This is a genomic window from Streptomyces sp. VRA16 Mangrove soil (assembly GCF_017377775.1).
Classification (GTDB): domain Bacteria; phylum Actinomycetota; class Actinomycetes; order Streptomycetales; family Streptomycetaceae; genus Streptomyces.
On record NZ_JAFVLN010000005.1, the window covers coordinates 395,348 to 510,690 of the forward strand.

Sequence of the window (115,343 nt, forward strand, 5' to 3'; positions counted from 1 at the left end):
CGTGGCGCCCAGCGCGACGCCCTGATGCCCGGTGATGCACTGCCACGCCTTGGTGTAGCCGTCGGCCTTGGCCTGGTCGGTGGGCTCCTCGGGCACGCCGTTGGCGTCGTCGGGCACTTCCCACTCCCCCGCAGGACCGGTCTCCGTCACGATGTACGGCTTGGTGTAACCACCTTGCTCCCAGGCCGACTTGATGTCGCACATGGCGTTGTAGGAGTTCACCGCGTACAGGTCGAGGTCGGGCGCGTTCTTCTTGTAGTAGGGCCAGGCGCCGACCCAGGCGTCGGTGGAGGTGACGGGGTGGTTCGGGTCGACGGCGTGGATCTTCTTGGCGACGTCGTTGACGAACGTCGTGTACGCGTCGCGCTGCCGCTCCAACTCGTCGCCGCTGTAGCAGTTCTGCAGGCCGAGGACCGACTCGTTGCCGACGTTCCACATCAGGACGCCGGGGTTGTCCTTGTAGGTGTCCACCCATGCGGGGAACTCGGCGAGCATCTGGTCCTTGTACGCGGTGTCGGTCAGGTAGTTCACACAGCCGCCGCTGCCGGGGCCGCCGCCGGGCTGCAGCCAGAACCCGGCGATCACCTTGATGCCGTGGGCGGCGGCCGAGTCGAACAGGGGCTTGCTGGAGGCGTCGGTGCCCCAGGTGCGGATCGTGTTGACGCCCATCGACTGCAGGTCGGGCATGTATTTGTCGGCGTCGGCGACGGCGGGACCCCAGGTGAGGCCCTTGACCTGGTACGGGGATCCGTCGACCGTCAGCTGCCAGTCGCCCTGGGAACCGGTCACCTTCACCACGCTGCCCGCGGCGTGGGCCTGCTGGCCCGGCAGGGCGAGCACGCAGGCGGCGAGGACACCGGCGGTGACGGGGGCGGCGAGCCGGCGCCCGAGGGGGCGGCCTGCGGTGCGGGGTCTGCTCATGTCGGTTCTCCGTGGGGGGTGAGGGAGCGGCGGGACGGGGGCCCTTGCGTCATGAACGGCGCGCCGGGTCACGGCAGTTCGTAGTTCTCGTCGAGCACGGCGCCCGCCTCCGGGTGGCTCTGGTCGTAGCCGCGCGGGTCGCACTGCAGACCCCCGACGACGCAGTGGTCGACCATCGCCTTCAGCGTCCGGTCGTCCCAGGCGTTGAAGAAGTCGTAGTGGAAGGAGTAGCTGGGCCCGCTGGCCAGCCGGAGCCCGGAGAGGTCCCCGTTGACGGGGAAGGCCATCTTGAACTCGATCATCGGCAGGGCGACCGGGTGGTCCGTCGGGCACACGTTGTTGTTGGTGCCGGGCTTCACCACGGGGTACGCCATGTGGCTCTTGTGGTCGGGCGTGTCCAGGTACCTGCCGTCCCAGCAACTCGGCGCCTGGAAGCGGATGTTGACCTGGGTGTCGGGCGTCGTCGGGCAGTCCTTGGGGAAGTCCACGTTGAAGTAGCTGGTGCCGCACTCCCACCCCTCGACGAACCCGGGATGGTCGCGGAACTGCTCCGCCGTCTGCATGGGGCTGCCGACCACGAACCGCAGCCCCTTGGGGAAGGGCCGCACGCTGGTGTAGTCGGTGACCCCGGCCTTGTAGTAGATGGTCTGCTCGCCCACCGGGAGCACCGGCTGGTCCCCGTTGAACATGGTGGGCATCCAGTAACCGGACTTGTCGCCCGGCGCGAGACAGGATGTCGATCCGCTGTCGAGCGACGCTGTGGTGCTGTCGGCGTCGGTCGTGGTGTTGCCCATGAACGTGTGGTCGTGCGACTTGCCGGGCTGGCCGGGGTAGACGATCGGGTCGTCCGGCTTGGTGTGGGTGACCGAGCAGTGGGCCTGGAACTCGTGGAAGTAGCGGTGCGGCGGCTCCTTGTCGGACGGTTCGACGCCGGTGACGGGCGGATCGGCCGGGATGTACCCGTCGCCGTCCGGGTCGTCGCCGGACGCCTGGGTCGAGGCGGCCATGACGTGGCCCGCGTGGGAGACGGTGCCGGAATCGGTGGCGGCGTCGGCGGTCATGGCGGCCACGCCGCCGACCCCGAGCGAGGTCGTGAGCAACGCGCCGGATATCAGGGCTGCCGAGAGGGGTCGCGCTCTTCGGGCCATGGATGCCTCCTGCGGTGCAGGGTGGTTGGGGGGTGGGGGCGAGCCGAAGACGGGCCGGCCCTCGGGGTGGGAGGTACGTTGGAGAGCGCTCTCCCACGCCCCGCAGTGTTACGGCCATGACGCGAGCCCGTCAAGACTCGGTGAACCTCTCGTTGCACGGCGGACCAACCAGCATCTCAGGCAGCGGAGTTGACGCTGCAGGTCAGCGCGGAAGGGCGGGCCACGCGGCCACGAGACGGATGTTGGAGAGCGCTCTCCCCCTTACGTCGCCCGCTCGCCGAACCTGCGCGGAGAACGGGCGACGCGCGTGATCTCATGAACCGGTGAACGACTACGACTCGGGGCCGCTCCCCCAGGTGAGAACGCGCGTCGACCGCGACCTGCCCGCCTGCGTCACCGCGCTGCGCGCCGTGCATCTGGCGGACGGATATCCCACCAACTGGCCGCAGGATCCGCAGAAGTGGCTCACCGGTTCCGCGGACGCCGCGGCCTGGGTCGCCGAGTGGGAGGGCCGGATCGTCGGCCACGTGGCCCTGGTCCGTCCGGGGCCGGAGGACATCGCTCCCTCCCTGGTCGGCACGGGCAGCACGTCCGTGGCCGTCGTCAGCCGGCTCTTCGTGGACCCCGCCGCCCGAGGCCGGCGCGTCGGCGCCCTGCTGCTGGAGCGGGCAATCGAGCGGGCCCGGGCGCTCGGCGCCCGCGCCGTCCTGGACGTGGTCACCACCGACACCGCCGCCGTCGCCCTGTACGAGCGTCTCGGCTGGGAGTTCCTCGCCACGGGCCAACAGGAGTGGGGGCCCGACGAGTTGGTCACCGTACGCTGCTACGCGGCGCCCGCATCCGGCGCTCGATCCCAGAAGGAGACCCCATGACCGAGGCCGCGCCCGCCCGTTCGGCGAAGCAGCGCAAGCAGGACACCCTCGCCCGCCTGGAACAGGACGTCGACGTGTGGGTCGCCACGGCGGACCCGGAGAGCGGAGCGCCGTACATGATGCCGCTGTCGTTCCTGTGGCACGACGGCGCGCTGATCGTCTCCACCCGGGAGTCGAACCCCGTGGCCCGCAACCTCGTGGCGACGGGGAAGGCGCATCTGGCGATCGGGCAGACCCGCGACGTCGTGCACATCGAGGGCGCCGCGGAGCTGATCGCGGACGGCGACCTCACGCCCGAACTGGGCGACGCGTTCGCCGAGAGGACGGGCTTCGATCCCCGTGGGATCAAGGGCCCGTACGTGTACTTCCGCATCCGTCCGCTGCGCGTCCAGGCGTGGCGCGAGGCGAACGAGCTCGCCGGACGGGATCTGATGCGCGACGGGACCTGGCTGCTCGCCGACTGACACGCGTGTGCCCCTCGCCGCACGGGGCGGCGAGGGGCACGACGGCGCGCGGGAGGGGCCTCAGCCGACCGGCTCGGGCTCCTTGTCGGCCACGGGGTCCGGGCCTGCGTTCTGCGCGTGCCAGTCCGCGTTGTCGGCCAGCGGCTTCTCCTTCAGGACGAAGGCGAGGACGAGGCCGACCGCGAAGACGGGCAGCAGGTACAGGAAGATCGGGACGAGCGCTTCCTGGTACGCGTTGACGACGGTCTCCCGCAGGTCCGCCGGGAGCGCGCGGACCAGCGCCGGGGTCAGCGAGTCGCTGTTGCCGACCTTGGCGGCGGCCTCCGCCGGGATGGTGGCCGTCAGCTTGTCGGTGAGACGGCTGGCGAACACGGCGCCGACCACGGCGGTGCCGAGCGTCGCGCCGATCTCCCGGAAGAAGTTGTTCGCGGAGGTGGCGGTGCCGACCTCCGCGCCCGGGAAGTCGTTCTGCACGGCGAGGACCAGGGTCTGCATCATCAGACCGACACCGGCGCCCGCGAGACCGACGTACAGGCACACGAGCCAGACCGGGTCGGAGACGTCGAGCGTCGACATCAGGTAGGCGACGAGCATGATGATGACGGTGCCGACGATGGGGTAGATCTTGTACTTGCCGGTCTTGGACATGATGGCGCCGGACGGCAGGGCGGTGCCCATGATGCCGACGACCATCGGGATCAGCAGCAGGCCCGACTCGGTGGCCGACTTGCCGTAGACCATCTGCAGGTACGTGGGCATGTAGCCGACGATCGCGAACATGCCGAGGCCGATCACGATCATGCCGATGAGGGTCGCGACGTTGAAGATCGGCGAGCGGAACAGGTGGAGCGGGATGACCGGCTCCTTCGCGCGCTTCTCCGCGACGAAGAACAGCACCCAGGCGACGACCGCGCCGATGCCGAGCCCGATGACCAGCGGGTCGGACCACTCGTACTGCGTGCCGCCCCAGCTCGCGAAGAGCACGGTGCAGGTGACGGCCGCGGCCATCAGCGCGGTGCCGAGGTAGTCGAGCGTGACCTCGACGGCCTTGCGCGGCAGCTTGATCGCGACGACGGCGACGAAGAAGGCGAGGACTCCGAGGGGCAGGTTGACCCAGAACGCCCAGCGCCAGGAGTGCTCGTCGGTGAACCAGCCGCCGAGCAGCGGCCCGACGACGGAGGAGAGACCGAAGACGGCGCCCATGGGGGCCATGTACTTGGCGCGTTCGCGCGGCGGCACGAGGTCCGCGATGATCGCCTGCGAGGTGATCATGAGGCCACCGCCGCCGAGGCCCTGGAGGGCGCGTCCTGCGATCAACGTGCCCATGTTCTGGGCGAGTCCGCAGACCACCGAGCCCACCAGGAACAGGGCTATGCCGGTGAGGAAGATGTTCTTGCGGCCCATGAGGTCGCCGAGCTTGCCGTAGACCGGCATGCCGATGGTGGCGGCGAGGATGTACGCGGTGGTGATCCACGCCATGTGCTCGATGCCGTTGAGCTCACCGACGATGGTGGGCAGGGCGGTCGAGACGATGGTCTGGTCGAGCGCGCCGAGCAGCATGGTCAGCATCAGCGCGGCGAAGATCAGCCCGAAGTTGGCGGGCTTGGCCGTGCTCTCGGCGTTCGCTGCATTGTCTGCGGCCGCTTCGAGCGCGGGGCCGGGTCCGGTGTCCATGCCCTCGGATGCGGGGGCGTGCGTCATTGCGTGCTTCTCCGTTGCTGGTGTGCGGGTGTTCAGGTCGGACTGCGCCCGCGCGGCGGCGGGGAGAGCGGTTGCCGCGTTCGGGTCGTGGGGGTGCTGCGGGGTTCGGGGGGGGAGAGAGGGGGCGTGGGTGACCGTGGTGGGGGGCGGTCACGCGAGGGAGCGCCTACTGCACTGCGCCCTGCCCGGGGTGCGCCGCGTCCACCGAGAGGAGGGTGCGCAGCGTGGTGAAGGAGTCGCGGACGCAGGCGGCGGGGCCGTGCCGGTGGTCGGCGTGCTGCGACCACCGCTTGAGTCCGCTGCGTACGGTCGCCATGGCGATCCCGGCGAGGAGTTCGGCCTCCTCGCCGTCGGCGGGAGTGCCGGTGCGGCGCGCGATGGTCCCGGCGAGATCGCGCTCCACCGCTTCGCACTGGGCGAGGAAGGTGGCGAGCACCGACGGCACGCCCTCCGCGATGCGCAGGGTGTCCTCCAGGTCCTTGGGGCCCGGGGCCGCCTCCTGGAGGTGGTCGGCGAGGACGTCGCCGAGGTCGCGCAGCACGGCGTCCGTGTGCTGCCCGTCCCCCGCGGCGAAGCGCTCGGCGAGCGCCGGCGGCAGGGATCCGGGCAGCGCGAAGAGCGCGGCTTCCTTGCTCGGGAAGTAGTTGAAGAAGGTACGGGGCGAGACCCCGGCCTCCTTGCTGATCATCTCCACCGTGACCCGCGCGAAGCCGTGCTCGCGGGCGAGGCGCAGCGTCGTGGCGTGCAGTTCGGCGCGTGTCTCACGGCGCCTGCGCGCACGGAGGCCCTCGGCGGGGGCGCTCTGCTGCGGGTGGGAGATGGTCACGCTCCGGATTCTTGCACACCGTGCAAACTTGCGGTCACTGCACCCCGGCCTCTTCGCCGAACGCCCGGAGCAACGCCTGGAGTCCGGCGCTCAGCCCGGCCTTCCCGCCGCGCTCGGCCATCAGCGCGGCGCACTCCCTCAGCCGGGGCAGTTCGCGGGCCGGAAGCCGGTGCAGACCGAGCCGGAAGGCGGGGTCGGGTTCGTCGGGGTCGTCGACCACGGCACGCAGTTCGACCATGAGCCAGCCGAGCAGCCAGGCGGTGAACGCCCGATGCAGCCGCACCGCACGGTCCGCGGCCATGCCGGAGTCGAGCAGTAGCGCGAGGATCCGCTCGTCGGTGCGGAGCACCGCGGCGGGGCGGCGGGCGAGCGGCGTCGACAGCAGCCGCGTCGCCAGCAGCGGGACGACGTGCGGATGTTCCAGGGCCACCGCGTAGGTCGCGCCGGCGATGCGGTCCAGTTCCGCCACCCCGTCCCCGTCCGCCTCTGCCTCCGTCGCCCCGTCACCGTCCGCCTCCGCCGCGTCGAGGCGGGACTCCAGTTCGGCGAAGAAGGTCTCGACAAGCCCGTCCAGCAGGGCGTCCTTGCCGTCGGCGTAGCGGTACAACGCCATGGCCTCGACGCCGAGTTCGGCGCCGAGGCCGCGCATGCTCAGCGCGGACAGGCCGTCACGGTCGACGATCTCCAGGGCGGTGGCCAGCACGCGCTCCCGACTGAGCCGCCCGTAGCGGCCGCGGTCGGCGGCGCGGCGCGCGGGAGCGGCTGCCGCGGCCCGATCGGCGCTCCCCGCGCCCGACGGCTTCTTCGGCATGGCGCACTCCCTTCGTCACGGGCGTCTCCCGGTCCCCGGAAATCGCCTCTTGACTCAGCACCACCATAGGCGCAAAGTCGTACATATACGTCGTAAACATACGGCGTCAGCGTACAGCGCAGGAGCGTGCCGTCATGGACGTCTCGGACCTCGGCCAGGTGACCGCGCATCTCGCCCGCATCTCCGGCGGGAACGTGGTGCGGGTGGCCCCCGAGGGTCCGGTCTTCGGGCGGCCGTGCCGGGTGCGCCGGGTGCGGCCGGCGACGTTCGTGCCGATGCTCGCCCGCCCCGACCGGGCCGCGCTGCTGGCCGTCGCGGCCGGCTGGGCGGTGAGCCTGGTGTGGTTCTGGGCGTGGTGGCTGCGGCCCGAGCACCGGGCGAGCTGGGCGGGACTGCTCGTGAACAGCGCTCTGCTGCTGTACCTGACCTGCCTTCCGGCGTACTTCTTCGTCACGGCGCTGCGGCTGCGCCGGGTCGATCCGGCGCTGCCGGTCCCGTCCCTGCGGGTCGCCTTCGTGGTGACCCGCGCCCCTTCGGAGCCGTGGCCCGCCGTGTGCCGCACGCTGCAGGCGATGCTCACACAGGACTTCCCGCACCGTTACGACGTGTGGCTGTGCGACGAGGCGCCGACGCGGTACGTCGTCGACTGGTGCCGCGCGCACCGGGTGCGGCTGTCGTCACGCCAGGGCCTGGGTGCGTACCACCGTCCCGTCTGGCCGCGCCGCACCCGCTGCAAGGAAGGCAATCTCGCCTACTTCTACGACCACTGGGGCTACGCCGAGTACGCCGTGGTCGCCCAGCTCGACTGCGACCACGTCCCCGGGCCCGGCTATCTCGCCGAGATGGTCCGGCCGTTCGCGGACCCGGCCGTCGGCTACGTGGCGGCGCCCAGCGTCTGCGACGCGAACGGTACGTGGTCGTGGTCGGCGCGGGGCCGGCTGTACCGCGAGGCAGTGTGGCACGGCGCGGTACAGCTCGGGCACAGCGACGGGCTCGCCCCGATGTGCATCGGTTCCCACTACGCCGTGCGCACCCGCGCGCTGCGCGACATCGGCGGGCTCGGCCCCGAACTCGCCGAGGACTTCTCCACGACGTACCTGCTCAACTCGGCCGGCTGGCAGGGGGCGTTCGCGATCGACGCGGAGGCGCACGGCGACGGGCCGCTGACCTTCGCGGACATGGTGACGCAGGAGTACCAGTGGTCGCGGAGCCTGACGACGATGCTGCTCGGTCTCCTCCCCCGCCATCTGGGACGGCTGCCGATGGTGCTGCGGCTGCGGTTCGCCTACGCGCTCGCGTACTACCCGCTGCTCGCCCTGATGATCGTGGCGGGCCTGGTGCTGCCGCCGGTGGCCGTCGTCACCGGGCTCCCCTGGATGAACGTCGACTACGGTGCGTTCCTGCTGCACTTCTGGAGCCTGCCGGTGTGGCTGCTGATCACGTTGTGGCTGTTGCGCCACCGCGGGCTGCTGCGGCCGCGCAACGCGCCGCTGCTGAGCTGGGAGGTCTGGCTCTTCGCGCTGGCACGCTGGCCGTTCGTGCTCGCGGGTCTCGTCGGGGCGCTGCGCCAGCGGGTGCGCCCGCGCCAGGTCACGTTCAAGATCACCCCGAAGGACGCGGCGGGGCCGCGGCCGCTGCCCGCCCGGCTCACCGTGCCGTTCGCCCTGCTCGGCGGTGCGCTCGCGGCGGTCGCCGTGGCCGGCGAGCTCACCAGCCCCTCGGTGGGCTATGTCTTCCTGTGTCTGGTCTCGGGCGCGACGTACACGGTGGTGGCGTTCGCATTGCCGCTGCTGCATGTGCACGAGGCGGCCCGTTCGGCGGGGGTGCCGTTCGCGGCGGCGCTGCGCACGGCACGGGTGCCCCTGGTGGCGACCGTCCCCGCGGCCCTGGCCGTCGCCACGGGCGTCGTGCTGTATCCGGCCTACGCGGCCGCCGTTCTGGGCTGGTGAGTGCCGTGAGAGAACGCAGCGGCTCCCCCTCGACCGTTCTCGTCACGGGCGGTGCCGGTTTCATCGGCAGCCACGCCTGCGTCGAACTCCTCGACCATGGCTACGAGGTGATCGTGGTCGACGACTACTCCAACAGCTGCCCGCGGGTGCTTCCGCGGGTGGAGCGGATCGCCGGACGGTTCGTCGGCGCCGTGTACGAGCTGGACATCCGTGATCGACGCGCCCTCTCGGCCGTCTTCGACCGTCACCCAGTGGACGCCGTCGTGCACTTCGCCGCGCACAAGGCCGTGGGCGAGTCGACCCGGATGCCCGCCGCGTACTACGACACGAACGTCGGCGGGACGACCGCACTGCTCCAGGTGATGCACGAACACGGTGTGCGCAGGCTGGTGTTCTCCTCCTCCTGCTCGGTGTACGGCGACGCGGGTGCGGGCCCGCTCGACGAGGCGCGGCCGCACCGGCCGACCAATCCGTACGCCGCGTCGAAATCGCTGTGCGAGGCGGTCCTCGCCGACGTGTGCCGCACCGACCCGCGCTGGACCGTGCTGTGCCTGCGCTACTTCAACCCGGCGGGCGCGCACCCCAGCGGCCTGCTCGGCGAGGACCCGCACGGCACCCCCGACAACCTCTTCCCGTACGTGGCCCAGGTCGCCGTCGGACGGCGGCCCCGGCTGCGGGTGTTCGGCGCCGACTACCCGACGCCGGACGGCACCGCGATCCGCGACTACCTCCATGTGATGGACACGGTGGAGGCGCACCGGATCGCCCTCGACCGGCTCGCCGAAGGGCCCGGCATGAAGGTGTTCAACCTCGGCCGCGGACAGGGGAGTTCGGTGCTCGACGTGGTCGCCGCCTTCGAACGGGCGAGCGGCCTGAGCGTGCCGTACGAGCTCACCGGCCGTCGTGCGGGCGACGTGGCCGAACTCGTGGCGGACGCGGGCGCGGTGGCGCGCGCCTGGGGCTGGCGTCCCGTCCGGGACCTGGCCGACATGTGCCGGGACGCCTGGCGTTTCCAGCAGCTCAACCCGAACGGCTACCCGGGATCGCCCCGGCGGCCGGGCGCGAAGGACGAAGGAGCGGGACCATGCGGATGACAGTCATCGGCACGGGATACGTCGGCACGGTGCACGCGGCGTGCATGGCCGACATCGGGCACGAGGTGCTCGGCGTCGACATCGACGCGGAGCGGATCGCGACCCTGGCGGCGGGCCGGGCCCCGCTGCACGAGAAGGACCTCGACGCTCTTGTGGTGAGCGGCGTCTCGTCGGGGCGGCTGCGCTTCTCGACGTCGCTCGCCGAGGCGGCCGCCTTCGCGGACCTGCACTTCGTCTGCGTGGGGACACCGCAACGGCCAAACGGACCGGCCGCCGACCTGCGGTACGTGGACTCCGTCGTCGAGGGGCTCGGACCGCACCTGCGACCGGGCGCCCTGGTGGTCGGCAAGTCGACGGTGCCGGTGGGCACGGCCGAGCGGATCGCCGGGCGGCTCGCGCACCTGGCGCCGGATGCGGAGGTCGCCTGGAACCCGGAGTTCCTGCGGGAGGGTTCGGCGGTGCACGACACCATGCATCCGGAACGGCTGGTGCTCGGCGTGGCATCCGCCCGGGCGGACACGCTGCTGCGGACCGTGTACGAACCGATGCGGCGGGCCGGAGTTCCCCTCTTCACGACGGACCCGGCGACGGCCGAGCTGGTGAAGGTCGCCTCGAACGCGTTCCTCGCCACGAAGATCTCCTTCGTCAACGCGATGGCCGAGGTCTGTGAGGCGGCGGGCGCCGACGTGACGCTGCTGGCGCGGGCGGTGGGCGCGGACTCCCGGATCGGGCCGCACTTCCTCGATCCCGGGCTCGGCTTCGGCGGAAGCTGCTTCCCCAAGGACATCCGGGCGTTCGCGGCCCGCGCCGAGGAGCTGGGCGCGGGCGAAGCGGTCGCCTTCCTGCACGAGGTCGACCGGATCAACACCCGGCAGCGTCGGCGCACCGTCGAGCGGGCCCGCCGGCTGCTGGGCGGCACGTTCGCCGGCCGGCGCGTGGGCGTGCTCGGCGCCGCCTTCAAGCCCGGCAGCGACGACGTACGGGACTCGCCCGCGCTGGCCGTGGCGACCGCCGTGCGGGCCCAGGGCGCGGCCGTCCGCGTCCACGATCCGCAGGCCCTGGACAACGCCCGTGCCGTGTGCCCGGACCTCACGTACACCCTGGACATTCCGAAGGCGTGCGAGGACGCGGATCTGGTGCTGCATCTGACGCAGTGGCCCGAGTACCGCGCGATCGATCCCGCCGCCCTGGCCGGTGTCGTCCGCACCCCGCTGATCCTCGACGCCCGCAACGTGCTCGACGCGCGGGCGTGGGGTGCGGCCGGCTGGGCCTTCCGGGCGCTGGGCCGCCCGGTGAGCACGCTGGGAGGCGCGTCGTGAGAGTGGTGGTCACGGGAGGCGGCGGGTTCCTCGGCTCCCATCTGTGCGAGGCGCTGCTGTACCGCGGTGACACGGTCTGGTGCCTGGACAACTTCTGCACGGGCACCCCGGCGAACGTGACGCATCTGCTGTGCGAGCCGCGGTTCCGGCTCGTGTCGTGCGACGTGACCGAGCCGTTCAGGGTGCCGGGCCCGGTGCACGCGGTGGCCCATCTGGCGAGCCCCGCGTCACCGCCCGACTACGAACGGCTGCCGTTGGAGACCCTGGCGGCCGGCAGTCAGGGCACGCGGAACGCACTGCGCCTCGCGCTCGCCCACGACGCACGGTTCCTGCTGGCGTCCACGAGCGAGGCGTACGGCGACCCGGAGGTCCATCCGCAGCCGGAGAGCTACTGGGGCCATGTGAACCCGGTCGGCCCGCGCAGCGTGTACGACGAGGCGAAGCGGTACGCGGAGGCTCTGACCATGGCCCACCGCCGGTCACTCGGCGCGAACACCGGCATCGTGCGGATCTTCAACACGTACGGTCCCCGGATGCGCCCGTACGACGGGCGGGTCGTGTCGACGTTCCTGCGCCAGGCGCTGGCCGGTCTGCCGCTGACGATCTTCGGGGACGGACTGCAGACCCGCAGCTTCTGTTACGTCGACGATCTCGTCCGCGGACTGGTCGCCATGCTCGACGCCGAGGCCGAGGGGCCGGTGAATCTGGGCAATCCCGGCGAGTTCACCGTGCGTGAGCTGGCCGATCTCGTACTCAGGGTGACCGGTTCGGCGTCGGTGGTGGAGTACCGGCCGCTGCCGGTGGACGATCCCACGCGCCGCCGCCCCGCCGTCGACCTGGCCCGCTCGCTGCTCGGCTGGGACGCGTCGGTCCCGCTGGAGGAGGGGCTGCGGCGCACCGCCGTCTGGAGCCGCGCGCACGCCGGGACCCGGCAGGTGCGGACCCGTGAGCCCGTTCCGGTCAGGGTGTGAGGGCCGTGCGCGGCGCGGGTGTCGCGGTGGCCGTGGTGCTGGCGGCCGCGGCGGCCGGATGCGCCACGACACCGCACTATGTCCCGACCGGGCGCACCTACTACGTGGCACAGAACGGTGACGACCACGCCGACGGCACGTCCCCGGACACCGCCTGGCGGACCCTCGGCCGCGCGGACCGCGCGGGGCTCGCCCCCGGCGAGCGGCTGCTGCTGGAGGGCGGGACACGCTTCAGCGGCTCGTTGAGCCTGGGCCCCAAGGACGCCGGGGACCGCGGACGGCCGGTCCTGGTCGGTTCCTTCGGGACCGGCCGGGCCACGATCGCCCCGGCCCACGGACCCGCCGTCTCGGTGTACGACACAGCGGGCCTCCAGATCCAGGACCTGGTGCTGCGTGGCTCCGGCGGCAGCCGGACGGACGCCGCCGGGATCAACCTGTACAGCGACCGCGCCGCGGGCGACCGGCTGTCCGGCGTCACCGTCTCCGGGGTCGACGCCGCCGGTTTCCGGGTCGGCCTCGCCGTCGGCGCCGACGACCACGGCATCGGGTTCCGGGAGGTGACCGTGCGCGGGTCGGCGCTGCACGACAACAAGGACGTCGGCCTCCTCACCTACGGACCCGCCATCAGCCCCGCGCGGCCGGTCTACGCCCACGAGAACCTCACCGTCGAATCCGTCACGGCGTACGACAACCCGGGGGACCCGGACGCCCACGACCGGCACACCGGCGACGGCATCGTGATCGGCTCCGTGCGCGGGGCGCGGCTGTCCCACGTGGACGCCCATGACAACGGGGGCCGTTCGGCGACGGACGCGGTCGCGGGACCGGTCGGGGTGTGGGCCTACGACTCCACGCGGGTCGTCATCGAGCAGAGCGTCGCCTACCGCAACCACACCCGTTCGTCCGTGGACGGCGCGGGGTTCGGGTTCGACTCGAACGTGTCGTTCTCGGCGCTGCGCCGCAATCTGGCCTTCGACAACGACGGTCCGGGCTTCTACGCCTTCCAGCGCCGGGTCAACGGCCTGCACACCGGCAACACGATCAGCCACAACATCAGCGTGGACGACGGGCGCGGGCTGCCCAGGCACGGGGCGATCTCGCTGTACGGCAAGGATCTGCGGAACTTCGCCGTCGTACAGAACACGGTGTTCCTGACGCGCTCGCCCGCGGGCGAAGGGCCGGCGCTGCGCCTGGAGGCGGGTGAGCGCGGTGTGGTCGTGCGCGACAACGTCCTCGTGACCGACGGCGTACCGCTGGTGCACGCCGACGCGGGCCTGACCCGGTCCGACGTCGTGCTCCAGGGCAACGACTACCACGTGGTGCACGGCAGTTGGCAGGTGCGCTGGGGCGACACCCGCCACACGTCGCTCGCCGCGTGGCGGGACGCCACGGGCCAGGAGACGAGCGGCGGCCGGGCGACGGGCTTCGATCTGGCCCCCTGTCCCGCCGGGGGCCCGCTGCCCCGGATCCGTTCGGTCGACGACGTGCACCTGGCGGCCCCCGTCTGCGACGCGCTCACCGGCAAAGGCGTCGGCCTGCCGCTGCCGGACGGTGCTCCCGGGGCCGGCCCGACCGACTACTTCGGGCAGCCGGTGAGCGATCCGCCGCAGGTCGGAGCCGCTGTCCGGCGCTGAGATGCAGGCATCCGCGCGCGTGCCTACGATCAACGAAGGAGCGAGGCCGAGGCTCGACGCCCACCACGCCGCCCGGTGTCCCCGACGCAGGGAGGCGTGTGCCATTGCCGCGAGCACATCGGCTGATGGGTCTGTACGCCGTCCTCGTGGCGGCCGCCACCGCCGTCTATCTCACCGTCCCCGCGATGCACGCGCCCCTGTGGGCGGCGATCGGTGTCGCGGCCGTCGTCGCGGTGCTCTTCGGGGTGCACCGCTACCGGCCCGCGCAGCGATGGCCCTGGTACGTGCTCGCCGGCGCCCTGCTCGCCTTCTCGGCCGGTGACACGTACTACAACGTGCAGGAACAGTACTTCTCGGCGTCGAACCCGTTCCCCTCCCCCTCCGACGCGTTCTATCTCCTGACGTATCCGCTGTTCGCCATCGGGCTGTTCGGGTTCGTGCGCTACCGGTGGGCCGGACGCGACCTGCCCGCGGTGCTGGACGCGCTGATCCTCACCGCGGGCCTCGCCCTGCCGGTGTGGGTCTTCCTCGTCCAGCCGCTGAGTCTGGCCGCCGACATGACGTGGCAGCAGCGGGCCATCAGCATCGCCTATCCCCTGGGGGACGTCCTGGTCCTGGCGCTGCTCGTCCGGCTCCTCGCCTCGGGTCCCGGGCCGCGGGGCAACCGGTCCGTCCAACTGCTGATGGCGGGCACACTGACGCTGCTCGGCTTCGACATCGCGTACGGCATCCTCCAGTTGCACGGGACGTGGCAGGCGGGCACGGCCCTGGACACGGGCTGGGTCGTCTTCTACACCGCGTGGGGCCTGGCCGCCCTGCACCCGTCGATGGTCGAGCTGACGGCACAGCTGCCGCGTGAGCCGACGCAGCTGCCGCCGCGCCTGCGGGTGGTGCTGCTCGGCGCCGCCACGCTCATCGCCCCGGCGATCCTGCTGTACGAGGCACTGGCCGGCCGGGCGCACGACGGTGCGGCGATCGCCGCGTTCAGCGCGGTGCTCTTCCTGCTCGTGCTGCTGCGGTTCGGCGGAATGGTGGTCGCCTACCGCAAGGCGGTGGCGCGGGAGCAGGCGCTGCGCACCGCCACCGCGTCGCTGGTCTCGGCGATCCGGCCGCAGGACATCGCGCAGGCCTGCGACACGGCGGTCAGCGCCCTGTTCGGCCCGGACGACCCGCATGCCTCCGCCCTGCTCCCCGCAGTCGCGGACGCCGACCCGCAGGAGCCACGCGAGGCCACCCGGCTGGTGCCGGTGGCGGATCTCGGGCCCGAGGCGGCGGCCCGGCTGAAGGGCCTGGCCACCGCGCTCGCCTGCCCGATGGTGCCGTCCGACCGGCCGCCGGGCGGCGATCTGCCCGGGGTGCTCGTGGTGGCCGGGTCCTCGAAGGTGCTGAGCGAGATCCAGGGGCCGCTGGAGAGCCTCGCCGCCCACGCGGGACTCGCGATGGAACGCATCGCACTGCGCCAGGAGATCATCCGGCGCGAGAGCGAGGCGTACTTCCGCACGCTGGTGCGCAACACGTCGGACGTGATCCTCATCGTCGACGACGACAACACCGTCCGGTACGCGAGCCCGTCCGCGCAGGCCGTGTTCACGGGCGCGCAGCCGGTGGGGGCCGTGCTGCCGGATCTGGTGGGTCCGCGGGACCGGGAGCGGGCGACGCGGGCGCTGGCGGCGCTGCGCGCGGACGGGACCATGGAGACCCACGACCACTGGTGGGTGCCCCAGGACGGCGGGCGCACCGAGGTCGAGGTGCGCTGCAGCGATCTGCGCGACGACCCGACCGTCGCGGGGATCGTGGTGACGCTGCGGGACGTCACCGAACAGCGGCAGCTGGAGCAGGAGTTGACCCAGCGGGCGTTCCACGACGCGCTGACCGGGCTGCCCAACCGGACCCTGCTCCTGGAGCGGGTGGAGCGGGCGCTGCTGCGCAGCCGCCGCGAGGGCGCCCTGACCTGTCTCCTCTTCATCGACCTGGACGACTTCAAGCTGGTCAACGACACCCTGGGGCACCCGGCGGGCGACATGCTCCTGATGGCCGTCGGGGAGCGGCTGTCCGCATCGCTGCGCCGGTCGGACACGGCTGCGCGGCTCGGCGGCGACGAGTTCGCCGTGCTGATGGAGGGCGCCAGGGATCCGGCCGACGCGGAGCTGCTCGCGGCGCAGGTGCTGCAGACCCTCAGCCGGCCCATCCGGCTGCTGGAGGACTCGGTGAGCGTCTCCGCCAGCGTCGGCGTGGCCACGGCCCACGACAGCGCGAACGCCGACGAACTGCTGCAGCACGCGGACCTGGCGCTGTATGCGGCGAAGGCCGCGGGCAAACGCCAGTGGCGCCGCTTCAAACCGCCGCTGCACGAACGGGTCCTGCGCCGCCACGAGTTGCAGGCCCGTCTCGACGCGGTGGTCAGCAGCGGCGGGTTCGCCCTCCGGTACCAGCCGGTGGTGGATCTCGCGACGCACGACGTCGTCGGCTTCGAGGCACTCGTGCGCTGGCCGGACGACCCGCACGGCACGGTGCCGCCCGAGCAGTTCGTGGCGCTCGCCGAAGAGACCGGGCACATCGCCTCGCTCGGCGCGTGGGTGCTGCGCAACGCGGCGACGGGGGCGGCTCGGCTGCAGTGCGTCGCCCCGGGCACGCCGCCGTACGTGAGCGTGAACGTCTCGGCGCGCCAGTTCCGCGAGGCGGACTTCGTCGATCAGGTGCGCGCGGCGCTGGGCACGCCCGGCCTGATTCCGGGGTCGCTGCAACTGGAGCTCACGGAGACCGTGCTGATGCGGCGCGACAAGCAGATCGACACGGTCGTGCAGAGCGTGAAGGACCTCGGCGTGCGCATCGCCGTCGACGACTTCGGCACGGGCTTCTCGAGTCTGCGGTATCTGCGCGAGTTCCCCATCGACGTACTGAAGATCGACAAGTCGTTCATCGACGACATCGTGACCGACGCCCGTCAGGTGGCGCTGGTCGAGGGCATCGTCGGGATCGCCCGGACGCTCGGTCTCACGGTCATCGCCGAGGGGATCGAGGACCCGGCGCAGCACAGACTCCTGGCCGGCATGGGCTGCCGGTTCGGGCAGGGCTTTCTCTACGCCCGGCCCCTCACCCCCGAGCAGGCCGCGGCTCTGCTCGACGGTGCGGCACCGAAGGAGACGACAGCATGAACCTTCCGGCACCCGAACCCCCGGGAGTGCGGCGCGATCCGCGCTGGGGCGACCTGGAGCGGCTGCGCCGCACCAACCCGATGAGCGACGCGGTCCTGGACGAGGTGCGGGGCCGGCACATCCGCAGCGGCGACCACTGGCTGATCGACTTCGCGTCCTGCAACTACCTGGGCTTCGACTGGGACCCGGAGATCATGGACGCGATCGGTCCCGCGGTGAAGCAGTGGGGCACGCACCCGAGCTGGTCCCGCCTCCTCGGCAGTCCGCGCCTGTACCCGGACATCGAGGAGCGGCTCGCTCGGCTGCTCGGCGCGCCGGACACCCTGGTGCTGCCGACGGCGACCCTGATCCATGCCTCGGTGATCCCCGTCCTCGCGGGCCGGGGCCAGGTGTTCGTCGAGGCGACCGCGCACCGCACGGTGTACGACGGCTGTGTCGCCGCGCGTGGTCAGGGCGCGACGCTGCACCGCTTCCACGGGGAGCGCCCCGGCGAACTGGAGGCGCTGCTGCGGTCGGTGCCGCCGGGTGTCTCGCGCCTGGTCTGCCTGGACGGTGTCAACAGCATGAGCGGCAATCTGCCGGACCTCCCGCTGCTGGCGCGGCTGTGCCGTTCGTTCGACGCCACCCTCTACATCGACGACACGCACGGCTTCGGTGTGATCGGGGAGCGCGGGGCGACGGAGCCGTGCCCGTACGGTTCGCGGGGCAACGGGGTCGTGCGGCATCTCGGTGAGTCGTACGACGGGATCGTGCTGGTCGGCGGGTTCTCGAAGGCGTACTCGTCGCTGCTGGCGTTCCTCGCGCTGCCGACGTGGTTGAAGGACCACCTCAAGACCTCCGCGGCGCCCTATCTGTACTCGGGCCCCTCACCGACGGCGTCGCTGGCGACGGTGAGGGCGGGCCTGGACGTGAACGAGCGGCGTGGGGACTCCATCCGCGCGGATCTGCACGCCAAGACGAAGCGGGTCCTGGACCACGTACGGCACCTCGGTCTGGAGACACTCAACCGGGACGAACTCCCCATTGTGGAGATCCCGTTGGGACGGGCTCAGGACGTGGACGCCGTGGCCCGCTTCCTGTGGGACAGCGGCATCTATGTGACGGTGGCCGCGTATCCCCTGGTGCCGCGCGACCGGGTGGGCTTCCGGGTGCAGCTCACGGCGCTCAACTCCGACGAGGACATCGACCGGCTCAATGCGACGCTGACCCGCCTGAAGGAGCGCTTCCCGATGCGGACGAGGGACTGAACGGGCCGTGGCCGGGCGGACGTTCAACGACGACGTCGACTGGGACGGCTGGCCCGTCGAGTCCTATCTCGCCGAAAACTACCGGGAGCTGCATCCGTCGGACGCCGCCGTGATCGCCCATCACAGCTCCTGCTACCGGGAGTTGGCGGCGGGCGGGGTGGCGCGGGCGGTGGAGTTCGGCGCGGGGCCCAATCTCTATCCCCTGATGCTGGGCGCGGCGGTGTGCCGGAGCGTCGACGCCGTGGAGGCCGGCGCCGCGAACGTGGCTTATCTGCGGCGGCAGTTGGCGCACGGCCCGGATGCGAGCTGGGCTCCGTTCCACGCGCTCGCCCGGCGTCTCGATCCGCGTCTTCCCGCGTCCTGCGCCGCGGCGCTCGCCCATGTCCGGGTGGTCCACGGCGACGTACGGGCCGTACCGGAGGGCGGGTACGGGCTCGCGTCGATGAACTTCGTCGCCGAGGGCATCACGGAGGACTTCGCGGAGTTCTCGGAGCTGTGCGCGCGGTTCGCGCGGTGCGTCGAGCCCGGTGGGCGGCTGATCGCCGCGTTCATGGAGAACATGCCGACGTACCGCATCGGCGCGGCGACGGTCTGGCCGGGCTGCCCCGTGGACGTCACCGCCGTCACGTCGGTCTTCGCCCCCCTGACAAGGCAGTTGGCGGTCACGCGGATCGACGCCGACCCGACGCTGCCGGACTACGGGGACTCCGGCATGGTGCTCCTGTCGGCCGTCGCGCGCTGAGTCCTGCGGCGCCCAGCGCGTGCGCGGTCCCGGCGAGTGTCAGGTGTGCGCCCGCGCCCGGCGCGTTCCCGAGCCGCCGTCCGGTGGCCGGGTCCCAGCGTTCGGCGAGCAGGCCCACGTCGTTGCGGGCCGTGAGCACCCGCTCGAACACGGCCATGGCCTCGTCGTGACGGCCCGAGCGCGCCAGAACCTGCACACGTCGCAGTTCGTCGGCCGTCCTGGGCGCGGCGGGCCGTGGCGCGTCCAGGGCGGCGCGGACGTGTGGATGCCAGATGCCGTGGAAGCCCGCGCACACCGCCACCGTGCCTTCCTGAACGGCGACTCGGGCCACCGCCTCCACCTGGCGCCGGATCCCCGCGCGCAGCGCGCGCCGCTCGGAGGCGGCGCCGTCCCGGCCCAGCAGCCGGGCGATCCGCAGACCGCGGTCGACGGCGACCCAGGCCATCAGTGCCTCGTGCACGGACGCGCGCGGCGCCGCCCGCGGCCAGGCCCGTTCGACCGTGCGGGTCAGGTCCTCGGCGAACCGTGCGACGTCCGGGCCCGGGAGGGGCAGCCGGGCGCGGAGGGCGGTGTCGAGGGCGGCGAGGGCGTCCCCGTACGCCTCGAAACGGAATCGTCCCGCGTCCGCGTCGCCGAAGCGCACGGGACGGCTGTCGGGGCGGTCCGCGAACCAGGTGGCGTCGACCTGTCGCAGCCGCCGCTCCCCCGCGATCCCGTAGACGGCCTGCAGCCCCTCGGCCTCGCCCGCCGTGGTGCGCAGCAGCCAGGCGATCCGGTCCGCCGCCTCGGTGCGCAGTCCGCAGTGCAGCAGGGTGGCGAGATCGGCACCGAAGCCGTCCAGGCGGCACAAGCGGCCGTCTCCGTCGTGTGCGCCGTCCGGTCCGTACGGGATCGAGGTCGTGGGTGCGTTGATCACCGCCCCCGTCGGGGCGTGGGTGAGCGCTTTCCAGGTGATCAGTGACCGCAGGACGGTCTCCCGCCCCGGCCCTTCGAGCAGGCAGTGTCCGCTCCAGCTCCGCCAGAACGCGACGGTCTCCTTGAGCAGGGTCTGCGCCGGGACGGCCAGCTCGGCCGGGGGGTCGACCAGGTGCGAGGGCGCCCAGACCAGGGTGACGGCGCAGCGTTGCCCGGGGGCGAGGACGGTGTCGAGCGTCGCGGTGCCAGTGGCCGGGTCGAGGGTCTCGTGCGCGGCCCCGTCGACGCGCACCCAGAGGGCGTCGGGCCCGGCGACGGCGACGGTGCACGGGCCCGCGCCGTGCAGCCACGGCAGGATCCGCCCGTGGTGGAAGCGCGGTCGCAGCACTCCGTGGACCGGTACGGCGCCGCGGATCCCCTCCACCCGGCGCACCAGGCACGGCCGGGTGGCGCGGGGCGGCATGAAGTCGGTGATCCGCACGGCTCCGTCCGCCGTCTCCCAGACGGTGTCGAGGACCAGGGTGCCTGGCCGGTAGGCACGATGCGGACGGGCCCGCGCCACGCTCGGGGCCAGGCGCCAGAAGCCGTAGGCCGGGGTGCCGAGGAGAGCGGCGAAGGCGGCGGGTGAGTCGAAGCGGGGCAGGCACAGCCAGTCGACGGACCCGTCCCTGCCGATCAGCGCAGCAGTCTCGAGGTCCCCGAGAAGGGCGTGGTCCTCAAGGTGAAGATCCATGATCGAACCGACGCCGCCTGCACAAAGCCGCACATTCAGGATAGTCTCATTTGGCCGTATTGCGACATAGGTTCCTTTCGTCGCACCATGGGCCGCCGAAGGAAAAGACGCAGCCCACGGACCACTCGGACCATGACTGGGGACATCGGATGCGCGCTCGTCACCTCTCGGCCGTCGCCGCGGCCGCCCTGACCCTGACCGCCCTCACCGCACCGGCGGCCGTGTCGGCCGGCAGGCCCGCGGTCTGCTCGGAGAACGACCTGACGGTGCGCGCCGAGCCGTCCGACGACACCGAGGGCGTCGTGATGCTGAGCGTGCGCAACGACTCCGCGAAGGCGTGCGCCATCGCCGGGGCGCCCACCGTCACGTACGGGGATCTGGACGGTGCGGCGCAGCCGCGGCCCGTGCCGCACGGCGACCACCGGCTGGCCGCGCACGCCACCGCGTACGCGGCCGTCCGTTCCCTCGCCGCCACGGAGGACGCCGAGAACCAGGGGGCGGTCGTCACCTCCATCAAGGTGGCCGCGTCGCCCGACCAGGGCGGGCGCGGATTCCAGGCGATGACGCTGGGCGCCCCGGCCGGGCTGCGCGTATGGGAACCGGTGACGACGCCGTGGCTGTCGTCGACGGCCCACGCCGAGCAGGTGGTCAGGGACGAGACCGAGGGCTGGTTCGCCGCCTAGCCGCCGCTAACCCTTCTGTTCCACCCGCACCCAGTCCACCCGCGCCTGCACGCCGCCGCCCCTGATCGCGTCGACGGTGGACCGGGGCAGCCCCCAGTAGGGCGTGGTGACCTTGTTCCAGCCGGCCGGGTAGGCGCCGCCGAGGGCGAGGTCGAGGATCAGGTACTGGTTGTGCCCGAACACCCACTGGCCCCGCGTCGACTCCAGTTTCGTGCGGGACGTGTACTGCACCAGCCGGTCGTCGACCGTGAACCGCATGCCCGTGGGCGTCCACTCGACGGCGTAGGTGTGCCACTGGTCGGCGCGGCCGCCGTCGGGGTAGTGCTGGAGCGCGCCGATGTTGCCGTCGGCGGAGTAGCCGGGTCCGTGCAGGGACGAGCTGGTCCAGTCGCCGTAGCCGATGTTCTCCATGATGTCGGTCTCGCCCGAGGCGGGCCAGGACACCGAGGGGTCGTCGACATCGCTGCCGAGCAGCCAGAACGCGGGCCACAGCCCGTCGCCGACCGGCAGCTTCATCCGGGCGCTCACCTTGCCGTACGTGAAGTCGAGCTTGGTGTGGGTGTCGATGCGGCCGGAGGTGAAGTCGTACGTGCTGCCGCCGGCCCGGGTGCAGCCCTGGCAGTACGTGGCGGCGAGCACCAGATCGCCGTTCTCGGTGCGCACGGCGTCGGTGGAGTCGACGTACGCCTGGGACTCGCCGTTGACCGGGCCCATCTCCGTGCCGGTTCTGACCACGCGCCACTTGGAACGGTCGAGCGCGGCGTCGGTGAAGTCGTCGAAGAACGTGGTGCGGTACGTGCCCGACTGCTCGCCGGGCAGCGGCGGATACGCGGCGTCGGCGCTGCCGCCGGTGCCCCAGACCTGGAACTCGTAGAGGGAGTAGCCGAACTGGGCGGTCGCGGGGGCCGGGTTGTAGAACGAGCGACGTTCTTTGCCGAGCATCCGGACGTAGCGGCCGGTGGCCGGGGCCGGCAGTTGGACGGTGTCGTGGCGGCCGGTCGCGTCGCCCGGGGCCTTGACGTCGGCGCGGCGGGCCGCGATCTCGTCGGCGCTCGGCCGGTAGACGGTGCGCCAGGTCCTGTTGTCGTCGGAGACCTGGAGTTCGTAGTCGACGGCGTAGGCCGCCTCCCAGTACAGATCGACGCTGTCGATGACGGAGGGGGCACCCAGGTCGACGGAGACCCATCGGTCGGCGTTCCAGTCGCTGGACCAGCGGGTCTGATCGGCCTTGAGGTCGGCGGGCCAGCCGCCGTCGGTGACGAACGCCGGTGAGTTTCCCGCGTGTTGGTAGTAGTTGCTGTAGGCGGGATGGTGCAGGGCGAGGTTGGTGCGGGTGGTCGACGCGGGGGCCGGGGCGCCGCCGTAGACCTTGAACGAGTAGAGCGAGTAGCCGTAGGGGGTGGCGCGTTCGATGCCCCGCAGGCGGACGTAGCGGCCGGTCACCTCCTGCGGATAGGTGTGGGCGGTGACGCTGCCGCCGGCGCCGGCGTCCTCGGTGTAGAAGGGCTGCCAGTCGGTGCCGTTCCGGGAGACTTCGAGGACGTAGCGCTTGCCGTAGGCGGCTTCCCAGTCGAGGGTCACGCGGTCGATGCGCAGGGTCGACCCGAGGTCGACGCGGAACCACGCGGTGTCGGAGAAGTCGCTGGACCAGCGGGAGTTGGCGTCACCGTCGACCGCCGCGGCCGGGCCCGTGGCGGCGTTCTCGCTGCCGGACGCGGTGACGGACGCGGGATCGGTCGCGTAGGCGGCGGCCGCCAGATCGGTGTTCCAGTCGGCGGCCGCCGCGGCCGCGGTGGGGGGTGCGGCGATGGCTTGCGGTGCCAGGGTCAGGGCGGTCAGGGCCGCGGTGGCGCAGAGCAGCAGCAGGGGGCGGCGCATGGCTCTCCTTCACGGGTGCACGGGTTCGCACGGGTTCACGGAGCGAGCACACAGGGCCGGAAGGAGAGCGCTCCGGGCCGGAACGTAGGGGGTGGTTCCGCGGGTGTCAACGGGGGCCGCAGGGACGAGAGGGAAGAAAGCCCTTTCTGACACTTCCTGAAGTCCGGCACGACCCCAACTGCCGCTTCTGCGCGCTTTGTTGCCACTGCGCCTCGCCAATTCCGCGAAGTTCGGTCACAAGTCTTGACGTCCGATTCACACGCCTGAAGCATGCGTCGCCTGGAGAGCGCTCCCACACCCCCACTCGTTCACTTCCTGAACAAGGAGAGCCGCTGTGCGCCACCCCCTCACTTCCCCCACGCCGCCCTCTGCCCTGTCCGGCCCCTCCCGCCGCACCGTGCTCGGCGCCGTCGCCGCGTCCGCCGCGCTGCCCGCGCTCGGCACCGCCACGGCCTCCGCCGCCACGGACAAGAAGGCCAAGAAGATCAAGAAGCTGGCGGCCGGCGGCGACCTCGGGCCGAACGTGATCGTGTTCGACCCGTCCACGCCCGGCATCCAGGCCAAGCTGGACGAGATCTTCCGGCAGCAGGAGTCGGCCCAGTTCGGCACCGGGCGCTACGCGTTGCTGTTCAAGCCGGGCACGTACAACGGGCTCAATGCCCAAATAGGCTTCTACACCTCGATAGCGGGGCTCGGCCTCTCCCCCGACGACACCACGATCAACGGGGACGTGACGGTCGACGCGGGCTGGTTCAACGGCAACGCGACGCAGAACTTCTGGCGCAGCGCCGAGAATCTCGCGCTCGTCCCGGTCAACGGGACGAACCGGTGGGCGGTCGCGCAGGCAGCGCCGTTCCGCCGGATGCATGTGCGCGGCGGTCTGAACCTGGCGCCCGACGGCTACGGCTGGGCGAGCGGCGGCTACATCGCGGACAGCCGGATCGACGGCAGCGTCGGCCCGTACTCGCAGCAGCAGTGGTACACGCGTGACTCGTCGGTGGGCGGCTGGGTCAACGCCGTGTGGAACATGGTCTTCTCGGGCGTCGAGGGCGCGCCCGCGCAGAGCTTCCCGAACCCGCCGTACACGACGCTGGACACGACGCCGGTCTCCCGCGAGAAGCCGTTCCTGTACCTGGACGGCGCCGACTACAAGGTGTTCCTGCCGGAGATGCGGACGAGCGCCCGCGGCACGACCTGGGGCAACGGCACCCCGCGCGGCACCTCGCTGCCGCTCTCGCAGTTCTACGTCGCCCAGGCCGGTGACACTGCCGCGACGCTCAACGCCGCGCTCGCCCAGGGCCTCAACCTCCTGCTCACGCCCGGGATCTACCACCTGGACGCACCGGTCGACGTGACGCGGGCGGGCACCGTGGTGCTCGGCCTCGGGTACGCGACGCTCGTCCCGGACGGCGGCGCGACGGCCGTGAAGGTGGCCGACGTCGACGGGGTGAGGCTCGCCGGTTTCCTCGTGGACGCGGGGACCGTCAACTCGGCCACGCTGATCGAGATCGGCCCGGACGGCGCGTCCGCCGACCACTCCGCCGACCCGATCACCGTTCAGGACGTCTTCGTGCGGATCGGCGGCGCGGGCGCGGGCAAGGCGACCACCAGCATGGTGATCAACGCCCACCACACGATCGTCGACCACACCTGGGTGTGGCGCGCCGACCACGGCGACGGAGTGGGCTGGGACACCAACCGGGCCGACTACGGCGTCGTGGTCAACGGCGACGACGTGCTCGCGACCGGCCTGTTCGTGGAGCACTTCAACAAGTACGACGTGCAGTGGTTCGGCGAGCGCGGCCGGACGGTCTTCTTCCAGAACGAGAAGGCGTACGACGCCCCGAACCAGGCCGCCGTCCAGGACGGGGACGTCAAGGGCTTCGCCGCGTACAAGGTCGACAACTCCGTGACCACGCACGAGGGTTGGGGGCTCGGCTCGTACTGCTACTACAACGTGGATCCGTCCATCCGCCAGGACCACGGCTTCGCCGCGCCGAACACACCGGGCGTGAAGTTCCACGACCTGCTCGTCGTCTCGCTCGGCGGCAACGGCCAGTTCGAGCACGTCGTCAACGACATCGGGGCCGCCACCTCGGGCACCGACACCGTGCCGTCCACGGTGGTGTCCTACCCCTGAGGCTCAGGGCCGGGCGGCGCCGATCAGTGAATCGTCGTGGACCCGCGCTCCGGGCAGCCGGTGCCGGGCCGCGACGAGGGCGGCGTCGATGTCGCTGGTGCCGGTGGCGACGCAGAGCGAGTAGGCGACGTCGTCCACGCGGCGCCGGGCGTCGGTGCCGCCGTCCTCGGCGTCGAGAACGCGCAGGGTCTCGTACTCGGCGACCAGGTCGGACAGGAGGGCGGGGTGGGCCAGCAGCATCGGGGAGGGGTCCTTTCCGACGGGTCTCACAACGGGACACCGCCCCGCCTGCCCCTCGTGTCCCGGGGCAAACAGAGCGATGATCAGTAGCCGGCGGTGAAGCGCTCGCGGTGGTGTCGGGGCCGCTCGGCCTCGTCGAGCAGGACGACGGCGAGATCCTCCATGGACAGGGCACAGGTGCCGTCGGCGGCCACGATCAGTTCGTCGGCGCCGAGCCGGTACCGTCCGGTGCGCTCGCCCGCTTCCAGGACGGCCGGCGGGCTCGCGTAAGCCCAGTCGACGTCGTACGGCGTGGTGCGGCAGACGTCGAGCTGTGCGTTGCAGGCGCGGGCGATGGGCAGCAGCGCCGACGGGAAGTCGGGGGTGTCCACGAGCGGGGTGCCGTCGGGAACGGTCAGGCTCGCGGCGCCCCCGACGAGCAGGAGCCGGACGCCGGTGCCGTGCAGGCCGGTGAGCGACGCGTGGGCGAACAGGGCCAGTTCGGGTTCGTTGCCGGGTGCGGGGCGGGTCGCCGAGACGACGACGTCCTGCCCCTGTGCGAGTTCGGCGATCCGGCGCGGGTCCCCCGCGTCGCCGGTGCGGATCCGCGCCGCGGCGGGCAGGGCCGCCGCGCGGGCCGGGTCCCGGACGACGGCGGTGACCTGGTGCCCGCGGGTCACGGCTTCGGTGACGACGCGGCTGCCGACGCTGCCCGTGGCGCCGAGGACGGTGATGTTCATCGGGATGCTCCTCGACTGCGTAGAAGAATCGGGGGAGATACGAGCCTCGGCGGACTCGGGGGTGTCATCGGGAGGCGCGGGCGCGTTCCCACAGCCACACCGCGAGCACTCCGGCCGACAGCGTCACGCCGAGGGTGCTCACGCCCGTCCAGCCGGCGGCCGCCCAGACCACCGAGGCGAGCGCGGAGCCGGTGGCGCCGCCGAGGAAGAAGCTGGTCATGAACGCGGAGTTGATGCGGCTGCGGGCCTCGGGGCGCAGCGCGTAGATGACGGTCTGGCTGCTGTTGAGAACGGCCTGCTGGCCGATGTTGAGGGTGACGACGCCGATCGCGAGCCAGGCGAGCGACGACTGTCCCGCGAAGAGGATCAGCCAGCTGACGACCTGGAGGACGGCCGCGCCGCCCGTGACCTTCTGGATGTGACCGCCGTCGCTCAGGCGCGCCGCGAACGTCATCGCGAGCACACCGACCGCGCCGACGAGCCCGAACAGGCCGATGGCGGGTGCCGACCAGCGGTAGGGGGCGCCGGACAGAAGGAAGGTGAGCGAGGTGAGTTGGACGCTGTACGAGGCCAGGGACAGGGCGCCGAGCAGGGAGCGGCGGCGCAGTGCCGGTTCCTCGCGCAGCAGGGCGAGGGTGGAGCGGATCAGGGCCGGGTAGCGCAGTTCCGCGGTGACGGCGAGGGTCGGAAGCCGGCGGTGCAGGGTGACGGCGGCGGCCGCCATGAGGACGGCGAGGACCCAGTACGCGGTGCGCCAGCCGCCGAGTTCGGACAGGCCGCCCGCCGCGGTGCGGGCGAGCAGGCCGCCGAGCAGGATGCCCGACATGACGGTGGCGACGGCGCGGCCGCGGGTCGCCTCCGTGGCGAGGGCCGCGGTGTGCGCGACGACGACCTGGGCGCCGACCGAGGTGAGGGCGGTGAGGATCGTGCCGGCGAGCAGGACCGGGCCGCTCGGGGCGAGCGCGGAGACGGTCAGGAACAGGGCTGTCGCGGAGAACAGGGTGACGGCGAGCCGGCGGCGGTCGACGACGTCGCCGAGCGGGATGAGCAGCATCAGGCCGAGCGCGTATCCGGCCTGCGACGCGGTGACGATCAGGCCGGCGAGGACGCTGCCGAGGTGCAGGTCCTGGGCGATGAGGTCGAGGAGCGGCTGGGCGACGTAGTTGCCCGCGCAGGACAGGCCGGTGGCGACGGCCATGAGAAGGAGGAGTGCGCGGCGCGGGCCCGCGGGCAGGGCCGCGGTCTCCGCTGCGGTGTACCGGAGTTCCGTCTGGGTCATGGCACTGAGCTTGCGCCCCGCCGTATCGATGAGTCCAACACATCCTTGTCATCTCATCGATCGCGGATCACGATGGATCTCATGGAGCTTCAGCAGTTGCGCTACGTCGTCGCCGTCGCCGAGACGGGCGGGTTCACGCGGGCCGCCGAGCGGTGCCACGTGGTGCAGTCGGCGCTCAGTCATCAGATCGGGAAGCTGGAGAAGGAGCTGGGGGCGCGGCTGTTCGAGCGGACCAGCCGGCGGGTGGCGCTGACACCGGCGGGCGAGGCGTTCCTGCCGGCGGCGCGCCAGGCGCTGGAGGCGGCGGAGCGGGCGCGCGCCGAAGTCGCGGCGGCCACCGGGGAGATCAGGGGGAGCCTGTCGGTCGGGGCGATCGGGACGGTGACGGCGGTCGGGATCCCGGCGCTGATGCGCGCCTACCACGACCGTCATCCGCAGGTCACGATGCGGCTGATCCACCGCATGAGCGAGGAGTTGGTGCGCGAGGTGCGGGAGGGTGTGCTGGACCTGGCGTTCCTCGGTGTGCCGCCGTCGTTCGCGGCGGACGGCGCGCCGGGGCTCGCGGGACGCACGCTCGTGGTGGACCGGCATGTGGCGGTCACGGAGCCCGGCCACCCGCTGGCGAAGCGCTCGTCCGGTGACCCGGTACCGCTGGCCGAGCTCGTGGACGAGTCGTTCGTGGACTTTCCCTCGGGGCTCGCGGCGCGGGCCCAGGGCGACGAGGCGTTCGCCGCGGCCGGGCTGCGGCGCGAGGTCGCCTTCGAGGTCAACGACCTGACGTTCCTGGTGGACCTGGTGCGCTGCGGCCTCGGCATCACGATGCTGCCGTCGCGGCTCGTCTCCCGCCTTCCCGGGGTGGCCGTGGTACCACTGCGGGACGGGCCGGTGCGCGAGGAGCGGCTGGTGTGGAGCACGGCACGGCACTCCCCGGCCGCGGCCGCGTTCCTGGCGGCGGTGGCGGAGGTCAACGCGCCATGAACTCCCGCAGATCGGCGTTGAGCCGCTCGGCGTGGGTGAAGACGAGGCCGTGCGCCCCGTACTCGTAGATCCGCAGGTCGGCGCCGGGCAGCAGCGCGGCGGTCCGCCTGCCGGTCAGGTCGAGCGGGGCGGACTCGTCATGGGTGCCGTGCACCACGAGCGCCGGTACGTCGATGTCCTTCAGCTCGGCGGCGACGTCGAGTTCGCGCAGGAGGTCGACGACGCCGGTGGCGCCGCGGGCGGTGGCCACGGCGCAGCGGTCGGCGAGGTGGCGGGCCATCGGCCGGGAGATGTCGTTGCCCGGCAGTCCGATGCCGAAGAAGCCGTCGGTGCCGTCGGCGAAGAAGGTGTGGCGGTCCCGGTGGATCACGGCGGAGGCGGCGGCGACGGTCTCGGGGGCGAGCCCGTCGGGGTTGTCCGGGGTGCGCACCAGGCCCGGGGTGATGCCGGCGACGAGCGCGATCCGTGCGACGCGTCCGCTGCCGTGCCGGGTCAGACACCGGACGGCCTCCGCGCAGCCGAAGGAGTGGGCGACCAGGGTGACGTCGCGCAGGTCGAGGTGGTGCAGGAACGCGGCCAGGTCGTCGGCGAGGGTGTCGAGGTCGAAGCCGCCCCACACGTCGTCGCTGCGGCCGTGACCGCGCCGGTCGAAGCTGACGCAGCGGTAGCCCGCGACGGCCAGCGGGAGCATCTGCCGCTCCCACATCTCGGTGCCGAAGTAGGTGCTGTTGACGAAGACGAGGACGGGTCCGTCGGCGGGGCCGTAGTCGATGTGGTGCAGGCGGGTGCCGTCGGTGGTGGTGTCGAACCAGGGCATCGTGGTCCCCCTCAAAGGCGTGGGCCTGGTGGCCGGTGCGGTGTGCCTTCAGCTTGCCGGGGGGACTGCGGGGACGCGATTACGTCACAGGTCATGGAGGCGCGTGCTCGACGGCGAGCAGGGTGGCGTCGTCCTGGAGGCAGCCGCGTGCGTGGTGCACCAGGTCGGCGGCGAGCGCGGCGGTGAACGTGGTGAGGGGCCGCACGGCGAGTTCGGCGGCGCGCTCGCACAGCGGGTAGAAGTCGCCGTCGCCGTCGCGCGCCTCCGAGACGCCGTCGGTGTGCAGCAGCATCCGGTCCCAGGAACTCGCGGGCACCGGCTGCGTGGCGCACCAGCCCTGGCCGAGGTCGAGCAGGCCGAGCGGTGGCGCGGGTGCGGGCACCACGGCGGAGACCGCTCCCCCGGCGCGGATCAGCACGGGCGGCGGGTGGCCGCAGCACACCATCTCGGCGGAGCCGTCCGGGGCGAAGGTCAGGAGCGCGGCGGTGACGAAGCGATCGGGGTCGGCGGAGTGCGTCACGAGGGAGTGCAGCCGGACCGCGAGCACCTCCAACGAGCGCTCGTGCACCGCCAGTTGACGCCAGGCGTGCAGCACCGCGGCGGCGCTGCGGGCCCCCTCGGGGCCCTTGCCCATCGCGTCGCCGATCAGCAGGCGGGTGCCGAAGGCGGTGTCGAGGACGTCGTGCAGATCGCCGCCGGTGCCGCCCCGCTCGGCCCCCGCGATCAGCCGACGGGCGCTGACCCGCAGTGTGCCGACCTGGTCCGGGAGGGTGGTGCGCGACGTGGAGCGGGCGGTCATGGGGGCCTTCCAAGGGAGCGCCTGGTGCGAGGTGGGGGGCGCACGGCGGTGCTGGACCCCGGGTAGTGTAGTCATCCCTGCGCGCTGCGTGACGCATTCCGACTACCCTGCACACTCCTGAGCAGACCCTCTCGACCCCCGGCCTGCGCAAGCACTCGGCGGCGCTCACGACAGGCTCGCGCGCCCCTCCCGCCGCAGCAATGCGGACCCTGGAGCGGCTGCCGGGGACGGGCGGCCGGGTTTTCCCGCGAGGTGCGTCGAAGCAGGTCGTCGCGGCGCGTATAGCCGCTACGGTGAAAGTCAGCACCAGGGATCTGCGTCGGAGGTGGCATGGGCGTGGAGGAAGCACAGGGGCCCGGACCACTGCCCCGACTGCGACTCGATGAACTGCTCGAGGAACTCCAGGTCAGGATCGACGCCGTCCGGGGAACGCGGAATCGGCTGCAGGGGCTTCTCGAAGCCGTCCTCTCGGTGGGACAGGAGCTCAATCTCTCCCAGGTGCTGCGCCGCATCGTGGAGGCCGCCGTCGTGCTGGTCGACGCGGAGTACGGGGCGCTCGGGGTGATCGGCGAGGACCGGCGCAAGCTGTCCCAGTTCCTGCCGGTCGGCATCGACGACGAACTGCGCGCGCGGATCGGAGACTTACCCTCCGGGCACGGTCTGCTCGGCGAACTCATCCGGCACCCGGAGCCGCTGCGCCTGCACGAACTCGCCGAGCACCCGGCGTCGTCGGGGTTCCCGCCGCACCATCCGCCGATGCACACCTTCGTCGGGGTGCCGATCCGGGTGCGCGAGACCGTGTTCGGGAATCTGTACCTGACGCAGAAGCGCGGCGGCGGCGACTTCGACGACGAGGACGTGGCCGTGCTGCAGACCCTCGGTGCGGCGGCGGGCGTGGCCGTGGAGAACGCCCGGCTGTACGAGGAGGTCCGACTGCGGGAGCGCTGGCTGCAGTTGAGCGCCGAGTTCTCCGGGAGTCTGCTGTCCGGCACCACGGAGACCGAAGTGCTGCGCCTCATGGTCGAGCGGGCGCGGGAGATCACCGGCGCCGACCTCGGGGTGATCACGCTGGTCGTCCCCGGCAGCACCGAACTGCACGAGGTCCTGGCTCTTGGCCGGCGCTCCAAGGCGCACCACGACATCGTCCTGCCGCGCAAGGGCACGTTCGCCGGCGCCGCGCTGGCCGCGGGCGAACTGGTCACCTCGGACGACATCCGCAAGGATCCGCGAATCACGTACCAGCCCGCACGCTGGGACGGCCTGGGGCCCGCGGTGGCGATGCCGCTGGGCACGTCCGACCGGGAGCGCGGAGTACTGATGCTGGCCCGGAAGGCGGAGGAACAGCCCTTCTCCGCCGCCGAGTTGACGCCACTGGTGGGCTTCGCCGGGCAGGCCACGCTCGCCCTCGAACTCTCCGACCGCAGGCGCGACGCGGAGCAGATGAGTCTCCTGGAGGACCGCGACCGGATCGCCCGCGACCTGCACGACCTGGCCATCCAGCGGTTGTTCGCCACCGGCATGACGCTGCAGAGCGCGCAGCGGTTCGTGCAGCACCCGGAGGCGGCGGAGCGGCTGATGCGGGCCGTGGACGACCTGGACACCACCATCAAAATCATCCGGTCGACCATCTTCGGACTGCGGGAGCGGGACGCCCCACCGACGGGCGCGGGGCTGCGCATCCGTGTGGTGCGCGCGGTGGAGGAGGCGGCCCGGGTCCTGGGCTTCACTCCGGCGCTGCGCATGGAGGGTCTGGTCGACGTGGACGTGCCGGGACCGGTCGCCGACGACGTACTGGCCGTGCTCGGCGAGGCGTTGACGAACGTGGCCCGCCACGCGCAGGCGTCGGCGGCGGAGGTGGCCCTGGTCGTGCGGGGCGGCGCGGTCACGCTGAGCGTCCTCGACGACGGCGTCGGCATCTCCACGGAGCCGGACGCCCATCGCAGCGGGCTCGCCAATCTCGCGGTGCGCGCCGATCAGCGCGACGGCACGGTGACGACCGAGCCCCGCGAGGGCGGTGGCACGCGGCTGGTGTGGACCGTTCCCCTGGACACCAAGGGCTGACAAGGCGCCACCGTCCTTCAAGGTCAACGCAGGTGACGTGGTGTCAGGGGGTGACCGGGGGCGGCAGCCGGGTCGCGAGCACCGCGGCCTGGATGCGGCGCTCGACACCCAGCTTGGCGAGCAGCCGCGAGATGTTGTTCTTCACCGTCTTCTCGGACAGGAAGAGCCGCTGCCCGATCTGCCGGTTGGTCAGGCCCTCGCCGACCAGCGCGAGGATGTCCCGTTCCCGTTCGGTGAGGTCGGCGAGTTGCGCGTCGGCGTGGTCGCCGTTCGACGACGAATCCAGTTCGGGTCCGCGCAGACTGCGCATCAGCCGGGCCGTCGTCGCCGGGTCGAGCATGGACTCGCCGGAGGCGACGGTGCGGACGGCGGAGATCAGGTCCGAGCCCTTGATCTGCTTCAGGACGTAGCCCGCCGCGCCCGCCATGATGGCGTCCAGGAGCGCGTCGTCGTCGTCGAACGAGGTGAGCATCAGACAGCTCACCTCCGGCAGCAGGCTGCGCAGTTCGCGGCAGACGGTGATGCCGTCCCCGTCGGGCAGCCGGACGTCGAGCACGGCGACGTCGGGCCGCAGCGCGGGCCCCCGGGCGAGGGCCTGCGCCGCGCTGGCCGCCTCCCCGACGACCTCCATGTCCGGCTCCGCACCGAGGAGATCGCGCAGCCCGCGGCGGACCACTTCGTGGTCGTCGAGGAGCAGGATGCGGACAGGGCGGTCCGGGGTGTGGGTACGCGGCGGGTTCATGGCGGGCCCCCCTTGGATGGTCGTCCCCTAGATCCTGGGGCCACAGGGGGTGGATCGCCAGGGCCGAACGGCCCAGATCGACTGCCCTACCGGACCGCCGTCGGTGGCCGCCGTGCTCTCGTCAGCGCGGCATCGCGCCGGTGCCCCGGGATCCGTACGGGTCGAGCAGCCGCGTGCGGGTGCGCTGGAGCCGGTGGGCGAGGACCTGGCCGACCCACTGGGCGACGAACGAACCGAGTCCGGGGTCGGAGGAGCACATCAGGCGGACGGTGAAGGCGTCGAACTCGTCGGCGCGCACCGGGGTCTCGGTCCGGGCGCCCAACTGCCAGACGTGGGGCGGCAACAGCCAGGACCAGCCGAGGAGTTCACCCGGTCCCAGCGACTCGGCCACGGGTGCGCTGCGGCCCGGCACACGCATGTCGAGGACGACGCTTCCGCTGCGGACGATCCAGAAGCGGTCGGCGCGCGCTCCTTCCTCGAAGAGCCGGGTGCATTGCGGAAAGGCCACGTCTCGGGCGATGCGCATCAGTCGGCCTCGGTGGAGCTCGGGCAGGGTCTGGCTCATGCGCGGGGCCGTGGTGGTCGTCATGGGGCGGCCTCCTTCCGGGACATCGCACGACCGGCCGGGAACGCTTCCCTCTCCGGTGGCGCGTCGCAGGACCGGGCGATCGGCGGCGCCCGGTCCTGCCGGCGGCTGTCGCACATCGCGGAACGCCGTCGTGCGATGGGTCCACCCTGCGGGGCCGGATCCCGCCCGGCCAGGGGCCGAACGGCTCTGGCCAGGGGCCTGTCGGATCCGGGGTGCGCATGCGGGAACCCGTGGCGGCGCCACGGCGCACGCCGTCGGACCCGGCACCCGGCGGGGCGGCGGTCTTGCCCGGGGAGCCGACGGGGCCGGGCGGCTCCCTCCGGAGCGTCCGGTGGCCCCCCGGCGGGGGCCGAACGACCCGCCCGGCAGGGCCCGTTCGCCTCTCCTCACCGAGAAGGCCCCGGTGGGAGCGTCCATAAGGATCCGGTCCGCCTTCGCATCCGCGCCGGACATGGTTCGCCGTCCGCGCCCGTGCGCACGACTGACGGCACCCATCCGTGGAACCCGCGCCGGAGCACCCCGTCCGCGACACCCGCCATGAAGGGGCCCCACCATGACCAGCATCCGTGTTCTGAGCGTCGGGACGGACGGTTCGCGCGAGAGCATGGACGCCGCCGACTGGGCCGCCCGCGAGGCGCTGCGCCGTGGCCTGCCGCTGCGTCTGGTGCACGCGGACAGCGCGCGCCGCATCCCGCCCGCGCCGCTGGACGTCGACCTGCCGCGCCGCGCCGTCCTGGACCGGACCGCACTCCAACTCTCCTACAACCACCCGGCGTTGGAGATCCTCGCGCGCCGTCGCCCGCAGTCCCCGGTGTCCGCGCTGCTCGACGCCGCGACGGACTCCGAGACCCTGGTGCTCGGCTCACGGGGCTTCACGGGGTACAGCGGCTTCCTCGTCGGCTCGGTCGCGCTCGCCGTGACGGCGCGGGCCCTGCGGCCCGTCGTCCTCGTGCGGGCCGGCGCCCTCCCGCAGGACGAGCACACGGCGGACGGCCCGTTCCGGCCGGTGGTCGTCGGCCTCGACGTGACCGCACCCGTCGACGAGATCCTCAGCTACGCCTTCGAGGCGGCGGCCCTGCGCGACGCCCCGCTGCACGCGATGCACACCTGGGCGCTGCCCCCACTGCGCGGCGACATCGCCGGTGACGCGCTGCCGGGCGACGCGGCCCGCCGGGAGACCCTGCGCCGCCGGGCCCTCGCGGGCTCGTTGCAGGCGTGGCGGGCCAAGTACCCGGACGTTCCGGTCAAGGAACGCCTCCTGTACGGCCAGCCCGGCCACCATCTGCTCAAGGCGTCGACGGGCGCGAGCCTCACCGTGATCGGGCGCCGGGCCGAGTCGACCCGTCTGGGCTGCACCGCCCACTCCGTGGTGCACCACTCGACGAGCCCGGTGGCCGTGGTGCCGCACACGTGACGGGGTGACCCGCACGGCGCCGGGCGGGCCCGGCCACAGCGGGCGGCGCACGCCCGCCCCCGCCCGACGCCCCCCTGCGACCGCAAGGCCCCCTACCCGGGCCGGCCGCCGGTCTCGTAGGGTCGACTCCCCCGCACGGCAAGGGAGTTGGCGACCTCATGCCCGAAGCAGCACCGTTCCGTCCCGTTCCGGCCTGGCTCGACGAGGCCGTCTTCTACCAGATCTACCCGCAGTCGTTCGCGGACTCCGACGGGGACGGGATCGGTGACCTCGCGGGGATCGCCGACCGCCTCGACCATCTGGCGTGGCTCGGCGTGAACACCGTATGGATCAACCCGTGCTTCGCGTCGCCGTTCCGGGACGCGGGCTACGACGTCGCCGACTACTTCTCGATCGCGCCGCGCTACGGCTCCGCGGACGATCTGGCCAAGCTGGTCGATCTCGCGGGCCGGCGCGGGATCCGGGTGCTGCTCGATCTGGTCGCGGGGCACACATCGGACGCGCATCCCTGGTTCCGCGCCGCCATGGACGACCCCGACGACCACCGCTACATCTGGACGACCGCCGATCACCTCCCGGCGGGCTTCGTCGCCTCGCCCGGCACCCGCCCCGGCGGCTATCTGCCGAACTTCTTCGACTCGCAGCCCGCTCTCAACTTCGGTTACGCGCGGTCGAGTCCGGGCGAGCCGTGGCGCCGGTCCGTCGACGCGGAGGGGCCGCGCGCCAACCGGGCGGCGCTGCGCGAGATCATGGACCACTGGCTGCGGACGGGGGTGTCCGGGTTCCGGGTCGACATGGCTGCGTCGCTCGTGAAGGACGACCCCGGCAAGCGGGCCACGGCCGCGATCTGGACGGAGCTGCGGCACTGGCTGGACCGGGCCCATCCGGAGGCGGTCCTGCTCGCCGAGTGGGGCGACCCGGAGGTCTCGGTGCCCGCCGGGTTCCACACGGACTTCTTCCTCCAGTTCGGCGGCCCGGCGAACGGTCTGCCGATGCGCTCCTTGTGGAGCAACAACACGGGTACGGCGGACGAGAGTTGGGACCCCCTGGACTGCTTCTTCGACGCCTCGGGGCAGGGTTCGCCGCGCCCGTTCGTCGACGCCTGGCGGCAGGCGACGGCCGCGCTCGGCGACACCGGCCGCATCGCGCTGCCCACCTCCAACCATGACTTCTCGCGCCTCAACTGCGGCCCGCGCACGGCCGATCAGCTTCCGGCGGCGTTCGCCTTCCAGCTGACCTGGCCGACGCTCCCGGCCATCTACTACGGCGACGAGATCGGCATGCGCTATGTCCCGGGCCTGCCCGAGAAGGAGGGCAGCGTCCTCGGCCCGCGCTACAACCGGGCCGGTTCCCGCACCCCGATGCAGTGGCAGGACGGCCCCGGCGCCGGTTTCTCGACCGCGGCGGAGGACCGCTTCTACCTGCCCCTCGACCCGGCGCCCGACCGCCCGTCGGTGGCCGCCCAGCGCGCCGACGAGCACTCGCTGCTGCATCTCGTACGCCGCCTGGTCGCCCTGCGCGCCGGCCTTCCGGCACTCGCCCACCACTCCCCCGTCGAGGTCCTCGGCGCGGACTATCCGTTCGTGTACGTACGCGGTGACGCGCTGCTCGTCGTCGTCAACCCGGGCCGTGCACAGCGGAGTTGGCCGTCCCACGCGTGGGCGGAGCGGGCCGCGCGCGCCCGGCCGGTGGAGGTCGACGGGGTCCGGATCACGCTCGACGGCGCGACGGTGGAAGCGGACGGAATCGGTTACGGGATCTTCGAGTTGACGTAGCAGGACCATTGCGACGCACGTCCGCTCCGTTCACCGCTCCGCGCCGTCGCGGTGGAACTCTGAAACCCGCTGCGAGCGCCGGCGTCCGACGCCGATGAGTATGTCGGCCACCCGGAGTCGTATGAAGCGAGGACGAACCCGACCGGGACCGTGCACCCGCGAGGGAGGAACGCCCGCGACGATCCGGAACATCCCGCTCCAGGAGGCACCCCATGTGTTCCCACCGGCCCCCGTGCCCGACCGCCGACCGTCCCGACCGCGACGCGGCCCGCGTCGTCGCCGCCCATCCCGAGCAGGGCTGGAGTCTGCTGTGCAACGGCACGATCGTCTTCGACGACACCGGTGAACTGCTGCCGGGCGGCGTCGTGCGCGCTCCCGTACGACAGGCCGTGCTCGTCGGCTGACGTGGCCGGAATCGATCGTCCGGCCTCGACGACCACCCCCAAGATCAACTTGACTGCCGGTCATGCGATACGGCGTCAACCTCCTCAACTTCGGTTCCGGCACCACCCCCGAGAGCCTTGTCCGCCAGGCCACGGACGCCCGTGACCTCGGCTTCTCCTTCGCGATGATCTCCGACCACATCGCGGTCACCCCCGATGTGCACGCGGTCTATCCGGCCCCGTTCTACGACCAGTTCGTGCTCGCCGCCCATCTCGCGGGACGCGTCCCGGGGCTCACGCTCGGCACGACGATCACCGTCATCCCCTATCGGCATCCGCTGCAGACGGCCCGACTCGCCGCGAACATCGACCGGTTGAACGACGCGGGGTTCATTCTCGGCGCCGGGGTCGGCTGGTCGGCGGCCGAGTACCGGACACTGGGCGTGCCGTTCGAGCAGCGCGGGGCGATCACCGACGAGTACCTCGCCGCGATCCGCGCCGCCTGGACGCAGGACCCGTGCAGTTTCAAGGGCCGGTACGTGGAGTTCGAGGGGGTCCGCACCGCTCCCGCGCCCGCGACGGCTCCGCACGTCCCGGTCTGGGTCGGCGGCGACTCCCCGGCCGCGCTGCGCCGGGCGGCGCGGCTCGGCGAGGCCTGGCACCCGTTCATGCCGACGCGTGCGAGCCTGCGCGCACAGCTGCCCCGGCTCGCCGAGGAGGCGGAGCGGGCGGAGCGGCCCGTGCCGCAGTTCGCGCCGCGGATCCAGCTGGTGGTCGGCGAAGTGCCGGACACCGACGACCGTCCGCTGGGGCACGGCACCATGGAGCAGATCCGGGCGGATGTGGAGACGCTCGCCGGACTCGGCGCCACGCACATCCTGTTCGACACCTATCCCGGCGATCCCGCGCTGCGGGGTTCGGCCGAGGACGACCGGCGGGTCCTGGAGAGCGTGGCGCGGATCCTGCCCGCCGGCTGACGCCCGGGCCCGGGCTCACCAGGTGACGGGCAGCGCCTTCGGTCCCCGGATGAACCCCTTGCTCTGCCACTCCACCTCGTCAGGGCCGACCGCGAGCCGCAGCCCGGGGAACCGGGTCAGCAGGGCGCCGAGCATCACTTCGGACTCCATGCGGGCCAGCATCGCGCCGATGCAGTGGTGCGGCCCGTGCCCGAACGAGAGATGGGCCGTGCCGGTGCGATCGAGGTCGAGCGCACCGGGCTCGTCGAAGACGTCGGGGTCGCGGTTGGCCGCGAGATAGGAGGCGTAGACGGCCTCGCCCTCGCGGATCAGGACTCCGCCGACCTCGACGTCCTCGGTGGCGATCCGGGGCAGGCCGACACCGTTGCGGTGCGGGATGTGGCGCAGGAGTTCGTCGACGGCCTGGGGCAGCAGCTCGGGCTCGGCGCGCAGCCGCTCGGCCAGTTCCGGCCGCGTCAGCAGCGTGTAGACCATGTTGGCGCTGTTGTTGCGGACCGCGTGGGCACCGCTGACGAGGACGGCGGTGGCGAGCGAGACCGCTTCGGCGTCGGTGATCTCGCCCGCGGCGCAGGCCCGTCCCAGCACGGTGGCCAGGTCGTCGCCCGGGCTCTCCCGCCGCTCGGTGAGCAGATCGACGATGTACTGCCGCATCCGTTCCTTCGCGGCCTCGCTGGACTTGGGTCCGGGACCGGCCGAGAGGATCACGTCCGGCCAGTCCGCGAGCCGCGCCCGGTCCTCGGGCGGCACGCCCAGCAGATCGCTGACGACGGTGAGCGGGAACGGGCCGTGCAGGTGGGCCACCAGGTCGGCGGGGCGCCCCGCCTCCTCCATCGCGTCGAGGAGCGCGTCGGCGGTGCGCTCGGCCCGTGGCCGCAGGCCCTTCATGGTGCGGCCGGTGAACGCCTTCGTCATCACCTTGCGCAGCCGGGTGTGGTCGGGCGGATCGGCGTAGTTGAGGCCGACGGTGGCGGCGACGCGGTGCGCCATCATGCCGTTCACCTCGCGGCCGACGAGCGCGGAGCGGCTGAAGCGCGGGTCGGAGGTCACCAGGCGCACGTCCTGGTAGCGCGTGACGAGCCAGGCCTCGCGCTCCTGTCCGAAGGGCATCCGCACCCGGGCCACCTGCTCGTTGCTGAGCACGTCGGCGAGGAGCGGGTCGAAGGTGAGCGCGGGCAGGTCGGCCAGGGCCCACTCGCGGACGGGTCGGCTGCCGCCCACCGGTTCCGGGGCGGCCGGGTCGTCGCGTACGGTCGTGTCGTTCACGCGGGCAGTGTTCCCCTGCCCCGGGCCGTGGCACGCGCCTCGGCCGCCGCGCCCCCTGATCGGCGCAGGCGTGCTCGTGCAGCCGGGGCACAGATCAGTTGCCGCGATCACGCAAGCGGACCGCAAATGTTGCGCTAATCTTGCGTTCCATGACGCGCAGACTTGCTCAGGTGGCGAAGAAGGTCGGAGTCAGCGAGGCCACGGTCAGCCGGGTGCTCAACAACAAACCCGGTGTCTCGGAGGCGACACGGCAGTCGGTGCTCACCGCCCTGGACGTGCTCGGCTACGAACGCCCCACGCAACTGCGCGGCGAGCGCGCCCGTCTGGTCGGGCTCGTCCTGCCCGAGCTGCAGAACCCGATCTTCCCCGCGTTCGCCGAGGTCATCGGGGGCGCACTCGCCCAGCAGGGGCTGACCCCCGTGCTGTGCACGCAGACCAAGGGCGGCGTCTCCGAGGCCGACTATGTGGAGCTGCTGCTCCAACAGCAGGTCTCGGGCGTGGTGTTCGCGGGCGGACTGTTCGCACAGGCCGACGCGGAGCACGATCACTACCAGCGCCTCGCCGAGCGCAAGGTTCCGGTGGTGCTGGTGAACGCCGCGATCGAGCGGCTCGGCTTCCCGTGCGTGGCCTGTGACGACGCCGTCGCCGTCGAGCAGGCGTGGCGCCATCTCTCCTCCCTCGGGCACGAGCGGATCGGCCTGGTGCTCGGCCCCGACGACCACATGCCCTCGCAGCGCAAGCTCACCGCGGCCCGCGCCGCCGCCCGGGCCGCGGGCGGAGCGCTGCCCGACGACGCGGTGGAGCGGGCGATGTTCTCCCTGGAGGGCGGGCACGCCGCGGCGGCCCGGCTGATCGGGCGCGGCATCACCGGCATCATCTGCGCGAGCGACCCGCTGGCCCTGGGCGCGGTGCGCGCCGCACGCCGGGCCGGACTCGCGGTGCCCCGCGAGATCTCCGTGGTCGGGTACGACGACTCGGCGTTCATGAACTGCACCGAGCCGCCGCTGACGACCGTGCGCCAACCCATCGAGGCGATGGGCCGGGCCGCGGTCGAACTGCTCGTCGCGCAGATCCAGGGCGGCTCGGTGCCGCCCGGCGAGCTGCTCTTCGAGCCCGAGCTGGTGGTGCGCGGTTCGACGGCGCCGCCGCGCTCGGCGTCCTAGGGCAGGCCCTGCGGGGTGAGCTGCCCGGTCGAACCGCGGACGACGAGTTCCGGTTCGAAGAGCAGCTCGCCGAGGTGGGTGCGCGAGCCCTGGAGCTGTGCCATCAGCAGATCCACGGCCGCGCGTCCCATCGCCTCGATGGGCTGACGGACCGTCGACAGGGGCGGCTCCGTGCACGTCATGAACGCGGAGTCGTCGTAGCCGACCACCGACAGGTCCTCGGGCACGGAAAGGCCCCGCCGGCGGGCCGCCCTGATGGCACCCAGGGCAAGCGGGTCACTGGCGCACACGATGCCGGTGACCCCTCGGTCGAGCAGCCGGGCCGCGGCCGCCTGTCCGCCCTCCAGGGAGAACAGCGACCGCTCCACCAGCGTGTCGTCCACCGTCATGCCCATCGCCCGCGCGACGCCGCGCGCGGCCCGCAGCTTGCGGCGTGACGGCATGTGGTCGAGGGGCCCGAGCAGCAGTCCGATCCGCTCGTGGCCGAGCGAGGCGAGGTGCCGCCACGCCTGCTCGACCGCGACCGAGTCGTCGCACGCCACGCACGGGAAGTCGAGTCCCGTGATGGACGCGTTGATGAAGACGACCGGGATCTTGCGCTCCGCGAGCCGCCGGTAGTGCCCGTGGTCGGCGTCGGCCTGCGCGAAGTGACCGCCCGCGAACACCACGCCCGAGACCTGTTGCTGGAGCAGCAGCTCCATGTAGTCGGCCTCGGATATCCCGTTCTTCGTCTGCGTGCACAGCACGGGGGTCAGCCCCTGCTGGGCGAGCGCGCCCCCGATGACCTCGGCGAACGCGGGGAAGATCGGGTTCTGCAGCTCGGGCAGGACGAGCCCGACCAGACGGGCGCGCTCGCCGCGCAGTTGCGTGGGGCGTTCGTAGCCGAGCACGTCCAGCGCGGTGAGCACCGACTGCCGTGTCACCTCCGAGACGCCCGGCCTTTCGTTGAGGACACGGCTGACCGTCGCCTCGCTGACTCCTGCTTTCCGGGCAACTTGAGCAAGTCGTCGTGTCATATACGCAAGATTAGCTCGTGAAATTGCAAGGAACTTACTCCTCCTGGCTGTCGCGTTCGCGTGCGGCTACTGTTCCGTGGTCCGCAGCCACACCGCGGTGTCGCCTGGCAGCCGTCCCTGGCCGTCGAGCGGACCACTGGCGAGGATCACCCGGTCGTACGGCGGGAGTTCGGCCGGCTCCTCGCCCAGGTTGACCACGCAGACCAGGCCGTGCGTCCTGGCGAAGGCGAGCACCCCGTCCGGCGCGGGCAGCCAGGTCATCGGACCATCGCCGAAGCCCGCGCCCGAGCGGCGGGTGGCCAGGGCCGTGCGGTAGAGGGTGAGCATCGACGCGGGGTCCTCACTCTGCCGGTCCACCGCGTACCGCGCCCAGCCCTCGGGCTGCGGCAGCCAGGGCTCCCCCTGCGAACCGAAACCGCAGTACGGGGCGTCGGCCTCCCAGGGCAGCGGCACCCGGCAGCCGTCGCGGCCCGGGTCGGTGCCGCCGGAGCGGAAGTGCATCGGGTCCTCGATGCGGTCCAGCGGGATGTCCGCCTCGGGCAGACCGAGCTCCTCTCCCTGGTAGACGTAGACCGAACCGGGCAGAGCGAGCGTGAGCAGGGCCGCGGCGCGGGCCCGCCGGGTACCGAGTGCGAGGTCGGTGGGGGTGCCGAACGCCTTCTTCGCGAAGTCGAATCCGGTGTCCGCACGCCCGTAGCGGGTGGCGGTCCGGGTCACGTCGTGGTTGCACAGCACCCAGGTCGCCGGGGCATGGACGGGCGCGTGCTCGGCGAGGGTGTCGTCGATGGTGCGGCGCAGCCGGCCCGCGTCCCAGGGGCAGCTGAGGAAGTTGAAGTTGAAGGCGGTGTGCAGCTCGTCGGGGCGCAGATAGCGGGCGAACCGCTCGGCGTCGGGCAGCCAGACCTCCCCGACGAAGACGCCCCCGTACGCGTCCGCGATCGCGCGCCAGGAACGGTAGATGTCGTGCAGCTCGTCCTGGTCGATGTAGGGGTGCGGGTCGACGTCCTCCACGAAGTCGGGCAGGTCGGGATGCTTGGCGAGCAGCGCGGCGGAGTCGATACGGACACCGGCCACGCCGCGTTCGAACCAGAAACGCAGCACGTCCTCGTGCTCCTGGCGCACGGCCGGGTGGGCCCAGTTGAGGTCGGGCTGCTCGGGGGTGAACAGGTGCAGGTACCACTCGCCGTCGGGGACCCGGGTCCAGGTGGCGCCCGCGAACTGGGACGGCCAGTTGTTGGGCGGGAGCTCACCGTTCTCGCCGCGGCCGGGCCTGAAGTGGAAAAGCTCCCGCTCGGGGCTGCCCGGGCCTGCCTCCAACGCGGCCCGGAACCAGGCGTGTTGGTCGGAGACATGGTTCGGGACGATGTCGACGATCACACGGATGCCGAACTCCCGTGCCTCCGCGATGAGTTTCTCGGCCTCCTCCAGGGTGCCGAACGCGGGGTCGATGGTGCGGTAGTCGGCCACGTCGTAGCCGCCGTCGACCAGCGGGGAGAGATACCAGGGCGTGAACCAGACCGCGTCGACGCCCAGTTGGGCCAGGTACGGCAGACGGGCGCGGACACCCGCGAGGTCCCCGGCTCCGTCGCCGTCTCCGTCCGCGAAGCTCCGGGGGTACACCTGATAGATGACGGCGTCGCGCCACCAGTCGTCGGCGGTGCGGGACGTGGGAACAGCTGCCACGGGAGGTCCTTTCGGGCAGGTGGGACTCCGCCGCCGGCCGGTGCGGGGGCGTGAATGGGTCGGACCGGCGGCGGAGTGCTTGAGGGGTGACTCGATACGCGCGCTGCGGCGGGAGGGCTCAGCCCTTGAGGCTGCCGGCCGTCAAACCCGCCATGATGCTGCGCTGGAAGAAGAAGAACACGATGATCATCGGGACGCTCGCGATCACCAGACCGGCCATGATCTGGTTCTGCGTCACCGCTCCCGCGGTCTGCGACAGGCCCACGCTGATCGTCATCTTCTCGCTGTCGGGCAGCACGAGGAGCGGCCAGACGAAGTCCTTGAAGACGGCGACGACGGTGAAGATGGAGACGACGCCGAGGATGGGCCGCGAGATCGGCAGGATGATCGAGAGCAGCACCCGCCACGGCGGTACGCCGTCGATCTCGGCCGCCTCCAGGATCTCGTTCGGGATCGAGTCGAAGAAGCGCTTCAGCAGGAAGATGTTGAAGCCGTTGGCGGCGACCGGGAACCAGATGGCCCAGGGCGAGTTGAGCAGGTGCCAGCCGAAGATCGGCACGTTCGTCACCGTGATGTACGCCGGGATCATCACGACGATCGGCGGGATCATCAGGGTGGCCAGCATGCCGGCCAGGATCACGTTGCCGAACATCGGGCGGAGCTTGGACAGGGCGTACGCGGCGCACACGTCCACGGCGAGCGCGAACAGCCAGGCCCCGACGGCGTAGAGCAGCGTGTTCTTCAGCAGCGTCCCGATGTCGAAGAGCTGCCAGGCGTCGGCGAAGACCCCGAAGTCGGGGTGTTTCGGGAAGAGGGTGGGCGGCATCTGGGCGATCTCCTCGCCCGACTTCATCGCGCCGGTCACCATCCAGTAGAGCGGGAAGACGAAGACCAGGGTGAAGACGAGCAGGACGGTGACGAGCAGCGTCCAGTAGATCCTGCGGCCCCAGCGGGACTTCAGCTCCAGCGGCGAGACGATGGTCCTGGCATGGCCCTCGGCCCAGGCGCCACGGCGCCTGGCGCCCTTCCGGCCGCCGCGGTGGGCGGACGGTTTGCGTGCGCGGGTCTGCTCCGCCGCGTCCGGGCGGGCGGTGACGTTGACCATGGACCTACTTCTCCTCTCGGGTCAGCCGGAGCTGAACCGCGGCGACCGCCAGCAGCACGACCATGAGCATCAGGCCGAGCGCGCTGCCCGCCCCGTAATTGCCGCCGTAGACGAACGCGTACTGGTACATGAGGTAGACGACGGTGACCGTCGCGTTCTCCGGGCCGCCGCCCGTGAGCATGTACGGCTCGATGAACACCTGCATCGTGGCGACGATCTGCAGCATCAACATCAGCAGCAGGATCAGCCGGGTCTGCGGGATGGTGACGTGCCAGATCCGCTTGAAGATGCCGGCGCCGTCGAGCTCCGCGGCCTCGTACAGGTCACCGGGGATGTTCTGCAGCGCCGCCAGGTAGATGAGCACGCCCGAGCCCAGGTTCATCCACGTGGCCACGATGACCAGGGAGATGAGTGCCGTGCTCGTGGAGTCGAGCCAGGCCAGGGTCGGCAGTCCCACGAAGTCGAGGGCCTGGTTGAACAGGCCGGGTCCCGGATCGTAGAACCAGCGGAACAGCAGCACCGCGACGATCGGCGGCAGCATCACCGGCAGGTAGACCACGAAGCGCAAGTACGCCCGCGCGTGCCGCAGTTCGTTGAGCACGATGGCGACGGCGAACGGCACCACGTAGCCGCACAGCAGGGCCAGCAGCGTGAAGACCAGCGTGTTGCGCCAGGCCTGGCCGAACGCCGGGTCGTCCACCACCGTACGGAAGTTGTCCAGGCCCACCCAGGTCGGTTTGTCGACGAGGTTGGTCTGCTGGAAGCTCAGCAGGACTTCCTTGACGATCGGCCACCACGCGAACATGGCGAAGCAGAAGAGCGCCGCGCACAGGAACCCGTAGGCGCTGAGGTTTCTGCGGACGGACCGTCCTCGCTTCGACGGCGGGCGGCTGTGCGGCGCGGCCCGCCGCTTCGGCTCCATGGTGAGTGTTTCCATCGTGATCTCCCGTTCCCGGCTCCGGCTGATCGGCGGTGCCTGTGCGGGGTGCCGCGGTCGGGCGCGGCACCCCGGGACCTACTGCCGTCAGGGCTTGGCCAGAATCGAGTTGGCCTTGGACTCGGCGTCCGAGAGCAGCTTGTCGATGTCGGCGTTCTCGCGGGTCAGCACCGCGGACATGGCCACGTCGAGCACCGCGTACAGCTCCTGCGCCTTCTCCGGCTCCAGCTTCGGCTGGATGGACGTCGACCCCTGCACGTACGGCTCGTAGTACTCGACCGGCAGGCTCGCGTTGGCCTTGCGCTCCTCGGCGATCTTCTTGCCGGTGGGCGAGTCACCCATGTAGTCGTTGTTCGGCACGCCCACGGCCTCGCCGTTGGCCTTGCCGCGGGCGAAGTCGAAGCGGCCCTTGCCCGGGGTGTTGAACTGGAAGTCGATCCACTCCAGGCCCGCCTTGGTCTGCGCGGCGCTCGCCTTCGGGTTGATCATGTACGCCTCGCCGCCGGTGAGCGACGCCTTGCCGTCCGGTATCGAGGTGATGCCGTAGTCGTCGACCTTGCCCTGGAACTTCTGCACGACGTCGGTGACGACGTCCGGGGCGCCGAGCATCATGCCCGTCTTGCCGGCCGCCATCTGCTGCATCAGCGACTCCCAGCCGATGTTGACCTTGGAGCCGGTGCTGTTGTCCTTCCAGCGCATGTCGTGCAGGGTCTGCAGGACCGCCTTGCCCTCGGGGCTGTTGAAGGCGGCCTTGTGGTTGGTCACCATCTCGCCGCCGCGGCTGTAGATGGCCTGCGCGAAGTGCCAGCCGCCGGTGTTGCCGCCGCCGTACTCGCCGTATCCGACGTAGTCCTTGCCGAGCCCGGCGATCTTCTTGGCGGCGGCGCGGACCTCGTCCCACGTCTTGGGCGGGGTGTCGGGGTCGAGGCCCGCCTTCTTGAACACGGCCCGGTTGTAGACGAGCCCGACGCTGTAGCTGACGTTGGGGATGCCGTAGACCTTGCCGTCCTTGGTGACCATGTCGCGCACGTTCTGCTTGATGTCACCGAAGTTCTTCACGTACTTGGTGTCGCTCGTGATGTCCTTCGCCTGCCGCTTGGAGATCACGTCGGCGTAGTTGGTGACGGGCACCATGAACACCGTCTCCATCTGACCGCCGGCCAGCTTCGCCGCGAACGTCTTCGGGTCGAAGCACGGCTGCTGGTCGGTGCTCTTGACCTGCACGTCCGGGTGCGCCTTCTCGAACGTGGCGACGTCGTCGTTCCACGCCTTGCGCTGCTTCGGCGCGGTCTTCGCCGGCTGGCAGGCCACGGTGATGGTGACCTTTCCTCCCGCGTCGGAGTCCGACGCGTCGCCGCCGCAGGCTGTGGCAGTGAGTGCCAGACCTGTGGTCAGAAGGATCGCGAGATTACGGGGCTTCATGACGGCTCCTCCAGGGGTCACGCCCAAGCACTGCCCTTGATTCGGTGCGAAACGATAGGGCGGCGCACAGATGACCGCAAGATTCGAATCCAAGATTGCAAGATTACGACTGCATCACGACGCCTCATCGGTGACAGGCCGTCAAGGAGCGACCGCCCCAGGCCCGCCGCATTCGGCACGACCTCCTGGGCGGCCACCCCCTCGCACCCGTCGACAGGCACCGGCGGAACTTCCGGGCTCGGACACCCCGGACCCCACGCGACATGACCGGCGATCACCGATTACGTAATCCTGTCAATTATTTGCAACATACGGCCGACATCTTGTGCTCACATGGCCGCAATGCTTGAGTGAGCGCCCCGCACCCCCACAAGGAAGGCCCCCCACCCGATGCATCGCCATGTCATGTCCTCGTCACCCCATAGGACGCGGAGCCCATACGTCCTCGCCGTCGCCGTCGCCCTGGTCGGCAGCGTGGTCGCAGTCGCCGGACCGGCGGCCGCCCGCCCGGCGACGGAGCAGGCCGGAGCCACCGCCGCCGCGGGCGCCTCGCTCCCCTTCACCTCCGTCGAGGCCGAGTCCGCCACCACCACAGGACAGAAGATCGGCCCCGACCACACGCAGGGCACGCTCGCCTCCGAGGCCTCCGGCCGGCAGGCCGTCCGGCTCGACGCGGGCCAGAGCGTCGAGTTCACGCTCAGCGCGGCGGCCAACGCCGTGAACGTCGCCGCCAACGTGCCCGACGGGCAGTCCGGCTCACTCGCCGTGTACGTCAACGGCGCCAAGCTCGACCGCTCCCTCGCGGTCACCTCCAAGTACAGCTATGTCGACACGTCCTGGATCGCGGGCGCCAAGACCCATCACTTCTTCGACAACACCCGGCTGCTGCTCGGCCGCGACCTGAAGGCCGGCGACACGGTGCGGCTGGAGGCCACGAGCAGCCAGGTCACCGTCGACGTGGCCGACTTCGAGCAGGTCGCCGCCGTCGCGAGCGCGCCCTCGGGGGCCATCTCCGTCGTCGACAAGGGCGCCGACCCGACCGGTCAACAGGACTCCACGCAGGCGTTCAGGGACGCGATCGCCTCGGCCAGGAACAGCGGTGGCACCGTGTGGATCCCCGCGGGCGACTTCAAGGTCGGCTCCGCGCTCAGCGGCGTCGAGAACGTGACGATCCAGGGCGCGGGCAACTGGCACTCGGTGGTGCACTCCTCGCACTTCATCGACCAGACCGGCTCCGCGGGCAAGGTCCACCTCAAGGACTTCGCGGTCATCGGCGAGGTCACCGAGCGCGTCGACAGCAGTCCGGACAACTTCGTCAACGGCTCCCTCGGCCCCGACTCCTCGGTCTCCGGCATGTGGATCCAGCATCTGAAGTGCGGCTTCTGGCTGACCGGGAACAACGACAACCTCGTGGTGGAGAACAACCGTGTCCTCGACACCACCGCCGACGGACTCAACCTCAACGGCAACGCGCACGGCGTGCAGGTCCGCGGCAACTTCCTGCGCAACCAGGGCGACGACTCGCTCGCCATGTGGTCGCTGAACGGGGCGGACACCGACTCCGTCTTCTCGGGCAACACCATCTCGCAGCCCAACCTGGCCAACGGCATCGCGATCTACGGCGGCACCGACATCACCGTCAAGGACAACCTGGTCCAGGACACCAACGCCCTGGGCAGCGGCATCGCGATCTCCAACCAGAAGTTCCTCGACCCGTTCTCCCCGCTCGCCGGCACCATCACGGTCTCCGGGAACAAGCTGGTGCGCACCGGCGCGATCAACCCGAACTGGAACCACCCGATGGGGGCGCTGCGCGTCGACGCGTACGACAGCCCCGTCGAGGCGACGGTGAACATCACCGACACCACCATCGAGGACAGCCCGTACAGCGCGTACGAGTTCGTCTCGGGCAGCGGCACCGGCAAAGCCGTCAAGAATGTCACCGTCGACGGATCGACGGTCGACAAGGTCGGCACGGTCGTCGTGCAGGCGGAGACGCCCGGCGCGGTGAAGTTCAGCAACGTCACGGCGACGGGCGTCGGCGCGGCGGGTGTCTACAACTGCCCCTACCCGTCGGGCTCGGGCACCTTCACGCTCACCGACGGCGGCGGCAACTCCGGCTGGGACAGCACCTGGAGCGACTGCTCCGCCTGGCCGCAGCCGGGCGCCGGCAACCCGGACCCGGACCCGGACGGCAACCTCGCGCAGGGCCGTACGGCCACCGCGACCGGCTCCGCGGACGTGTACACGCCCGGCAAGGCGGTCGACGGCGACGCGAACACGTACTGGGAGTCGACCAACAACGCCTTCCCGCAGTCCCTCACGGTCGACCTCGGTTCGGCCCGGGCCGTACGGCGCCTGGTCCTGAAGCTGCCGCCGAGCTCCGCCTGGTCGGCCCGGACCGAGACCCTCACCGTGCAGGGCGGCACGGACGGCTCCGCGTTCAGCACCCTGGCCGCGTCGAAGGACTACCGCTTCGACCCGGCGACCGGGAACACGGTGACCGTCACGCTGCCCGACTCGACGCCCGCCACGCGCTATCTGCGGGTGCAGGTGACCGCCAACACGGGCTGGCCCGCCGCCCAGCTCAGCGAGGTGGAGGCGTACCTGAAGTGAGTCGCCCCGCCCTTCTTCCCCCTCACCACGAGAGGACCACCTCGTGAGACGCAGACCATGGAGCAGCCGGCTCACCGCCGTCTGGCTCGGCGCCGCACTCACCGCCCTCGGGCTGCTGCCCGTCACCGCGCACGCCGCCGCGGACCTCCCCGACCTCGCCCGCGACAAGCCGATCGAGGCGTCGTCGACGATCCAGAACTACGTCGCGAAGAACGCGAACGACGGCAGCGACAGCACCTACTGGGAGGCGAACGGCAGCCCCTCGACGCTGACCGTGCGACTCGGCGCGGACGCCGACCTCGACTCGCTCGTCCTCAAGCTCGACCCGAACCCGGCCTGGGCCACCCGCACGCAGAGCATCGCGGTGCTGGGGCGCGCACGGTCCGCGGACACGTTCAGCACCGTGAAGGCGCGCGCGGACTACACCTTCGATCCCGCCGCCAGCCACAACACGGTGACGATCCCGGTGTCAGGACGCTACGCCGACGTGCAGCTGAAGATCGACGCCAACAGCGCCGGATACGGCGGCCAGATCGCTTCGTTCGAGGTGCACGGCACCCCGGCGCCGGCCCCCGACCTGACCGTGTCGGGGCTGACCTGGGAGCCCGGACAGCCCAGTGAGGACGACGCCGTCACGGTGCGGGCGACGGTGCGCAACGCCGGGACGGCCGCCGCCCCCGCGACGACCGTGGACGTGAGCGTGGCCGGGACGGTCGCGGGCAGCGCGGCGGTACCCGCGCTCGCCGCGGGCGAGTCGGCCACGGTGCCGGTCGCCGTCGGCAAGCGCGCCGAGGGCAGCTACACCGTGTCGGCCATGACCGATCCGTCGGACACCGTGGCCGAGCAGGACGAGAGCAACAACAGCCGGGTCGCGGACGCCAAGTTGACGGTCAGTCAGAGTCCGGGGCCCGATCTGGAGGTCACCGGCATCGGCTCGGACCCGGCCAGTCCCGCCGTCGGCGCGCACGTCACGTTCTCGGCGAAGGTGCACAACCGCGGCACCAGCGCGGTCGCCGCCGGCTCGGTCACCCGTCTGACGGTGGGCGACACGACGCTCGACGGCACCACGCCCGCGATCGCCGCGGGCGAGAGCGCCGACGTCCCCCTCAGCGGCAGCTGGGTCGCGACGAGCGGCGGCGCCACCCTCACCGCGACCGCGGACGCCACCGGCACGGTCGCCGAGACGAACGAGGACAACAACGTCTTCGCGCGCTCCGTCGTGGTGGGCCGGGGCGCGGCCGTGCCCTACACCGAGTACGAGGCGGAGGACGGCAGCTACGACGGCACGCTCCTGGAGGCGGACGCCGTCCGCACGTTCGGGCACACCAACTTCGCGTCCGAGTCCTCGGGCCGCAAGTCGGTGCGGCTCGACTCCACAGGCCAGTACGTGCAGTTCACCGCCAAGAGCGCGACGAACTCGATCGTGGTCCGCAACTCCCTGCCCGACGCGCCGAACGGGGGCGGCCAGGAGAAGACGCTCAGCCTCTACGCGGACGGGACGTTCGTGCAGAAGCTGAACCTGTCCTCCAAGCACAGCTGGCTGTACGGCAGCACGGACGACCCCGAGGGCCTGACCAACACCCCGGGCGGCGCGGCCCGGCGCCTCTTCGACGAGGCGCACGCCCTGCTCTCCCGGACCTACCCGGAGGGCACGACGTTCCGCCTGCAGCGCGACTCCGGCGACGACGCCGCGTACTACGTCGTCGACCTGATCGACCTGGAGCAGGTGGCACCGCCCGCGAGCAAGCCCGCCGAGTGCACCTCGATCACCGCGTACGGCGCGGTGCCCGACGACGGGAACGACGACACCGCCGCGATCCAGAAGGCGGTGACCGCCGACCAGAACGGGGACATCGACTGCGTGTGGATCCCGGCCGGGCAGTGGCGCCAGGAGCAGAAGATCCTCACCGACGACCCGCTGGACCGCGGGCAGTACAACCAGGTCGGCATCCGCGACGTCACCATCAAGGGCGCCGGCATGTGGCACTCCCAGCTGTACACGCTGACGCCGCCGCAGGACGCGGGCGGCATCAACCATCCGCACGAGGGCAACTTCGGTTTCGACATCGACGACAACACGAAGATCTCCGACATCGCGATCTTCGGCTCGGGCACCATCCGCGGCGGCGACGGAAACGCGGAGGGCGGCGTCGGTCTCAACGGCCGCTTCGGCAAGAACACCGCCATCAGCAACGTCTGGATCGAGCACGCCAACGTCGGGGTCTGGGTCGGCCGGGACTACAGCAACATCCCGGAGCTGTGGGGTCCCGGCGACGGCCTCGAATTCAGCGGGATGCGGATCCGCGACACGTACGCCGACGGCATCAACTTCGCCAACGGCACCCGCAATTCGACCGTCTACAACTCCTCGTTCCGGACCACGGGCGACGACGCGCTGGCGGTCTGGGCGAGCAAGTACGTGAAGGATCCGTCGGTCGACATCGGGCACGACAACGTCTTCCGCAACAACACGGTGCAGCTGCCGTGGCGGGCCAACGGCATTGCCGTGTACGGGGGTTACGGCAACAGGATCGAGAACAACCTGGTCTACGACACCGCGAACTACCCGGGCATCATGCTCGCCACGGACCACGACCCGCTGCCCTTCTCCGGCCGGACGCTGATCGCGAACAACGGGCTCTACCGCACGGGCGGGGCGTTCTGGAACGAGGACCAGGAGTTCGGGGCCATCACCCTGTTCGCGCAGGGGCAGGACATCCCCGGGGTCACGATCCGGGACACGGACATCCACGACTCGACGTACGACGGGATCCAGTTCAAGACAGGTGGCGGCGCCATGCCGGACGTGAAGGTGAGCAATGTGCGGATCTCGAAGTCCGACAACGGCTCCGGCATCCTCGCCATGAGCGGTGCGCGCGGCAGCGCCACCCTCACCGACGTGACGATCAGCGACTCGCGCGACGGGGACGTCCTCGTCGAACCGGGCTCGCAGTTCGTTATCGACGCGGGCGCCGCACGCACCTACGCGTCGGCGCCGGGCACCCGGCTCGGCCTGTAGGGACCGGCCTCCCCAGCCCCTCGTGCCGCCCGGCTCCCCTCGACACAGGGGGCCGGGCGGCACGCTGTCGAACGTAGAACGTCTACGTGATTCTGCCCCTGTCAACCAGGACGCGTACGAGCCGGAGCTACGCCACAACCGGGCATCCGTTCGACCAAGTCCCTCGGAAAGTCCGTTCGTGAGGACAATGGCATATGCCAGAAGCACCACCGCATCGTGTATGGCCAAATCCCTTACGAGGCCAGGCGGCCTGTGCCAGAGTCTTTAGCGGTCCTTCCGTCCGACTCGGCCGTTCCCGTGCCTGCATCGGAGTTCTTCATGCCCCCCCATGTCTTCGCGGACCGCCCCGCCGGCCCACCGCCGGAGCGTGGCACCGTCGACGCGCTGATCGACCAGACGCGCCGACTCCTCGGCGACGTCGACGCGGTGCGTCGCGAGTCTGTGGACCCGGTGGGCGACGAGACCGACCCGGAGGCCCGCTGGCAGCGCGCCCTGTACGACCTCGCGGTGCATCAACTCAGCGATCTGGACCGGCACTTGGCGCAGTTACGCGAAGGTCCCGCGGTCCGTGACGGCGTGCCCTCCCCGCGCCCTGCCGCGGACCCGCGGCACGGCTCCCTGCTCAGCCGCGTCGGCAGCGCCGACTGGAACCTGCTGACGGACGAATCCACCTGGTCCGAGGAGCTCTACCAGATCCTCGGCCGGGACCCCGCCTCCCCCGCGCTCACCCTCGACGAGCTGCCGGCCATGGTCCACTGCGACGACCAGCCCAAGCTGACCGCGATGGTCACCGACTGCCTGATCGACGGCAAGCCGATCGACGGGGAGTTCCGCATCGTCCGCCCGGACGACACCGTGCGCACGGTGCACATGATGGGCGAGCCCGTGCTCGACGCGGACGGCTCGACCGCCTCCATGTGGGCGGTCGTGCGCGACGTCAGCGAACTGCGGCGCAGCCAACGCGCGGTGAGCGAGACCCGTGACTCGCTCCAGCGCCAGCGGCACATCACGCAGACCGAGCACCGGCTCGCGGTCGAGCTGCAGGAAGCCGTGCTACCGCCGTGGCGCGGCTCCCTACGGCTCCCGCACGGCGGCCCCCACGGCCTGGACGTGGCCGGCCACTACCTCCCTTCCGCGTCCGGCGCCCCCACGGGCGGTGACTGGTACGACGCGCTCGAACTGCCCGACGGACAGACCCTGCTGACCGTCGGCGATCTCACCGGACACGGTGTGGCCGTCGCCTCCGGTATGGCGATGCTGCTCGGCGCCGTCCGCGGCATGGCCGTGTGCGGCACCCCGCCGGCCGAACTGCTCGGCCGGCTCGGCCGGCTGCTCGACAACGCCGTACGGCCCTCGCTCGGGAGCGCCCTGTGCTGTCGGTACGACCCGACGGCCCGCACGCTGGCGTGGGCGCAGGCGGGACACCCCGCCCCACTGCTCTTCCGCGGCGGGACGGGGCGTGCGCTCACGCCTCCCCGAGGCGTGCTGCTCGGCGCCACCTCGGGTGCCGGGTACGAGCAGGCCGAGGAGCGACTGCGCAGCGGTGACGTACTGCTGCTGCACACCGACGGCCTGGTGCCGCGGCGCGGTGAGAAGGCCGCCGCGGGCCGGCTGCTCGCTCTGGCACCGCTCCTGGCCGAGGCCCGTGACGCGCAGGAGTGCGTACGCGTGGTGTCGGACGAGTTCGGCCCGGGCGAGCGCGAGGGCGACGCCTGTGTGCTCGTCGCCAGGATCGGATCCTGACGCCGTACCGGTGCACTGATTCGGTTGGGTGTTCCGTCGTGTGTTCCGTGCTGACGTGCGGCCGGGATCAGGCCTGCGCCCGCTTCCCCGGGACCCTCGGCAGCGCCAGCTTGATCTCCTGGCGCAGGTCCTCGATCTTCGGGTACCCCGAGTACTGGCCGGTGAGCCGGTACATCTCGCGCAGCCGGTCCCAGGTGCGGTGCGAGGAGTTCGCCCCCATGGAGGAGAGCGCCAGCCGCGCGTACCGGTCCGCCTGCTCGGGGTCGTCGGCGATGAAGCAGGCCGACGCCATCGAGATGTTGTCGAAGATCTTCGACCGGTCCCGGCCGCCCTCACGCAGGGCGAGGGCCTGCTTGGCGTGGTGCTGCGCCATGACGGCGGCGCCCGGCTCGTGCTCGGCGAGGGTGCGGTAGGCGAGGGCCTGCATGCCGTGCAGGTCCGCCTCGTCGAACATCTGCATCCAGCTCGGCGCCGGCACGTCACCCTTGTCCGAGACGAAGAGATCCTCCGCCTCGCCCAGGGTGCGGCGCATCGCCTGCCCCTTGCCCAGCGACGCCTGCGCCCAGGCCTCGATGGTGTAGAGCATCGCCTTGGTGCGGGGCAGCACGTCGTCCCCGGAGCCGGATTTGGCGAGCTTCATCAGATCGAGCGCCTCGTCGGGGGCGCCGAGATGGATCTTCTGGCGGGCGGCCCTGGACAGGGCCTCGCCGGCCCGGGGCCGGTCCCCGCCCTCGCGCGCGGCGTGCGCGGCGATGACGAAGTACTTCTGGGCCGTGGGTTCCAGGCCGACGTCGTGCGACATCCAGCCCGCCAGCACGGCGAGATTGGCGGCGACGCCCCACAGGCGCCGCTGGAGATGGTCGGGATGGCGGTAGGAGAGCATTCCGCCGACTTCGTTGAGCTGGCCCACGACCGCCTTGCGCTGCAACCCGCCGCCGCGGGAGGCGTCCCAGGCGCGGAACACCTCGACCGAACGCTCCAGTTCCTCGATCTCCTGCGACCCGATGGGGGCGGCCTCGTAGCGGTCGAACCCAGCGGGGTCGGCATGCAGGGGAGTGAGAGGGTCGGTGATTCTGGGAGCGTCGGCCGCGAGGGCCGGGTCGGTGTGCAGCCAGTCGTGCATGGCGCTGCTGAGTGCGGATCCTGCGGCGAGCGCGGCACCCGCGCCCACCAAGCCGCGTCGGTTGAGCATGAGGTCCATTCCCGTGAATTCGGTGAGGACCGCAGCTGTCCGCTCAGGCGCCCACGGCACTCCGTCGGGTCCCTGGTGCTCCAGACCCCCGCCGCCCTGCCGTTTCCCTGCGCGCCCGTGCCGGACAAGACCGAGATCCTCGATGGTCACGACACGGCCGAGTCGCTCGGTGAACAGTGCCGCCAGCACCCGCGGTACCGGATCGCGCGGGATCTCTCCCATGTCGATCCAACGCCGTACCCGCGAGGTGTCGGTCGCCAGCTGGGGGTGGCCCATGGCCGCCGCCTGCCGGTTGACGAGTCGCGCGAGTTCACCTTTGGACCAGCCGGCCAGGCCGAACAGGTCGTTCAGGCGGGTGTTGGGTTGTCCGCTCACTTCAAGCCCCCAGGTTCTCGGCTGAAGTTGACAGTAGCCCTCTGTCAGTTGCTGAGCGACTATTCGCCAGGGTTCGCCAGGGTGCGCCAGCTGTTGTGCTCCTGGCCCTCGGGTGTCAGGTAGGAATGCGCCACCCCGACCCGGTCGCCGCAGGGCATTCCCCAGGGTGTACCGAACTCGGCCGGGCCGGGCGGCGCATGCAACTCGTCGGCACACGAAGGGATCTGTATCGCCCATGTACGCAGCATCGTCCTCCGTGTCCGCCCCGCCCCGGCCGCTGCGTCCCGCCCGTCCGGTGGTCGGCGGCGGCCCGTACCTCGACCCCGCTCGGACGGGGTCCACGGCGCTCGGTGGCGTCGGCAGGACCCGGCGCGTCCCGGGGCTCGGCACGCAACCCGTCAGCGGGAGACTCGACTTGTCCGGCCCTCAGGGCGCCCAGCTGCGCACGGCGATCGCCTCGGTGCACCGGATCTGCCCGGAGTTCCATCCGGTGCAGGTGCTGCGCCGCAGCCCGCGGTCCGTGCTGCTCGTCGGTACGACAGGGCGCAGCACCGCCGTCGCGAAGTGTTTACTGGACCACTCCCCCGTGTGGGCGGAGCGGGTCAGGCACGAGATAGCCGCATACCGCTCGTTCGTCCGACACCGGCCGCCGGTGCGGGTGCCGCGTCTCATCGCGGCGGACCCGGACAACGGCACGCTGGTGATCGAGCGGATGCCCGGCCGGGTGGCGGCCCTGCAGCGCCACCCGGTCGAGGCACCGCCTCGGGCGGACATCCGCGCCGCGCTCGGCGCGATCTGCCGGCTCAACCAGTGGCGGCCTCCGGCGGGCACCTTCGACGCGCCGCTGGACTACGCTCAGCGGATCAACCGGTTCCACGATCTGGGCCTGCTGACCGACCGCGACATGGGTGACCTGCAGAAGCTGCTGCACGGCATCGCGCACGCCTCGGGCCGCGGCGCGATGGGGCAGTTCTGCCACGGTGACGCCCTGCTGTCGAACATCCTGCTCTCCCCCGCGGGCCCGGTGCTCGTGGACTGGGAGCACGCCGGCTGGTACCTGCCGGGCTACGACCTCGCGACACTGTGGGCGGTGCTCGGCGACGCCCCGGTGGCCCGCCGTCAGATCAGTCAGCTCGCCCAGTCCGGCGGTCCGGCCTCCCGTGACGCCTTCCTGGTCAATCTGATGCTCGTACTGACCCGGGAGATCCGGACGTACGAGACGGCACTGCAGCGTTCGATGCACGACCAGGCCCCGACGGCACCGGCTCAGGCCCACTCCGGTGCTGTGCCGACCGGCGAGGAGCAGCGGCTGTTGCTGCGCCGTCTGCACGACGACTGCAACATGGCGCGCAAGGCGGTGCGTGCGGCAGTCGGCACTCGCTGACGGGGACGGAGATCCGCGGTGCGCCGGGGTGGAGGATGGCGCACCGCGGATCTTCCCGTTGTCCGGCACCCGGACGGTCCGCAACTCGTCCGCGCCACGCACACATTGGTCCACACCACTGACGCGCCGCAGGCGGCCGCACCGCCGCGCCGGAAACCCTCGCACACGCCTGCTGACATGGGAAATCCCACGAATCTCCGTTGTCCGTCCGATCATTGACGGATCGTCGGGGAGCCGATACCACTGACGCACGATCGGCCCCCGCACGCACCGCGCACCATCCCGAGATTCGTTGGTCCCTGGAGGCACCGTTGCATCGTTCCCCGCGTACCGTCACTGGCAGAAACCCCGGCAGAAGCACGCGTGCCCGGGCGGTGGGCACGCTCGCGACCGGAGCCCTGCTCCTTCCTCTTCTCGGTGCGGCCCCTCCGCAGGATTCGGTGGCACCGTCGTCCCGGCTGCAGAGCGCGTTCGCGTCCGCCGCGGCCGAGTACCAGGTGCCGCAGAGCGTGCTGCTCGGCGTCTCGTATCTCCAGTCGCGCTGGGACACGCACGCCGGCGCGCCGAGCGTCACCGGCGGGTACGGCCCGATGCACCTGACGGACGCCCGCACCGCCATCGCGAACACCGTGGCGTTCGACCACGCGGAGGGCGACGCGCGCGGCGACGACTCCCGTGCCCCGCTCGACGCCACGGAGGCGTCCCAGTCGGTGCCGAAGGAGTCGCAGCTCCCGGCCCGCCTCAAGACCCTGGTGCGCGCCGCCGATCTCACCGGTATCCCCGCCGATCAGCTGCGCACCGACGCGGCGGCGAACGTGCGGGGCGGCGCGGCCCTGCTCGCCGCGGCGCAGAAGCAGCTCGGCAAGCCGCTGAGCGACGACCCGGCCGACTGGTACGGCGCGGTCGCGAAGTTCTCCGGCGCTGACGACACGGCGACCGCGGCCACGTACGCCAATGACGTCTTCGCGGTGATCCGCGACGGCGAGCGGCGCACGACGGACGCGGGGCAGAACGTGACGCTCGCCGCCGACGACGCGGCGCAGCCTGAGGCGGCGCAGCTCAGGGCGATGGGCCTGCGCACGACGAACGCCTCGGAGACGGAGTGCCCGAAGACCGTCTCGTGCGAGTGGATCCCGGCGCCGTACGAGGAGTTCGGCGACGGCGACTACGGCAACCACGACCTGGCGGATCGGCCGAACGACCAGAGCATCGACTACATCGTCATCCACGACACGGAGGCGACGTGGGAGGAGACGCTCAAGCTGGTCCAGGACAAGACCTATCTGGCCTGGCACTACTCGCTGCGCTCCACGGACGGGCACATCGTGCAGTCCGTCAAGGCCAAGGACGTCGGCTGGCACGCGGGCAACTGGTACGTCAACGCGAAGTCGATCGGCCTGGAGCACGAGGGTTTCCTCGCGCAGCCCGACGCCTGGTACACGGAGGAGATGTACCGGTCGTCGGCGCGCCTGGTGTCGTACCTGGCGAAGAAGTACGACATCCCGCTGAACCGGCAGCACATCCTCGGCCATGACACGGTGCCCGGCCCGACGGCGGGGACGATCCCGTCGATGCACACGGACCCGGGCCCGTACTGGGACTGGGCGCACTACTTCGCGCTGATGGGCAAGCCGTTCCACCGCACCGCGGGTCCGGCCGGCGGCCTCGTGACCATCGACCCGCAGTTCGCCGAGAACCAGCCGGAGTTCACGGGCTGCGAGAAGGCGGGGGTGGCGTGCGCGCCGCACGGGTCGAGCGCGGTGCGCCTGTACACGGCGCCGAGCGAGGACGCCCCGCTGGTCAAGGACATCGGTCTGCGGCCGAAGGGCGACGCCTCGACGATCGACGTGAACGACATGGCGTCGCGCGTCTCGACCGGCCAGCAGTACGCGGTCGCGGGACGCGACGGCGACTGGACGGCGATCTGGTACCTGGGCCAGAAGGCCTGGTTCAAGAACCCGAAGAAGCAGCCGACCGCGGTCGGCGCCAAGGGACTCGTGGTGGTGCCGAAGGCGGGCGCGGACTCGGTCCCGGTGTACGGACGCGCCTACCCGGAGGCCGCCGCCTACCCGGCCGGGATGACGCCGCAGGCGATCTCCCCGCTGCCGTACAAGCTGCTGGCGGGTCAGCGCTATGTGATCGGCGGGAAGACGAAGGGCGAGTACTTCTACTCCCCCACCTTCGACACGACGACGCACAAGGTGGTCAAGGGCAGCGACGAGTACTACGAGATCCAGTTCGGGCACCGCATCGCCTATGTGCGGGCGGCGGATGTGCAGGTGGTTCCCTCCACGGTGTCGTGACACCGCTTGAGGGGTGAGGCATCGGGCCCGGGTTCGCACGGATGCGAACCCGGGCCCGCGCTCTTGCGTCAGTCGAAGACGTAGCGGCGCCCGGCCACCGCCTTGAGGGTCTTCTCGCCGAACAGGGTGCTGCGCAGGGCGAGTCGGCAGGTGCGGTTCGCGGTGACGACGACCCGGGTGGCACGGCCCGCCGCCCACTCGATGTCCACGGTGGCGCCGCCGCGGGCCCGCAGTCCGCGCACCGATCCCTCGGGCCAGCTCGCGGGGAGTGCGGGCAGGATCTCGATGACGTCGAACTGGCTCTGCAGCAGCATCTCGACGACGCCCGATGTGGCCCCGAAGTTGCCATCGATCTGGAACGGCGGATGGGTGTCCCACAGGTTGGGCAGCGTGGACGCCTTGAGCTGTTCGGCGAGCATCTTGTGCGCGTGGTCGCCGTCGCGCAGCCGCGCCCAGAAGTTGATCTTCCACGCCTTGGACCAGCCGGTGCCGCCGTCGCCGCGGGCGGTGAGGGAGACCTTGGCCGCGTCGGCCCACGTGCTGCCCGGCTCGATCTGGCGCCCGGGGTGGAGGGCGTAGAGGTGCGAGACGTGCCGGTGGTCGTCGGTCGGGCTGTCGAGGTCGGTCTTCCACTCCTGGAGCTGCCCCCAGGATCCGATGCGCAGGCCGGGGTCCAACTTCTCCAGGGCGTCGGAGAGTTGCTTCCGGAAGGACGCGGTGTCGCCCAACGTGCCCGCGGCTTCGAGGGTGTTGGTGAGCAGGTCGTGCACGATCTGCTGCGACATGGCGGCGCCGGCGCTGAAGTCGCCGTGTTCGGGCGAGTAACTGGGCGTCACCACAAGGGTGTTGTCGCGCGGATCGGTACGCAGGTTGTCGAGCCAGAACTCGGCGGCGGACTTCATCAGCGGGTACGCCGTGGTGCGCAGGTAGTCGGTGGAGCCGCCGAAGCGGTAGTGCTCGTAGAGCTGGGCGGTGAGCCAGGCGGCGGCTTCGGGGAACCAGAAGGCGGTCGACCAGTCGTGCACGCCCGTGAAGCCGTACGGGTTGGTCTCGTTGTGCACCACCCAGCCGCGGCTGCCGAACATCTCCTTGGCCGTACGTTCCCCGGGGGCGCGCAGCGCCGCCACGAACCGGTCGTAGGGGGCGGTGGTCTCGGCCAGGTTGGCGGCCTCGGCGAGCCAGTAGTTCATCTGGAGGTTGATGTTGACGTGGTAGTCGGCGGACCAGGGCGGGCTCGTCGACTGGTTCCACACGCCCTGGAGGTTGGCGGGCAGCGAACCCGGGCGCGAGGAGGCGATGAGGAGGTAGCGGCCGTACTGGAAGAAGAGCGCTTCGAGGGCCCGGTCGGCGGCGGTGGCCCCGCCCGCGTACCGCTTGAGGAGTTGGTCGGTGGGGACGTCCGGGGGCGGGGTCTGCCGGATGTCGAGGGCGACCCGGTCGAAGAGCGCGCGGTGGTCGCGGAGGTGGCGGGCGCGCAGCGCGGCGTGGTCCCGGGCGGCGGCCCGGTCGACCGCGGCGGTGACGGCCGGGTGCGGGTCGCTGCCGCGGTAGTCGGGGTAGGTGTCCGCGTAGTCGGTCCCGGCGGCGAGGACGAACGAGGCGCTGTCCGCGCCGGTGACGGTGAGGCTGCCGTCGCTGTTCGCGGTGAGGGTGCCGCCGTCGTGCCGGACCCGGATCTGGGCCTCGAACGTCAGCCCGTTGTCGGCGAGTTGACCGCGGACGGTGATGCGGTCGCCGGTCGCGGTGGCCGTGAAGTCGGTGCGCGGCGAGGTGTAGCGCAGAGTGAAGGTGACGCTGCCGGGCCGCTCGGCCCACAGCCGTCCCGCGAGCACCGCGTCGGGGTACGAGGCGAGGAACTCGCGGTGGTGGACGGTGTCCCGGTGGGTGTACGTGACCGTGGCGAGCGCGGTGCGCAGGTCGAGGGCGCGCCGGTAGTCGGCGGGGGTGGTGGCGGGTGCGTCGGGCAGGTCGAGGTGGAGGTCGCCGAAGGTCTGGTGTGCGCCGTAACCGATACGTGGCTGGCCGAGTGCGGCGGCGACGGTGTCGGGGTCGAGCGTCGTCTCCTCGTCGAGCCGGCCCTGGATGTCGGCGAGGGCGGTGGGCCGGGGGCTGCGCCAGTTGCCGAAGTCGTACCCGCTCCGTGCGCCGGGGCCGCCGGTCCACAGCGTCTTCTCGTTGAGCTGGAGCCGTTCGGAGGCGAGGGTGCCGAAGACGCTCGCGCCGAGCGCGCCGCCGCCGATGGGTAGCGATTCGCGCTCCCAGTCGGTGGCGGGCGTTGTGTACCAGAGCCGCAATTCATCGGATGGCTCGGGGTTGGCTTCGTCGGCGGCTGCCGCCGTGCCGAGCGGGCCGAGCCCGGTGGTCAGCGCGGCAGCACCGGCAGCCGCGCCCTTCATGGTGGATCTTCGCGTGATTCCGTTGACCGTGGAGTGCTCAGGATTCGCGGAAGGCATGCCTCGTCACGCTAGAGGTCCGATGACTCCGCGACAAGAGGTGTGACACGAGTGGGCGGCTCAGCCCTGCTGGAACAGCTCCGCGGGCAGCGGCTTGAGCAGCGCGTACAGGTCGTCGGTGATCGGACGGTCCCAGGACGCGATGGTCACCAGCACATTGTCGCTGCGGTCGAACTGGACGCAGGAGATGCGTGTCTCGGAGAGCTTGAGGCGGCGCACGATGAGGAGGTTGTCGCCCTGCATCACCGGGACGTCCTCGACCTCGGTGACGGTGACCTCCTCGTCGTTCTCCAGCGCGATGAGCAGCTGGGCGACCTCGAAGGGGATCTCGCCCTCGGCGACCTCGCGGGCCGGGGAGCCCTCCGGCAGGTTGCCGATCACCATCGCGGGGCCGCGGCCGCCGAACAGGTCGTAGCGCAGGAAGACACCCTGGCAGCTTCCGTCGGGAGCGGGCAGCAGGCCCGCGCCGAGGTTGCCCGGCCAGTCGCCCGGGTCCATGGCCAGGACATCGAAGTCGGGGCCCGCGGGGGTCGCTGCGCGGCGGCGGAGGAAGGACATGCGGCCATGGTACGTCGCCTGCGCCCCTTCTCCCGCGTCGGGGTTCTCAGCGCTCCGGCCCGCCCAGCGCGGCGGCGAGCCCGGCCCGGTCCGTGCCGACCTTCCGGTACACCGCGGAGAGCAGCCGCACGACGGCCGTCTCCTCCAGGTGCAGCTCGGTGCCGATCTCCGCGGGGCACAGACCGCGTGCCGCGCAGGCCGCGGCGGCCCGCTCGCGGGTGGTCAGGGCGTCGGTGGCCGCCTCGTGCAGCGGGCGGGGCCGCAGGCCCGCCGCCGCGAGTTCGTCCCCGGCCCGCTCCACCAGACCGTCGGCCCCGCAGCCCGCGGCCGCTTCCAGGCCCCGGTACAGGTGGTCGGCGGCCTCCTTGGCGCGGCCGGTCCGCCGGCTCTCCGCGCCGAGGGCGACGAGCGAGCAGGCCAGTTCGTACCCGGCCGGTGAGCGCTCCAGGTGGGCGACGGACTCCTCCAGGAGTTTGCCGCGGACGGCGCCGTAGGAGACCTCGGCGGCGGCGCGCAGGGCCTGCCCGATCGCGGAGGGGGCGCCGAAGTGCCGGGCCCGTTCCACGGCGTCGTGCGCCAGGGCGACCGCGCGGTCGGGGGCGTCGTGCGCCTCGGCGCGGGCGAGGTGGAGCTGCCAGGGGCACCAGGCCGGGTTGCGCATGCCGCGGGGGTCGAGGCGGCGCCCCGCGGAGGCGAGCTCCGCCGCGGCCTCCTCGGTGCGGCCGAGGGCGAGCAGCAGCTCTCCGTACACGGTCTGCGCGTCGGGGAAGACGACGGCGGCGGGGAACGGCGGGCCGAAGCCGTGGGCCTGTGCGGCCTGCTGCGCCTCGGTGACGCGGCCGCGCGCGAGCAGTACCTCGACGAGGACGCCGACGGCGTACCAGTGCGCGGGGGTGCCGGGTCCCACGCGCTGGGCCAGGCGCAGTCCCGCGCGGACGAAGTCCTCGGCCTCGGCGAGGCGGCCGCGCCGGTAGCGGACGTAGGCGAGCAGTGTGTACGCGAAGGAGAGGTGGGCGCCGCGCCAGCCCGCGCGCTCGAAGTCGGCGATGCCCTCGATGAAGAGTTCCTCGGTGCGGCCCGGCCGGTCGGCGTACATGAACGCCATGGCGACCAGGACGGGCACCTCGAAGCCGCGGTCCTCGTCGGCCGCCCAGCACAGGCCGCCCGCGAGGGCGCGCTCGGCGTGCCGGAGCACGACGTCGGTGGGTTCGCCGCGCAGGGTGGCGTCCCAGGTGCGCAGGCCGATGATGTACCGCTCGGTGAGGTCGCGGCCGGTGAGCCGGTCGGCGAGTTTGGCGAGGCGCCGGGAGCGGGCCGGGGACTCGGGTTCGTCGGCGCGGAAGGCGTCCCACATGAACTGTTCGGCCTGCATGCGCAGGCGGACCCGGGCGTCGCCGGTGGTGCGGATCTCCCGGGCGAGGGTCTCGGACGCCTCGGCGAGGCGGTCGCTGTGGGCGAGCACCTGGGATAGGCGGTAGACGATGCCGTGGCGCAGCGCCGGGTCGGTGACGGGTTCGGCGAGCGCGGCGCGCAGGTGGTTGACCGTGGTGGCGGGCTCGGTGAGCAGGGAGGCGCTGCCGAGTTCGTAGAGGACGGCGGCGCGGTCGCCGTCGCGCGGGGGTTCGCGCAGGGCGCGGGCGAGATAGCGACGCGCGGCGTCGGGGGCGCCGGCGCGGACGGTCTCGCGGGCGGCGGCGCGCAGCTCCCTGACCACCCACGGGTCGCCGTCGGGGTGGGTCTCCAGGAGATGCCGGGCGGCGGCCGAGGAGCCGAGTCCCGCGTTGACGACGGTCCAGGCCGCCTGGCCGTGCAGGGCGACGCGGACGGGTCCCGGGATGGCGCGGTAGACGGCGGTGGCGATGAGCGGGTGGACGAATTCGAGGGTGTCCCCGCCGGTCAGGATGCGGGCGGCGCGCAGCCGGTCGGCGGCGTCGGCGGCCTCTTCGGCGCCCAACCCGGCGACGCCCGACGCGAGTTCGGGGGAGATCTCGGTGCCGAGGACGGCGCAGGCCCAGGCGAAGCGGACGGTGGAGGCGCTCAGCCGTTCCAGTCGGGCGATCAGACCGCTGCCCTTGACGGCGGCGGCGAGGTCGCGGAGCAGGTGGGCGTCGTTCTCGGTCGGGACGAGACCGCGGTCGTGCACCTTGGCGGTGAGTTCGACGGTCTCGAAGGGATTGCCCGCGGTGACGACCCAGCACTCGCGGCAGAACGCGTCGTCGGCGTGCGGGCCGAGGGACTCGCGCACGAGGCGGGCGACGGCGGGCGGGCTGAGCGGTTCGAGGCCGAGCGGGCGCTGCCCGCAGCGGCCGGGCAGTCCGCGCAGGGCCTCGCCGTACTCGGGCAGTTCCTCGGGCCGGTAGGCGACGACGAGGAGCAGCGGCAGTTCCTCGGCGCGGGGTGCGAACGCGGCGAGCCAGCTGAGCGACTCCGGGTCGGCCCAGTGGGCGTCGTCGAGGACGAGGACCATGGGCGCACGCTGCAGAGCGAGGTGGGTGAGCACCCAGTCGAGCCCGTCGCGCAGGCCCTGCGGGTCGGGCGGGGCGCCGCCGGTCGCCGCGCACAGGCCGAGGGCGGGGCCCACGATCGCGTACCAACTGCCGAGCCTGGCCCGGAGTTCGGGCTCGGGCATGGCGGCGAGCTGCGGCTGGATCAGCTGGCGTGCGACGTGGAAGGCGACACCCTGTTCCTGGTCTCCGCCGCGGGCGTACAGGACGGTGCAGCCGCGGGCGGCGGCGCGCCTGCGGACCTCGGCGAGCAGGGTCGTCTTGCCTAGTCCCGCGGGCGCGGCGACGGCGAGCAGGGCGCCGTGCGGCCGGTCGGGCGGGTCGATGCCGTGCCGCATCCCCGTGAGCTCGCCCAGCGCTCCGTCGACCGCGGCGAGTTCGCTCTCGCGCTCGAACAGCGTCCGCCGTCCCGTGCCGCCGCGGCCCTCGCGCTGCGTCATGGCGCACCCCCTCCCGCGACGGCGCCACCGGCGCGGGGAGCCGGTGCGTGCCACGGGTTCCAGGGGCTCAGCGTACGCCGACGCGACCGGAGCGGAGCTGCGCACGCGGGAGTCGGGGCGTGCGGTGCGGACGAGCCGGACGCCGGCGCCGGCGCCTCGGCTCGTAGGATCCCGGCACCACCGGCGTGAAGGGAGCGTCCTGCGTGGCCATGACGGACGGCGACACCACACTCGACTACTGGCGTGCGGATCTGGACGAGGTACCGGAGGAGGTGTGGCGGCACCCTTCCCTGGAAGTGCTGCTGCTGTGCGACAACCGGCTCGGCCGGGTGCCCGCCCGGATCGGGACGCTCACCGCTCTGCACACCCTCGACCTGGGCCACAACCACCTGGACGCGGTGCCACCGGAGATCGGTGACCTGACGGGCCTGACCCGGTACCTCTATCTGCACGACAACCGGCTCACGGAGCTGCCCGACACCCTCGGCGCACTGACCAGGCTCGGGTATCTCAACGTCGGCGAGAACCGGCTGACCGCTCTCCCCGCCACGCTCGGCGCACTGACCGCTCTGGTGGAGCTGCGGGCCCAGGACAACCGGCTCGCCGAACTGCCCGACACGCTCGGCGGCCTGACCGCGCTGCGTGAACTGTGGCTGCGCGGCAACCGGCTCACCGGCCTGCCCGACGGCGTCCGCGACCTCGGCGAGCTGCGCGAACTGGAGTTGCGGAACAACGCGCTGGAGGTGGTCCCCGAAGTCCTGCGCGGCCTGCCCCGGCTGCGCCGCCTCGACCTGCGCGGCAACCGGCTCACCGAACTCCCGCACTGGGTGGCCGAGCTGCCGTCCCTGGAGAAGCTCGACCTGCGCTGGAACGACGTACGCCCCGCGGTCGGCCTGCTGGACGCGCTGGCCGGGCGGGGCTGTGTCGTGCTGCTCTAGGCGGTCGCCCCGGTCTCCCCGGTCTCCTCGGCCTCCTCGGGCGTCGGCGGCACCACGGCGACCGGGCATTTCGCGTGCAGCAGGACGGCGTGCGTGACCGAGCCGAGCATCGGTGCGGGGCGGGTGACGCGGCGGCGGTGACGGCCGACGACGACCAGCGCCGCGCCCTCGGAGCTGTCGACGAGCCGGCCCGCCGCGTCTCCCGGCGCCGCATTGACCTCGACCTCGACCTCAGGGTGAGAGTCGAGGAAGGGCTGGACCGTCCGCCGGGCCAGATCGAGGGTCTCCCGTTCGATGATCTCCTGGTCCTGGACGGCCGGTGCGAAGTCGCCGTACGCGGACCAGGCGAGCACCGGCCACGGGTACGCGGCGACGACGCGCAGCGGCGCGCCCGCCCGTGCCGCGTGCTCGACGGCGAAGGCGAGGGTCGTCTCGTCGGGGTCGTCGGGCTGGAGTCCGACGACGATCCGCTCCGCCGACTCCTCGCGAGCGCGCACGACGACGACGGGGCAGGCGGCGTCGCGTGCGGCGGCCACCCCGTTCGAGCCGAGCAGCAGGCTGGCGAAGCCGCCCCGGCCGCGCGAGCCGAGCACCAGGAGCTGGGCCTCGGCGCCCATGGCGGGCAGCACCGCGGCGGGCGCGCCCTCCCTGGTGATGAACTCCAGCGGCGGCAGCGGTGAACGCCCTTCGAGTTCCTTGCGTACGTCCCCGATGACGGGATCGTCGACAGGTTCCTCCGGCCCGGCCGTGAGGACGGCGGGCTGGAGGAAGGGTGCGTACTGCCGCACGTGGACGACCCGCAGGTCGGCGCCGCGGCCCACCGCCTCGGCGAGGGCCCACTCCAGGGCCGCTCGGCTGTCGTCGGATCCGTCGACCGCGACGACGACGGGAAGGTTCTGCGGCTCGCGCGTGCTCATGGCTGATCGCCTCCGACACCGGGCACGCTGGCCGTGCCCTCGTTGACCGGCTGTTCCTGTGTTCTCGTGGCCAGGCTCGCGCACACAAGAGGCACAGGACAGGGCCAAAGGTCACGTGTCGGAGACCGGGCGGGAAATGTGCTGAATTCGGCTCAAGATCTCGGCTCGTCGAATCCGGCGGCGGCTCCTCGGCCCCTCCCGCCCGCAGGCCTGCGGCAGGACCTAGGTCAGATCGAACTCTCCCTCGCGGGCTCCGAGCACGAACGCTCCCCACTCGGCCGGAGTGAAGATCAGCGACGGGCTCTGCGGGCTGCCGCTGTTGCGCATCGCGATGAAACCCTCGACGAAGGCGATCTGGACATCGCCGAGGCCCCTGCTGCTGGAGTGCCAGTCCGCGTCGCTCAGGTCCAGGTCCGGCTTGTCCCAACCCGCGAGCGGGTGCTGGTCGATGGTGCTCTCGGCCACGTCCGTGCTCCTCCCGGTTCGTCGTCCGTGCGTCAGCCTAGCGATCGGTCGGTGCGCAGCACAGGCCGCGACGGAGGTCGAAGGTCACCGCGTGGGCGGTTCGGCGCCGACGAGCCACATCGAGAAGAACTGCGAGCCGCCGCCGTAGGCGTGCCCGAGCACCTTCCTGGCCCCTTCCACCTGGTGTTCTCCGGCCTGCCCGCGGACCTGGAGGGCGGCCTCGGCGAAGCGGATCATGCCGGAGGCGCCGATGGGATTGGTGGAGAGCACTCCGCCCGACATGTTGACGGGAAGGTCACCGTCGAGCTCCGTGACACCGGATTCGGTGAGTTTCCAGCCCTCGCCCTCGTCGGCGAAGCCGAGATTCTCCAGCCACATCGGCTCGTACCAGGAGAAGGGCACGTACATCTCGACGGCGTCGATCTCGCGGCGCGGGTCGGCGATCCCGGCCTGCCGGTAGACGTCGGCCGCGCAATCCTTGCCCGCCTGCGGGGAGACGAAGTCCTTCCCGGCGAAGAGGGTGGGCTCGCTGCGCATGGCGCCGCCCAGCATCCAGGCGGGCGGTTTCGGCGAACGGGCGGCGCCCGCCCGGTCGGTGAGGATCATGGCGCAGGCGCCGTCGGAGGACGGGCAGGTCTCGGAGTAGCGGATGGGGTCCCAGAGCATCGGGGACGCCTGGACCTTCTCCAGCGTGATGTCGTGCTCGTGCAGATGCGCGTACGGGTTCTTCAGCGCGTTGCGCCGGTCCTTGTACGCGACGAGCGAGCCGACCGCGTCGGGTGCTCCGGTGCGCCGCATGTAGGCACGCACGTGCGGGGCGAAGAAGCCGCCCGCGCCGGCGAGCAGCGGCTGCTGGAACGGGATGGGCAGCGAGAGCCCCCACATCGCGTTGGATTCCGACTGCTTTTCGAAGGCGAGGGTGAGGACCGTGCCGTGGACGCGGCTCGCGACGAGGTTGGCGGCGACGAGTGCGGTGGAGCCGCCGACGGAGCCCGCGGTGTGCACGCGGAGCATGGGCTTGCCGACGGCGCCGAGCGCGTCGGCAAGGTACAGCTCCGGCATCATGACGCCCTCGAAGAAGTCGGGCGCCTTCCCGATGACGACGGCGTCGATGTCGGCCCAGGTCAACTCCGCGTCCGCGAGGGCGCGTCGGGCGGCCTCGCGGACGAGTCCGGCGATCGACACGTCGCGCCGGGCGGCGACGTGCTTGGTCTGGCCGATGCCGACGACGGCAACGGGTTCCTTGGACGACGCGGCCATCAGTGGTCCTCCCCTGCTTCGAGTACGGCGACCAGGTTCTGCTGGAGGCAGGGCCCGGAGGTGGCGTGGCCGAGGGCGCGGTGGGACGCGCCGCGGTGGATGCGGGCGGCGGCCTCGCCGATGCGGATGAGGCCCGCGGCCATGACCGGGTTGGCGGCGAGCGCACCGCCCGACGGGTTCACGGCGACGTCGTCGCCGAGCCGCAGCGCCTTCCTGAGCACGACCTCCTGCGAGGTGAACGGGGCGTGCAACTCGGCGGTGTCCACGGGCCGTTCGAAGGCGCCGGCGTGCTCGGCGGCGAGCCGGGTGGATGGTGAGTCGGTGAGGTCGCGGACGCCGAGGCTGTGGGCCTCGATGCGATGGTCGATACCGCGGATCCAGGCGGGCCGCTCGCACAGCTCGCGGGCCCGGTCGCCCGCGGCGAGGATCACGGCGGCGGCGCCGTCGCCGATGGGCGGGCAGTCGCCGGTGCGCAGCGGATTTACGACGTAATCGCCGTGCGGGACGGTGCCGCGCAGCTGGGCGTGCGGGTGGGCCGCGGCGGCCTCGCGGCTGCGGGCGGCGACCCCGGCGAGGGCGGGCTCGTCGGTCTCGCCGGCGTCGATGAGGGCCTGCGCCTGGAGGGCGGCGAGAGCGACGGAGTCGGGCCACAGCGGGGCGACGTAGTACGGGTCGAGCTGGCGGGTGAGCACGTCGCGGACGCTGCCGGGCGACGACTTGCCGTACGCGTAGACGAGCGCGGTGTCGGCCTCGCCGGTGAGCAGTTTGGTCCACGCCTCGTACAGCGCCCACGCGCCGTCCATCTCGACGTGCGACTCGGATATCGGCGGCCAGGCGCCCACGCCGTCGAGCGCCATGGTGAAGGAGAAGGCGCGGCCCGCGAGGTAGTCGGAGGAGCCCGAGCAGGTGAAGCCGATGTCGGCGGTCCTGAGTCCGGTGGTGTCGAGCACCTCGTGCAGGACGGGCATGAGCATCTCCACCTCCGACATCTCGTCGGTGGTGCGCAGATGGTCGCTCTGCCCGAAGGCGACGACGGCGATGTCCCGGATCGGCGCCCGCATCTAGATCAGCTCCTTGTACGTGTCGTAGTCGGCGTCGGGTTCGCCGGTCGGCCGGTAGTGGTCCGGGTAACGGCCCCCCTCGCTCCACACGGGTTCGACGCGCAGCCCCATCCGCACCTGGTCGTAGGGGATGCCGGCGATGCGTCCGTGCAGGGCGAGGTCGGCGCCGTCGAGGGCGATGTGGGCGTAGACGTAGGGCAGATCGATGTCGAGGTTCTTGGCCTTGACATTGACGATGCAGTACGTGGTGACCGTGCCGGCCGGGCCGACCTCGACCTGCTCGGTGGTGGCGACGCCGCAGGTGGGGCAGGCGCCGCGGGGCGGAACGTAGACCTTGCGGCAGGAGGGGCAGCGTTCACCGACGGTGCGGTGGTCGGCAAGGGCGTTGATGTAGCGGCTCTGGGCGCCGCCGGGGCTGTACGTGTAGTCGAGGCGGGCCTCCGCGACGATGCCGGTGACGGGCTCGTCGCCGAACTCGCCGTCGTGCGCGGCTGGTTGGGTGTCCTGTACCGGTCCTTCGTGTGCCTCGAAGCAGGCGATGTCGGTGATGGCGCCCTTGCGTTCGGCGGCCCAGCGGACACGGACGCGCATGCCGGTGTGCACGGCGTCGGGGCCCGGCGCGTCGAGGGCGTGCAGGAGGGCGGTGTCGGCGCCGTCGAGCCGCACCAGGACCCAGGCGAACGGGGTGTCGAGGGGCTGGCCGCGGCGGGGTTCGGGGTTCCAGGCCCAGGTGGTGACGGTGCCGGTGGCGGCGACCTCGACCAGGTCGCGCAGTTCGTCGGCGGTGACCGGGTCGTACTCGACGGGCGGCACGAGGACCTTGCCGTCGGTGGTGCGCACGCCCAGCACGGTGCCGTGGCGCAGGCCGGTCAGGAAGGCGCTCTGAACGGGGCCCAGGGAGCGGGTGAAGGGGAACTCCACGACCAACGGTGCGCGGAGTACCTCCGGTTGGGGGGTGGTGGTCATCGGGCCTCCTGTGGGTGCGGGGTGGTGGTGGGCGGTTCGCGTCTGCCAGGTTGTTGTCGTATCGCCGGGTGCGGGTCGCGCGGTGGCCGGCCGCGCAGTTCCCCGCACCCCTGAAGGCATGCGCCGCGCGCAGCCTTTCCCCGGGCGAGCGGAGCTCGCTTCGGGGGCGCGGGGCCGTGTCCGATGTGCGACTCCGCAGCGGGGCGCCAGACGCCCCACCGGCCCGCGGGCGACGTCACGCACGGCGGAAGCGGGGATCCCGCTTCTCCGCGAAGGCCCGCGCCCCCTCCTTCGCGTCGGCGGTGTCGAAGATCGGCCACCCCCGCTTCAACTCGGCCGCGAGACCGTCCGATTCGGTCATCTCGGCGCTCTCGTAGACGGACGCCTTCACGGCCTCCACGGCGAGCGGCCCGCACGCGTTGATCCGTTCGGCGACCTCCAGGGCGGCCTCCAGCGCGGTGCCGTCGGGCACGACCCGTCCGATCAGGCCGATGGCTGCGGCCTCGGGGGCGGGATAGGGGCGGCCGGTGAGCAGCATCTCCAGGGCGTGGGTGCGCGGCACCTGGCGCGGCAGGCGGACGGTGGAGCCGCCGATGGGGAACAGGCCGCGCTTGACCTCGAAGAGGCCGAACGTCGCCGACTCCCCCGCGACACGGATGTCCGTGCCCTGGAGGATCTCGGTGCCGCCCGCGACGCAGTACCCCTCGACGGCGGCGATCACCGGCTTGCGCGGCCGGTGATGGCGCAGCATCGCCTTCCAGTGCAGATCGGGGTCGGCCTTGAGGCGGTCGCGGTACTGCTCTCCCTCCATGCCTTTGCCCGCGAGGGCCTTGAGGTCCATGCCCGCGCAGAAGGAGCCGCCCGCGCCGGTGAGCACGATCGAGCGGACGCCGTCGTCGGCGTCGGCCTCCAGCCAGCCGTCGTGAAGGCCGACCAGCATCGGCAGGGACAGCGCGTTCTTGGCCTCGGGCCGGTTGAGCGTGAGGACGAGCGTCGCGCCTTCGCGTCGCACGTCGAGATGTTCGGTCCCACCCATGGGTGTCCTCCAGTCGGCCGGAGCTCGGACCTGGAACAGGTTGCAGGAGGGGACCTGCCAGTTCAAGAGTTTTCTGACAGTCAGTCAGATTTCCTGTGCGCGGCCCCTTCCGCCTTCACTTCCCCTCTGCTCTGATGACGGCCACACGAGATGCGGCCTGGGTCAGGAGGAGCGGTGGAGTACAACCTTGCCGACCTGTTCGAGTCGGTCGTCGACGTGGTCCCGGACCGCGAGGCGCTCGTCTATGTCGACCACCCGGGCACGGGTGCGGAACGCCGGCTGACGTACGCGCAGCTGGACGCGGCGGCCAACCGCATCGCCCACCACCTCGTCGACAGCGGGATCCGCCCCAGGGAGCACCTCGGGCTGCACCTCTACAACGGTGTCGAGTATCTGCAGACCGTACTCGGCTGCCTGAAGGCGCGGGTCGTGCCGGTCAACGTGAACTACCGTTACGTCGAGGAGGAGTTGGTCTACCTCTACCGCGACGCGGACCTCGCCGCCCTGGTCTTCGACACGGAGTTCACCGAGCGCGTGGTGGCGGCGCTGCCGCGGACGGAGAAGCTGCGGCATCTGGTGCGGGTGGGGACCCCGGCACCAGACGCCCCGCCGCTCAAGGCGGTCGACTTCGCCGAGGCGGAGGCGACGGCGTCGCCCGAGCGGGGGTTCCCGGCGCGCTCGGCGGACGACCAGTTCATCATCTACACCGGCGGCACGACGGGCATGCCCAAGGGCGTGATGTGGCGTCAGGAGGACCTGTTCTTCGCCGGGTTGGGCGGCGGCGCACCCACCGGTGAGCCGGTGTCCCGGCCCGAGGAACTGGCCGAGCGGGTGGCGGCGGGCGGCGACGGCATCACGTTCTTCCCCACTCCCCCGCTGATGCACGGCACCTCCACGCTCACCGCCTTCATCGGCTTCAACTTCGGTCAGCGCATCGTGATCCACCGTAAGTTCGTGCCGGAGGAAGTGCTGCGCACGATCGAGAAGGAGAAGGTGACGAGCGTGTCGCTGGTGGGCGACGCGATGCTGCGCCCGCTGATCGACGCGCTCGAGGGACCGCTCAAGGGCACCGACTGCTCGGCTTTGTTCAGCGTCTCCTCGTCGGGCGCGATCATGTCGGACACGGTGCGCGCCCAGTTCCAGGCGCTGGTGCCGAACGCGATGCTGCTCAACAACTTCGGTTCGTCGGAGTCCGGCTTCAACGGCACCGCGACCGACGGCTCGGGCGCGGGCCAGGGTTTCCGGCTCCGGGTCAACGCCCGTACGCGGGTGGTGGATCCCGCGACCTACGAGCCGGTGGAGGCCGGTGAGATCGGGCGTCTGGCGCAGCGTGGGCACGTACCGCTCGGCTACTACAACGACCTCGAGAAGACGGCCGAGACGTTCTTCCAGGTGGGCGACGAACGGTGGGTGCTGCTCGGGGACATGGCGACCGTCGACGACGAGGGCATCGTGACGGTGCTCGGGCGCGGTTCGCAGTGCATCAACACGGGCGGCGAGAAGGTCTACCCGGAGGAGGTCGAGCAGGCCCTCAAGTCGCACCCGGACATCTACGACGCACTGGTCGCCGGGGTCCCGGACCCGAAATGGGGCAACCATGTGGCGGCCGTGGTCCAACTCCGAGACGGGGCGCAGCCGTTGGACCTGGAGTCCCTGCAGACGCACTGCCGCACCCATCTCGCCGGGTACAAGATCCCGCGGCAGCTGGTGGTGACCGACCGCATCCAGCGCTCGCCGAGCGGGAAGGCCGACTACCGGTGGGCGCGGTCCGTGGCGGCGGAGTCGGCGGGCGCGTGACGGACCCGGCCGGTGCGCCGACGCTCCCCTCCGTCGGCGCACCGGCGCTCGTTCCGGTCAGGGCCGTCGCAGCCGCACGGCCAGGAACGTCGGACGCCGATGGGTCTTCTCGTAACGCCGCTCGTCGACGCGGCGCGCCTCCTCCGTGGCCCGGGGTTCGACGAGTTCCTCCAGGACGAAGCCGGCGCCGAGAAGTTCCCCGATGAACTGCTCCAGGGTCATCCGCCAGTAGCTGACGGTGTGGTCGTCGCCGATGGGCAGCTCCATCCGGTCGTCGTCGAAGTACGAGCCACCGACGTACAGCCAGTCGCCCGTCGGGTGCGTGGTGGAGACGAGCAGCGCACCGCCCGGCCGCAGCACGCGGCGGATCTCGGCGAGGAGTTGCTGCCGCGCGTCGACGTGGTGGTAGACGAGTGCCAGCAGCGCCAGGTCGAACGACGCGTCCGGCAGGAAGTCCAGGGGCTCCTCCAGGTCGTGCAGACGGAAGGTGGCGCGGTCGCCGAGCCGCGCGCGGGCGGCGGCCAGCATGCTCTCGCTGCCGTCGACCCCGACGAGCGGGCCCGCGCCGCGCTCGGCCAGCGCGGCGGCGTAGTGCCCGGCCCCGCACCCGAGGTCGAGGACCGCACGGCCGGTGACGTCCCCGGCCAGCCGCAGCATCGCCGGACGGTCGGTGTGGGCGTTGTAGACGTGGTCGGCGGAGACGGCGGCGAAGTGCTCGCCCATCTTCCCGTGGTACGCGGTGTCGGCGCTCATCCCCGCATGCTGCCCGCTCGGGCCACCGGCAGCGCGAGTTCGCCGCGTACCGGGTCCACGACGTGCTCGGCGATCCACGACGCGACGCCCAGCGGGTACGGTCGCGGCAGCCCGAGCACCACATGCGTGACACCGGCCGCGACGAGTTCCGCGACCAGGGCGCGGGTCGCCGCCGGGTCGTCGTAGGAGACCGTGAGCTGCACCGAGCGGACGATCTCCCCCGGGTCACGGCCGAGTTCGGCGCAGTGCGCGTCGAGGCGGGCGCTGCGCTCGGCCACGTAGGAGACCGGGTTGTGCGGCGGGCCGGGGATGTTCCAGATGTCGGCGTGCGCGGCGACCAGGCGCAGGACCCGGTCGCCCCAGCCGCCGACGAGCAGCGGCGGGCCGGGGCGCTGCACCGGCTTGGGTTCGTTGCGGGTGCCCCGGAGGGTGTAGTGGCGGCCCTCGAAGTCGAAGACGTCCTCGGTCCACATACGCCGCAGGATCGTCAGCGTCTCGGCGAGCCGCTCCACGCCCTCGCCGGGGGTGGCGAGGTCGAGGCCGTACGCGGCGTACTCCTCGACCGCCGGATTGGGCCCCGCGACGCCGCCCGCGCCGGGACGCTGCACCGTGCCGCCGACGCCGATGCCCATGACGAGGCGGCCACCGGAGATCACGTCGACCGTGGTGGCGGTCTTGCCGAGCACGGCCGGGTGGCGGGCCGGGTTGCCGGTGACCAGGACGCCGAGCCGTAGCCGGGTCGTGCGTGCCGCCAACGCGGCCAGCAGGGTCCAGCTCTCGTACGTGGCTCCGCTCTTGGGTCCGACGAGCGGCAGGAAGTGGTCCCACAGCCAGGCGTCGGTGATCTGCGGGACGGTGTCGGCCTCCTGCCACACCCGCAGGATGTCGTCGTGGGAGACGTGCATGGGCGGGGTCTTGATGCCGAAGGTGACGGGGTTCTGCGGTGCGGGATGCGGTGCTGAGTGCGCCATCGGGTCCTCCCCCGGGTGCCGGGCGGAGCCGTCGGTCGGGCCGCCGCGGGCAGTCAATATCGTCAGCGTAGCTGATGATTTATTGAGCTGACCATCAGTGCAGGTCATCGTCAGTCGCGGCTACAGTGACGGCATGGCCGGACAGCAGCGACAAGGTCCTGACGTGCTCACCGCGCGCCTCGGGTATCTCCTCAAGCACGCGCAGGCCCGTCTCACGCGGGAGGTGGCCGAGGCGCTGCGCCCGTTCGGGATCGACGGGCACACGCTGGCGGTGCTCGTGGTCATCGCCGCCGAAGACTCCTTGTCGCAGGCCGAGTTGGCGGGGCTGATCGGCGTGGACCGGACGACGATGGTGGCGCTCGTCGACCGGCTGGAGGAGGCCGGACTCGTCGAGCGACGGCGCAGCGCACAGGACCGGCGCAAGAACGTCGTCGCGCTCACGGCCTCGGGGCGCGACCGCCTGCGCCGGGCGGAGCGGGCTCGCGCGCGGGCGGAGCGGGCCTTCCTCGCGCCGCTCGGCGAGGGTGAGGCGCAGGCGCTGACGGCCGCGCTGCGGCGGCTGGTCAGCGACGAGCCGTGAGCACCGGCTGGTAGAAGCCCGTGGCGTGCGGCGGGTGCCAGGTGATGTCGTCGAGGCCGGCCGCCGTGGCCAGTTCGGTCAACTGCCGTGCGTTCAGGGCCCAGTAGGTGGTGCGGCGTTCGCGCACCCGCCAGTCGTCGCCGTCGGGGGCGAGCTGGAAGTGGCGCAGGTCGTAGCGTTCGCCGTCGTCGTGCCAGTGCCACAGCTGGAACGTGATCGTCGTGCCGCCGTCGGGGGCGGTCGAGACCTGGGGCGGGGTGGACTCGGGCCGGGTGCGGCGGATCTCGTCGTAGTCGCGGACGCTGAGCACGAGCAGGCCGCCCTCGCGCAGCACCCGCCGCATGCCGGTGAGGGCGTCGGTGACGTCGTCGGCCGTGAGGAGGTGCGGCAGGGAGTTGTCGGCGCACACCACGGCGTCGAAGGCGCCGGCGGCGAACGGGAGGCCGCGCATGTCCGCCGACACCGCGCCCAGGCCCACACCGCGCGCCGCCGCCTCGGTACGGGCGCGGGCCGCCGCGCGCGGGCTCAGGTCGGCGCCGGTGACGGCGTGACCGCGGCGGGCGAGGCCGATCGCCTGGGTGCCGATACCGCAGGCGCAGTCGAGGACACGGTGCGGGCCGGCTCCGAGACGGGCGCCGAGCAGCGCGTCCAGGGCCGCGGCCTGGCGGGTCATGCTCGCGTCCCAGTCGGCGAAGATGCGGTGGTAATCGGCGGCGAGCTCGTCGTAGAAACGGAGTCCGGCGGGTCCAGGGGCACGGGCCGCACGATAATCCGTTTGCCACCTCGGCGCACCGGTGCTGAAGTGGCCCGATGGATCATGAGAAAGTGCTCGCCCTGTTCGACCGCCAGATGCGTCTCGGGGCACAGCCCGACGAACCGGGCGCACGCATCGAGCGGGTGGGGGGCGTCGTACGCCACATCGGTCCGCCCGGCAGCTGGCACGGGGTGCTGTGGTCGGACCTCGACGAGGACACCGTGGACGCCGCCATCGCCGAACAGGTGCGGTTGTTCACCGAGCTGGGCGGCGAGGCGGAGTGGAAGACGTACTCCCACGACCGGCCCGCCGACCTCCCCGAGCGGCTGGCCGCCGCCGGTTTCGTGGCGGAGGAGCGCGAGACCCTGCTCGTCGCCGAGACGGCCGTGCTGCCCCTGGACACGGCCCCGCCCGAGGGCGTCCGGCTGCTCCCCGTCACCGACGAGGAGCACATCGCGCTGGTCGAGGCGGTGCACGCGCAGGCCTTCGAGAGCGAGCGCTCGGTGATCGGCCACCAGATCCGGCAGCAGCTGGCGAACGACCCGGGCACGGTGCCCGCCGTGCTCGCCATGGCCGGCGACGAACCGGTCAGCGCCGCCCGCCTGGAACTGCACCCGGGGACGGACTTCGCGAGCCTGTGGGGCGGCGGCACGGTGCCCGCGTGGCGCGGCCGCGGCATCTACCGCGCGCTGGTCGCCTACCGGGTGCGGATCGCGGCCGAGCGCGGATTCTCGTACGTCCAGGTCGACGCGTCCGAGTACAGCCGGCCGATCCTGGAGCGGCTCGGGTTCGAGGCGCTGGGCACGACCACCCCGTACGTGTGGGAGGCGTCGGGCACGGACGCCCACTGACGGACGGCGGCGTGCCCGGGCACTTCCTCCCGGGCACGCGGCGCGGCCGCCGGTGTGGACCTCCGTCGCGCGGCCGGCCGGTGTCAGCGCGCGGCCAGGAACTCCGCCACCCTGGCCGTGAAGAACCCGGCGTCGTCCAGCCACGGGAAGTGCGCCGCCCCGGGCTGCACGACCACCTGCCCCCGCGGGAAGAACCCGGCGGCGTGGTGGACCAGTTCGGGGCGTGGGCCACCGTCCAGCTCCCCCGCGAGCAGCAGGACCGGCGCCGTGAGCCGGGCCAGGGCCGCGCGGGTCGCGGGCGGGTCGAAGGCGCCCTCGGCGGCGTAGCGACCCGCGGCCTCCTCGTTGAACTGGCCCTCGGCGCCGGCGGCGTGGGCGCGGGCCCGCGCGTCCCAGCGCCCGTAGAAGAACGCCTCGTACAGGTACTCCGCGTCGTCCCGCCCAGCGAGCAGCTTCTCGAACTCGGCGTACGCGGGCCCGAACCACTCCTCATGGCGACGCAGCGCCGCGGCGGCGCGCCGGTCGTCCGGGGTCGCCTCCAGGCCGAGGGGCCGGGGCGTCGAGGTGATCAGGACGAGGCGGCCGATCCGCTCCGGATACCGCGCCGCGTACAGCGTGGCGAGGTTGCCGCCCGCCGAGTGCCCGAGCAGGTCCATCCGCTCCAGGCCGAGCCGGACCCGCAGCGCCTCCACGTCGTCGACCTGGCGGTCGCACCGGTACGTGGCCGGGTCGGCCGGGGCCGCGGACTTCCCGGTGCCGCGCAGGTCGAGGACGTGGAGGGTCCGGTGGTCGGTGAGGCCGCCGAGGTCCTCCAGATACTCGGAGGCCCGCATCGGCCCGCCCGGCAGACAGACCAGCGGCGGGCCGGAACCCCTGACGTGGCAGACGAGCCCGGTGCCGTCCGGGGCGCAGAACGTGATCATGGCCCGATCCTCGGATGCGGACCGGCGCACCCGCAAGGGGCCAGGCCGTCCGACCTTGTGGCGTCGTATCTCTTGACGTCGGGCGCCCTCGCTTGAATTACTGACGACCAGCAGGTCAACCGAATGATCGGTCGGGAGTTCGGGAGTGCGGTCGATGACGACAGGGACGTCCATGGCGGGCGACGGGCGGGACGCGGGCGAGCGCCTGGGCCTCGCGGAGGTGCGGGCGCTGCAGCTGGAACGGCTGCGGGCGACGCTGGCCCGGGTGTACGAGCGGGTGCCGTTCTACCACGAGGCGTTCGACAAGGCGGGGGTACGGCCCGAGGACTGCACGGACCTCGCGGATCTGGCCCGGTTCCCGTTCACGACCAAGGCGGACCTGCGCGACAACTACCCCTTCGGAATGTTCGCCGTCGACCGCACGGACGTGCGGCGGCTGCACGCGTCCAGCGGGACGACGGGGGCACCGACCGTCGTCGGGTACACCGAGGACGATCTGTCGATGTGGGCGGACATGGTGGCGCGGTCGATCCGCGCGGCCGGCGGCCGGCCCGGGGACACGATCCATGTGGCGTACGGGTACGGCCTGTTCACGGGCGGGCTCGGGGCGCACTACGGCGCGGAGCGGCTCGGCTGCACCGTCGTACCGGCGTCCGGCGGGATGACGGCCCGCCAGGTGCGGCTGATCCAGGACCTGAGGCCCGAGATCATCATGGTGACGCCGTCGTACATGCTGACGCTGCTCGACGAGTTCGAGCGCCAGGGCGTGGATCCGCGGACGACCTCCCTGAAGGTCGGCATCTTCGGGGCCGAGCCGTGGACCGAGGAGATGCGGCGGGAGATCGAGGAGCGGTGCGCGATCGACGCCGTCGACATCTACGGCCTGTCGGAGGTGATCGGCCCCGGGGTGGCCCAGGAGTGCGTGGAGACGAAGGACGGGCTGCACATCTGGGAGGACCACTTCTATCCCGAGGTGGTCGACCCGATCACGGGTGAGGTGCTGCCGGACGGCGAGCCCGGCGAACTGGTCTTCACGTCGCTCACGAAGCAGGCGATGCCCCTGGTCCGCTACCGCACCCGGGACCTGACCCGGCTGCTGCCGGGGACGGCCCGGCCGGGCTTCCGCCGCATGGAGAAGATCACAGGCCGCAGCGACGACATGGTGATCCTGCGCGGGGTGAACCTGTTTCCCACCCAGGTCGAGGAGATCGTGCTGCGCACGCCCGCCGTCGCCCCGCACTTCCAGCTGCGGCTGACCCGCGAGGGCCGGATGGACGCGCTGACGGTGCGGGCGGAGGCCCGGCCGGACGCGACGCCGGAGGAGCGGGCCGCGGCGGCCCGCTCCATCGCGGCGGGGATGAAGGACGGGGTGGGCGTGACGGTCGCGGTCGAGATCGTCGACCCCGAGACGCTGGAGCGTTCGGTGGGGAAGATCAAACGGATCATGGATCTGCGCGACCGCGCGTAGCCGCCGGGCGCTCATCCCACCGGCAGCGGGTGCTTCGTGAAGAAAGCCCAGATCAGCGGGGTCGCGTCGATGGTGGTGGGCGTCGCCGAGTCCTCGTTGGGCACGGTGGACGGCCAGACGTGCCCGCCATCGGTGATCCGGTAGTGCTCCAGGGCCGATCCGCTGTCGCAGTGCGTCCAGCGCTGTCGTACGACGTTGTCCTCGACCCGGGTCTCGCGCGGCCGGTCCGCACAGCCGTCGCGGTCGGCCCAGCCGGCCAGCCAGTCGGGCAGCGCGGGCAGCCCCTTCGCGGGGTTGCCCTCGTACGGGATCGTCGTGTCGGCCTGGCCGTGGAAGTCCAGGACCGGGACCGGGCGGGCGGGCTCGCAGGCGCCGCTCTGCGGATAGAAGGCGCCGGAGACGACGGCGCTCGCCGCGATCCGGTCGGCGAGCCGGCACGCCACGACGCCCGCGAAGCCACCGCCGTTGGACTTCCCCGAGACGTACACGCGCCGCGCGTTCACGCACAACTGGTCCTCCGCGCGGTCGATCAGCGCCTCGGTGAACGCGATGTCGTCGACGTCCGCCGAGTAGGGCGCCCCCTCCCAGGCGCTCTTGCCGTCCGTGCCGGTGACGCCCTGCGGGTAGACCACGACGGCGTCGAGCGCGTTCATGCCGGTGAGGCGTTCCTGGTAGTCGGAGGTGCGGCCGTGCCCGTGGAAGGAGAGCACGAGCGGGAGCGCGCGGTCCGGGTCGTAGGAGGCGGGCAGGTGCACGAGGTAGTCCCGCCGCACGCCGTCGACGGTGAGCGAACGGGCCGTGGAGGCGCCCGGCGTGAGGTCGGTCGGCGTGCCGCAGCCACGGGATCTGACGGATGCGGCCGGGGTGTCCGCCTGTGCGGCGGCCGGGCTCGCGGTCAGGGCGGCGGTCAGCAGGATCCCCGCGGTGGCGACGAGGCGTACGGTCCTGGACGGGCTCAATGGATTCCCCTTCGAACGGCGCGCACCGGCCGGTGGACCCGCGTACGGGCACACCTCACCGGTTCACGGACGGAAGCGTGGACGGGCCCCGCGGCGGCTGAGCCGCCGACGGCCGGGCCGACGGCCGGGACACTAACGCCCTTCGGCAGCCCGGCAACACGCTCCGGCCGGGGAACTCAATGAACGCAAACACGCATCCGCGTGACCGTCACTCCGTCGGCGACACGACGGACACCCGGATCTCCGTCACCTTCGACGCGCTGCCTGGAAGAGTCCGCATGCCCTGACCGACTGGACCGTTCGGCACATCGACACGGCACTGAGCGTGGCAGTAATTTCCCCCTCCTGGAAGCAAAGGGGGAGAAACGTGATCTTCGATTCGAACGATTGGACCCATGGTCCCTATTACGGGACACGCGGCACTTTCTTCGCCGTCCTGACGAGCAGTCGAAGGGCCGACGCGATCGTCGTCAACGACGGCACCGTCACCGTGCGGCGCAATACCGGATACGACTTCGGGCCCAGCCCGGCGGCGAACGAGGACTGGACGCACGGACCCTATTACGGGACGCGGGGGACCTTCTTCGCCGACGTCACCGGCGACGGCCGCGCGGACGCCATCGTCGTCAACAACGACACCATCGTGGTCCGGCGCAACACGGGACACGACTTCGGGGCGAACTCCGGCGCGAACGAGGACTGGACGCACGGGCCCTACTACGGGACGCGGGGGACCTTCTTCGCCGACGTCACCGGCGACGGCCGCGCGGACGCCATCGTCATCAACGACGACACCGTCACCGTCCGGCGGAGCACCGGACACGACTTCGGCCCCGGTCCGAAGGCCAATGAGGACTGGACGCACGGGCCCTTCTTCGGGACGCGGGGAACGTTCTTCGCCGACGTCACCGGCGACGGCCGCGCGGACGCCATCGTCGTCAACGACGACACCGTCACCGTCCGCCGCAACACCGGACACGACTTCGGCCCGAACGAGGACTGGACCCACGGCCCCTATTTCGGGAACCGGGGCATGTTCTTCGTCGACGTCACCGGTGACAAGCGAGGCGATGCCATCGCCGTGAGCGATCAGACGATCATGGTGCGTCGGTCCGTCTAGCGCAGAGTGGGGCACCCGACGGCGGACGGTGTCACTGCGCGAACCGGTCCCTCAGCTCCCGCTTGAGGATCTTGCCGCTCGCGTTGCGCGGCAGCGCGTCGACGAACACGATCCGTTTGGGGGCCTTGAAGTGGGCGAGGCGGCCGCGGGCGTGGGCGAGGAGTTCGTCCTCGGTGACGTCCGCGGCGCGCACCACGACCGCGGTGACCGCCTCGATCCAGCGCTCGTCCGGCAGGCCGATGACGGCGGTCTCGGCCACGGCCGGATGGGTGTACAGGGCGTCCTCGACCTGGCGTGAGGCGACCAGTACGCCGCCGGAGTTGATGACGTCCTTCACCCGGTCCACGACGGTGAAGTAGCCCTCGGCGTCGCGCACGGCGAGGTCGCCGGAGCGGAACCAGCCGTCGCGGAAGGCCAGTTCGCTCTCCTCGGGCTTGTCCCAATAGCCGTCGCACAGCTGCGGTGACCGGTAGACGACCTCACCCGGGGTGCCGTCGGGGACGTCCTTGCCCTCCTCGTCGACGACCTTCGCCTCGACGAACAGGACGGGCCGCCCGCACGAGTCCATGCGGCCCTCGTGCTCGTCGGGGCCGAGGACCGTGGCGAGCGGGCCGATCTCGCTCTGGCCGAAGCAGTTGTAGAAGGCGAGGCCGGGCAGCCGGGCGCGCAGCCGCTCCAGGACCGGCACCGGCATGATCGAGGCGCCGTAGTACGCCTTGCGCAGACCGCCGAGGTCACGGGTCGCGAAGTCGAGGTGCTGGGACAGGCCGATCCACACCGTCGGCGGCGCGAAGAGGCTGTCCGCGTCGCCGGCCTCGACGAGGTCGAAGACGCGGTCGGCGGCGGGCGCGTCCAGGATCGTGTTGGTGGCGCCGACCGCGAGGTACGGGACCAGGAAGACGTGCATCTGCGCCGAGTGGTACAGCGGCAGCGAGTGGACCGGACGGTCCGTCTCCTTCAGATCGAGCGCGTGGATGGCGCTCACGTACTCGTGGACGAGGGCGCGGTGCGACATCATCGCGCCCTTCGGCAGCGCCGTCGTCCCGGACGTGTAGAGGAGCTGGACGAGGTCGTCGGAGTCCGGCGCCGGTCCGTCGTAGGGCGCCGCGGCCGGCAGGCGGGCGAGGAGCGAGTCGTCCGCGTCGCGCAGCGGCAGCGTGCGGACGCCCTCGGGGAGCCGTCCGGTCAGGTCCGGGTCGGTGAGGACCACGGCGCTGCCCGACTGGCGCACGATGTAGGCCAGGTCGTCGCCGGTGAGGTTCTGGTTGACGGGGACGTGCACGAGGCCGGCCCGCGCGCAGGCCAGGAAGCCGATGAGGTACGCGTCGGAGTTGTGTCCGTAGGCGCCGACCCGGTCGCCGGGCGAGAGGCCCAGGCCGCGCAGCGCACCGGCCGCGCGCGAGACCGCGTCGTCCAGCTCCTCGTACGTCCATGAACGCGGCCCGTAGCGCAGCGCGACGCGCGCCGGGGTGCGGCGGGCGCTGCGCCGCAGCACTCCGTCGACGGTGCTGCCACCCGCCGCGCGTGCCCCTGCTCCTGCTGCCTGTGACGTCGTCATGGCGTGATCCTGTGCGGTGGCGGACGCCAGGTCAAGACACGTGCCACCACCCCTCGGCAGCGGACATACCGACTGGTACGCTCAACCGCCTTTGCCCTCACGACAGTTGGGAGCACGATGCACACCCGCCCGAGACAACGGCGCCTCGTGGTAGTCGGTACGGCCCTGTTGACCGTCCTCACGGCCTCGGCCGCGCTGCCGTCGGCCGCGGCCGACCACGCGGAGCACCATCACGGCGGCGGCCTGTCCGCCACCATCCGGTACACCGAGTACGGCATTCCGCACATCGTCGCGAAGGACTACGCGAACCTCGGCTTCGGCACCGGCTGGGCGCAGGCCGCCGACCAGGTCTGCACGCTCGCCGACGGGTTCGTCACGCTGCGCGGTGAGCGCTCGCGTTACTTCGGCGCGGACGCGGCGCCGGACGGCTCGCTCTCCTCGGCGACCAAGAACCTCTCCAGCGACCTGTACTTCAAGGGCGTACGCCGGTCGGGGACGGTGGAGAAGCTGCTCGCCACGCCCGCACCGGAGGGCCCGAGCAGGGACGTGAAGGACGCGATGCGCGGCTGGGCCGCCGGGTACAACGCATGGCTGCAGCAGAATCCGATCACCGACCCGGCCTGCAAGGGCGCGGACTGGGTGAGGCCGGTGAGCGAACTCGACGTCGCCGCGCGGGGTTTCGCGATATCGGTGCTCGGCGGTCAGGGCCGCGGCATCGACGGGATCACGGCCGGGCAGCCACCGGCCGCTCCCGGTGCGGGCAGCACCGAGAAGGCGCCGACCGACAAGCAACTCGCCACCGCAGCAAGCGAGTTGTTCAGCCAGGACGACTCCGACATGGGATCGAACGCGGTCGCGTTCAGCGGGGCCGCGACGGCGAACGGGCGGGGGCTGCTGCTCGGGAACCCGCACTATCCGTGGCAGGGCGGCCGTCGCTTCTGGCAGTCGCAGCAGACGATTCCCGGTGAACTGAACGTCATGGGCGGCTCGTTGCTGGGCACGACCGGTGTCTCCATCGGGCACAACGCGCACGTGGCGTGGAGTCACACGGTCGCCACCGGTGTCACGCTCAATCTGCATCAGCTCACGCTCGACCCGTCCGACCCGACGACGTACGTGGTCGACGGCAAGCCGGAGAGGATGACGAAGCGGACCGTGACCGTGCCGGTCAAGGGGGGCGCGGACGTGACGCGGACGCAGTGGTGGACGCGGTACGGGCCGGTCGTCACCTCGCTCGGCGCCCAGCTGCCGCTGCCCTGGACCGCGACGACGGCGTACGCGCTGGGCGACCCGAACGCGCTGAACATGCGGGCCTCGGACACCGCCCTCGGCTTCAGCAAGGCCCGCTCGACGGAGGACATCCTGAAGTCCCTGCGGCGCACCCAGGGCATTCCGTGGGTGAACACGATCGCGGCGGACTCCTCCGGGCACTCGCTGTTCACGCAGTCACAGGTGCTCCCCCGCATCACCGACGAGCTGGCGGCGCGCTGTTCGACGGCGCTCGGCAAGATCACGTACCCGGCGTCGGGCGTCGCGATCCTGGACGGTTCACGCGGCGACTGCGCGCTCGGCAGCGACAAGGACGCCGTACAGCCGGGCGTCTTCGGGCCGTCGAAGATGCCGGTGCTCAAGGACGCCCCGTACGCGGAGAACTCCAACGACAGTGCCTGGCTGGCCAATCTGGACCGGCCGCTCACCGGGTACGAGCGGGTCTTCGGCACGGTCGGCACGCCGCGTTCGATGCGGACGCGCGGCGCCGCCGAGGACGTCTCGGCGATGGCGGGCAAGGGCGGTCTGACGGTCGCGGACCTGCAGCGGCAGCAGTTCACGGACCGGGTTCCGGCCGGTGATCTCGCGGCGGCGGACACCGCGAAGGCGTGCGCGACGCTGCCCGGTGGCACGGCAACGGGAAGTGACGGCAAGGTGGTTGACGTGTCGGCGGCGTGCGGGGTCCTGAAGTCCTGGGACCGCACGATGAGCACCGACAGCAGGGGCGCGCTGCTCTTCGACCGGTTCTGGCGCAGGCTCGGCGCGGCGGTCCCGGCGGCGCAGCTGTGGAAGGTGCCGTTCTCCGCGGCTGATCCCGTGCGTACGCCGAACACGCTGAACACGGACGTCCCGGCGTTCGCCACCGCGCTGGCCGACACGGTGGCCGAACTGCGCACCGCGAACATCCCGTTGGACGCGAAGCTCGGCGACCATCAGTTCGTGGTGCGCGGCGGGGAGCGGATCCCGGTGCACGGCGGTACCGAGGCGCTCGGCGTCTGGAACAAGGTCGAGCCGAACTGGGACGCGGCGAACGGCGGCTACACGGAGGTCGTGCACGGCTCCAGTTACATCCAGGCCGTGGGCTGGAACGGCAGCCGCTGCCCGGACGCGCGCACGCTGCTCACGTACTCCCAGTCGTCGAACCCGAACTCGGCGCACTACAGCGACCAGACCCGGCTCTTCTCCCAGAAGAAGTGGGTCACGGAACGCTTCTGCGAGAAGGACATCCTGCGCTCGCCGGCGCTGAAGGTGGTGCGGGTGCGCGACTGATTCCGCACACGCGCCACGGGAGGGAGGGGCGGCACGGTCACACGACCCGTGTCCGCCCCTCCCGGTTCACACAGCCCGCGTCCGCCCCTCCCAGTACGGGTCGCGCAGCCGCCGCTTGTACAGCTTGCCGTTGGGGTCGCGCGGCATCGTCTCGATGAAGTCGACGCTCTTCGGCCGCTTGTAGCCCGCGAGTCGGGTCTCGCAGTGGGCGAGGATCTCGGCGGCAAGAGCCTGCCCGGCCTCGCGCCCCTCGGCGACCTCGACGACGGCCTTGACCTCCTCGCCCCAGTCGTCGTGCGGGATGCCGAAGGCGGCCGCGTCGGCGACGGCGGGGTGGGTGAGGAGCGCGGACTCGATCTCGGCGGGGTAGATGTTGACGCCGCCCGAGATGATCATGTCGATCTTGCGGTCGCGCAGGAAGAGATAGCCGTCCTCGTCGAGGACGCCGAGGTCGCCCACGGTGAAGAAGTCGCCGATGCGGTTCTTCTTCGTCTTCGCCTCGTCCTTGTGGTACGCGAATCCGCCGGTGTTCATCTTCAGGTAGACGGTGCCGAGTTCGCCGGGCGGCAGCCGGTTGCCGTCGTCGTCGAAGACCGCCAGCTCGCTGATGGGCCAGGCCTTTCCGACGGTTCCCGGCTTCTTCAGCCAGTCCTCGGCGGTGGCGAACGCGCCGCCGCCCTCGCTCGCCGCGTAGTACTCCTCGACGCACGTTCCCCACCAGTCGATCATCGCGCGCTTGACGTGGTCGGGGCAGGGCGCGGCGCCGTGGATCGCGTGCCGCATGGACGTGACGTCGTACCGGTCCCTGATCTCCTGCGGCAGGGCGAGCAGGCGGTGGAACTGGGTCGGCACCATGTGGGTGTGCGTGCACCGGTGGGTGTCGATGAGGCGGAGCATCTCCTCGGGCGTCCACTTGTCCATCAGGACCAGCCGGTGCCCAATGTGCAGGGACGCGCCCGCGAACTGGAGCACGGCCGTGTGGTACAGCGGTGAGCAGACCAGGTGGACGTTGTCGTCGAACGGCTTGATGCCGAAGATGCCGAGGAATCCGCCGAGGTAGGACTCCTCGGGGAGCTTGCCCGACAGCGGGCGGCGGATGCCGCGCGGGCGGCCCGTCGTGCCCGAGGTGTAGTTCATGACCCAGCCGAGGGTGCGGTCCGCCGGCGCCGACTCGGCCTGCCCGTCGAGGAGTTCGGCGTACGGGCGGAAGGTGTCGACCGCGCCGACGCTGTAGCGGTGCGTGGCCGGGAGCTTCGCCTCGTCGGCGGCGGCGCGGGCCTGGTCGGCGAAGCGCTCGTGGGCGATCAACACCTTCGCTCCGGAGTCGGAGACGATCCAGGCGATCTCCGGGCCGACCAGATGGTGGTTGACCGGGACCAGGTAGAAGCCGGCCTGGGAGGCGGCCAGGTAGGCGGTGAAGAACTCGACGCCGTTGGGGAGGACGACGGCGAAGGCGTCGCCGCGCCGGAGTCCGGCGGCGCGCAGGCCGTGCACCAGCTGATTGGCGGCGGCGTGCAGGCGGCCCGCCGTCCATTCCTCGCCGTCGGGGGCGATCAGGGCGGTACGGTCCGGCTCCGCCGTGGCTTGGGCCCAGAAGCCGTTCGGGTTGGACATGGTGGGGCGTCCCTTCTCGTCTGCCGGGTGCTGTGGAGGACGGGTGCGGGCGGCACGTGGCGGGTCCCCGGCACTCCGCGACGACTTCGCACCCCCTGCGGCGCCTATCGCCCCGCGATCCGGTTGATCCGGTCGATGGCCTTCTCGAAGCCCCGGGTCAGGTCGTCGAAGACGGCCTGGACGCCGCGCTCCTCGTTCATGCGGCCCACGATCTGCCCCACGGGCGTGCCGAGCAGCGGCTCGACCTCGTACTTCTGGATGCGTGACACGGCCTCGGCTACGAGCAGACCCTGCAACGGCATGGGCAGGGTGCCGGGCCCCGCCGGGTCGTCCCAGGCGTCGGTCCACTCGGTGCGCAGTTGGCGCGCGGGCTTGCCGGTCAGCGCGCGGGAGCGGACCGTGTCGCCGGATCCGGCGGCGAGCAGTTTGCGGGTGAGTGCCGCGGAGTGCATGTCCGCCTCGGTGGTCGTCAGCCATACCGAGCCGAGCCACACGCCCTGCGCGCCGAGCGCGAGCGCGGCGGCGATCTGCTGTCCGCTGCCGATGCCGCCGGCGGCGAGCACGGGCAGCGGGTCCACGGCGTCCACGACCTCGGGCGTGAGCACCATGGAGGCGATCTCGCCGGTGTGGCCGCCGGCCTCGTACCCCTGGGCGACGACGATGTCGATGCCCGCCTCCGCGTGCTTGCGGGCGTGCCGGGCGCTGCCCGCGAGCGCGGCGACGAGCACGTCGTGGTCGTGGGCGCGGGCGATGACGTCGGCCGGGGGTGAGCCGAGCGCGTTGGCGAGGAGCTTGATCGGGTAGTCGAAGGCGACGTCGAGCTGGCTGCGCGCGACCTGTTCCATCCAGCCGGTGATCCGCCAGCCGGACGCCTCCCCCTCGGCGAGCTCGGGCACGCCGTGCCGGGCGAGGGTGTCCCGGACGAACTGCCGGTGGCCCTCCGGGATCATGGCCTCGACGTCGGCCTCGGTCAGCGTGTGGTGTCCTTTGGCTTCGACCTTCTTGGCGGGCATGACGACGTCGAGGCCGTAGGGCTTTCCGTCGGCGTGCGCGTGCAGCCAGTCGAGGTCGCGTTTGAGTTCGTCGGGCGCCGTGTAGCGGACCGCGCCGAGCACGCCGAAGCCTCCTGCCCTGCTGATGGCCGCGGCCACCGCAGGGAACGGCGTGAAGCCGAAGACAGCGTGCTCGATCCCCAGTTTCTTGCTCAGCTCCGTCTGCATGGGCGCAGGATGCCGCAGCGAACGAGCCGACGGAAGGGGTTTTCTGATGCAGCGTCAGATTCTTCACCGGCCGGGCCCGAGGTCGAGGTGGTTGACACGGAGCAGCCTTGACATGAAAGTTTCACCCGTCGTGGTAGATCCCGAAAGATACTTTCAGGAGGGCCCGTTGATGACTGGCGCAGGCGGAGCAGCGGACAGATCCGGCCGGGAGCGCACCGGCCTCACCCGGCGCCGGCTCGGCGCCGCCACCCTCGCGCTGGGCGGTGCGCTCGCCCTCGCCCCGTTCCCCGCGGGACCCGCGACGGCCGCGTCCCCGAACCGGCGCCCGACGCTGCGCCACGGCTCGCCGGAGCGCGCGGGCCTGCTCGCCGGCCCGCTGCGCCAGCTGGTCGCCGATGCCGAGAAATACCTCGGCACCTTCCCCGGCGGCCCCAAGCACCCGTGGTACGCGGGCGCCGTCCTGCTCGCCGGGCGCGGCGGCACGGTGGCCCTGCACCAGCCGATCGGCAAGGCGGTGCGGTACGCGCACTACGACGACGCGACCGACACGGGCGTGGAGTTCCCCGCGGACCAGCAGATCGACATGGCCGAGGACACCGTCTTCGACCTGGCGTCGGTCTCCAAGCTCTTCACGTCGATCCTCGCCGTGCAGGAGATCGAGCGCGGCCATCTGGAGCTGGAGACGAAGGTCGCCTCGTACCTGCCGGACTTCGCCGGCGCGGGCAAGCAGGACGTGACCATCCGTCAACTGCTCACCCACACGTCGGGGTTCACGGCGTGGATCCCGCTGTACAAGGAGCCGAACCGCGAGGGCCAGGTGCGGCTGATCTGGAACCAGCCGCTGCTCAACCCGCCGGGCACGAAGTACCTCTACTCGGACCTCAACCTGATCTCGCTCCAGCTCGTCCTGGAGAAGCTCACCGGCAAGACGCTCGACGTGCTGTTGCGCGAGCGCATCACCGGGCCGCTCGGCATGACGCGCACCCGCTACAACCCGCCCGCCGACTGGAAGCCGAAGGTCGCCGCGACGGAGGACGCCCGCGCGCCCTGGTCGGGCCTGAACCGCGGCCTGGTGTGGGGCGAGGTGCACGACGAGAACGCGTACGGTCTGGGCGGGGTCGCGGGCCACGCGGGCGTCTTCTCCACGGCCTGGGACCTGGCGGTGCTCGGCCGTACCCTGCTCAACGGCGGTGTGTACGGTGACGCGCGCATCCTCTCCCAGGAGTCGGTGGACCTGATGTTCACCGACTTCAACCAGGCGTTCCCGGGCGACGAGCACGGGCTCGGTTTCGAGCTCTACCAGCACTGGTACATGGGCGCGATGGCGACGCCGCGCACGGCGGGCCACACGGGCTTCACCGGTACGTCGATCGTGCTCGACCCGACGACGGACTCGTTCCTGATCGTCCTCGGCAACTCCGTTCACCCCGTGCGCAACTGGCGGTCCGGCTCCGCACCCCGGGTCGCCGCGGGCACCGACATGGCGCGGGCCGTCGCGGTCCGCCCCGCGCACGGCCGCGCGGCCTGGTTCTCCGGGATGGCGAGCGCCACGTCGGCGACGCTGACCTTGCCGGATCTTCAACTGACCTCACCCAACGCCCGGTTGAGCTGCGCGCTGTGGTGGGACACCGAGCCGCACTCCGACTTCCTCTTCCTGGAGGCGTCGACGGACGGCGGTACGACATGGAAGGCACTGCCGTTCACCACTGACCGCACGGATGCGCACGACACCGGGTCCGTGGACGGCTGGTCGGGCCGCACCTGGCACCACCTCGCCGCGGATCTCGGCGGATTCGGCACGGGCGCCGTCCGGGTGCGGTGGCGGTACACGACGGACCAGCTCTACGTCGGCCGCGGCGTGTACGTGGACGGGATCCGGGTCACCGACGGCCGCCGGGTCGCCTTCGACGCGTCACGCCCCGCCGATTCCTCCCGCATCGAGGCGGCGGGCTGGACGGAGTCGCGGGACTGAGTCCGCCACCGCACGGAGTTCCAACCGCTCGGTCAGCCATCTGACCTGGCGGTTCGACCCGGCGTGCCGACGGTACGCACGAGGAGGAGCGGACGCATGGAACGGACGACGTGCTGCGTGGTGGGCGGCGGCCCGGCCTCGACCGGTTCCGGGCGCGGCTCGGGCAACGGCTCGCACGGGAGCGGGAGGTGACGGACGCGATCGCGTCCTGGGACGACGTGAAGCTCCTGGAGGTGACGATGGGCCGGCTCACCACCTGGTACCGCGAGGGGCTGCTGTGCATCGGCGACGCAGCGCACATCATGTCGCCGACCGGCGGCGTCGGGGCCGACCTGGCCGCAGGCCCTGCCGGCGGCGGGCCTGCTCGGTGAAGGCGAGGGCACCGTCCGTGCGCCGGGGACTCATCGTGGCACCACCGTGTCCTGGCTCGTGCGTCGCGGTCGACAGTCGACCGTACACCGGCCTCAGTGGGCGCCCGGGGCGGGCGCGGTCGACTCCCGAACCACCAGACGGGGTCTGATCAGCAACGAACGTCCCGCGCCCGAGGACGTCTCGATCCGGGTGCGCAGCTGCTGGAAGGTCTCGGCCGCCATCTCCGGGAGCGGCTGGCGCACGGTGGTCAGCGGGGGTTCGAAGAGTTCGGCGAGCAGGATGTCGTCGAAGCCGACCACGGAGACCTCCCGGCCCGCGCTGACGCCGGCGTCACGGGCCCCTCGGCACACGCCGATCGCGCACATGTCGTTGATCGCGACGAAGCCGGTGGGCGGCTCGGGCTGCGCGAGGAGTTCCCGGGCCGCGGCCCGCCCCAGTTCGGCGGACTCCTTGTCGCCGAACTCGCTGGTCGCCGCGCCCGGCCAGACCACGGCCGACGCCGGATCGACACCAGCCTCCTCCAGGGCCGCACGGAAGCCGCGCATGCGCTCGCGCCGGTTCACACTGCTGACGGATCCGGACACGAACGCCAGCCTGCGGTGGCCGAGTTCGAGCAGATGGCGGGTGGCGAGCTCGGCCCCCATCGCGTTGTCGACGCTGATGCTGGAGAGGGACGCCGGGTCGCCGGACTGGGCGGCGCGGTCGAACGCGACCATCTTCAGGCCGCGCTTGAGCAGCGGCGCCACATGGTCGAGGGTCGGCAGCGACGAGCACAGGACGACACCGCTCACCCCGTCGGCCAGCAGCTCCTCGCCGTACTTGAGCTCCCTGGCCGGGTCGCGCTCGCTGTTGCAGAGCAGGACGTGGTACCCCTCGGCCAGCGCCACGGCCTCCAACTCCCGCGCCAGGGCGCCCCAGAAGGGGTTGGCCACGGAGGGGACGATCAGGCCGATGACGCGGATGCGGCCGGTGCGCAGCATCCGCGCGGCGCGGTTCGGCCGGTAGCCCAGCGTCTCTATGACCTGCTCGACGCGGGCGAGGGTCGCGGGCTGCATCCGGTCGGTGCGCCCGTTGAGCACATTCGAGACCGTGCTCGCGGACACCCCTGCCGCCTGTGCGACCTGATGGATCGTTACCCCGTTCAACGCGGTGCCACCTCCGGCTCGTCACGTCACTGTACGCAGCAGTGTACCGATTTACTGAACGAGCAACACCGCCAAGGGACTTCTTGATCCTCGTAACAGGACCGAAAAATAGTTGCGTGTGGGCTGTTGACGCTCGGTTGAGGCCGTTCCTAGCATCAGTGCATCGATTTACCGAAGGCCGCGACCCCACCGCGGGCATCTACGTCGTGGCACGTAGCCGCATCGATCTGTGCATCGGTGCACCACTCACCATCTCGCTTCCTCGCCTCTTAAGGGGTGTCCCATGGAACTCACGAGACGATCGCTCCTGGCCGCGCTGGGCGCCGGCACGGCGGCGGCGCTCACCGGCTGCGGCGCCGGCACCGGCGCGAGCGGCAAGGCCGACGGACCGGCCCAGGGGGAGATCTCGCTGCTCACCCCGATCTACGAGGGGGCGGACGGCAAGCAGCTCCTGGAGGGGAAGATCCTCAAGGACTTCCGCGCGAAGTACCCGGACGTCAAGGTCAGCGTCGACTACACGACGTACACCCAGCTCAACGAGAAGATCACCACCGCGCTCGCGGGCGGCCTGCTGCCGGACGTGCTGATGATGGGAGTCGGCTGGATCCCGCCGTTCGCCGCGAAGAAGGTGCTCGCCGAACTGCCGGAGTCGCTCGCCGCCAAGTACGACTACGAGGACCGGGTTCTCGAACCTTCCCGCTACCAGGGCACGTTGTACGCCCTGCCGACCGTGATGGCGACGCGCCTGGTCGCCTACCGCAAGGACCACTTCGCGGCGGCCGGCATCAAGAAGCCCCCGGCGTCACTGGCCGAACTGCGCGCCATGGCCAAGGAGTTGACCAAGGGCGAGCGGATGGGCATGGACCCGTTCTCCATCGATCTGCGCCAGTGCTGGGAGACGTTCCTGTACGCCAACGGCGGTCAGCTGTTCAGCCCCGACGGGAAGAAGACCGCGTTCACCGACGCGCGAGGTGTCGAGGCGCTGCAGTTCTTCAAGGATCTGCAGAAGGACGGCTCGGCGGACTACGCGAAGAAGACGGAGGCGGACGCGGGCGCCGCGACCAATCTCCAGCTCGGCAAGGCGTCCATGATGATGACCGGCAGCGGCCTGTGGAAGCAGCTCCAGGAGCAGAGCCCGGAGCTCATCGAGAAGGATCTCGTCGGCGCGTTCGTGCTGCGCGGCCGCAGGCCCGCGATGCTCACCGGCGGCACCCTGGTCTGCCAGTCGGCGCGCAGCCAACACGCCGCCGCCGCACAGGCGTTGGTCGCGCACCTGGCGGCGCCCGGCAACGTGCTGGCGGCCGCGAAGCAGCGGGCGACGGTCCCCGGCATCACCTCGCTGCGCTCGTCGTCGTACGTGAAGGGCAACAAGCTGGTCGACTTCTCGGTCCGCAATCTGGGCGACGCCTGCGCCGAGGGCGGCACTCCGGCCTGGATGGAGATCCGCGAGAAGATCAAGCCGACGCTCGAACCGGCGATCGTGGGCGACACGTCGGCGGCGTCCGCCATAGCCGACCTCGGCGAGCTGGCCGACGCGGCCATCTCCCGGCTGTGAGGGGTCGCTGACCGTGGGAGCCGTCTCCGTACTCAAGACGCGGCCGCCGACCGCGCCCGCACCACCCGTCGCGCCGTCGACTCCCGCTCGCCGCAAGGGTCCTGGGGCCCGCAGGCGCCGGGCGGGTCTGCTGATGGTGGCGCCCGCGCTGCTGCACGCGGCGCTGTGGATCGGTGTGCCGGTCGTCGCCGCCGTGTGTCTGGCGTTCACGTCGTACGACGTACTGACCCCGCCGAGGTTCGTCGGCCTGGACAACTTCCGGGACATGCTGAACGACGCCGTGTTCCGCAAGGCGATCGTCAACACCGTCGTCTACACGTTCTTCACGGTGCCGTTCGGGATGGCGCTCGGGCTGCTGCTCGCCCTCGCGCTCAACACCGGGCTGCGGGCACGCGGAGTGTTCCGGACCGCGATCTTCCTGCCGCAGGTGACCGCGACCGTGGCGATCGCGCTGGTGTGGCTGTGGATCTACAACCCGCGCAACGGCCTGTTCAACACGCTGCTCGGCCTGTTCGGGATCGAGGGCCCGGCCTGGCTCGCCTCCACGTCGTGGGCGATGCCGTCGGTGATCCTCGTCGGCGTCTGGCAGGGCATCGGCATGAAGATGCTGATCTATCTGGCCGCGCTGCAGAACCTTCCGAAGGACCTGTACGAGGCGGCCTCCGTCGACGGGGCCTCGCCGGTGCGGCAGTTCTTCTCGATCACGCTGCCGCTGCTGAAGCCGGCCACCTTCTTCGTCCTCATCACCTCGATGATCGGCGCGTTCCAGTCCTTCGACCAGATCTACGTCCTCACCGACGGCGGCCCCGCGGGCTCGACGACGATGATGACGTACGAGATCTACAAGTCGGCGTTCCGCGAGTTCCGCGTGGGCTACGCCTGCGCCCAGTCGCTGGTCCTGTTCGTGCTGCTCATGGGGTTCACCCTCGTCAACCGGCGCATCATGGGAGGCACCCGTGGCCACGACTGAGACCGTGCGCCCCGCGGCGCGGCGGCCCGTTCCGCCCGGCCGGATCGTGCTGTACGTGACGCTGTCGGTGATCTCGCTGCTGATGGTGGTGCCCTTCCTGTGGATGATCGTCACCTCGCTGAAGACCCCGCAGGAGATCGCGTCCGAGCACACCGGGCTGCTGCCCGCGCACTGGGACTTCGGCAACTACGTCGACGCGTTCGACGCGGCGCCGTTCGCCACGTACGCCCGCAACAGCTTCGTCATCGCGCTCAGTCACACCGTGCTCAACGTGGTGTTCGCGTCGATGGCGGGGTACGCGCTGGCCCGGATCCGGTTCCGCGGCAGTGAGTTCCTGTTCTACTGCTTCGTCGCCGCGCTGATGATCCCGACGTACACCAAGGTCCTGCCCGAGTTCCTGATCGTGCGGTTCATGCCGCTCGCGGGCGGCAACGACCTGTTCGGGCAGGGCGGCAGCGGCTGGCTCGACACCTGGTGGGCGCTGATCGTGCCCGGCGCGGTGACACCGTTCGCGGTGTTCCTGTTCCGCCAGTTCTACCTGGATCTTCCGGTGGAGCTGGAGGAGGCGGCCCGCCTCGACGGGCTCGGCGAGTTCCGGATCTACGCCCGCATCATGACGCCGCAGGTCAAGCCGGCGCTCACCACGGTGGCGCTGCTGACCTTCGAGTCGTCGTGGAACAACTTCCTGTGGCCGCTGCTCGTGACGCGCACCGACAGTCTGCGCGTCATCCAGGTCGGCCTGTCGGTCTTCAAGACGGAGAACGGCACGCAGTGGCACTTCCTCATGGCCGGTACGACGCTCGCGACGCTGCCGATGGTGCTGCTGTTCCTGCTCGGCCAGCGCTACTTCGTGCAGGGGTTCGCCCACACCGGCCTCAAGTGACCCCTCGCAACTCCCCGCCCTTTTCGAAAGGTTCCGCATGTCCAGTGATCTTCAGGGTTCCCGTGCGCTCGTGACCGGCGCGGGGCACGGCATCGGCCGGGCCATCGCCGTCGCGCTCGCCGCGGCCGGCTGCGACGTCGCCGTGCACTACCGCGGCTCGGCCGAGGAGGCGGGCCGCACGGTCGCCGCGATCGAGGAGCTGGGACGGCGCGCCAAGGCGTTCCAGGCCGACGTCACCGTCACGGCCGAGGTGGACGGGCTCGTGGCCGACACCGTCGGGTTCCTCGGCGGGCTCGACGTCCTCGTGTGCAACGCGGGGCATCTGATCGGCCGGGCGACCGTCGCGGAGATGAGCGACGAGCACTTCGACCGGGTGATCGACGCGAATCTGACGTCGACGTTCCGTACCTGCCGGGCCGCCCTGCCACATCTGTCGGCGTCGCCCGCCGGGCGCATCGTGACCATGTCGTCGCTGGCCGCGCACAACGGCGGTGGCCCCGGCTCGGTGGCGTACGCCGCCGCGAAGGCCGGCATCCGCGGCTTCACGAAGGCGCTGGCCAAGGAGGTCGCGGGGGCGGGCGTGACGGTGAACGCGGTCGCGCCGGGCTTCATCAAGGGCACCGCGTTCCACGACACGTTCACGGCGCCCGAGGCGCAGGAGGCGATGGCGGCGGGCATCCCGGTCGGCCGTCCCGGCACGCCGGAGGACGTCGCCGCGTCCGTCGTCCACCTCGCCTCGCCCGCCGCCGGGTTCCTCACGGGGACGACGCTCGACATCGACGGTGGTGTGTGGCCCCGATGAGCCGGATGATCCCGCGCGAGCGGGGCGGCTGGTGGCACGCGTACGTGTGTCCCGCGCACGGTCTCGAACTGGACCACGGCGACGTGCTGTCCGGGGTGTTCCCCGAGGGCGGCGCGCGGTGTGCCCGCGGCTGCCGGGTGGACACCCCCGAGGTGCGCGGCGCGTGGACGGTCCTCGCGCACCAGGCGTGGGCGCGCCGGATCCGGGTGCTCGCGCTGCGCGGAGAGGACGCCGATGCGGTGCGGCTACTGGTCGAGTACGCCGATGTGTACCGGGAGTTGGCGGCCGACGGGCACGAGGGCGCGCAGGCGTGGATGCTGCGCGGGCGGCTCTTCCACCAGGCGCTGACCGACGCGATCTGGGCGGTGAACATCGGACACGCCGTCTGGACGCTCGCGGAGCACGGCGCGCCCGGTACCGACGCCGTGCTCCCGCTCCTGGACGAACTGGAACGGGCGGCCCTCGACGCCCGGCACGTCCTGGTCGACCGGGGCGATCTGGCGTCGAACTACACGACGTGGCTGACAGCGGCGGGGATCGCGACGGGCCGGGCGGCGGCGCTGGTGCGCGGCACTTCGTGGGACGGCGCCAAGCAGTGGCTGGACGGGCCGCACGGGCTGTACGCGCAGCTGCGGGCGTGCGTCGGCGGCGACGGCTGGGAGTGGGAGGGCAGCACGTACTACCACGGGTTCGTGCTGCGGGCCGCGCTGCTCGCGCTGCGCGGTCTCGCTCCCGCGGACGTTCCGGCGGACGTGGCGCAGCGGTTGTGCGGCATGGTCGACGTGCTCGCGGCGCTGGCCACGGACGGCGGGGTGCTGCCCGCCCTCAACGACGGGCCGTACGTGCGGGCTCCGCTCGCCCTGGAGTGGCTCGAACTGGTCGCGCTGGCGGAGGGTTTCGCGCCGTCGTCGCGTCTCGCCGCGGTGGCGGCGCAGGCCCGGGTGGAGGCCGGGGCGATGGACGACGGCATGGACCTGCTGCTCTCCGGCCAAGGCCCGTGGTTCGCGGGTCCCCCGCTGCCGGAGCGGCCGGCGCCCGCGCCGGTGACGGTCTTCGAGGACGCCGGGTACGCGGTGGTGCGTTCGGCCGGGGTGCAGGCGGTTCTGGCGTTCGGGCCGCACGGCGGTTCGCACGGGCACCGGGACAAGCTGGCCCTGTCGCTGTACGGCAGCGGCGCGTGCTGGCAGCCCGATCCGGGCCAAGTCCCCTACGCGCACGCCGAGTTCCGGGACCATTACGCCTCGACGGCGGCGCACCCGGCGTTCCGGGTCGACGGCGCCGAGCAGGCGGAGTGCGCGGGCCGACTCGTAGCGCGCGACGCGGTGTCGGTGACGGCCGAGGTGAGCGAGGCGTACGACGGGGTGCGGGCGGTGCGCCGGATCGAGGCGGCGGGCTCCCACCTCGTCGACGTCCTGACGGTGGAGGCCGGCGCCGGACGGCAGGTCACGGCCCAGTTGCGGCCCGGCGTCGCGCTCGACGTGCAGGTGCAGCCGGACGGGCCGGTGCGCACGACCTGGTACGGGCCCGGCGACGAGGTGCTGCACGGCTGGCACGCCTCGGACGGTGCCGTACGCCCGGTGACCCGGCCGGGACCAGGGACGGCTGACGATCCTCAACTCACGCACACCTGGGTCGACTTGACCGGGTACGGCGCGCGGATCGTGTACGCGTCCGTGTACCGGACGGCGGCGCAGGGCCCGGCCGTGACGGATGTGCGCGTGACCGGGGACGAGGTCGTGGTGGAGCGCGCCGACGGCTCGCGGAGCGTGCACGGGACGGGGGCCTGACATGCTGCTGTCCGCGACGCCACCGCCGGGCCCGCGCCCGCACCAGGAGCGCAGGCTGCTCGACGAGGCGGTCCGGCACCGGGCGCTGACGCCACCGTCCCGGCACCCGGAGGCGAGCATCACCTGGCTGGGCCCGGCCGCCGCCCACCCGGCGCTCGCCCACCGCCTGACCGGCGACCCGGCCCATCTCGCCGAGGCGGAGCGGTGGATCGCGGCGGCGGTCCGTCTCCCGCACTGGGGCCGGGCCCACATGCCCGACCACGACCTGGACGCGGGCTGGCTGCTGCACGGTCTGTCCCTGGCCCACCACTGGATCGGCGACGTGCTCTCCCCCGACCTCGTGGGCCTGCTGCGCTACAAACTCCTCGTCCAGGGGCGGCGGTTGTACGAGTTCGCGGTGGCGACCGAGGGCCGCTGGTGGTCGTCCTCGTACTGGCAGAACCACAACTGGATCTGCTACGCGGGCCTCGCGACCGCCGGGTACGTGCTCGGGCGCGAGGAGTGGACGGAGCGGGCCAAGGACAATCTGGGCCGGGTCCTGGACGCGCTGCCCGCCGACGGCTCGCACGCCGAGGGCGTCGTGTACTGGCGGTACGGGGTGCCGTGGCTGGCGATCCATCTCGATCTGCTCCAGGAGTGCGAGGGCCTGGACTGGTGGGACCGGGGCGGCTTCATGGAGCACACCTTCGGCTTCCGGCTGCATCAGTCGGCGCCCGGTTTCGCCGAGCAGACCGGACACGGCGACTGCCACGACCGGCGCAGTGGTCACAGCGTGGCCCTGTACCGGCGGCTCGCCGCACGCTTCGGGATCGGCGAGGCCCAGTGGCTCGCCGACCTCGTGGACCGCGAACTCTTCGACGACGAGGCCGTGTTGAGCGGCGTACGGCCGGGGATCCGGGCGGAGGCATATCTGGAGTACCTGTGGCACGACCCGTCGGTCGAGCCGGTCGCGCCCGCGCGGACGCATGCGTACTTCCCTGATCTCGGGCTGCTCACGGCGCGAACGGGGTGGGACGCGGCGGCGACGTTCGTGTCGTTCAAGGCGGCGCCGGGCGGCGGCCACCAGGCGTGGGAGACGTCGGCGAAGCACCGGGCCGACCTCGGCTGGGAGACGCTCGGCCAGGGGCATCACCACCCGGACGCCGGGTCGTTCGTCCTCACGTCGGGCGGTTCCTTCCTCGCCGTCGACGAGGGCTACAGCAACAACAAGCGAACCGCGCACCACAATCTGCTGCTCGTCGACGGACAGGGCTTCGCGGGCGAGGGCCGCTACCACGTGTACGAGGGCATGCCGTACGAGCACCGGGCGCGGCTGCGGGACGTGCTGGCCGACGGCGGGTGGGCGCACGGCACCGCGGAGATCGCCGCGATGTACCCGTCCGAACTGGGTGTGCGACGCCTTGACCGGACGCTGGTCTGCACCCCGTCGGGGCGCCTCGTGCTGCTCGACGAGGCGGCGGCCGACACCGCCCGCACCTGGACGTTCCTGCTGCAGACGGACGCGCCGACGACACCGCACGGCCCTGACGGTCACGACCGGCTGATCGAGGCCGGGGACGCGCGGGCCTGGCTGCGCCGGCACGCCCCCGACGACGGCGAGGTCGTCTCGCGGCCGGTCGAGGTCGAGGCCAACCCCACGTCCAGCACACCGGAGTTGAGCATCACGCGAACCCTGCACACACTGCGGGTGACGACGCCCGCACGCGCACAGGCTCGGTTCCTGACGACGATCGAGCCGGAGGCGCAGGCGCCGACGGCACGTTGGACCCCGTACGGCATCACCTTCGCGACGCCCGACGGCCCGGAGACCGTGCTCCTCTCCCCTGTCGAGCGGCGCATCGAGGCGCCCGGGGTGTCGGCGCACGCGGCGGCGGTGCTGCTCGCGCCCGGCCGTGCGCCCTATGTGGTCGCGGGCACGCGCCTCGCCCTGGACGGAAGGACCGTCCGCACCTGGACGGAGCCGCACACCGGATCGGCGGTATAGACGGCGATGACCATGTCTCTCCAGTTCGGCTCGCGCGGACGGCCGCTGCGGGTGCTCGACCGGGTGGCCCAACCGGCCGCAGCGGGCGCCGCGTTCACGGTCCTGGCCCTCGGCGTCGTGACCTGGCTGCCCGCGCTCGTCGCCCTCGCCCGCACGCTCCAGCGATGGCGCTCCGACGGGGACAACCGGTGCTTCACCGGGGTGTTCGCCGTGTTTCCGCGCTGCTGGCGCGTGCTGTGGCGGCAGAGCCTCATCGGGACCGCCGCCGTGGCCGTCCTCCTCGCCAACTGCCTCTTTCTGAGCGGGCGTTCCAGTCCGCACCCGTTCGTGCTGCTGGCCGCGCAGGCCGGGATCGTGGCGGCCCTCGCGGTCCACTGCACGGCGTTCGCGGCGCACGCGGCCCTCGCCCCGGACGCGCCGCCCGCCGACTGGCATCAGCGGGCGTTCGCCCTCGCCTTCGGCTCGCCCGCGCGCGGCACCGCTCTGCTCGGCGCGGCCGTCTCCGCCGTGATCCTCACGCTGCCCGTCCCGCTCGGCCCGCTGCTGTTCGGTCCGAGCGTGCCCGTCCTGCTCGCCCTGCACTTCGCCGCACCGCAACCAGAGAGGACCCCGTGATGTCCAGACGCACCCCGCACGTCCTGTCCGCCCTCGCGCTCGGCGCCTGCGCCGCGCTCGCCCTGCCCGCCGCACCGGCCACCGCGGCCACCGCGTACTACGTGAGCCCGAGCGGCAGCGACACCGCCGCCGGTACGTCGCCCGGCGCGCCGTTCGCCACGATCCAGCACGCCCTCGACGTGGCCCCGGAGGGCTCCGTCGTGCACCTGGCCTCGGGCACGTACCTCCAGGACGTGGTGACGCGCCGGGAGAACGTCACCCTCACCGGCCCGGCGAGCGCCGTCGTGAAGGGGGCGGGCAGCACCCGTATCGTGCAGGTGCAGCACGACGGCACCGTCCTCGACGGGTTCACCGTGGACGGCCTGTTCGGGTCGTCGAGCAGCGTCGCCGGCTACCGCTCCAAACTCGTCTACGTGATGAGCACAACGCCCGGCAACGGCGTCAACGCCCTGACGATCACGAACATGACGCTGAAGAACGCGGCCGACGAATGTCTGCGGCTGCGCTATCTCGTCACGGGTGCCGACGTGCACGACAACACGATCAGCGACTGCGGCGTCGCCGACTTCAAGTTCGGCGGGGGCGGCAAGAACGGCGAGGGTGTCTATCTCGGCACGGCCCCCGAGCAGCAGGGCGCGAACGGTGCGCCCGACGCGGCCCCCGACGTCAGCAAGAACAACCGGATCCACCACAACACGATCGCCACGCGCGGCAACGAGTGCGTCGACGTGAAGGAGAACTCCACCCACAACTACGTGGAGTACAACGACTGTTCGCAGCAGCGTGACCCGAGTTCGGGTGGGCTCGACGCGCGTGGGAACGGCAACATCTTCCGGTACAACACTCTGCACGACAACACGGGCGCGGGCGTCCGGCTCGGCGGCGACACCGCCACGGACGGTGTCGACACCCAGGTCTACGGCAACACGATCACCGACAACGCGGGCGGCGGCATCAAGGTGATGCGCACCCCGCAGGGGCCGGTGTGCAGCAACACGATGAGCGGGAACACCGGGGGGAACTCCGTGGGCACGTACGGCGCCGACTACGACCCGACGGCCCTCTGCTCCGCGAGCGCCGGGGCCGCGTCGTGACCACGACCCGCCGCACCGTCCTCGCCGGCACCGGCGCGGCCCTCGCCGCGCTCGCCCTCCCGACGCCCCTGCTGTCCGTCGCGCACGCCGACGACGACACGGCCTCCCTGCGCGCCCGTTGGCAGACCCTGCTGACCGGCGGGCCGGGGCTCGACACCACGGAGCCGCGGATCGCCGCCGCGGTCGCCCGGATCGACCGGGCGGCGGTGAGCGCCGCGAAGGGCCTCGACCCGTCCCGCACCGACGGCCTGTGGCCCGACCTGACCAGCACCTCCGTCTCGAACCACGTCACCACGTCCTTCAAGCGGCTCGCGACGATCGCCACCGCGTGGGCGGTGCCGGGCACGGGCCAGTACGGCGACGCGGCCCTCGCAGAGCTGCTGTGCCGGGGCGTCGACTGGATGCTCGACCACCGCTACGGCCCCGATCACGTGCGGTTCGACAACGACTGGGACTGGGAGATCGGCTGCGGGCTCGCCCTCAACGACACAGCGGTGCTGCTCTTCGACGTGCTCGGCGCGGACCGGCTGACCCGGGTCACCGACGCCGTACGCCACTACACGCCGGACCCGAACCTGTGGCGCGTGGACCGGCAGATCGCCACGGGCGCCAACCGGGTGTGGATCTGCACGGTCGTCGCCGTGAACGCCGTGCTGCGCGGTGCCGGCACCGATCTGGCGCGGGTGCGCGACGCCCTGTCGGACGTGGAGGGCGGCGGCGCGAACAGCGTGCTCGCCTTCCAGGACACCCTGGGCGACCAGGGCACCGGTGAGGGCTTCTACTCCGACGGCTCGTTCCTCCAGCACTACAAGCACCCCTACAACGGGGGCTACGGTAAAGAGCTGTTGGGCAATCTGTCCCGGCTGCTCAACCTGCTCACCGGCACCGACTGGGAGGTCACCGACCCGGACCTGCTGAACGTGCGGCGGTGGGTGACGGACGGCTTCGAGCCGCTGATCGCCCGTGGGGACGTGCAGGCCGGGGTGTGCGGCAGGGAGATCGCCCGGTCCAGCAAGCAGGGGCACGTGGCGGCGCAGACGGTGATCGAGGCCGTGCTGCGGCTGCTGCCGGGCCTCACCGGCGACGACGCCGACCGGTTCGCGGCGCTGGTCAAACAGTGGATCACCGAGGACACGTACCGCGACTTCCTCGACGTCACCGACCTGGCCTCGCTCGTCGCGGCCCAGCGGCTGCTGGCCTCCGCCACGAAACCGCGCGGCCCGCTAGTGACGCACCGTCAGTTCCCGCGCATGGACAAGGCGATGCACCACCGCCCGGCGTTCACGCTCGGCATCTCCGCCTACTCCACCCGTATCTACAACTACGAGTCCATCCAGAACGAGAACCTGCACGGCTGGCACCTCTCCGACGGCATGGTGCTCCTGTACGACGCCGACCTCGGCCACTACAGCGAGGACTACTGGCCGACCGTGGACCCGCTGCGGCTGCCCGGCACCACCGTCGTCGCCGAGCGCCCGGCGGACGCGGCGGGCCAGCGCACCACGAGCACCGCCGACTGGGCGGGCGGCGCGGCGCTGCCCGGGACGACGCTCGGCGCGTACGGCATGGCACTGCGCGCGTACGGGAGTTCGCTTCGGGCCCTCAAGAGCTGGTTCTGCCTGGACGACGTGATCGCGCACGTCGGCTCGGGGATCACGGCGGACGCGGGTCCCGTGGAGACGATCGTCGAGAACCGCAAACTCCGTGACGCAGCGGCCGGGTTGACGGTGGACGGAGTGCCGGCGCCGTCCGACGCCGGCTGGTCGGCCACGTACGAGAACGCGCGCAGTGTGCACCTGGCGGGGACGGGCGGCTATGTCTTCCCCCGGCCGGCCGCCGTACGCGCCCTGCGCGAACAGCGCACCGCGACCTGGCGGGACATCAACATCAAGTACGGCACCGACACACCGGTCACCCGGCCGTATCTCACGCTGTGGCAGGAGCACGGCACGGCGCCGACAGACGCGGGGTACTGCTGGCTCCAGTTGCCGGGGGCGTCGGCCGAGCGGACCGCGCAGGCTGTGCTCGCTCCTCCGGTGCACACCGTCGCCGAGTCGACGGCCGTGCACGCGGTGCGGCGCCCGGCCGACGGGCTGCTCGCCGCCAACTTCTGGGCGGCGGGCCGGGCCGGCGAGCTGGCCGCCGACGGGCCCGCGTCCGTCGTCGTGCGCCCGCTCGACGGGCGGATCGACGTGGCGGTGAGCGATCCGACGCAGCTGCGGGACCGGATCGTGCTCGACCTCGACCTGCCCGGCTGGAAGGTCGCCCGCGCCGACACCGGCGTCGCGGCCACCCGGCGCGGCGCCGCCACCCGGATCACCGTCGACACCGCGGGACTGCACGGCGCGACCGTCTCCCTCACCCTCTCCAGGAGCTGACCTTGCTGTTCGACATGCCACTCGACCGGCTGCGGGAGTACCGGCCCGAGCCGGAGGAGCCCGCCGACTTCGACGCGTTCTGGCGCAAGACGCTCGACGACACCGCCCGGCATCCGCTGGACGCCCGCTTCGTGCCGTACGAGACGGGGCTCGCGACGGTGGACGTCTTCGACGTGACGTTCCACGGGTGGGGCGGGCAGCCCGTGAAGGCGTGGCTGCTGCTGCCGCGCTCGCGCTCGGGGCCGCTGCCCGCCGTCGTCCAGTACATCGGCTACAACGGCGGCCGGGGCATCCCGTACTCCTGGCTGACCTGGAGCGCGCTCGGCTGCGCCCATCTCGTCATGGACAACCGTGGGCAGGGCGGCGGCGGCAAGAACACCGCCGACACCCCGGACCTCGCTCCGGAGGGGCACGGCTCGTCGTCGCCCGGCTTCCTGACGCGCGGCATCGAGGACCCGCACCGGCACTACTACCGGCGGCTGATCACCGACGCGGTGCGGGCCGTCGACGCGGTCCGCGCGCACGAGGCGGTCGACGCGGCGCGGGTCGCGGTGCTCGGCGGCAGCCAGGGCGGCGGGCTCGCCCTCGCCGTGTCGGGGCTGCGCGACGACGTCGCGGCGACCGTCGCCGACGTGCCGTTCCTGTGCCACTTCCGGCGGGCGTCGCAGATCACGGACAACGGTCCGTACGCGGAGATCGCCCGCTTCCTGTCGGGACACCGCTTCGGCGTGGAGGCGGCGATGGAGACCCTGTCCTACTTCGACGGGGTCAACTTCGCGGCGCGGGCGGCGAGTCCGGCGTGGTTCTCGGTCGGCCTGATGGACAAGGTGTGCCCCTCGTCCACCGTGTTCGCCGCCTACCACCGGTATGCCGGGCCCGCCGCCATCGAGGTGTTCCCCTACAACGGGCACGAGGGCGGCGCCGAGTACGACCTGCCGCGCAAGATCGGTGCGCTGCGGGGCGTCTTCGCCGGCTGAGCGAAGAGGGGCCGGGGGTCAGCGGCCGAGCACCGCCATGGCGGCGTTGTGCCCGGGAATGCCGCTGACCCCGCCTCCGCGCACCGCGCCCGCGCCGCACAGCAGCACGTTCGCGTGGGCGGTCTCCACACCCCAGCGGCCGGTGCCGTCCTGCTCGTACGGGAAGGCGAGGGCGCGGTGGAAGATGTTGCCGCCCGGCAGCCTCAGGTCCCGCTCCAGGTCGAGCGGGGTCTTCGCCTCGATGCACGGGCGGCCGTCGGCGTCCTCGGCCAGGCACTCCTCGATGGGCTCGTCCAAAGCGGTGTCGAGCTGGGCGAGGGTGGCTTTGAGCAGGTCGGCGCGGACCGTGTCGTGGTCGGCGGCGAAGAGGCGGGCCGGAGTGTGCAGTCCGAAGAGCGTGAGGGTCTGGTAGCCGCGCTCGACGAGCTCCGGGGCCAGGATGGTCGGATCGGTGAGGCTGTGACAGTAGATCTCGGACGGCGGGGCGCTCGGCAGTGAGCCCGCCGCCGCCTCGGTGTACGCGGTCGCCAACTGGCCGTATCCCTCGGCGACATGGAAGGTCCCGGCGAACGCCTCGCGCGGGTCGACGGCCGTGTCCTTCAGCCGGGGCAGCCGCTTCAGCAGCATGTTGACCTTGAGCTGGGCGCCTTCGGCCGGGGTCGGCGGGGTGTCGCCGATGAGCCGGGCGAGGGCCTCCGGCGAGGCATTGACGAGGACGTGCCCCGCGGCGACGGTCCCTTCGCCGTCCTCGCTCCGGTAGGCCACCTCGGCGCGCTGCCCGTCGGTCTCGATCCGGGTCACCTCGTGCCCGGTGACGAGATGCGCACCCGCGGCGCGGGCGGCGTTCGCGAGGGCGTCGGTCAGCGCGCCCATGCCGCCCACCGGGACGTCCCAGTCGCCCGTTCCGTTGCCGATCACGTGGTACAGGAAGCAGCGGTTCTGGGCCAGGCCCGGGTCGTGGGCGTCGGCGAACGTGCCGATCAGCGCGTCGGTGAGCACGACGCCGCGCACCAGGTCGTCGTCGAAGTGCCGCTCGATCCCGGCCCCGATGGGCTCCTCGAACAGCAGCCGCCACGCCTCCTCGTCACCGACGCGCTCGCGCAGGGCGGCGCGGGTCGGGAGGGGCTCGGTGAGGGTCGGGAAGACGCGCTCGGCGACCTGCCGGGTCATCTCGTAGAACCCGGTCCATGCCTCGTACGCGCGATCGTCACCGGTGAGCCGGGCGAAGGAGGCGCGGGTCCGGTCGTCACCGCCGCCGACGAGCAGCCCTGTGGGCCGGCCGTCGCGCACGTCGGGGGTGTACGAGGAGACGGTGCGCTGCCGCACCGCGAAGTCGAGCCCGAGGTCGGACACGATCTTCTTCGGCAGCAGGCTGACGAGATACGAGTACCGGGACAGGCGGGCGTCCACGCCGGGGAACGGACGGGTCGAGACGGCGGCGCCGCCGGTCGTCCCGAGCCGTTCCAGGACGGTGACGGTGCGCCCTGCACGGGCGAGGTAGGCGGCGGCGACCAGGCCGTTGTGGCCACCGCCGACGATGACGACGTCCGAGGTGGGGGCGGGGACGGTGCTGGGTGCGGGCATGGCTCTTCGTAACACGGGAGGGGGCGGGGCAGCCAGAGGTCGTCCGGGGAGGTCGCCCCTGTGGGGCTTCGCCCCGGAGCCTCGTCGCCGTTGCGGGATGTGCGCTGTCGGCGGGCGCGGGTCTCGTCGTGGTTGCTCGCGCAGTCCCCGCGCCCCCAGGTGGGGTTTCGCCCCGTCCCTGCGCGCCATCGCGGTACCCGCCGCCGTTCCTCAGGGACGTCGTCGCAACGCCGAGATCCTGCGGTGGAGGGCCACCGCCTCCGTGGCGCGGCCCAGTTGTTCCAGGCAGTGGGCCTCGTCGTTGCGGCTGGCCAGGGTGCCGGGGTGGGACTCGCCCAGCACCCGTTCGCGGGCCGCCGCCACTGTGCGGTACTCGACCAGGGCGTCCTGCCAACGGCCGAGCCAGCCCAGGGCGACGGCGACCTCGCGGTGGCTGATGAGGGTGTCGACGTGGTCGGGGCCGAGGACCCGCTCGCGGATCGCGCAGACGTCGCGGGCCTCGGCGAGGGCCTCCTCCCAGCGGGCCATGCGGCCGAGGTTGACACCGAGGCCGTGGCGGGCGCGCAGCGTCTCCGGGTCGCCAGGGCCGCTGACGCGGGTGCGGTCGTCGATGAGGTCGCGGTAGAGCGTGAGCGCCTCCGCGCTGCGGCCGAGGCGGCCCAGGCTGATGCCGACCTCGTAGCGCGCGGCGAGGGTGTCGGGGTGGTCGGGGCCGAGCGCCTGGGCGCGGGCCTGGGCGACCTCGCGGTACGCCTGGAGGGCCTCGCTCCAGCGGCCCAACTGTCCCAGGGTGTAGCCGACTTCGCAGCGCGTGACGAGTGTGTCGGGGTGATCGGGACCGAGGACGCGGGCGCGGGCCTCCGCCACGTCGCTCGCCATCCGGTACGAGTCCTCCAGGCGGCCCAGACGGCTGAGGTTGAAGGCGAGGTTGTGGCGGCAGCGCAGGGTGTCGGGGTGCTCGGGGCCCATCGCGCGCTCACGGACGGCGAGCACGGAGGTGTACTCCTGGTGGGCCTCGAAGTGGCGGCCCAGCTTGCCCAGGACGTACGCCACTTCCTGGCGGGCGCCGAGGGTGTCCGGGTGATCGGCGCCGAGGACGCGCTCGCGGCCGTCGACCACGCGCCGGTACTCGCGCAGCGCGTCGGCGGGGCGTCCCGTGCGGCTGAGGGTGAAGGCGACCTCGTAGCGGCTGGCGAGGGTGTCGGGGTGGTCGGGGCCGAGGGCGTGCTCGCGCTCCACCGCGACCGCGCGGTGCACCTCGCCTGCCTCCGCCCAGCGGCCGAGCCGGCCCAGGCTCAGTCCGGCGTTGTGCCGGGAGGCGAGCGTGGCGAGCAAGTCCGGTGCCGGGGTGGGGCGTCGGACGGCCTCCGGGGTGATGGCCGGCTCGCCGGACGGGACGGCGGGGCGCGGGATCCACTCGCCGGCGAGTCCGGACGTCCCGTCGGGCGGGGTGATGCGCAGCCCCGAGCCGCCGGTGGCCTTGTGCCCGGTGGTCATGCCGCGCGTCCACGACGGCAGGCGCGGCTCGCGGACGATCTCGGTGTCGGTCCTGACGGCGGGCAGGTCGGGCTGCGGGGTGCGCACCGTGGGCACGTACGCGCCGCGCCCGGTGCGCCCCGCGGTGATCCGCCGCCCCAACTCGCGCGCGTCGCGGGGTCGTTCGTCGGGTTCCTTGGCGAGCAGTTCGAGGATGATCCGGTCGACGTAGGCGGGCAGGTCGGGGCGGTGGCTGCGCGGCGGTTCGGGTGGGGTGTCGCGGTGGCCGACGAGCACGGCCCAGGCGTCGTCGAGGTCGAAGGGCGGCGCGCCGGTGGCGATCTCGTACAGGACGCACCCGAGCGAGTACAGGTCGCTGCGCTGATCGACATGGGTGCCGCCGATCTGCTCGGGCGACATGTAGTGCGGGGTGCCCATGGCGATGCCGGTGCCGGTGAGCCGGGCGGTGAACCCGATGTCGTGGCCGAGGCGTGCGATGCCGAAGTCGCAGATCTTGGCGGTGCCGTCGACGAGCCGCACGATGTTCGCGGGCTTCAGGTCGCGGTGGATGATGCCCTGCTCATGCGTGTAGGCAAGGGCGGACGAGACCTGCTCGGCGACGTCGACGACGTCGTCCACGGTCAGCGGGTGGTGCCGGTTCTCCTCCAGCAGCTGGCTCAGGTTCTTGCCCTCCAGGAGCTCCATCACCAGATAGAGGATGCCCTCGTACTCGCCGAAGTCGTGCACGACGGTGATGCCGCGGTGCTGGAGTCCCGCGGCGACCCGGGCCTCTCTGCGGAAGCGCTCGCGCAGGACACGCGTGAAGGACTGGTCGCGCTGCGGCCCCAGCGGCTTGAGGCACTTGACGGCGACATGCCGCCCCAGCGACTCGTCACGGGCCCGCCACACCTCGCCCATACCGCCGCGGCCGATCAGATCGAGCAGTCGGTACCGCCCGTGGATCAGCCTGACGTCCCGGGTCTCCCCCAACTCCGGCATCGCTCGCCATCGCCCCCGTCGCCTCGCTGCTGCGCCCTCCCCGGCTCGTCCAGTATGGCTACCCATCTCCCGACTTTGTACGGCGCGGGACGGGCGTCGGCACCGAGTCTCCCCATCGCCCGCAGGATGTGTTTCGGAGGCAGTTGCCAGCGCACACGGTCGGGGACGCAGCGCAGCGCGGTACCGGTGGCGCGCAGGTGGCGGGTGACGACGGCGGGTGCGGGGGCGCGTCTGCCGTACAGCGTGTGGGCGTACGGCGGCAGGGAGGCGTACGCCAGGTTGGCCACGCGCCGCCACAGCAGTTCGCGCGCCGGTTTCAGCAGCGGATGAGCGGGCGGGCGCTGGAGGAAGTCGTCGACGGCACGGGCCTCGGGTCCCGCCGCGAGTTCGGGCCGTACCTTCTCGAAGTACTCCCGCATCTCCCGCTGATCGCCCGGGACGCCGTCGGGGTCGAGGCCGACCAGGCGGGCGCTGGTGCGGTGCTCGTGGATGTACCGGTCGGCCTGGGCGTCGGTGAGCCGGAACCCGGAGCGCCGTGCGACGTGCAGGTAGGAGTCGATCTCGGCGCAGTGCACCCACAGCAGCAGTGCCGGTTCGTCGACGCCGTACCGCTCCCCCGTGTCCGGGTCGGTGGCCGACAGATGGCTGTGGATCCTGCGGACGCGGGCGCCGGCCTTCTCGGCCGCGTCCGTCGTCCCGTACGTGGTCGTGCCGACGAAGCTCGCGGTGCGCATCAGGCGGCCCCAGGCGTCGCGCCGGAAGTCCGAGTTCTGCATGACGCCGCGCACGGCGCGGGGGTGCAGCGCCTGGAGGTACAGGGCGCGCACGCCCGCGACCCACATCATGGGGTCGGAGTGCACCTGCCAGGTCACCGAGTCGGGTCCGAAGAGTCCCGGGTCCGCGTCGTCGCGCATGCCGCACCTCCTGGTCGCAGGGTACCCGCGACCACTGACGGAAGGTCAGCCCAGCAGAAGCAGCACCGCCAGGGCGCCGAGGAGCGAGTCGACACGGTCCAGGAGGCCGCCCGAGCCGGGGAGCCAGCTGCCCGCGTCCTTCACGTCGCTGCCGCGCTTGACCATGGACTCGAAGAGGTCTCCTGCGGGGCCGCCGAGGGCGACGGCCACCGCGGTGGGCCAGCTGGCGGCGCCGAGGACGGCGAGCGTGGCGACTCCGGTGACGGCCCCCGCGAGCGTGCCGCTCCAGCGTTTGGCCGGGGACAGCGGCGAGAGGAACGGACCGCCGAGCCGCCGTCCGGCGAAGTACGCGGTGATGTCCGCGACGGAGACGGCGACGAACAGGGCGAGCCCGGTGGCGCCGAGCGGGACGAGCGCGGCGAGGACGCCGAGCCACACCAGGCCGAGCAGTCCGGCGCCGACGCGGCGCAGGCCGTGCGCCGCGTCGCCCGCCAGCAGCGGGACCGCGGCCACGGCGAGCGCTCCCGCCCCGACGGCGCGCGGTGTCCCGTGGGGCGCGAGCCAGGTGGTGAGGACGACGCCCGTCACCGCGGCGGCGAGCACCGCCCGGTCGGGCCGGGGCAGTCGCATGAGCCCGCCGAACTCCAGGACCGCGATCAGCCCGGCCGCCGCGGCGAGGACGGCGGCGCCGGGCCGCCCGAGCCAGAACGCCCCGGTGATCAGCGGCACCCCGACCGCCCACGCGCACCAGCGGATCATCAGCTCGCGGCGCCGGGACGCCACCACGCCCGCCCCGGCGAGGGCCAGCGCCCCGCCGAGCCAGGGCGCCAGGGAACCGACGGTGGTCACCGGGCGGCCCCGACGGCCGGGCGCGGCACGGGCGGCAGGAGCACGTCCAGGGCGGCCTGGCACGCGGCCACGACCCGGGCGTTCTCCGCGGTGTCCTTCACGGCGATGCGTACGGTGCGGCCCTCGTAGAGCGCGGACAGCGGCGACAGGTCGCGCAGGTACACGTCGTGGCCGCGGCACGCGCGGACGAACTGCGCGGCGCTCGGACCGCTGCGCGGCAGCGTGATGTCGAGGAAGTTCGCCACGCCCTCCTCCACCTGGACCCCCTCGCCCAACTCCGCCAGTTCCAGGGCGAGTCGGTGTCTCAGTTCGTGGGTGCGCCGCCAGTGGGCGCGATAGTGCTCCGGGTCGCGCAGCGCCGCCACCGCGGCCCGTTGCGCGGGCAGGCTCACCGGCCAGGGCGGGGTCCAGCGCCGCAGGTGCGCCGCGGTGTGCGGCTCGGCGACCAGGTAGGCGGCGCGCAGCCCCGACAGGGCGTACATCTTGGACAGCGAGGTGCACACGACGACCCGGGGGTCGGTGGTGGCGAGCGGGGCGAGCGACTCGGCGGGGTCGACATAGCCCAGGTACGCCTCGTCGATCCACCAGCGGGTGCGGGCCGGTGCGCCCTCGACGACGGCGCTCAACTCGGCGGCGGGGAAGTGGACTCCGGTCGGGTTGTTCGGGTTGACGACGACCACGAGGTCGTAGTCGCCGCCGGCGACGGCCGCGGCGAGCCGCTCCGGGTCGATCCGCCAGCCGTCCGCTCGGCGCAGCCGGAACCGGTCGACGCGGCAGCCGATCACGCGCTCCGTGACATGCGCGTACTCGCCGTACCCCGGGTCCATCAGGAGCACGCGACTGTCGGGCGTGAGCCACTGCCCGAACGCGCGGAAGATGAGGTCGGAGGAGCCGGCGCCCACGCACAGGGTCTCCGCCGGTACGCCTCTGGCCTCGGCGATCTGCGCGACGAGCCCTTCCGCGCCGGTCGGCGGAGAGGTGCGTGACAGCCAGCCGGGGTCGTCGGTGAGGGCGGCGCGCACGCCGGGCGCGGGCGGGAACCAGGCGTCGAGCACATCGGCCGCGACGACCTCCCAACGCCGGTGCAGGGTGCGGAAGTCGGTGCCGACGGCGGCGAAGGAGGCGCCGCCGTGCTCGCAGCCGTCAGGACCCGGCGCGAACGACGCGTCGAGACGCCAGTCCACGACGGACCGCAGCCGCTCCACGACGGCCCGGTACCGGTGACCGGCGGACCGGGTCAACGCGCCGACGCCGCCGGTCAGCACCTCGAACGTCACGGCGCCGCTGTGCACGGTGCGTCCGACGCGGGTCAGGCCCACGCCGAGGTACAGGTCGAGCACCTCGGTGCGGCCCATCGCGACGACATGTCGGCCGCCGCGGGAGGCGATCCAGCGCAGGGCCGCGTACATCAGCAGCGGCGCGGCGGCGCCGGACCGCTCCTCCGGTTCGACGGTGAGGATGCGCACCTCGAACGTGTCGGGCTCGTTCAGGAGCGGCAGTTCGTCGCGGGTCAGGTACTTGTCGAGGCCGAACCGGCCCGCCCACGGTGGCGTGACGCTCACGAAGCCGACGCGGTCCGCGCCGCGCGCGACGACCAGCTGGACGTTGTCGCCGTCGAGCCCGTCGCTCAGCCGCCGCGCCGGGTTCGTCGCGTGCTGGCCCAGCTCCTGGGCGTACACGCGGTGGCGCAGCTCGTGGATCCAGTCGTGGTCCTCCGATGTGGCGGTGCGCAGCTGCAGTTGACGGCCCATGAGTACCTCTTTCCGAGCGGGGCGGGGCCGTCTCATCCTCGGCTCGCGGGCGGGGCCGCGTCAGCGTGCTGCGACGCAGGGCGTCTGAGTACGGGTACTCAGGCGCGGGGCGTGGTGCGGTGGGCGCCGCCGGTGAGGTCCGCGCTGCGCTCGGCGCGGATCACGGCCCGGGCCGCCGCGAGGATCCCGCTGTCCCGGTGCGCGCCGGTGCTTGTCAGGACGCGCAGCAGCCGCGTCCGCCAGACGTCGGGGTCCGTGAGGTACGCGTCCAGGACCCGTGGCCCGTAACCACCGCCTCCGTGCGCGCGGTTCGCCTCGGCGAGCCGTCCGCGGAGCGCGTCCCTCAAAGACGCCCAGAGATCGTGGACGGGGCCGTGCGCGGTGCCGGTGAGCGCGGCCTCGGCCTCTGTGGCCAGCGCGGTGGCCACCAGTTCGGCTCCGGTCACCCGGTCCGCCGCGGACGGGGCCGGTGTGCGGTGTACGAAGTCATGTCCGTCACGGTGGCAGGGCGTGCTGCAATGCTGATGAAATTCCGATGACGTACGGAGAAGGGAAGACCCGCGGTGGAGGGGAGCACGACCGGGCGGCTGCGGATCGAGGTGCTCGGGCCGTTACGGGCCTGGCGGGACGGGACGCCGCTGGACGTGGGGCCGTTGAAACGGCAGGCGGTGCTGGCCGCGCTGGTGCTGCGGCAGGGCGCCGTGGTCACGCACGACCAGCTCCTCGACGCGGTGTGGGGCGCCCGGCCGCCCGCCTCCGGCCACAAGGTGCTGCCGAGCCAAGTCAATCCGCTGCGCCGGGCGCTGGACGTCGAGGGCACCCGGCACACGGAGTCGCTGATCCGCAGCGGCAAGGGCTGGTACCGGTGCCCGGCCGACGGCGCCCGGCTCGATGTGACGGACCTGGGCGACCGGGGCGAGCAGGCCCTGCGCACCAAGGCGTCCGGCGACCTCGCCCGGGCCGTGGACCGGCTCACCGACGTGCTCGCACTGTTCAGGGGCGAACCGCTCGCCGGGGTGCCGGGGCCTTTCGCGCGGGCCGAGCGCGACCGCCTGCTGGAACGGCGGCGCACGCTGCGGCTCGCCCGGCTCGAATGCCTGGTGCTGCTCGGCCGGTTCGACGAGGCGCTCGACGATCTGGCCGGTCCCGCCGATGCCGACCGCTACGACGAATCGCTGCTGGCTCTGCGGATGCGCGCGCTGTACGGCCGCGACCGGCAGGTGGAGGCGCTCACCGCCTTCGCGGACATGCGGGCCAGGCTGCGCGACGAGCTCGGTGTCGATCCGGGCGAGGAGCTGGGCCGCGTGCACACGGCGCTGCTGCGTCAGGACACCGCGGCCCTCGTCGGCCCGGCCGCGCCCGCCGCCGCGGACGCGCCCAGGCGCGCCGTCAATCAACTGCCCGGTGGCAGCGGCCGGCTCGTGGGCCGTGCCGAGGAGTTGGCGCTGCTGACCGCTCCGGGAGCGCCGGACGCAGTGTCCGTGATGACGGTGGACGGCGCGGCGGGCGTCGGCAAGACCGCGCTCGTCGTGCGTGCGGCCCAGCGGATCCTGGACCGGCATCCGGACGGCTGTCTGTTCATGGATCTGCACGGCCACAGCACCGAGCGCCGGCGCCTCGCCCCGCAGCCGGTGCTGCGGCGGCTGCTGCGCTCGGTCGGCGCCGACGACAGCGAGATGCCGGACGACCTCGACGAACTGATGGGCCTGTGGCGATCGGTGACGAGTTCCCTGAAGCTGCTTCTCGTCCTCGACGACGCCCTGGACGTGCGGCAGATCCGGCCGCTGCTGCCGACGGGCCCCGGCAGCACGGTGATCGTGTCCGGCAGGCAGCGGCTGTCCGGACTCGACGCGGACCGGCGGATCACCCTGGAGACGCTGTCCGGCGAGGACGCGGCATCGCTGCTGCGGACCATCGTCGGCGAGCGTCGTACCGAGCAGGAGCCCGGCGCCGTGCGGGAGTTGGCCCGGCTGTGCGCGGGCCTGCCGCTCGCGCTGCGCATCGCCGGCACCCGGTTGCAGACCCGGCCCGCCTGGACGCTGGCGTACCTCGCGGAGCGGATGGCGGACGACGAGCACCGGCTCGGTGAGCTCAGTGCCGGGGACCGCAGTGTGGAGGCGGCGTTCCGGCTGTCGTACGACCAGCTCTCGACGGCGCAGCAGCGGAGTTTTCGCGCGGTGGGCCTCGCGCCGACGGTCGAGTTCGACGCGCGGACCCCCGCGGCCGTACTCGGCCGGTCGCGGCACGAGGCCGAGCGGGTCATGGAGGAGCTCGTCGACACCAGCCTCGTCCAGGAGTCGCGGCCGGGCCGCTACCGGCTGCACGACCTGGTCCG

At 72.1% G+C, this 115,343-nt stretch carries 89 protein-coding genes (2 of these 89 running past the window's edge); 44 read left to right on the plus strand and 45 right to left on the minus strand.

Going from position 1 to position 115,343, the window contains the following annotated elements; translation table 11 throughout:
- Both J3486_RS16830 and J3486_RS16835 read right to left on the minus strand, forming a co-directional pair.
- Positions 1-921: the 5' portion of a discoidin domain-containing protein gene (locus J3486_RS16830; RefSeq protein ID WP_207821117.1), read on the minus strand. The gene continues 843 nt to the left of window position 1, outside the view; only the first 921 of its 1,764 coding nucleotides appear in the window; its start codon is at positions 919-921; the stop codon falls past the left edge of the window.
- 68 nt (positions 922-989) lie between these two features.
- Positions 990-2,069, minus strand: a complete 1,080-nt coding sequence (locus J3486_RS16835) for a DUF1996 domain-containing protein (protein ID WP_207821118.1) — start codon at positions 2,067-2,069, stop codon at positions 990-992.
- A gap of 323 nt (positions 2,070-2,392) precedes the next feature.
- Between J3486_RS16835 and J3486_RS16840 the strand changes: the two genes are divergently transcribed.
- Positions 2,393-2,941 (plus strand): GNAT family N-acetyltransferase, encoded by a 549-nt coding sequence (locus J3486_RS16840; RefSeq protein WP_207821119.1) that lies wholly within the window; start codon positions 2,393-2,395, stop codon positions 2,939-2,941.
- On the plus strand, positions 2,938-3,405 hold the full coding sequence (locus tag J3486_RS16845) for a pyridoxamine 5'-phosphate oxidase family protein (RefSeq protein ID WP_207821120.1): 468 nt from the start codon (positions 2,938-2,940) through the stop codon (positions 3,403-3,405). The genes J3486_RS16840 and J3486_RS16845 overlap by 4 nt, the downstream gene beginning before the upstream one ends.
- A 60-nt stretch (positions 3,406-3,465) precedes the next feature.
- On the opposite strand, the gene J3486_RS16850 is transcribed toward J3486_RS16845, so the two are convergent.
- From J3486_RS16850 to J3486_RS16860, 3 genes are all read right to left on the minus strand, one after another.
- Positions 3,466-5,106, minus strand: a complete 1,641-nt coding sequence (locus tag J3486_RS16850) for an MDR family MFS transporter (protein WP_207821121.1) — start codon at positions 5,104-5,106, stop codon at positions 3,466-3,468.
- A 166-nt stretch (positions 5,107-5,272) separates the two neighbouring features.
- Positions 5,273-5,932 (minus strand): TetR/AcrR family transcriptional regulator, encoded by a 660-nt coding sequence (locus J3486_RS16855; protein WP_207821122.1) that lies wholly within the window; start codon positions 5,930-5,932, stop codon positions 5,273-5,275.
- A 34-nt stretch (positions 5,933-5,966) separates the two neighbouring features.
- Positions 5,967-6,743, minus strand: coding sequence for a TetR/AcrR family transcriptional regulator (locus J3486_RS16860; RefSeq protein WP_207821123.1), 777 nt, complete (start codon positions 6,741-6,743; stop codon positions 5,967-5,969).
- 134 nt (positions 6,744-6,877) lie between these two features.
- Here J3486_RS16860 and J3486_RS44160 point away from each other — a divergent pair, with 134 nt between their 5' ends.
- From J3486_RS44160 to J3486_RS16890, 8 genes are all read left to right on the plus strand, one after another.
- Positions 6,878-8,692: a glycosyltransferase family 2 protein gene (locus J3486_RS44160; protein WP_229378104.1), complete on the plus strand. Its 1,815-nt coding sequence runs from the start codon at positions 6,878-6,880 to the stop codon at positions 8,690-8,692.
- Between the two features lie 5 nt (positions 8,693-8,697).
- Entirely contained in the window at positions 8,698-9,786 is a 1,089-nt protein-coding gene (gene galE / locus J3486_RS44165; protein WP_307804838.1) for a UDP-glucose 4-epimerase GalE, read from the plus strand.
- Entirely contained in the window at positions 9,777-11,105 is a 1,329-nt protein-coding gene (locus J3486_RS16870) for a UDP-glucose/GDP-mannose dehydrogenase family protein (protein WP_207821124.1), read from the plus strand. The genes galE and J3486_RS16870 overlap by 10 nt, the downstream gene beginning before the upstream one ends.
- The gene (locus J3486_RS16875; protein ID WP_207821125.1) at positions 11,102-12,076 is read left to right on the plus strand and encodes a UDP-glucuronic acid decarboxylase family protein; all 975 of its coding nucleotides are present in this window, start codon (positions 11,102-11,104) and stop codon (positions 12,074-12,076) included. The genes J3486_RS16870 and J3486_RS16875 overlap by 4 nt, the downstream gene beginning before the upstream one ends.
- A complete protein-coding gene (locus J3486_RS16880; protein ID WP_207821126.1) occupies positions 12,073-13,710 on the plus strand; it encodes a right-handed parallel beta-helix repeat-containing protein in 1,638 nt (545 codons plus the stop codon). Before J3486_RS16875 ends, J3486_RS16880 begins: the two co-directional genes overlap by 4 nt.
- Positions 13,711-13,808: 98 nt before the next feature.
- Positions 13,809-16,865, plus strand: coding sequence for an EAL domain-containing protein (locus J3486_RS16885; protein WP_307804839.1), 3,057 nt, complete (start codon positions 13,809-13,811; stop codon positions 16,863-16,865).
- Positions 16,862-18,112: a pyridoxal phosphate-dependent aminotransferase family protein gene (locus J3486_RS44170; RefSeq protein WP_229378106.1), complete on the plus strand. Its 1,251-nt coding sequence runs from the start codon at positions 16,862-16,864 to the stop codon at positions 18,110-18,112. Before J3486_RS16885 ends, J3486_RS44170 begins: the two co-directional genes overlap by 4 nt.
- A gap of 7 nt (positions 18,113-18,119) precedes the next feature.
- A complete protein-coding gene (locus J3486_RS16890) occupies positions 18,120-18,854 on the plus strand; it encodes a class I SAM-dependent methyltransferase (RefSeq protein WP_207821127.1) in 735 nt (244 codons plus the stop codon).
- On the opposite strand, the gene J3486_RS16895 is transcribed toward J3486_RS16890, so the two are convergent.
- Positions 18,775-20,502 carry a glycoside hydrolase family 15 protein gene (locus J3486_RS16895; RefSeq protein ID WP_207821128.1) on the minus strand — a complete coding sequence of 576 codons (1,728 nt, stop codon included), beginning with the start codon at positions 20,500-20,502 and terminating at the stop codon, positions 18,775-18,777. The genes J3486_RS16890 and J3486_RS16895 overlap by 80 nt on opposite strands.
- A 149-nt stretch (positions 20,503-20,651) precedes the next feature.
- Here J3486_RS16895 and J3486_RS16900 point away from each other — a divergent pair, with 149 nt between their 5' ends.
- Positions 20,652-21,185, plus strand: coding sequence for a DUF4232 domain-containing protein (locus tag J3486_RS16900; protein ID WP_207821129.1), 534 nt, complete (start codon positions 20,652-20,654; stop codon positions 21,183-21,185).
- A gap of 6 nt (positions 21,186-21,191) precedes the next feature.
- On the opposite strand, the gene J3486_RS16905 is transcribed toward J3486_RS16900, so the two are convergent.
- Positions 21,192-23,063, minus strand: coding sequence for a discoidin domain-containing protein (locus J3486_RS16905; protein ID WP_207821130.1), 1,872 nt, complete (start codon positions 23,061-23,063; stop codon positions 21,192-21,194).
- A 334-nt stretch (positions 23,064-23,397) separates the two neighbouring features.
- Between J3486_RS16905 and J3486_RS16910 the strand changes: the two genes are divergently transcribed.
- Complete coding sequence (locus tag J3486_RS16910; RefSeq protein WP_207821131.1) at positions 23,398-25,203, plus strand: coagulation factor 5/8 type domain-containing protein; 1,806 nt, start codon at positions 23,398-23,400, stop codon at positions 25,201-25,203.
- Positions 25,204-25,206: 3 nt separating this feature from the next.
- Here J3486_RS16910 and J3486_RS16915 read toward each other — a convergent pair whose 3' ends face one another.
- The 3 genes from J3486_RS16915 to J3486_RS16925 form a co-directional block, all read right to left on the minus strand.
- The gene (locus J3486_RS16915; protein WP_207821269.1) at positions 25,207-25,443 is read right to left on the minus strand and encodes a DUF5133 domain-containing protein; all 237 of its coding nucleotides are present in this window, start codon (positions 25,441-25,443) and stop codon (positions 25,207-25,209) included.
- Between the two features lie 83 nt (positions 25,444-25,526).
- Positions 25,527-26,162: an NAD(P)-dependent oxidoreductase gene (locus J3486_RS16920; protein WP_207821132.1), complete on the minus strand. Its 636-nt coding sequence runs from the start codon at positions 26,160-26,162 to the stop codon at positions 25,527-25,529.
- Positions 26,163-26,226: 64 nt separating this feature from the next.
- Complete coding sequence (locus J3486_RS16925; RefSeq protein ID WP_207821133.1) at positions 26,227-27,441, minus strand: MFS transporter; 1,215 nt, start codon at positions 27,439-27,441, stop codon at positions 26,227-26,229.
- Positions 27,442-27,522: 81 nt separating this feature from the next.
- On the opposite strand from J3486_RS16925, the gene J3486_RS16930 reads away from it, so the two are divergent.
- Complete coding sequence (locus tag J3486_RS16930; RefSeq protein WP_207821134.1) at positions 27,523-28,419, plus strand: LysR family transcriptional regulator; 897 nt, start codon at positions 27,523-27,525, stop codon at positions 28,417-28,419.
- Here the strand turns inward: J3486_RS16930 and J3486_RS16935 are convergent.
- A complete protein-coding gene (locus J3486_RS16935; RefSeq protein WP_207821135.1) occupies positions 28,406-29,236 on the minus strand; it encodes an alpha/beta fold hydrolase in 831 nt (276 codons plus the stop codon). The genes J3486_RS16930 and J3486_RS16935 overlap by 14 nt on opposite strands.
- 91 nt (positions 29,237-29,327) lie before the next feature.
- Positions 29,328-30,035 (minus strand): PP2C family protein-serine/threonine phosphatase, encoded by a 708-nt coding sequence (locus tag J3486_RS16940; RefSeq protein ID WP_207821136.1) that lies wholly within the window; start codon positions 30,033-30,035, stop codon positions 29,328-29,330.
- A 330-nt stretch (positions 30,036-30,365) separates the two neighbouring features.
- Between J3486_RS16940 and J3486_RS16945 the strand changes: the two genes are divergently transcribed.
- Positions 30,366-32,096, plus strand: coding sequence for a GAF domain-containing sensor histidine kinase (locus J3486_RS16945; RefSeq protein ID WP_207821137.1), 1,731 nt, complete (start codon positions 30,366-30,368; stop codon positions 32,094-32,096).
- Positions 32,097-32,139: 43 nt separating this feature from the next.
- On the opposite strand, the gene J3486_RS16950 is transcribed toward J3486_RS16945, so the two are convergent.
- Positions 32,140-32,838: a response regulator transcription factor gene (locus J3486_RS16950; protein WP_207821138.1), complete on the minus strand. Its 699-nt coding sequence runs from the start codon at positions 32,836-32,838 to the stop codon at positions 32,140-32,142.
- A 121-nt stretch (positions 32,839-32,959) separates the two neighbouring features.
- Positions 32,960-33,427: a Crp/Fnr family transcriptional regulator gene (locus J3486_RS16955; protein ID WP_207821139.1), complete on the minus strand. Its 468-nt coding sequence runs from the start codon at positions 33,425-33,427 to the stop codon at positions 32,960-32,962.
- Positions 33,428-33,980: 553 nt separating this feature from the next.
- Between J3486_RS16955 and J3486_RS16960 the strand changes: the two genes are divergently transcribed.
- The 4 genes from J3486_RS16960 to J3486_RS16975 all read left to right on the plus strand — a co-directional run bounded on the left by J3486_RS16960 (position 33,981) and on the right by J3486_RS16975 (position 37,976).
- Positions 33,981-34,841, plus strand: coding sequence for a universal stress protein (locus J3486_RS16960; protein ID WP_207821140.1), 861 nt, complete (start codon positions 33,981-33,983; stop codon positions 34,839-34,841).
- Positions 34,842-34,999: 158 nt separating this feature from the next.
- Positions 35,000-36,616 (plus strand): alpha-amylase family glycosyl hydrolase, encoded by a 1,617-nt coding sequence (locus J3486_RS16965; protein WP_207821141.1) that lies wholly within the window; start codon positions 35,000-35,002, stop codon positions 36,614-36,616.
- Between the two features lie 212 nt (positions 36,617-36,828).
- Entirely contained in the window at positions 36,829-37,020 is a 192-nt protein-coding gene (locus J3486_RS16970) for a DUF5999 family protein (RefSeq protein WP_207821142.1), read from the plus strand.
- Between the two features lie 62 nt (positions 37,021-37,082).
- Complete coding sequence (locus tag J3486_RS16975; protein ID WP_207821143.1) at positions 37,083-37,976, plus strand: TIGR03619 family F420-dependent LLM class oxidoreductase; 894 nt, start codon at positions 37,083-37,085, stop codon at positions 37,974-37,976.
- A gap of 15 nt (positions 37,977-37,991) precedes the next feature.
- Here J3486_RS16975 and J3486_RS16980 read toward each other — a convergent pair whose 3' ends face one another.
- Complete coding sequence (locus J3486_RS16980; protein WP_207821144.1) at positions 37,992-39,239, minus strand: cytochrome P450; 1,248 nt, start codon at positions 39,237-39,239, stop codon at positions 37,992-37,994.
- Positions 39,240-39,388: 149 nt separating this feature from the next.
- Here J3486_RS16980 and J3486_RS16985 point away from each other — a divergent pair, with 149 nt between their 5' ends.
- A complete protein-coding gene (locus tag J3486_RS16985) occupies positions 39,389-40,402 on the plus strand; it encodes a LacI family DNA-binding transcriptional regulator (protein ID WP_207821145.1) in 1,014 nt (337 codons plus the stop codon).
- On the opposite strand, the gene J3486_RS16990 is transcribed toward J3486_RS16985, so the two are convergent.
- The 5 genes from J3486_RS16990 to J3486_RS17010 all read right to left on the minus strand — a co-directional run bounded on the left by J3486_RS16990 (position 40,399) and on the right by J3486_RS17010 (position 46,565).
- Positions 40,399-41,418, minus strand: coding sequence for a LacI family DNA-binding transcriptional regulator (locus J3486_RS16990; RefSeq protein WP_207821146.1), 1,020 nt, complete (start codon positions 41,416-41,418; stop codon positions 40,399-40,401). The genes J3486_RS16985 and J3486_RS16990 overlap by 4 nt on opposite strands.
- 66 nt (positions 41,419-41,484) lie before the next feature.
- Positions 41,485-43,101 (minus strand): glycoside hydrolase family 13 protein, encoded by a 1,617-nt coding sequence (locus J3486_RS16995; protein WP_207821147.1) that lies wholly within the window; start codon positions 43,099-43,101, stop codon positions 41,485-41,487.
- 118 nt (positions 43,102-43,219) lie between these two features.
- On the minus strand, positions 43,220-44,206 hold the full coding sequence (locus tag J3486_RS17000; RefSeq protein WP_229378107.1) for a carbohydrate ABC transporter permease: 987 nt from the start codon (positions 44,204-44,206) through the stop codon (positions 43,220-43,222).
- 4 nt (positions 44,207-44,210) lie between these two features.
- On the minus strand, positions 44,211-45,143 hold the full coding sequence (locus tag J3486_RS17005) for a carbohydrate ABC transporter permease (RefSeq protein ID WP_374194732.1): 933 nt from the start codon (positions 45,141-45,143) through the stop codon (positions 44,211-44,213).
- Positions 45,144-45,230: 87 nt separating this feature from the next.
- On the minus strand, positions 45,231-46,565 hold the full coding sequence (locus J3486_RS17010) for an ABC transporter substrate-binding protein (protein WP_207821148.1): 1,335 nt from the start codon (positions 46,563-46,565) through the stop codon (positions 45,231-45,233).
- A 405-nt stretch (positions 46,566-46,970) separates the two neighbouring features.
- On the opposite strand from J3486_RS17010, the gene J3486_RS17015 reads away from it, so the two are divergent.
- From J3486_RS17015 to J3486_RS17025, 3 genes are all read left to right on the plus strand, one after another.
- The gene (locus tag J3486_RS17015) at positions 46,971-49,181 is read left to right on the plus strand and encodes a discoidin domain-containing protein (protein ID WP_229378108.1); all 2,211 of its coding nucleotides are present in this window, start codon (positions 46,971-46,973) and stop codon (positions 49,179-49,181) included.
- Positions 49,182-49,224: 43 nt separating this feature from the next.
- A complete protein-coding gene (locus J3486_RS17020) occupies positions 49,225-52,200 on the plus strand; it encodes a CARDB domain-containing protein (protein ID WP_207821150.1) in 2,976 nt (991 codons plus the stop codon).
- Positions 52,201-52,518: 318 nt separating this feature from the next.
- Positions 52,519-53,943: a PP2C family protein-serine/threonine phosphatase gene (locus J3486_RS17025; RefSeq protein WP_207821151.1), complete on the plus strand. Its 1,425-nt coding sequence runs from the start codon at positions 52,519-52,521 to the stop codon at positions 53,941-53,943.
- Between the two features lie 67 nt (positions 53,944-54,010).
- On the opposite strand, the gene J3486_RS17030 is transcribed toward J3486_RS17025, so the two are convergent.
- Positions 54,011-55,510, minus strand: a complete 1,500-nt coding sequence (locus tag J3486_RS17030; RefSeq protein ID WP_207821152.1) for a hypothetical protein — start codon at positions 55,508-55,510, stop codon at positions 54,011-54,013.
- Positions 55,511-55,745: 235 nt separating this feature from the next.
- Here J3486_RS17030 and J3486_RS17035 point away from each other — a divergent pair, with 235 nt between their 5' ends.
- Together J3486_RS17035 and J3486_RS17040 are read left to right on the plus strand one after the other, a co-directional pair.
- On the plus strand, positions 55,746-56,894 hold the full coding sequence (locus J3486_RS17035) for an aminoglycoside phosphotransferase family protein (protein WP_207821153.1): 1,149 nt from the start codon (positions 55,746-55,748) through the stop codon (positions 56,892-56,894).
- Between the two features lie 374 nt (positions 56,895-57,268).
- A complete protein-coding gene (locus J3486_RS17040; RefSeq protein ID WP_207821154.1) occupies positions 57,269-59,197 on the plus strand; it encodes an N-acetylmuramoyl-L-alanine amidase in 1,929 nt (642 codons plus the stop codon).
- A gap of 68 nt (positions 59,198-59,265) precedes the next feature.
- Here J3486_RS17040 and J3486_RS17045 read toward each other — a convergent pair whose 3' ends face one another.
- From J3486_RS17045 to J3486_RS17055, 3 genes are all read right to left on the minus strand, one after another.
- A complete protein-coding gene (locus J3486_RS17045; protein WP_207821272.1) occupies positions 59,266-61,593 on the minus strand; it encodes a glycoside hydrolase N-terminal domain-containing protein in 2,328 nt (775 codons plus the stop codon).
- 117 nt (positions 61,594-61,710) lie between these two features.
- Positions 61,711-62,208, minus strand: a complete 498-nt coding sequence (locus tag J3486_RS17050) for a hypothetical protein (RefSeq protein ID WP_207821155.1) — start codon at positions 62,206-62,208, stop codon at positions 61,711-61,713.
- A gap of 46 nt (positions 62,209-62,254) precedes the next feature.
- Positions 62,255-65,152, minus strand: a complete 2,898-nt coding sequence (locus J3486_RS17055) for an AAA family ATPase (RefSeq protein ID WP_207821156.1) — start codon at positions 65,150-65,152, stop codon at positions 62,255-62,257.
- A 209-nt stretch (positions 65,153-65,361) separates the two neighbouring features.
- On the opposite strand from J3486_RS17055, the gene J3486_RS17060 reads away from it, so the two are divergent.
- Positions 65,362-66,090, plus strand: coding sequence for a leucine-rich repeat domain-containing protein (locus tag J3486_RS17060; RefSeq protein WP_207821273.1), 729 nt, complete (start codon positions 65,362-65,364; stop codon positions 66,088-66,090).
- Here J3486_RS17060 and J3486_RS17065 read toward each other — a convergent pair.
- From J3486_RS17065 to J3486_RS17090, 6 genes are all read right to left on the minus strand, one after another.
- The gene (locus tag J3486_RS17065) at positions 66,087-67,007 is read right to left on the minus strand and encodes a universal stress protein (RefSeq protein WP_207821157.1); all 921 of its coding nucleotides are present in this window, start codon (positions 67,005-67,007) and stop codon (positions 66,087-66,089) included. The two genes, J3486_RS17060 and J3486_RS17065, sit on opposite strands and share 4 nt — an antisense overlap.
- Before the next feature lie 222 nt (positions 67,008-67,229).
- Positions 67,230-67,472 carry a DUF397 domain-containing protein gene (locus tag J3486_RS17070; protein WP_207821158.1) on the minus strand — a complete coding sequence of 81 codons (243 nt, stop codon included), beginning with the start codon at positions 67,470-67,472 and terminating at the stop codon, positions 67,230-67,232.
- Positions 67,473-67,556: 84 nt separating this feature from the next.
- A complete protein-coding gene (locus J3486_RS17075; protein WP_207821159.1) occupies positions 67,557-68,732 on the minus strand; it encodes a thiolase domain-containing protein in 1,176 nt (391 codons plus the stop codon).
- Complete coding sequence (locus J3486_RS17080) at positions 68,732-69,793, minus strand: thiolase domain-containing protein (RefSeq protein ID WP_207821160.1); 1,062 nt, start codon at positions 69,791-69,793, stop codon at positions 68,732-68,734. Before J3486_RS17080 ends, J3486_RS17075 begins: the two co-directional genes overlap by 1 nt.
- Positions 69,794-70,759: a Zn-ribbon domain-containing OB-fold protein gene (locus J3486_RS17085; protein WP_207821161.1), complete on the minus strand. Its 966-nt coding sequence runs from the start codon at positions 70,757-70,759 to the stop codon at positions 69,794-69,796.
- Positions 70,760-70,994: 235 nt separating this feature from the next.
- On the minus strand, positions 70,995-71,795 hold the full coding sequence (locus J3486_RS17090) for a crotonase/enoyl-CoA hydratase family protein (RefSeq protein WP_207821162.1): 801 nt from the start codon (positions 71,793-71,795) through the stop codon (positions 70,995-70,997).
- A gap of 174 nt (positions 71,796-71,969) precedes the next feature.
- Here J3486_RS17090 and J3486_RS17095 point away from each other — a divergent pair, with 174 nt between their 5' ends.
- Positions 71,970-73,592, plus strand: coding sequence for an acyl-CoA synthetase (locus J3486_RS17095; RefSeq protein ID WP_207821163.1), 1,623 nt, complete (start codon positions 71,970-71,972; stop codon positions 73,590-73,592).
- Between the two features lie 57 nt (positions 73,593-73,649).
- Here J3486_RS17095 and J3486_RS17100 read toward each other — a convergent pair whose 3' ends face one another.
- Positions 73,650-74,345: a class I SAM-dependent methyltransferase gene (locus J3486_RS17100; RefSeq protein WP_207821164.1), complete on the minus strand. Its 696-nt coding sequence runs from the start codon at positions 74,343-74,345 to the stop codon at positions 73,650-73,652.
- Positions 74,342-75,316 (minus strand): LLM class flavin-dependent oxidoreductase, encoded by a 975-nt coding sequence (locus tag J3486_RS17105; RefSeq protein ID WP_229378111.1) that lies wholly within the window; start codon positions 75,314-75,316, stop codon positions 74,342-74,344. The genes J3486_RS17100 and J3486_RS17105 overlap by 4 nt, the downstream gene beginning before the upstream one ends.
- Positions 75,317-75,449: 133 nt before the next feature.
- On the opposite strand from J3486_RS17105, the gene J3486_RS17110 reads away from it, so the two are divergent.
- On the plus strand, positions 75,450-75,896 hold the full coding sequence (locus J3486_RS17110) for a MarR family winged helix-turn-helix transcriptional regulator (protein ID WP_207821165.1): 447 nt from the start codon (positions 75,450-75,452) through the stop codon (positions 75,894-75,896).
- On the opposite strand, the gene J3486_RS17115 is transcribed toward J3486_RS17110, so the two are convergent.
- Positions 75,880-76,569: a class I SAM-dependent methyltransferase gene (locus J3486_RS17115; RefSeq protein WP_207821166.1), complete on the minus strand. Its 690-nt coding sequence runs from the start codon at positions 76,567-76,569 to the stop codon at positions 75,880-75,882. The two genes, J3486_RS17110 and J3486_RS17115, sit on opposite strands and share 17 nt — an antisense overlap.
- Before the next feature lie 137 nt (positions 76,570-76,706).
- On the opposite strand from J3486_RS17115, the gene J3486_RS17120 reads away from it, so the two are divergent.
- A complete protein-coding gene (locus tag J3486_RS17120; RefSeq protein ID WP_207821167.1) occupies positions 76,707-77,501 on the plus strand; it encodes a GNAT family N-acetyltransferase in 795 nt (264 codons plus the stop codon).
- Positions 77,502-77,584: 83 nt separating this feature from the next.
- Here J3486_RS17120 and J3486_RS17125 read toward each other — a convergent pair whose 3' ends face one another.
- Positions 77,585-78,424 (minus strand): alpha/beta fold hydrolase, encoded by an 840-nt coding sequence (locus J3486_RS17125; RefSeq protein ID WP_207821168.1) that lies wholly within the window; start codon positions 78,422-78,424, stop codon positions 77,585-77,587.
- 154 nt (positions 78,425-78,578) lie between these two features.
- On the opposite strand from J3486_RS17125, the gene paaK reads away from it, so the two are divergent.
- Positions 78,579-79,892 (plus strand): phenylacetate--CoA ligase PaaK, encoded by a 1,314-nt coding sequence (gene paaK / locus J3486_RS17130; RefSeq protein ID WP_374194733.1) that lies wholly within the window; start codon positions 78,579-78,581, stop codon positions 79,890-79,892.
- Between the two features lie 11 nt (positions 79,893-79,903).
- On the opposite strand, the gene J3486_RS17135 is transcribed toward paaK, so the two are convergent.
- Positions 79,904-80,851 carry a PHB depolymerase family esterase gene (locus J3486_RS17135; protein ID WP_207821169.1) on the minus strand — a complete coding sequence of 316 codons (948 nt, stop codon included), beginning with the start codon at positions 80,849-80,851 and terminating at the stop codon, positions 79,904-79,906.
- 367 nt (positions 80,852-81,218) lie between these two features.
- Between J3486_RS17135 and J3486_RS17140 the strand changes: the two genes are divergently transcribed.
- Complete coding sequence (locus J3486_RS17140) at positions 81,219-81,971, plus strand: VCBS repeat-containing protein (RefSeq protein WP_207821170.1); 753 nt, start codon at positions 81,219-81,221, stop codon at positions 81,969-81,971.
- Positions 81,972-82,002: 31 nt separating this feature from the next.
- Here the strand turns inward: J3486_RS17140 and J3486_RS17145 are convergent, their stop codons facing one another.
- Entirely contained in the window at positions 82,003-83,529 is a 1,527-nt protein-coding gene (locus J3486_RS17145; RefSeq protein WP_207821171.1) for an acyl-CoA synthetase, read from the minus strand.
- 117 nt (positions 83,530-83,646) lie between these two features.
- Here J3486_RS17145 and J3486_RS17150 point away from each other — a divergent pair, with 117 nt between their 5' ends.
- Positions 83,647-86,067, plus strand: coding sequence for a penicillin acylase family protein (locus J3486_RS17150; RefSeq protein WP_207821172.1), 2,421 nt, complete (start codon positions 83,647-83,649; stop codon positions 86,065-86,067).
- A 66-nt stretch (positions 86,068-86,133) separates the two neighbouring features.
- Here the strand turns inward: J3486_RS17150 and J3486_RS17155 are convergent, their stop codons facing one another.
- Positions 86,134-87,681, minus strand: a complete 1,548-nt coding sequence (locus J3486_RS17155; RefSeq protein WP_207821173.1) for an acyl-CoA synthetase — start codon at positions 87,679-87,681, stop codon at positions 86,134-86,136.
- Between the two features lie 104 nt (positions 87,682-87,785).
- Positions 87,786-88,901 (minus strand): nitronate monooxygenase family protein, encoded by a 1,116-nt coding sequence (locus tag J3486_RS17160; RefSeq protein WP_207821174.1) that lies wholly within the window; start codon positions 88,899-88,901, stop codon positions 87,786-87,788.
- Between the two features lie 169 nt (positions 88,902-89,070).
- Between J3486_RS17160 and J3486_RS17165 the strand changes: the two genes are divergently transcribed.
- Entirely contained in the window at positions 89,071-90,873 is a 1,803-nt protein-coding gene (locus J3486_RS17165) for a serine hydrolase (RefSeq protein WP_207821175.1), read from the plus strand.
- 110 nt (positions 90,874-90,983) lie between these two features.
- Positions 90,984-91,244, plus strand: a complete 261-nt coding sequence (locus J3486_RS45215) for an FAD-dependent monooxygenase (RefSeq protein WP_374194734.1) — start codon at positions 90,984-90,986, stop codon at positions 91,242-91,244.
- Positions 91,245-91,337: 93 nt separating this feature from the next.
- Here J3486_RS45215 and J3486_RS17175 read toward each other — a convergent pair whose 3' ends face one another.
- On the minus strand, positions 91,338-92,390 hold the full coding sequence (locus J3486_RS17175) for a LacI family DNA-binding transcriptional regulator (protein ID WP_207821176.1): 1,053 nt from the start codon (positions 92,388-92,390) through the stop codon (positions 91,338-91,340).
- Positions 92,391-92,673: 283 nt separating this feature from the next.
- Between J3486_RS17175 and J3486_RS17180 the strand changes: the two genes are divergently transcribed.
- From J3486_RS17180 to J3486_RS17225, 10 genes are read left to right on the plus strand one after another with little or no spacing between them, the layout of a single operon-like run.
- Positions 92,674-93,945 (plus strand): ABC transporter substrate-binding protein, encoded by a 1,272-nt coding sequence (locus J3486_RS17180; RefSeq protein ID WP_207821177.1) that lies wholly within the window; start codon positions 92,674-92,676, stop codon positions 93,943-93,945.
- A 13-nt stretch (positions 93,946-93,958) separates the two neighbouring features.
- Positions 93,959-94,915, plus strand: coding sequence for a carbohydrate ABC transporter permease (locus J3486_RS17185; protein WP_207821178.1), 957 nt, complete (start codon positions 93,959-93,961; stop codon positions 94,913-94,915).
- On the plus strand, positions 94,902-95,798 hold the full coding sequence (locus tag J3486_RS17190; RefSeq protein WP_307804841.1) for a carbohydrate ABC transporter permease: 897 nt from the start codon (positions 94,902-94,904) through the stop codon (positions 95,796-95,798). Before J3486_RS17185 ends, J3486_RS17190 begins: the two co-directional genes overlap by 14 nt.
- Before the next feature lie 37 nt (positions 95,799-95,835).
- The gene (locus J3486_RS17195) at positions 95,836-96,600 is read left to right on the plus strand and encodes an SDR family NAD(P)-dependent oxidoreductase (protein WP_207821179.1); all 765 of its coding nucleotides are present in this window, start codon (positions 95,836-95,838) and stop codon (positions 96,598-96,600) included.
- Positions 96,597-98,387, plus strand: a complete 1,791-nt coding sequence (locus J3486_RS17200) for a heparinase II/III family protein (protein WP_207821180.1) — start codon at positions 96,597-96,599, stop codon at positions 98,385-98,387. The genes J3486_RS17195 and J3486_RS17200 overlap by 4 nt, the downstream gene beginning before the upstream one ends.
- 1 nt (position 98,388) lies before the next feature.
- Entirely contained in the window at positions 98,389-100,371 is a 1,983-nt protein-coding gene (locus J3486_RS17205) for a heparinase II/III family protein (RefSeq protein WP_207821181.1), read from the plus strand.
- A 6-nt stretch (positions 100,372-100,377) separates the two neighbouring features.
- Positions 100,378-100,986 carry a hypothetical protein gene (locus J3486_RS17210; protein WP_207821182.1) on the plus strand — a complete coding sequence of 203 codons (609 nt, stop codon included), beginning with the start codon at positions 100,378-100,380 and terminating at the stop codon, positions 100,984-100,986.
- Positions 100,986-102,080 (plus strand): right-handed parallel beta-helix repeat-containing protein, encoded by a 1,095-nt coding sequence (locus J3486_RS17215; protein ID WP_207821183.1) that lies wholly within the window; start codon positions 100,986-100,988, stop codon positions 102,078-102,080. The genes J3486_RS17210 and J3486_RS17215 overlap by 1 nt, the downstream gene beginning before the upstream one ends.
- Positions 102,077-104,458 carry a polysaccharide lyase 8 family protein gene (locus J3486_RS17220; RefSeq protein ID WP_307804842.1) on the plus strand — a complete coding sequence of 794 codons (2,382 nt, stop codon included), beginning with the start codon at positions 102,077-102,079 and terminating at the stop codon, positions 104,456-104,458. The genes J3486_RS17215 and J3486_RS17220 overlap by 4 nt, the downstream gene beginning before the upstream one ends.
- A 2-nt stretch (positions 104,459-104,460) precedes the next feature.
- Positions 104,461-105,435 (plus strand): acetylxylan esterase, encoded by a 975-nt coding sequence (locus J3486_RS17225; protein WP_307804843.1) that lies wholly within the window; start codon positions 104,461-104,463, stop codon positions 105,433-105,435.
- Between the two features lie 18 nt (positions 105,436-105,453).
- Here the strand turns inward: J3486_RS17225 and J3486_RS17230 are convergent, their stop codons facing one another.
- The 6 genes from J3486_RS17230 to J3486_RS17255 form a co-directional block, all read right to left on the minus strand.
- Complete coding sequence (locus J3486_RS17230; RefSeq protein ID WP_207821184.1) at positions 105,454-107,019, minus strand: NAD(P)/FAD-dependent oxidoreductase; 1,566 nt, start codon at positions 107,017-107,019, stop codon at positions 105,454-105,456.
- A gap of 210 nt (positions 107,020-107,229) precedes the next feature.
- A complete protein-coding gene (locus tag J3486_RS17235) occupies positions 107,230-109,494 on the minus strand; it encodes a serine/threonine-protein kinase (RefSeq protein WP_207821185.1) in 2,265 nt (754 codons plus the stop codon).
- Positions 109,458-110,408 (minus strand): oxygenase MpaB family protein, encoded by a 951-nt coding sequence (locus J3486_RS17240; RefSeq protein WP_207821186.1) that lies wholly within the window; start codon positions 110,406-110,408, stop codon positions 109,458-109,460. The genes J3486_RS17235 and J3486_RS17240 overlap by 37 nt, the downstream gene beginning before the upstream one ends.
- Positions 110,409-110,453: 45 nt before the next feature.
- Positions 110,454-111,257, minus strand: a complete 804-nt coding sequence (locus J3486_RS17245; RefSeq protein WP_207821187.1) for a phosphatidate cytidylyltransferase — start codon at positions 111,255-111,257, stop codon at positions 110,454-110,456.
- Positions 111,254-113,008 (minus strand): histidinol-phosphate aminotransferase family protein, encoded by a 1,755-nt coding sequence (locus J3486_RS17250; protein WP_207821188.1) that lies wholly within the window; start codon positions 113,006-113,008, stop codon positions 111,254-111,256. Before J3486_RS17250 ends, J3486_RS17245 begins: the two co-directional genes overlap by 4 nt.
- 98 nt (positions 113,009-113,106) lie before the next feature.
- Positions 113,107-113,454: a hypothetical protein gene (locus tag J3486_RS17255; protein WP_207821189.1), complete on the minus strand. Its 348-nt coding sequence runs from the start codon at positions 113,452-113,454 to the stop codon at positions 113,107-113,109.
- Positions 113,455-113,571: 117 nt separating this feature from the next.
- Between J3486_RS17255 and J3486_RS17260 the strand changes: the two genes are divergently transcribed.
- Positions 113,572-115,343 carry the 5' portion of a BTAD domain-containing putative transcriptional regulator gene (locus J3486_RS17260; protein ID WP_307804844.1) on the plus strand. Its footprint extends 1,180 nt past the window's final position, so the window shows 1,772 of its 2,952 coding nt (coding positions 1-1,772); it begins with the start codon at positions 113,572-113,574; the stop codon falls past the right edge of the window.

Excerpts from the sequence above, each read along its gene's own strand:
- J3486_RS16845 (WP_207821120.1), top strand. The coding sequence starts at position 2,938 with ATGACCGAGGCCGCGCCCGCCCGTTCGGCGAAGCAGCGCAAGCAGGAC.
- J3486_RS16835 (WP_207821118.1), bottom strand. The coding sequence starts at position 2,069 with ATGGCCCGAAGAGCGCGACCCCTCTCGGCAGCCCTGATATCCGGCGCG.
- J3486_RS17110 (WP_207821165.1), top strand. The coding sequence starts at position 75,450 with ATGGCCGGACAGCAGCGACAAGGTCCTGACGTGCTCACCGCGCGCCTC.
- J3486_RS17060 (WP_207821273.1), top strand. The coding sequence starts at position 65,362 with ATGACGGACGGCGACACCACACTCGACTACTGGCGTGCGGATCTGGAC.
- J3486_RS17155 (WP_207821173.1), bottom strand. The coding sequence starts at position 87,681 with ATGTCCAACCCGAACGGCTTCTGGGCCCAAGCCACGGCGGAGCCGGAC.
- J3486_RS16940 (WP_207821136.1), bottom strand. The coding sequence starts at position 30,035 with ATGACCGCCCGCTCCACGTCGCGCACCACCCTCCCGGACCAGGTCGGC.
- paaK (WP_374194733.1), top strand. The coding sequence starts at position 78,579 with ATGACGACAGGGACGTCCATGGCGGGCGACGGGCGGGACGCGGGCGAG.
- J3486_RS17090 (WP_207821162.1), bottom strand. The coding sequence starts at position 71,795 with ATGGGTGGGACCGAACATCTCGACGTGCGACGCGAAGGCGCGACGCTC.
- J3486_RS16955 (WP_207821139.1), bottom strand. The coding sequence starts at position 33,427 with ATGACGACCACCACGGCCCCGCGCATGAGCCAGACCCTGCCCGAGCTC.
- J3486_RS17150 (WP_207821172.1), top strand. The coding sequence starts at position 83,647 with ATGCACACCCGCCCGAGACAACGGCGCCTCGTGGTAGTCGGTACGGCC.
- J3486_RS16920 (WP_207821132.1), bottom strand. The coding sequence starts at position 26,162 with ATGAACATCACCGTCCTCGGCGCCACGGGCAGCGTCGGCAGCCGCGTC.
- J3486_RS17180 (WP_207821177.1), top strand. The coding sequence starts at position 92,674 with ATGGAACTCACGAGACGATCGCTCCTGGCCGCGCTGGGCGCCGGCACG.
- J3486_RS17160 (WP_207821174.1), bottom strand. The coding sequence starts at position 88,901 with ATGCAGACGGAGCTGAGCAAGAAACTGGGGATCGAGCACGCTGTCTTC.
- J3486_RS16950 (WP_207821138.1), bottom strand. The coding sequence starts at position 32,838 with ATGAACCCGCCGCGTACCCACACCCCGGACCGCCCTGTCCGCATCCTG.
- J3486_RS16870 (WP_207821124.1), top strand. The coding sequence starts at position 9,777 with ATGCGGATGACAGTCATCGGCACGGGATACGTCGGCACGGTGCACGCG.
- J3486_RS17050 (WP_207821155.1), bottom strand. The coding sequence starts at position 62,208 with ATGTCCTTCCTCCGCCGCCGCGCAGCGACCCCCGCGGGCCCCGACTTC.
- J3486_RS17195 (WP_207821179.1), top strand. The coding sequence starts at position 95,836 with ATGTCCAGTGATCTTCAGGGTTCCCGTGCGCTCGTGACCGGCGCGGGG.
- J3486_RS16970 (WP_207821142.1), top strand. The coding sequence starts at position 36,829 with ATGTGTTCCCACCGGCCCCCGTGCCCGACCGCCGACCGTCCCGACCGC.
- J3486_RS17100 (WP_207821164.1), bottom strand. The coding sequence starts at position 74,345 with ATGAGCGCCGACACCGCGTACCACGGGAAGATGGGCGAGCACTTCGCC.
- J3486_RS17085 (WP_207821161.1), bottom strand. The coding sequence starts at position 70,759 with ATGACCACCACCCCCCAACCGGAGGTACTCCGCGCACCGTTGGTCGTG.
- J3486_RS17035 (WP_207821153.1), top strand. The coding sequence starts at position 55,746 with ATGTACGCAGCATCGTCCTCCGTGTCCGCCCCGCCCCGGCCGCTGCGT.
- J3486_RS17120 (WP_207821167.1), top strand. The coding sequence starts at position 76,707 with ATGGATCATGAGAAAGTGCTCGCCCTGTTCGACCGCCAGATGCGTCTC.
- J3486_RS17010 (WP_207821148.1), bottom strand. The coding sequence starts at position 46,565 with ATGAAGCCCCGTAATCTCGCGATCCTTCTGACCACAGGTCTGGCACTC.
- J3486_RS17250 (WP_207821188.1), bottom strand. The coding sequence starts at position 113,008 with ATGGGCCGTCAACTGCAGCTGCGCACCGCCACATCGGAGGACCACGAC.
- J3486_RS17025 (WP_207821151.1), top strand. The coding sequence starts at position 52,519 with ATGCCCCCCCATGTCTTCGCGGACCGCCCCGCCGGCCCACCGCCGGAG.
- J3486_RS17005 (WP_374194732.1), bottom strand. The coding sequence starts at position 45,143 with ATGGAAACACTCACCATGGAGCCGAAGCGGCGGGCCGCGCCGCACAGC.
- J3486_RS17145 (WP_207821171.1), bottom strand. The coding sequence starts at position 83,529 with ATGACGACGTCACAGGCAGCAGGAGCAGGGGCACGCGCGGCGGGTGGC.
- J3486_RS17215 (WP_207821183.1), top strand. The coding sequence starts at position 100,986 with ATGTCCAGACGCACCCCGCACGTCCTGTCCGCCCTCGCGCTCGGCGCC.
- J3486_RS16905 (WP_207821130.1), bottom strand. The coding sequence starts at position 23,063 with ATGCGCCGCCCCCTGCTGCTGCTCTGCGCCACCGCGGCCCTGACCGCC.
- J3486_RS44170 (WP_229378106.1), top strand. The coding sequence starts at position 16,862 with ATGAACCTTCCGGCACCCGAACCCCCGGGAGTGCGGCGCGATCCGCGC.
- J3486_RS17080 (WP_207821160.1), bottom strand. The coding sequence starts at position 69,793 with ATGCGGGCGCCGATCCGGGACATCGCCGTCGTCGCCTTCGGGCAGAGC.
- J3486_RS17210 (WP_207821182.1), top strand. The coding sequence starts at position 100,378 with ATGACCATGTCTCTCCAGTTCGGCTCGCGCGGACGGCCGCTGCGGGTG.
- J3486_RS16985 (WP_207821145.1), top strand. The coding sequence starts at position 39,389 with ATGACGCGCAGACTTGCTCAGGTGGCGAAGAAGGTCGGAGTCAGCGAG.
- J3486_RS17115 (WP_207821166.1), bottom strand. The coding sequence starts at position 76,569 with ATGACCCGCCAGGCCGCGGCCCTGGACGCGCTGCTCGGCGCCCGTCTC.
- J3486_RS17105 (WP_229378111.1), bottom strand. The coding sequence starts at position 75,316 with ATGGCGCACTCAGCACCGCATCCCGCACCGCAGAACCCCGTCACCTTC.
- J3486_RS17075 (WP_207821159.1), bottom strand. The coding sequence starts at position 68,732 with ATGGCCGCGTCGTCCAAGGAACCCGTTGCCGTCGTCGGCATCGGCCAG.
- J3486_RS17125 (WP_207821168.1), bottom strand. The coding sequence starts at position 78,424 with ATGATCACGTTCTGCGCCCCGGACGGCACCGGGCTCGTCTGCCACGTC.
- J3486_RS44160 (WP_229378104.1), top strand. The coding sequence starts at position 6,878 with ATGGACGTCTCGGACCTCGGCCAGGTGACCGCGCATCTCGCCCGCATC.
- J3486_RS16860 (WP_207821123.1), bottom strand. The coding sequence starts at position 6,743 with ATGCCGAAGAAGCCGTCGGGCGCGGGGAGCGCCGATCGGGCCGCGGCA.
- J3486_RS16900 (WP_207821129.1), top strand. The coding sequence starts at position 20,652 with ATGCGCGCTCGTCACCTCTCGGCCGTCGCCGCGGCCGCCCTGACCCTG.
- J3486_RS17055 (WP_207821156.1), bottom strand. The coding sequence starts at position 65,152 with ATGACGCAGCGCGAGGGCCGCGGCGGCACGGGACGGCGGACGCTGTTC.
- J3486_RS16850 (WP_207821121.1), bottom strand. The coding sequence starts at position 5,106 with ATGACGCACGCCCCCGCATCCGAGGGCATGGACACCGGACCCGGCCCC.
- J3486_RS17230 (WP_207821184.1), bottom strand. The coding sequence starts at position 107,019 with ATGCCCGCACCCAGCACCGTCCCCGCCCCCACCTCGGACGTCGTCATC.
- J3486_RS16915 (WP_207821269.1), bottom strand. The coding sequence starts at position 25,443 with ATGCTGCTGGCCCACCCCGCCCTCCTGTCCGACCTGGTCGCCGAGTAC.
- J3486_RS16945 (WP_207821137.1), top strand. The coding sequence starts at position 30,366 with ATGGGCGTGGAGGAAGCACAGGGGCCCGGACCACTGCCCCGACTGCGA.
- J3486_RS17000 (WP_229378107.1), bottom strand. The coding sequence starts at position 44,206 with ATGGTCAACGTCACCGCCCGCCCGGACGCGGCGGAGCAGACCCGCGCA.
- J3486_RS16895 (WP_207821128.1), bottom strand. The coding sequence starts at position 20,502 with ATGGATCTTCACCTTGAGGACCACGCCCTTCTCGGGGACCTCGAGACT.
- J3486_RS17065 (WP_207821157.1), bottom strand. The coding sequence starts at position 67,007 with ATGAGCACGCGCGAGCCGCAGAACCTTCCCGTCGTCGTCGCGGTCGAC.
- J3486_RS17235 (WP_207821185.1), bottom strand. The coding sequence starts at position 109,494 with ATGCCGGAGTTGGGGGAGACCCGGGACGTCAGGCTGATCCACGGGCGG.
- J3486_RS17240 (WP_207821186.1), bottom strand. The coding sequence starts at position 110,408 with ATGCGCGACGACGCGGACCCGGGACTCTTCGGACCCGACTCGGTGACC.
- J3486_RS16960 (WP_207821140.1), top strand. The coding sequence starts at position 33,981 with ATGACCAGCATCCGTGTTCTGAGCGTCGGGACGGACGGTTCGCGCGAG.
- J3486_RS16930 (WP_207821134.1), top strand. The coding sequence starts at position 27,523 with ATGGAGCTTCAGCAGTTGCGCTACGTCGTCGCCGTCGCCGAGACGGGC.
- J3486_RS17015 (WP_229378108.1), top strand. The coding sequence starts at position 46,971 with ATGTCCTCGTCACCCCATAGGACGCGGAGCCCATACGTCCTCGCCGTC.
- J3486_RS17200 (WP_207821180.1), top strand. The coding sequence starts at position 96,597 with ATGAGCCGGATGATCCCGCGCGAGCGGGGCGGCTGGTGGCACGCGTAC.
- J3486_RS16990 (WP_207821146.1), bottom strand. The coding sequence starts at position 41,418 with ATGACACGACGACTTGCTCAAGTTGCCCGGAAAGCAGGAGTCAGCGAG.
- J3486_RS16935 (WP_207821135.1), bottom strand. The coding sequence starts at position 29,236 with ATGCCCTGGTTCGACACCACCACCGACGGCACCCGCCTGCACCACATC.
- J3486_RS17205 (WP_207821181.1), top strand. The coding sequence starts at position 98,389 with ATGCTGCTGTCCGCGACGCCACCGCCGGGCCCGCGCCCGCACCAGGAG.
- J3486_RS17165 (WP_207821175.1), top strand. The coding sequence starts at position 89,071 with ATGACTGGCGCAGGCGGAGCAGCGGACAGATCCGGCCGGGAGCGCACC.
- J3486_RS16925 (WP_207821133.1), bottom strand. The coding sequence starts at position 27,441 with ATGACCCAGACGGAACTCCGGTACACCGCAGCGGAGACCGCGGCCCTG.
- J3486_RS17045 (WP_207821272.1), bottom strand. The coding sequence starts at position 61,593 with ATGAAGGGCGCGGCTGCCGGTGCTGCCGCGCTGACCACCGGGCTCGGC.
- J3486_RS16975 (WP_207821143.1), top strand. The coding sequence starts at position 37,083 with ATGCGATACGGCGTCAACCTCCTCAACTTCGGTTCCGGCACCACCCCC.
- J3486_RS16965 (WP_207821141.1), top strand. The coding sequence starts at position 35,000 with ATGCCCGAAGCAGCACCGTTCCGTCCCGTTCCGGCCTGGCTCGACGAG.